The organism is Hungatella sp. SB206, from assembly GCF_051132295.1.
In the GTDB taxonomy this organism is placed as follows: Bacteria; Bacillota; Clostridia; order Lachnospirales; family Lachnospiraceae; genus Hungatella; species Hungatella effluvii.
Genome location: NZ_CP096603.1, coordinates 5,940,001 through 6,055,343, shown reverse-complemented (window position 1 = coordinate 6,055,343; position 115,343 = coordinate 5,940,001). Strand labels below are relative to the sequence as shown.

The 115,343-nt window shown below is 48.4% G+C and carries 98 protein-coding genes and 5 pseudogenes (2 of these 103 only partly in view); 86 read left to right on the top strand and 17 right to left on the bottom strand.

Annotation, left to right across the window (positions count from 1 at the left end; all coding sequences use genetic code 11):
• The 12 genes from M1L66_RS26835 to M1L66_RS26780 form a co-directional block, all read left to right on the top strand.
• Positions 1-1,299, top strand: the 3' portion of a protein-coding gene (locus M1L66_RS26835; RefSeq protein ID WP_434688869.1) for a ribulokinase. Its footprint begins 357 nt before the window's first position; the window shows 1,299 of its 1,656 coding nt (coding positions 358-1,656); its start codon lies beyond the left edge, outside the window; it ends in the stop codon at positions 1,297-1,299.
• The gene (locus tag M1L66_RS26830) at positions 1,296-2,591 is read left to right on the top strand and encodes an alkaline phosphatase family protein (protein WP_434688868.1); all 1,296 of its coding nucleotides are present in this window, start codon (positions 1,296-1,298) and stop codon (positions 2,589-2,591) included. Before M1L66_RS26835 ends, M1L66_RS26830 begins: the two co-directional genes overlap by 4 nt.
• Positions 2,592-2,631: 40 nt before the next feature.
• Entirely contained in the window at positions 2,632-3,681 is a 1,050-nt protein-coding gene (locus tag M1L66_RS26825) for an ABC transporter ATP-binding protein (RefSeq protein WP_434688867.1), read from the top strand.
• Positions 3,678-4,562 carry a carbohydrate ABC transporter permease gene (locus M1L66_RS26820; protein ID WP_434688866.1) on the top strand — a complete coding sequence of 295 codons (885 nt, stop codon included), beginning with the start codon at positions 3,678-3,680 and terminating at the stop codon, positions 4,560-4,562. The genes M1L66_RS26825 and M1L66_RS26820 overlap by 4 nt, the downstream gene beginning before the upstream one ends.
• Before the next feature lie 12 nt (positions 4,563-4,574).
• The gene (locus M1L66_RS26815; RefSeq protein ID WP_434688865.1) at positions 4,575-5,405 is read left to right on the top strand and encodes a carbohydrate ABC transporter permease; all 831 of its coding nucleotides are present in this window, start codon (positions 4,575-4,577) and stop codon (positions 5,403-5,405) included.
• Between the two features lie 20 nt (positions 5,406-5,425).
• Positions 5,426-6,811 (top strand): ABC transporter substrate-binding protein, encoded by a 1,386-nt coding sequence (locus M1L66_RS26810; protein ID WP_187019751.1) that lies wholly within the window; start codon positions 5,426-5,428, stop codon positions 6,809-6,811.
• Positions 6,812-6,894: 83 nt separating this feature from the next.
• Positions 6,895-7,581, top strand: a complete 687-nt coding sequence (rpe, locus tag M1L66_RS26805) for a ribulose-phosphate 3-epimerase (RefSeq protein WP_434688864.1) — start codon at positions 6,895-6,897, stop codon at positions 7,579-7,581.
• Positions 7,582-7,603: 22 nt separating this feature from the next.
• Positions 7,604-8,971, top strand: coding sequence for a sn-glycerol-1-phosphate dehydrogenase (locus M1L66_RS26800; RefSeq protein ID WP_187019748.1), 1,368 nt, complete (start codon positions 7,604-7,606; stop codon positions 8,969-8,971).
• Complete coding sequence (locus M1L66_RS26795; protein WP_187019747.1) at positions 8,968-9,741, top strand: sugar phosphate isomerase/epimerase family protein; 774 nt, start codon at positions 8,968-8,970, stop codon at positions 9,739-9,741. Before M1L66_RS26800 ends, M1L66_RS26795 begins: the two co-directional genes overlap by 4 nt.
• 6 nt (positions 9,742-9,747) lie before the next feature.
• Complete coding sequence (locus M1L66_RS26790) at positions 9,748-10,572, top strand: HAD-IIA family hydrolase (RefSeq protein ID WP_187019745.1); 825 nt, start codon at positions 9,748-9,750, stop codon at positions 10,570-10,572.
• 309 nt (positions 10,573-10,881) lie between these two features.
• The gene (locus M1L66_RS26785) at positions 10,882-11,754 is read left to right on the top strand and encodes a helix-turn-helix transcriptional regulator (RefSeq protein ID WP_187019743.1); all 873 of its coding nucleotides are present in this window, start codon (positions 10,882-10,884) and stop codon (positions 11,752-11,754) included.
• Between the two features lie 188 nt (positions 11,755-11,942).
• Positions 11,943-13,160 carry an NAD(P)-dependent oxidoreductase gene (locus M1L66_RS26780; RefSeq protein ID WP_187019742.1) on the top strand — a complete coding sequence of 406 codons (1,218 nt, stop codon included), beginning with the start codon at positions 11,943-11,945 and terminating at the stop codon, positions 13,158-13,160.
• Positions 13,161-13,317: 157 nt separating this feature from the next.
• On the opposite strand, the gene M1L66_RS26775 is transcribed toward M1L66_RS26780, so the two are convergent.
• Genes M1L66_RS26775 through M1L66_RS26765 form a run of 3 tightly spaced genes read right to left on the bottom strand, consistent with a single transcriptional unit; the run spans position 13,318 to position 15,550 of the window.
• Positions 13,318-14,472, bottom strand: a complete 1,155-nt coding sequence (locus M1L66_RS26775) for a hypothetical protein (protein WP_434688863.1) — start codon at positions 14,470-14,472, stop codon at positions 13,318-13,320.
• Complete coding sequence (locus M1L66_RS26770; RefSeq protein WP_187019738.1) at positions 14,454-14,999, bottom strand: nitroreductase family protein; 546 nt, start codon at positions 14,997-14,999, stop codon at positions 14,454-14,456. The genes M1L66_RS26775 and M1L66_RS26770 overlap by 19 nt, the downstream gene beginning before the upstream one ends.
• Positions 15,000-15,004: 5 nt before the next feature.
• Entirely contained in the window at positions 15,005-15,550 is a 546-nt protein-coding gene (locus M1L66_RS26765) for a cupin domain-containing protein (protein WP_243270180.1), read from the bottom strand.
• A gap of 159 nt (positions 15,551-15,709) precedes the next feature.
• Between M1L66_RS26765 and add the strand changes: the two genes are divergently transcribed.
• The 5 genes from add (at position 15,710) to M1L66_RS26740 (ending at position 21,472) form a co-directional block, all read left to right on the top strand.
• Entirely contained in the window at positions 15,710-16,699 is a 990-nt protein-coding gene (gene add, locus M1L66_RS26760; RefSeq protein ID WP_434688862.1) for an adenosine deaminase, read from the top strand.
• 244 nt (positions 16,700-16,943) lie between these two features.
• Positions 16,944-18,407 (top strand): ABC transporter substrate-binding protein, encoded by a 1,464-nt coding sequence (locus M1L66_RS26755; RefSeq protein WP_434688861.1) that lies wholly within the window; start codon positions 16,944-16,946, stop codon positions 18,405-18,407.
• A gap of 63 nt (positions 18,408-18,470) precedes the next feature.
• Complete coding sequence (locus M1L66_RS26750) at positions 18,471-19,391, top strand: carbohydrate ABC transporter permease (RefSeq protein WP_187019732.1); 921 nt, start codon at positions 18,471-18,473, stop codon at positions 19,389-19,391.
• Between the two features lie 2 nt (positions 19,392-19,393).
• Entirely contained in the window at positions 19,394-20,221 is an 828-nt protein-coding gene (locus M1L66_RS26745) for a carbohydrate ABC transporter permease (RefSeq protein WP_187019730.1), read from the top strand.
• A gap of 12 nt (positions 20,222-20,233) precedes the next feature.
• Positions 20,234-21,472, top strand: coding sequence for an FAD-dependent oxidoreductase (locus M1L66_RS26740; RefSeq protein WP_187019729.1), 1,239 nt, complete (start codon positions 20,234-20,236; stop codon positions 21,470-21,472).
• Here the strand turns inward: M1L66_RS26740 and M1L66_RS26735 are convergent.
• Positions 21,437-22,306, bottom strand: a complete 870-nt coding sequence (locus tag M1L66_RS26735) for a helix-turn-helix domain-containing protein (RefSeq protein ID WP_187019727.1) — start codon at positions 22,304-22,306, stop codon at positions 21,437-21,439. The genes M1L66_RS26740 and M1L66_RS26735 overlap by 36 nt on opposite strands.
• Positions 22,307-22,409: 103 nt before the next feature.
• On the opposite strand from M1L66_RS26735, the gene M1L66_RS26730 reads away from it, so the two are divergent.
• The 23 genes and pseudogenes from M1L66_RS26730 to M1L66_RS26620 form a co-directional block, all read left to right on the top strand.
• A complete protein-coding gene (locus M1L66_RS26730) occupies positions 22,410-23,735 on the top strand; it encodes an endo-1,4-beta-xylanase (protein ID WP_434688860.1) in 1,326 nt (441 codons plus the stop codon).
• 19 nt (positions 23,736-23,754) lie between these two features.
• A complete protein-coding gene (locus M1L66_RS26725) occupies positions 23,755-25,128 on the top strand; it encodes a mandelate racemase/muconate lactonizing enzyme family protein (RefSeq protein ID WP_434688859.1) in 1,374 nt (457 codons plus the stop codon).
• Positions 25,129-25,132: 4 nt separating this feature from the next.
• Positions 25,133-25,861, top strand: coding sequence for an SDR family NAD(P)-dependent oxidoreductase (locus M1L66_RS26720; RefSeq protein WP_207729069.1), 729 nt, complete (start codon positions 25,133-25,135; stop codon positions 25,859-25,861).
• Positions 25,858-26,760, top strand: coding sequence for an RraA family protein (locus M1L66_RS26715; protein WP_187019722.1), 903 nt, complete (start codon positions 25,858-25,860; stop codon positions 26,758-26,760). The genes M1L66_RS26720 and M1L66_RS26715 overlap by 4 nt, the downstream gene beginning before the upstream one ends.
• Before the next feature lie 17 nt (positions 26,761-26,777).
• Positions 26,778-27,842 carry a lactonase family protein gene (locus M1L66_RS26710; protein ID WP_434688858.1) on the top strand — a complete coding sequence of 355 codons (1,065 nt, stop codon included), beginning with the start codon at positions 26,778-26,780 and terminating at the stop codon, positions 27,840-27,842.
• A 294-nt stretch (positions 27,843-28,136) separates the two neighbouring features.
• Positions 28,137-30,476: a RelA/SpoT family protein gene (locus M1L66_RS26705; protein ID WP_117623155.1), complete on the top strand. Its 2,340-nt coding sequence runs from the start codon at positions 28,137-28,139 to the stop codon at positions 30,474-30,476.
• A 107-nt stretch (positions 30,477-30,583) separates the two neighbouring features.
• Complete coding sequence (locus M1L66_RS26700; protein ID WP_187019720.1) at positions 30,584-31,228, top strand: MBL fold metallo-hydrolase; 645 nt, start codon at positions 30,584-30,586, stop codon at positions 31,226-31,228.
• A 13-nt stretch (positions 31,229-31,241) separates the two neighbouring features.
• The gene (hemZ, locus tag M1L66_RS26695; RefSeq protein ID WP_434688857.1) at positions 31,242-32,702 is read left to right on the top strand and encodes a coproporphyrinogen dehydrogenase HemZ; all 1,461 of its coding nucleotides are present in this window, start codon (positions 31,242-31,244) and stop codon (positions 32,700-32,702) included.
• A 15-nt stretch (positions 32,703-32,717) separates the two neighbouring features.
• On the top strand, positions 32,718-34,457 hold the full coding sequence (locus M1L66_RS26690) for a cache domain-containing sensor histidine kinase (RefSeq protein ID WP_187019717.1): 1,740 nt from the start codon (positions 32,718-32,720) through the stop codon (positions 34,455-34,457).
• Between the two features lie 12 nt (positions 34,458-34,469).
• Complete coding sequence (locus tag M1L66_RS26685; RefSeq protein WP_434688856.1) at positions 34,470-35,999, top strand: response regulator transcription factor; 1,530 nt, start codon at positions 34,470-34,472, stop codon at positions 35,997-35,999.
• Between the two features lie 143 nt (positions 36,000-36,142).
• On the top strand, positions 36,143-37,441 hold the full coding sequence (locus tag M1L66_RS26680; RefSeq protein WP_187019713.1) for an ABC transporter substrate-binding protein: 1,299 nt from the start codon (positions 36,143-36,145) through the stop codon (positions 37,439-37,441).
• Between the two features lie 96 nt (positions 37,442-37,537).
• A complete protein-coding gene (locus M1L66_RS26675; RefSeq protein ID WP_187019711.1) occupies positions 37,538-38,419 on the top strand; it encodes a carbohydrate ABC transporter permease in 882 nt (293 codons plus the stop codon).
• Positions 38,420-39,253: a carbohydrate ABC transporter permease gene (locus M1L66_RS26670; protein ID WP_434688855.1), complete on the top strand. Its 834-nt coding sequence runs from the start codon at positions 38,420-38,422 to the stop codon at positions 39,251-39,253. It abuts the gene before it with no gap.
• Between the two features lie 101 nt (positions 39,254-39,354).
• Positions 39,355-40,296: a glycosyl hydrolase gene (locus tag M1L66_RS26665; protein WP_187019707.1), complete on the top strand. Its 942-nt coding sequence runs from the start codon at positions 39,355-39,357 to the stop codon at positions 40,294-40,296.
• A gap of 210 nt (positions 40,297-40,506) precedes the next feature.
• Positions 40,507-41,784: a PTS sugar transporter subunit IIC gene (locus tag M1L66_RS26660; protein WP_434688854.1), complete on the top strand. Its 1,278-nt coding sequence runs from the start codon at positions 40,507-40,509 to the stop codon at positions 41,782-41,784.
• 7 nt (positions 41,785-41,791) lie between these two features.
• Entirely contained in the window at positions 41,792-43,621 is a 1,830-nt protein-coding gene (locus tag M1L66_RS26655; protein ID WP_434688853.1) for a BglG family transcription antiterminator, read from the top strand.
• Between the two features lie 52 nt (positions 43,622-43,673).
• A complete protein-coding gene (locus M1L66_RS26650; protein WP_187019702.1) occupies positions 43,674-45,011 on the top strand; it encodes a 6-phospho-alpha-glucosidase in 1,338 nt (445 codons plus the stop codon).
• Between the two features lie 11 nt (positions 45,012-45,022).
• The gene (locus M1L66_RS26645; protein ID WP_002602171.1) at positions 45,023-45,322 is read left to right on the top strand and encodes a PTS sugar transporter subunit IIB; all 300 of its coding nucleotides are present in this window, start codon (positions 45,023-45,025) and stop codon (positions 45,320-45,322) included.
• A gap of 14 nt (positions 45,323-45,336) precedes the next feature.
• The gene (locus M1L66_RS26640; protein WP_002602172.1) at positions 45,337-45,660 is read left to right on the top strand and encodes a PTS lactose/cellobiose transporter subunit IIA; all 324 of its coding nucleotides are present in this window, start codon (positions 45,337-45,339) and stop codon (positions 45,658-45,660) included.
• Positions 45,661-45,662: 2 nt separating this feature from the next.
• Positions 45,663-46,268: a hypothetical protein gene (locus M1L66_RS26635; protein ID WP_242354504.1), complete on the top strand. Its 606-nt coding sequence runs from the start codon at positions 45,663-45,665 to the stop codon at positions 46,266-46,268.
• A gap of 276 nt (positions 46,269-46,544) precedes the next feature.
• Positions 46,545-47,816 (top strand): N-acetylmuramoyl-L-alanine amidase family protein, encoded by a 1,272-nt coding sequence (locus M1L66_RS26630; RefSeq protein ID WP_434688852.1) that lies wholly within the window; start codon positions 46,545-46,547, stop codon positions 47,814-47,816.
• Positions 47,813-51,127: a hemoblobin-interacting domain-containing protein gene (locus M1L66_RS26625; protein ID WP_434688851.1), complete on the top strand. Its 3,315-nt coding sequence runs from the start codon at positions 47,813-47,815 to the stop codon at positions 51,125-51,127. The genes M1L66_RS26630 and M1L66_RS26625 overlap by 4 nt, the downstream gene beginning before the upstream one ends.
• A 211-nt stretch (positions 51,128-51,338) precedes the next feature.
• Positions 51,339-51,722, top strand: a pseudogene (locus M1L66_RS26620) (transposase); the annotation flags it as partial.
• Positions 51,723-51,753: 31 nt separating this feature from the next.
• Here M1L66_RS26620 and M1L66_RS26615 read toward each other — a convergent pair.
• The 7 genes and pseudogenes from M1L66_RS26615 to M1L66_RS26585 form a co-directional block, all read right to left on the bottom strand.
• A pseudogene (locus M1L66_RS26615) lies at positions 51,754-51,879 on the bottom strand (IS256 family transposase); the annotation flags it as partial.
• A complete protein-coding gene (locus M1L66_RS26610; protein ID WP_434688850.1) occupies positions 51,869-52,189 on the bottom strand; it encodes a tyrosine-type recombinase/integrase in 321 nt (106 codons plus the stop codon). The gene M1L66_RS26610 and the pseudogene M1L66_RS26615, both read right to left, overlap by 11 nt.
• Entirely contained in the window at positions 52,150-52,812 is a 663-nt protein-coding gene (locus M1L66_RS26605) for a tyrosine-type recombinase/integrase (RefSeq protein WP_434688849.1), read from the bottom strand. Before M1L66_RS26605 ends, M1L66_RS26610 begins: the two co-directional genes overlap by 40 nt.
• Positions 52,793-53,035, bottom strand: coding sequence for a hypothetical protein (locus tag M1L66_RS26600; RefSeq protein ID WP_434688848.1), 243 nt, complete (start codon positions 53,033-53,035; stop codon positions 52,793-52,795). The genes M1L66_RS26605 and M1L66_RS26600 overlap by 20 nt, the downstream gene beginning before the upstream one ends.
• Positions 53,032-53,391, bottom strand: a complete 360-nt coding sequence (locus tag M1L66_RS26595; protein ID WP_434688847.1) for a tyrosine-type recombinase/integrase — start codon at positions 53,389-53,391, stop codon at positions 53,032-53,034. The genes M1L66_RS26600 and M1L66_RS26595 overlap by 4 nt, the downstream gene beginning before the upstream one ends.
• Positions 53,392-53,842: 451 nt before the next feature.
• Positions 53,843-53,980 carry a hypothetical protein gene (locus tag M1L66_RS26590; protein WP_434688846.1) on the bottom strand — a complete coding sequence of 46 codons (138 nt, stop codon included), beginning with the start codon at positions 53,978-53,980 and terminating at the stop codon, positions 53,843-53,845.
• Positions 53,981-54,171: 191 nt separating this feature from the next.
• Positions 54,172-55,164: a sialidase family protein gene (locus tag M1L66_RS26585; RefSeq protein ID WP_434688845.1), complete on the bottom strand. Its 993-nt coding sequence runs from the start codon at positions 55,162-55,164 to the stop codon at positions 54,172-54,174.
• A 702-nt stretch (positions 55,165-55,866) separates the two neighbouring features.
• On the opposite strand from M1L66_RS26585, the gene M1L66_RS26580 reads away from it, so the two are divergent.
• From M1L66_RS26580 to M1L66_RS26510, 15 genes and pseudogenes are all read left to right on the top strand, one after another.
• Complete coding sequence (locus tag M1L66_RS26580; RefSeq protein ID WP_434688844.1) at positions 55,867-56,631, top strand: RraA family protein; 765 nt, start codon at positions 55,867-55,869, stop codon at positions 56,629-56,631.
• Positions 56,628-57,569, top strand: a complete 942-nt coding sequence (locus tag M1L66_RS26575; RefSeq protein ID WP_434688843.1) for an ABC transporter permease — start codon at positions 56,628-56,630, stop codon at positions 57,567-57,569. The genes M1L66_RS26580 and M1L66_RS26575 overlap by 4 nt, the downstream gene beginning before the upstream one ends.
• 227 nt (positions 57,570-57,796) lie before the next feature.
• Positions 57,797-58,477 (top strand): carbohydrate ABC transporter permease, encoded by a 681-nt coding sequence (locus M1L66_RS26570; RefSeq protein ID WP_434688842.1) that lies wholly within the window; start codon positions 57,797-57,799, stop codon positions 58,475-58,477.
• A 43-nt stretch (positions 58,478-58,520) separates the two neighbouring features.
• Complete coding sequence (locus M1L66_RS26565; RefSeq protein ID WP_434688841.1) at positions 58,521-60,152, top strand: extracellular solute-binding protein; 1,632 nt, start codon at positions 58,521-58,523, stop codon at positions 60,150-60,152.
• A 56-nt stretch (positions 60,153-60,208) separates the two neighbouring features.
• Positions 60,209-61,129: a dihydrodipicolinate synthase family protein gene (locus tag M1L66_RS26560; protein ID WP_434688840.1), complete on the top strand. Its 921-nt coding sequence runs from the start codon at positions 60,209-60,211 to the stop codon at positions 61,127-61,129.
• A gap of 17 nt (positions 61,130-61,146) precedes the next feature.
• Positions 61,147-62,610: a hypothetical protein gene (locus M1L66_RS26555; protein ID WP_434688839.1), complete on the top strand. Its 1,464-nt coding sequence runs from the start codon at positions 61,147-61,149 to the stop codon at positions 62,608-62,610.
• Positions 62,611-62,749: 139 nt separating this feature from the next.
• Complete coding sequence (locus M1L66_RS26550; RefSeq protein ID WP_434688838.1) at positions 62,750-63,502, top strand: IclR family transcriptional regulator; 753 nt, start codon at positions 62,750-62,752, stop codon at positions 63,500-63,502.
• A gap of 38 nt (positions 63,503-63,540) precedes the next feature.
• Positions 63,541-65,307, top strand: coding sequence for an L-fucose isomerase (locus M1L66_RS26545; RefSeq protein ID WP_434688837.1), 1,767 nt, complete (start codon positions 63,541-63,543; stop codon positions 65,305-65,307).
• Positions 65,308-65,364: 57 nt separating this feature from the next.
• The gene (locus M1L66_RS26540; RefSeq protein WP_434688836.1) at positions 65,365-66,984 is read left to right on the top strand and encodes a xylulokinase; all 1,620 of its coding nucleotides are present in this window, start codon (positions 65,365-65,367) and stop codon (positions 66,982-66,984) included.
• Positions 66,981-67,943 carry a D-2-hydroxyacid dehydrogenase gene (locus M1L66_RS26535; RefSeq protein WP_434688835.1) on the top strand — a complete coding sequence of 321 codons (963 nt, stop codon included), beginning with the start codon at positions 66,981-66,983 and terminating at the stop codon, positions 67,941-67,943. The genes M1L66_RS26540 and M1L66_RS26535 overlap by 4 nt, the downstream gene beginning before the upstream one ends.
• A 97-nt stretch (positions 67,944-68,040) precedes the next feature.
• Positions 68,041-68,196, top strand: a pseudogene (locus tag M1L66_RS26530) (superoxide dismutase family protein); the annotation flags it as partial.
• A 283-nt stretch (positions 68,197-68,479) separates the two neighbouring features.
• A pseudogene (locus tag M1L66_RS26525) lies at positions 68,480-69,045 on the top strand (transposase); the annotation flags it as partial.
• Between the two features lie 486 nt (positions 69,046-69,531).
• Positions 69,532-70,791 carry a histidine--tRNA ligase gene (gene hisS / locus M1L66_RS26520; RefSeq protein WP_187019699.1) on the top strand — a complete coding sequence of 420 codons (1,260 nt, stop codon included), beginning with the start codon at positions 69,532-69,534 and terminating at the stop codon, positions 70,789-70,791.
• Between the two features lie 26 nt (positions 70,792-70,817).
• Entirely contained in the window at positions 70,818-72,608 is a 1,791-nt protein-coding gene (gene aspS / locus M1L66_RS26515) for an aspartate--tRNA ligase (RefSeq protein ID WP_002602177.1), read from the top strand.
• 193 nt (positions 72,609-72,801) lie between these two features.
• Complete coding sequence (locus M1L66_RS26510; protein ID WP_434688834.1) at positions 72,802-74,634, top strand: 5'-nucleotidase C-terminal domain-containing protein; 1,833 nt, start codon at positions 72,802-72,804, stop codon at positions 74,632-74,634.
• A 172-nt stretch (positions 74,635-74,806) separates the two neighbouring features.
• Here M1L66_RS26510 and M1L66_RS26505 read toward each other — a convergent pair whose 3' ends face one another.
• Entirely contained in the window at positions 74,807-75,484 is a 678-nt protein-coding gene (locus tag M1L66_RS26505; protein WP_434688833.1) for a cyclic nucleotide-binding domain-containing protein, read from the bottom strand.
• Positions 75,485-75,597: 113 nt separating this feature from the next.
• On the opposite strand from M1L66_RS26505, the gene M1L66_RS26500 reads away from it, so the two are divergent.
• From M1L66_RS26500 to M1L66_RS26465, 8 genes are all read left to right on the top strand, one after another.
• Entirely contained in the window at positions 75,598-76,428 is an 831-nt protein-coding gene (locus tag M1L66_RS26500; protein WP_434688832.1) for an amidohydrolase family protein, read from the top strand.
• Between the two features lie 53 nt (positions 76,429-76,481).
• Positions 76,482-77,534 carry an ABC transporter substrate-binding protein gene (locus M1L66_RS26495; protein WP_187019696.1) on the top strand — a complete coding sequence of 351 codons (1,053 nt, stop codon included), beginning with the start codon at positions 76,482-76,484 and terminating at the stop codon, positions 77,532-77,534.
• Positions 77,535-77,784: 250 nt separating this feature from the next.
• Positions 77,785-78,585 carry an ABC transporter permease gene (locus M1L66_RS26490; RefSeq protein WP_187019695.1) on the top strand — a complete coding sequence of 267 codons (801 nt, stop codon included), beginning with the start codon at positions 77,785-77,787 and terminating at the stop codon, positions 78,583-78,585.
• Between the two features lie 16 nt (positions 78,586-78,601).
• Positions 78,602-79,357: an ABC transporter ATP-binding protein gene (locus M1L66_RS26485; RefSeq protein WP_187019694.1), complete on the top strand. Its 756-nt coding sequence runs from the start codon at positions 78,602-78,604 to the stop codon at positions 79,355-79,357.
• Positions 79,358-79,589: 232 nt separating this feature from the next.
• Complete coding sequence (locus tag M1L66_RS26480; RefSeq protein WP_187019693.1) at positions 79,590-80,132, top strand: GNAT family N-acetyltransferase; 543 nt, start codon at positions 79,590-79,592, stop codon at positions 80,130-80,132.
• A 45-nt stretch (positions 80,133-80,177) separates the two neighbouring features.
• A complete protein-coding gene (locus tag M1L66_RS26475; RefSeq protein WP_187019691.1) occupies positions 80,178-81,170 on the top strand; it encodes a LacI family DNA-binding transcriptional regulator in 993 nt (330 codons plus the stop codon).
• Positions 81,171-81,539: 369 nt separating this feature from the next.
• Entirely contained in the window at positions 81,540-83,459 is a 1,920-nt protein-coding gene (locus M1L66_RS26470) for a glucose PTS transporter subunit IIA (protein ID WP_434688831.1), read from the top strand.
• 60 nt (positions 83,460-83,519) lie between these two features.
• Positions 83,520-84,950 carry a glycoside hydrolase family 32 protein gene (locus M1L66_RS26465; RefSeq protein WP_187019688.1) on the top strand — a complete coding sequence of 477 codons (1,431 nt, stop codon included), beginning with the start codon at positions 83,520-83,522 and terminating at the stop codon, positions 84,948-84,950.
• Between the two features lie 51 nt (positions 84,951-85,001).
• On the opposite strand, the gene M1L66_RS26460 is transcribed toward M1L66_RS26465, so the two are convergent.
• Complete coding sequence (locus M1L66_RS26460) at positions 85,002-85,358, bottom strand: DUF6176 family protein (protein WP_187019686.1); 357 nt, start codon at positions 85,356-85,358, stop codon at positions 85,002-85,004.
• Between the two features lie 227 nt (positions 85,359-85,585).
• On the opposite strand from M1L66_RS26460, the gene M1L66_RS26455 reads away from it, so the two are divergent.
• From M1L66_RS26455 to M1L66_RS26420, 8 genes are all read left to right on the top strand, one after another.
• Positions 85,586-86,170, top strand: a complete 585-nt coding sequence (locus tag M1L66_RS26455; RefSeq protein WP_434688830.1) for a flavodoxin family protein — start codon at positions 85,586-85,588, stop codon at positions 86,168-86,170.
• A 191-nt stretch (positions 86,171-86,361) separates the two neighbouring features.
• Positions 86,362-87,204 carry a 5-dehydro-4-deoxy-D-glucuronate isomerase gene (kduI, locus tag M1L66_RS26450; protein WP_002602190.1) on the top strand — a complete coding sequence of 281 codons (843 nt, stop codon included), beginning with the start codon at positions 86,362-86,364 and terminating at the stop codon, positions 87,202-87,204.
• Between the two features lie 288 nt (positions 87,205-87,492).
• Positions 87,493-88,800 (top strand): ABC transporter substrate-binding protein, encoded by a 1,308-nt coding sequence (locus M1L66_RS26445; RefSeq protein ID WP_187019684.1) that lies wholly within the window; start codon positions 87,493-87,495, stop codon positions 88,798-88,800.
• 52 nt (positions 88,801-88,852) lie between these two features.
• Positions 88,853-89,734: a carbohydrate ABC transporter permease gene (locus tag M1L66_RS26440; RefSeq protein ID WP_434688829.1), complete on the top strand. Its 882-nt coding sequence runs from the start codon at positions 88,853-88,855 to the stop codon at positions 89,732-89,734.
• 4 nt (positions 89,735-89,738) lie between these two features.
• Entirely contained in the window at positions 89,739-90,572 is an 834-nt protein-coding gene (locus M1L66_RS26435; RefSeq protein ID WP_002602193.1) for a carbohydrate ABC transporter permease, read from the top strand.
• 10 nt (positions 90,573-90,582) lie between these two features.
• Positions 90,583-91,413 carry an MBL fold metallo-hydrolase gene (locus M1L66_RS26430; RefSeq protein WP_434688828.1) on the top strand — a complete coding sequence of 277 codons (831 nt, stop codon included), beginning with the start codon at positions 90,583-90,585 and terminating at the stop codon, positions 91,411-91,413.
• A gap of 5 nt (positions 91,414-91,418) precedes the next feature.
• The gene (locus M1L66_RS26425) at positions 91,419-93,341 is read left to right on the top strand and encodes a sensor histidine kinase (protein ID WP_187019683.1); all 1,923 of its coding nucleotides are present in this window, start codon (positions 91,419-91,421) and stop codon (positions 93,339-93,341) included.
• A 2-nt stretch (positions 93,342-93,343) separates the two neighbouring features.
• Positions 93,344-94,846, top strand: a complete 1,503-nt coding sequence (locus M1L66_RS26420) for a response regulator transcription factor (RefSeq protein ID WP_025531176.1) — start codon at positions 93,344-93,346, stop codon at positions 94,844-94,846.
• 30 nt (positions 94,847-94,876) lie between these two features.
• On the opposite strand, the gene M1L66_RS26415 is transcribed toward M1L66_RS26420, so the two are convergent.
• Complete coding sequence (locus M1L66_RS26415) at positions 94,877-95,848, bottom strand: ArsR/SmtB family transcription factor (protein ID WP_434688827.1); 972 nt, start codon at positions 95,846-95,848, stop codon at positions 94,877-94,879.
• A gap of 324 nt (positions 95,849-96,172) precedes the next feature.
• Between M1L66_RS26415 and M1L66_RS26410 the strand changes: the two genes are divergently transcribed.
• The 10 genes from M1L66_RS26410 to M1L66_RS26365 all read left to right on the top strand — a co-directional run bounded on the left by M1L66_RS26410 (position 96,173) and on the right by M1L66_RS26365 (position 107,092).
• On the top strand, positions 96,173-97,522 hold the full coding sequence (locus M1L66_RS26410) for an ABC transporter substrate-binding protein (protein WP_187019679.1): 1,350 nt from the start codon (positions 96,173-96,175) through the stop codon (positions 97,520-97,522).
• A gap of 128 nt (positions 97,523-97,650) precedes the next feature.
• Positions 97,651-98,544 carry a carbohydrate ABC transporter permease gene (locus M1L66_RS26405; RefSeq protein ID WP_187019677.1) on the top strand — a complete coding sequence of 298 codons (894 nt, stop codon included), beginning with the start codon at positions 97,651-97,653 and terminating at the stop codon, positions 98,542-98,544.
• A gap of 12 nt (positions 98,545-98,556) precedes the next feature.
• Positions 98,557-99,387 (top strand): carbohydrate ABC transporter permease, encoded by an 831-nt coding sequence (locus tag M1L66_RS26400; protein ID WP_025531175.1) that lies wholly within the window; start codon positions 98,557-98,559, stop codon positions 99,385-99,387.
• A gap of 16 nt (positions 99,388-99,403) precedes the next feature.
• Positions 99,404-101,128 (top strand): glycoside hydrolase family 2 protein, encoded by a 1,725-nt coding sequence (locus tag M1L66_RS26395; RefSeq protein ID WP_434688826.1) that lies wholly within the window; start codon positions 99,404-99,406, stop codon positions 101,126-101,128.
• Entirely contained in the window at positions 101,128-101,856 is a 729-nt protein-coding gene (locus M1L66_RS26390) for a glycerophosphodiester phosphodiesterase (RefSeq protein WP_321005611.1), read from the top strand. Before M1L66_RS26395 ends, M1L66_RS26390 begins: the two co-directional genes overlap by 1 nt.
• A gap of 40 nt (positions 101,857-101,896) precedes the next feature.
• Positions 101,897-102,727: an HAD-IIA family hydrolase gene (locus M1L66_RS26385; protein WP_434688825.1), complete on the top strand. Its 831-nt coding sequence runs from the start codon at positions 101,897-101,899 to the stop codon at positions 102,725-102,727.
• 95 nt (positions 102,728-102,822) lie between these two features.
• The gene (locus tag M1L66_RS26380; protein ID WP_187019670.1) at positions 102,823-103,476 is read left to right on the top strand and encodes a TetR/AcrR family transcriptional regulator; all 654 of its coding nucleotides are present in this window, start codon (positions 102,823-102,825) and stop codon (positions 103,474-103,476) included.
• A gap of 69 nt (positions 103,477-103,545) precedes the next feature.
• A complete protein-coding gene (locus M1L66_RS26375) occupies positions 103,546-104,778 on the top strand; it encodes an MFS transporter (protein WP_117633705.1) in 1,233 nt (410 codons plus the stop codon).
• 101 nt (positions 104,779-104,879) lie between these two features.
• The gene (locus tag M1L66_RS26370) at positions 104,880-105,557 is read left to right on the top strand and encodes a response regulator transcription factor (protein ID WP_002602206.1); all 678 of its coding nucleotides are present in this window, start codon (positions 104,880-104,882) and stop codon (positions 105,555-105,557) included.
• The gene (locus tag M1L66_RS26365; protein ID WP_055656904.1) at positions 105,554-107,092 is read left to right on the top strand and encodes a sensor histidine kinase; all 1,539 of its coding nucleotides are present in this window, start codon (positions 105,554-105,556) and stop codon (positions 107,090-107,092) included. The genes M1L66_RS26370 and M1L66_RS26365 overlap by 4 nt, the downstream gene beginning before the upstream one ends.
• A 766-nt stretch (positions 107,093-107,858) precedes the next feature.
• Here the strand turns inward: M1L66_RS26365 and M1L66_RS26360 are convergent.
• The 3 genes and pseudogenes from M1L66_RS26360 to M1L66_RS26350 all read right to left on the bottom strand — a co-directional run.
• Positions 107,859-108,875: a WYL domain-containing protein gene (locus tag M1L66_RS26360; protein WP_434688824.1), complete on the bottom strand. Its 1,017-nt coding sequence runs from the start codon at positions 108,873-108,875 to the stop codon at positions 107,859-107,861.
• Positions 108,865-110,280: a WYL domain-containing protein gene (locus M1L66_RS26355; RefSeq protein WP_434688823.1), complete on the bottom strand. Its 1,416-nt coding sequence runs from the start codon at positions 110,278-110,280 to the stop codon at positions 108,865-108,867. The genes M1L66_RS26360 and M1L66_RS26355 overlap by 11 nt, the downstream gene beginning before the upstream one ends.
• Positions 110,277-110,423: pseudogene (locus tag M1L66_RS26350) on the bottom strand (DUF6783 domain-containing protein); the annotation flags it as partial. The gene M1L66_RS26355 and the pseudogene M1L66_RS26350, both read right to left, overlap by 4 nt.
• On the opposite strand from M1L66_RS26350, the gene M1L66_RS26345 reads away from it, so the two are divergent.
• From M1L66_RS26345 to M1L66_RS26325, 5 genes are all read left to right on the top strand, one after another.
• Positions 110,361-110,507, top strand: coding sequence for a DUF6783 domain-containing protein (locus M1L66_RS26345; RefSeq protein WP_349768883.1), 147 nt, complete (start codon positions 110,361-110,363; stop codon positions 110,505-110,507). The pseudogene M1L66_RS26350 and the gene M1L66_RS26345 overlap by 63 nt on opposite strands.
• 129 nt (positions 110,508-110,636) lie before the next feature.
• Positions 110,637-111,869 carry an RtcB family protein gene (locus M1L66_RS26340; RefSeq protein WP_434688822.1) on the top strand — a complete coding sequence of 411 codons (1,233 nt, stop codon included), beginning with the start codon at positions 110,637-110,639 and terminating at the stop codon, positions 111,867-111,869.
• A 611-nt stretch (positions 111,870-112,480) separates the two neighbouring features.
• Positions 112,481-113,578 (top strand): slipin family protein, encoded by a 1,098-nt coding sequence (locus M1L66_RS26335; protein WP_434688821.1) that lies wholly within the window; start codon positions 112,481-112,483, stop codon positions 113,576-113,578.
• Positions 113,579-113,886: 308 nt separating this feature from the next.
• Positions 113,887-114,753 carry an ROK family protein gene (locus tag M1L66_RS26330; protein ID WP_243270200.1) on the top strand — a complete coding sequence of 289 codons (867 nt, stop codon included), beginning with the start codon at positions 113,887-113,889 and terminating at the stop codon, positions 114,751-114,753.
• A gap of 28 nt (positions 114,754-114,781) precedes the next feature.
• Positions 114,782-115,343 carry the 5' portion of a GntR family transcriptional regulator gene (locus M1L66_RS26325; protein WP_187019656.1) on the top strand. The gene runs 194 nt beyond the window's last position, so the window shows 562 of its 756 coding nt (coding positions 1-562); its start codon is at positions 114,782-114,784; its stop codon lies off the right edge, out of view.

Here is a 115,343-nt window from a genome sequence, read left to right as displayed (position 1 = left end):
TACATCAAGCTGTGGAAACACCATGGGGCAAAAAAATACGCGGAAAAGATGTACAGTCTGGCAGATAACTGGAAAGAGGAGTGGCTGACTCTTGTGGGAGGCAAAGTAAGCTGTGAGGCATTTCTGCCGAAGACCCTGGAGACCCAGGAAGAGGATGAAGCCGTTTACAAACGCTGCCATACCTTTCTGGAGGTGGGGGACTGGCTGACATGGTATATGACGGGAGAATGCGTCCGGAGCACGTCCATGGCGGGCTGCAACAGCTTCTACCAGCGGGGAATCGGATATCCAGATGAGGATTTCTTAAGGAAAATAATGCAGGAGTCAGAGCCGGTTACCAGAAAGTATAAAGGCCGGTTTGTTGCCCTGGGGTGCTGCGTAGGACGGCTGACACAAAGGGCGGCGGACCGTATGGGACTTCTGCCGGGAGTGCCGGTGGCAGCGGCCATGATTGATTCTCATGCCGCGGTGGTCGGCGCAGGGGCCGACCGGGTAGGCGACGTGACGGCGGTTATGGGAACCAGCGCCTGTTACCTGCTGAATTCTCATACCGGGGAGGGGATACCGGGAATTTACAGCTGTGCTTATGAGGCTCATATACCGGAGCTGTTTGGATATGAAGGAGGCCAGTCCTGTGTCGGCGAGTGTCTGGAGTGGTTCGTGGACAACTGTGTACCGGAAAGCTATATGAAAGAGGCAGGGCAGGCGGGAATCGGCATTCATGAGCTGCTGCAGAGGAAGGCGGCCGCCATACGGCCGGAGCAGCGCGGACTGGTGGTTTTAGACTGGTGGAATGGGGTGAGAAGTCCGCTGATGCGACCAGAACTGACGGGAGTGATGACCGGACTGACTATCTATACGAAGACCGAGGAAATGTACCTGGCGCTAATGGAGGGAATCTGTTTTGGGGCCAGGGTCATAGTGGATACCTTCCGTGATTCGGGGCATTCCGTGGAACGTCTTATTGCGGCCGGCGGGATCCCGATGAAAAGCCCGCTGATGATGCAGATGCTGGCTGATATCTGCGGTACGGAAGTACGGGTGTGCGAAAGCAGACAAAGCAGTGCCAGAGGAAGCGCCATTATGGGCGCGGCGGTGGCGGATGGGACGGAAAAAACGTCTAGAATACTGAAGGACTGGATTCATAAGCTGGGAGCGGGGACGTCCGCAGTCTATGATCCAGACTGCGGAAACAGGGCAGTTTATGAGGAAAAATACAGGAAATATATACGGTTAAAAGAAATATTTGAGAACATTGACAGCAAAGGTTTACTAAACGGGGAGGAAGACAAAAAATGAAGAAGAAACTGATTGTTTTTTCGGCAGATGCAATGGTGTCTGAGGATGTCGATTATTTAAAAACATTACCCAATTATCAAAAATACTTGGCAGGCGGCTGTATGGTCCAAAAAGTCGATTCTGTCTACCCGACCATTACGTATCCCTGCCATACCACGATGTGCAGCGGCGTGTGGCCGGATAAGCACGGCGTCGCGGGGAATCTGCAGATGATACCGGGAACATCGCCGCTTCCATGGAAGTGGGATTACAGTAATACCAGATGGAAAGGGGATATTTTTACTGAGGCGAAAAAGGCGGGATACACGACAGCAGCCGTCTTCTGGCCGGTAACGGGCAACCATCCGGCCATTGATTATCTGATCGATGAATACTGGACTCAGTTTCCGGAGGATACGCCCCGTGAGGCGTGGAAACGCATGGGCTCCAGCGAGGAGATGCTGGAGATCGTAGAACGCCATATCGGGGACAATAAGATCAGAATTCATCCGCCGACGGAGCGGTTTATCGTGAGCTGTACCTGCGATATTATCCGGCAGTATAAGCCGGATGTGATGTTCCTTCATCCGGCCAACATTGACGCCTACCGCCATCAGACAGGGCTGTTTAACGACAGAATTCTGACCGGTATTGAAGAGACAGACCAGTGGATCGGTGAAATCATGCAGGCCGTGGAGGAGATCGGGGAGCTGGAAAATACGAATCTGGTGCTGACCAGTGACCACGGGCAGATGGAGATCAAACGCGTGATCAACCCCAACGTGATTCTGGCGGATCATGGACTGATCCGGAAGAATGAGGATGGAACGCTGGAAGACTGGGAGGCATGGTGCCTGTCAGGGGGATTGTCGGCACTCGTATATTTAAAGAATCCGGAAGACCGGGAGACTTATGAGAAGACATACAGCCTTTTAAAATTTATGGCGGAGGAAGGCATTTACGGAATCAGTCAGGTGTTTACCACAGCAGAAGCAGATGAGAAGTATCATCTCGACGGCCCGTTCTCCTTTGTACTGGAATCGGATGACTATTCTTCGTTCGGCGATTCGATTCATCGTCCAATTGTGACGAACTATGAGGTATCAGACTATCGTTATGGAAGAGCTACCCACGGGCATCTGCCCTTTAAGGGGCCGCAGCCAGTCTTTCTGGCAAAGGGACCTGACTTTAACGAACATGTGACGCTTCAGAGAGGAAGGCTGGTTGACCAGGCGCCGACCTATGCGAAACTGCTCGGATTCGAGCTTCAGGGAGCCGACGGTCAGGCCATCGAATCTTTCATACGAAAATAGCGAAAAAGACAAAAACCAGTGAATGGAAAGGAGTATTACAGTGGCAGCCATTGAATTTAAAAGTGTTACCAAAAGCTTCGACAACAATGTGGTCATCAGGGATATCAATCTGAAAATAGAGGATGGCTCATTTACTGTTTTAGTAGGACCGTCGGGGTGCGGAAAGACTACGCTTCTCCGCATGATCGCAGGAATCGGACCGCAGACATCGGGAAAGGTATTGATTGATGGGAAGGATGTAAGTGAAATTGCTCCGGGAAAACGGGGTGTAGCCATGGTATTTCAGAACTATGCGATTTACCCCACCATGACCGTGCGGGAAAATATCGAGTTCGGACTGAAGAATAACAAGATACCGAAGGATGTGAGAAAGCAGCTGATCGAAGAGGCCAGCGATAAGGTGGGACTTTCCCAGTTCCTGGACCGCATGCCAAGCACTCTGTCCGGCGGTCAGCGTCAGAGAGTCGCGCTTGCGCGTGCCATGGTGAAAAAGCCATCCGTGTTCCTGATGGATGAACCGCTGTCCAACCTGGATGCAAAGTTAAGAGTCCAGATGCGCGTGGAATTAATCGAGCTTCACAAAAAACTGCAGACGACCTTCGTCTACGTTACACACGACCAGGTGGAGGCCATGAGTATGGCCGATACGGTAATTCTGATGAATAACGGTCTGATTCAGCAGATCGCCTCCCCGGAAGAGATATACAGCGATCCGGCAAATTTGTTCACCGCCCGCTTTATCGGTTCTCCGGCAATGAATATCGTGGCACTTCAGGGGGGAAACCGGCTGGGGTTCCGGCCGGAACGGGGAATTCTCACAAGAGAAAAACGGGACTCCGGCGTCTTCCATACGAAGGGGATTGTCGTTACAAGAGAGATGCTGGGGCGTGAGACGACCTATTCCGTGCGGGATAAGATGGGGAGAACCTATATGGTAACCGGGCTGGAGGATCCGTTCCGGGTAGACGATATGGTATTTTTAAGCGTAGATATGGAGCATATCTATTTCTTTGGAAAGGATGAGACGCGTATCCGCCCGGGAGATGAGGAGTACGATCCCTGCCTGGAACTGTTAAGGAGGGACGTATGAAAGGAAAGATTACTGAAAAAATAGTTCCCTATATCCTGGTGGCTCCGACAATGATTGGGATTCTGCTTTTCGTGGTCTATCCTATCATCAAGCTGATACATATGAGTTTTTACAAGGTAAACCAGTTAAACGCAGCCAAGACGAAATTTGTGGGACTGGAAAATTATGAGAAGATATTTAAGACTTCAGAGTTTCAAAAGGCGCTGGTCAATACAGGGTATTACTCCCTTTTCATGATTCTGATCGTGCTGGGATGTTCCCTGATCTTCGCGGTATGGCTCGGCTCCCGCGCGACAAAGATGAATTCCTTTACGCAGGCGGCCGCATTTCTTCCGCATATCATTTCCATGGTATCCATCGGCCTTATTTTCCAGCAGATGATGGACCCGGACTTCGGCGTTTTTAACTCGGTGTTAAAGGCGCTGGGGCTGCCTGCAAGCCAGTTCTTAAGGAGTTCCGACACTGCGCTGGCATCGGTTATCTTTACCTCTGCGTGGAAGAGTATCGGATATTACACACTAATTTTAATCGCAGCGCTCCAGAGTATACCGCAAAGTATCTACGAAGCTGCGGATCTGGACAACGCGGGAAAATGCCGGACATTTTTCAAGATTACGCTGCCTCTTATCTCACCTCAGATCTTTTTCGTGCTGATCGTTATGACAATCGGAAATTTCAAGGTGTTTGAGACCATCCGCGTCATGACGGCGGGCGGCCCCAATAACGCGACTACGTCGCTGGTATACTACATCTACAACAAGGTGTTTATGGACTTCAATGTAGGGCGCGCCGCGGCGGGCGGGGTGGTGCTTCTGGTTCTGGTAGGAATCATGACCGTTCTCTATTTTGTCAGCTTGTCGAAAAAAGTACATTATCAGTAGGGGGGACGAAACATGTATAAATTGAATCAGAAAATATGGGCAGCCATAGGGATCGTGTTAAAAGCAGCGCTGGTGCTGGTGTTTGTATTTCCGTTTTTCTGGATGGTCTCCGTGGCCCTGCAGACGGAAGCGGAAATCAGTTCTTCTCCGCTCACGCTGTTTCCGGCAGTTCCTCAGTGGATCAACTTTATAACCGCGTGGCAGAAGGGACCGTTTTTGCTGTATTTGAGAAATTCCCTTTCTATCATTGTAAGCGTGATTGCGCTTCAGATGGTGATCATGGTACCCGCGGCCTATGCGTTTGCCAAATATGAGTTTAAGGGGAAAAAGATCATGTTTGGTCTGGTGCTGATTGCATTTATGACGCCGGGGCAGATCACCTTCCTTCCGATCTATCAGATGATGTCAGATTGGGGAATCATGAATTCCCTGCTTCCGCAGATTCTGCCGTTTATGACGAATGCGTTTGGAATTTTCCTGCTGAGACAGTATTTTATGCAGGTTCCGGACGAATTAATCGAAGCGGCAAAGCTTGATAATGCAGGCGCGCTGAAAATTGTCTATAAATTAATGCTTCCCATGGCGAAACCGGCCATGAGCACGATCGTGCTGTTCAGCTTTGTCAGCCACTGGAACGATTACTTCTGGCCGCTGGTTATGACCCAGTCCACAGAGGTCTGTCCGCTGACAATCGGAATCGCAATGCTTAAGAATACCGAGGGTGTAACAAACTGGAATACCATTATGGCGGGGAACTTGATTCTGGTATTCCCGATTCTGATCGTATATGTATTGTGTTCAAAATCAATTATAAAGTCATTTGCCTATTCAGGCATCAAATAAAAAAGAGGAGGATTTACAACATGAAAAAAGGATTAAAGAAAGCAGCAGTACTGGCGATGGCAGCGGCGATGGCGGCAGGTCTGACCGCATGCGGAGGCGGTGAGACCGCAGCTACGACGGCAGCGAAGACGGAGGATGCGTCTAAGGCAGAGACCACGGCAGCTGCGAAGACGGAGGAGGCGAAAAAAGAAGAGACGGCTTCCGGATCAGACAAGGCGGAGGTGACGTTCTGGCATTCCATGAGCGGCAAGAATGGGGATCTCTTAAATTCGATCGTGGAGATCTATAATACCTCTCAGGACAAAATCAAGGTGGTCGCCGAATACCAGGGAAATTATTACGATGCCATTGCTAAGGCGCAGACGGCAATTTCCGCAGGCAACAGCCCGGATATTCTGCAAACCGGTTCCGGCCAAGTATCGATTCTGGCAAAGGAGGAAGGAATTCTGGAAAATCTGGTCCCTTATATGGAGAAGTCCGACATGAAAGTATCAGACTTCAACCCGACCTTTATTACTGGCATGAGCCTCGATCCGACCGTCGCAGACCAGCTGGTGGCGTTCCCCATGGGCTGTTCCACACCGGTTCTGTTCTGCAACATGGACTTACTGGAGGAGGCAGGTGCCGAGGTTCCCGTGACATGGACGGATTTATCGGATATTTCGAAAAAACTGATCAACGAGGGCAAGGTAGAATATGGATTTACGATTCCTCACGATCCATGGTATTTCTGGATGTTTGTAGCGCAGAACGATACGAAGGTGTTCAGTGAAGACGGATTAAAACTGGCCTGCGTGGATGATGGCACCGGCATTGACGCAATGCAGAAGGTTCAGCAGATGTGCAAGGATAAGGTGATGTATTTCGGACCGGTATCTGACTCTGATTCGACCTGCCGCGGCATGTTCCTGGAAGGAAAGAGCGCGTTCTATGTATCTTCGATCGCAAACCTGGGAAATGTGGACTCAAACGCCAAGTTCCAGTATTCCGTACAGTACGTTCCCAGATTCAAAGTAAACGCGGTTCCAAGCGGCGGTAATACGCTGACCATGCTGGCTTCCGCAAAGAATAAGGATGCGGCCTGGGATTTCCTTTACTGGCTGTACAACGACAACGCGGGTGTAGCGACCTTTGCTGCTGAAACCGGCTACCTGCCGTGTTCCACGAAGATCAGCGAAATGCCGGTAATCAAAGAGAAATGGGCTCAGAATCCCAATTGTGAAATCGCCTATAACCAGCTTGAATACGGCAATAACGACCATATGGTTATGCAGCCCAACAATGGAGATATCGCCAACAACGTAGCTGCTATGATGGAAGCGTGTTTCTACGATTATGAGGATGTAACAGAGCAGATGAACATATTGAAAGAAGAAGCCGAAGATATTCTGGCTGATCTCCAGTAAAGAAACAGAACATACACTGCGGGGCTGCTGTCAGAAATGGCAGCGGTCCCGCAGCCGTTTGAGGAAAGGAGAAGGACTGCGGTATGAACCCAATGATTTCGGCCTCTATTATGTGCGCGGACATTATGAATCTGGAACCCCATCTCAGGGATCTGGAGAAAAGCGGCTGTGATTATATCCATGTCGATATCATGGACGGCACGTTTGTGCCAAATTATACACTTGGTACGGAATTGATACGCAGGCTGCATCAGGACACCAGGATACCACTGGATATCCATTTGATGGTGGAGAAGCCGGAAGAAAAGCTGAACTATTTTGAGCTGCTTCCCCAGGATGTGGTGAGCGTTCATGTGGAATCTACGAAGAATATCCAGAAGATCATCGAAACAATACGGAAGAAGGGGGCCAGGGTCTGTGTGGCTCTTAATCCGGCGACGCCTCTCTGTTATCTGGATTACCTGTATGATGAGATCGATATGATCTTAATTATGACTGTTAATCCAGGATTTTCAGGACAGAAACTGATTCCGGCCACGTTAAAGAAGATTGAAGATTTGAGGGCGCATTTAGATGCCATAGAGAAAAGCGGTATTCTGATTGAGGTGGACGGGAATGTCAGTTTTGAAAATGCACCGGTGATGGCGCGGGCAGGAGCCGACGTCTTTGTCGCCGGCAGCAGCAGTATATACTGGCAGGGAAGTTCTTTTACAGATAATGTCAGCCGTCTGAGAAACGTGGTTCTGGCGGAGATGAAAAAAACATCATAGGAAACAGCGGAAGGAGCGCGGAATGGAAGGAAAAACTTTGGCTTCAATGCCACTTGAAAGCCTGCTGTGGGACGAAGGGGTGGCCTGTTCCTGCAAAAGGCTGCACAAGTCGCCAGTAAGGCAGATCGAAGTGGGAAAGAACATTCTGTGGAAAATCGCGGTCATGGCAAAGGAGCGGGGAATGAAGAACCCTGTCGTGACAGCGGATCGGAATACGCAGAAAACAGGAAAAATGGTCTGTGAGATTTTGAAGGAAGCGGGGATCCAGCCTGTCTTTTTTGTCATGGATTCCAGGCGTCCGGAACCGGATGAGTTCTGGGTGGGCTCTCTCGCCCTGCAGTTTGACAGGCAGTGGGACGGCATCGTGGCAGTTGGTTCGGGAACGATCAACGATATCTGCAAGATTGTGGCGGATATGACAGGGCTTCCCTATCTCATCGCGGCGACAGCTCCCTCCATGGACGGGTACGCGTCGAATACCTCCTCCATGCTTCGAAGCGGAGTGAAGGTTTCCCTGCCTTCCAAATGCCCCGAAGGGATTCTTTTGGATACCGCGATTCTCGCACAGGCGCCGATGGAGATGATTCAGGCCGGAATCGGTGATATGGCTGCAAAGTATGTCAGCATCTGCGAATGGAAGATTGCCCATGTTATCACAGGAGAATACTATTGCGGGGAGATCGCGGAGCTGGTAAAAAAGTCCTTAAAGACCTGCATGGATTCTTCCGCGAAGCTGGCAGAGCGAAACGAAGACGCGGCGGGGGATACGGCCTTCGGTCTGGTGCTTTCCGGAATCGCCATGAGCTATGCCGGAATTTCCAGACCGGCTTCCGGGACCGAGCATTACTTTTCCCATATCTGGGAGATGAGGGCACTTCAGCAGAAGAAGCCGCGTTCCCTTCACGGAATCTCCGTAGGGGTAGGAACGCTTTTGACAATTCCCGTGCTCAAATATATTGGACAGCTGGAGCCGGACCGTGAAAGGGCGCTGAGGCACGCAGAAGATTTTGATCCGGAGGAGTGGAGAGCCTTTGTGAGGCGGGTGTTCGGCACTGCGGCCGACACGATAATCCGGCGCGAGGACGAGGAAAAGAAGTACGACAAGATGCTGCATAAGGAGCGGCTGGAGATCATTCTTTCCAGATGGGATGAAATACAGAAGATTATCAGGGAAGAGTTGCCGGATGAGGAGTGGCTGAAAGAACGGCTTCTCCTCGCAGGAGTACCGGTCAGTCCGGCGCAGCTGGGCCTGTCTGCGGACGATGTCAGGACAGCATTTCTGGCCACAAAGGATATACGGGATAAATATATTTGCACGAGGCTATTATGGGATCTGGGAATGCTGGAAGAGGCGGCAGACCGTCTCTTTGGATCATGGAGGGCAACATGAAGTATACAGTCAGTTCTTTAAGCTTTACCTGTCTTACCGGCAGTCAGATGGCCTTGCTGCCGGAGCACTTCGGAATAGAGATTTTTTATGGCTGGGCATCGGAACGATACTGGACAGAGCTGCTGAAACGTTGTTATCGGGGGAAACGGAAATCATTCAGCATCCATTCGCCGTTTGATTTTTACCATATGGACAGTGATATATCGGACGATCAGTTGTTTGATTATCTCTCGGAGCCATTTGACCTCTATCACCGGTTTTCCGGTACGCATTACGTGGTTCATACCGACAGCGGGGGCTGCCGGAAGCTGAATGAGAGGGAGAAAGAGCGCCTGAGAGCCAGATGTATGGAACGGATTAACCGGTTTTCTGAAATCTGTGAAAGCAATGGGATCGGTCTGGTCATTGAAAATGTTCCGTGTCCCGGCGGCAGCGGTCTTTTCAGCCAGAAGGATTTTACCCGCCTGTTTCAGGAAAACTCCGGTCTGCACGCGCTTTACGACACCGGTCATGGAAATATGAGTGGTTATGATGTGAGAATGCTTCAGGCAGAGCTAAAAGGTCAGCTGGCCGGGTATCACCTCCATGATAATTTTGGAGATTCGGACAGTCATCTGCGGATTGGCAAGGGCAATATGGAGTGGAGAGCGTTTATGAAAGGCGTCAAAGCGGATACGCCGGAGGCGTCCATGGTTCTGGAGTACAATGAGGCCTCAGTGAGCGATTATGAAGAGGATCGAAAAATCTTAGAAAGTTTAGCCGGAGAATAAGAAAAAATGAAGGAAATGTATGAGACAGAGGAACGCAAAAAATGTCTGCTGGATCAGACGGAATTATTTGTCATCGATATGGATGGCACCTTCTACTGCGGGGAAAAGATGATAGACGGCGCGCTGGATTTTTTGAAAGCGGTGGTGAAACGGGGAAAGCAGTTTCTGTTTTTCACCAACAACACGTCAAGGGCGCCGGAAGAGTACATAGAAAAGCTTCACCGCATGGGCTGCAATATAAGCAGATCACAGATTATGACCGCAGGGGACGTGACTATCCGGTACCTGAAGACTTATTACGGCGATCAGCGTGTCTACCTTATGGGAACGCCTCAGCTGGAGCGACAGTTTGCAGACGCCGGAATTCGGTTATCGGAGGATGACGCGGAGATCGTGATGACGGCCTTTGATATGACGCTGACCTATGAAAAGCTGGACAGAGGCTGCCGCCTGATCCGCGAAGGCGCCTCCTTTATGGCGACCCATCCGGACATCAACTGTCCGGTCGAGGGGGGCTTTCTGCCGGACTGCGGGGCCATCTGTGCGGCAATCACCCTTTCTACGGGAAGGGAACCTCGCTATTTTGGGAAACCCTATAAGGAGACAGTGGAGATGATCGTGGACAGCATGAAGGTTCCCGTCGGGCAGATCGGCTTCGTAGGGGACCGGCTCTATACGGATATCGCCACCGGTGTGAATCATGGAGGCAAAGGCTTTCTGGTTCTGACGGGGGAGACTGTGCCGGAGGATCTGGAGACATCAGCAGTGAAGCCGGACGCGGTCTTTGAATCGCTGGGAGAGATGGGGAAATATTTATTGCTGCAGGAATAAGGGCAGCAGCTGCAGTGCATTTTTGACTTATATATATTGTGTCAACCCTCCCTTTATGATATGATGTGGTCGATAAACAGTAGACAGGGTTGTGAAGGAACGGTTATCCGTGAGGGAGGACCGGCCGCATGATCGGGCTGCCAGGAGGCAGGTCATGCGGCCGGCCTTTCTTGACTTTTTGGCCTGAAATAAGGGATGCAACCGCAAGTAGCATGAAAAAAATGGAATTGCTACGTCAGGTTGGTGGAAGTGGCGGCCATGCAACTGTAGAATAAAAATATAAAATATATCCTACAGGAGGGAAAATATATGAGCTTTTCTGATAATTTACAAGTGTTGAGAAAAAGAAACAATCTGACCCAGGAACAGTTGGCGGAGCAGCTGGAGGTATCACGGCAGGCGGTTTCCAAATGGGAATCAGGTCAGTCTTATCCGGAGATGGAAAAACTGTTAATCATCTGCGATATGTTTCACTGTGACATGGATTCCCTGGTCAAGGGAGATATGACGCTGGAGGACCAGGCGGATGCTGCGGGATACGACCGTTTCATGAACAGCTTCTCCCATCGCATAACAGGCTGCGTTACATTAATTCTGGCAGCGGTCACGCTGATGGCTTTCCTGGATGGAATCGTTCATGAGGATATTCTGGCGATCTTTTTGATTGCAGTCGTGGGTGTGTCGGTGGCCGTTATGATTGTGACTGGCATCAACATGGAAGCATTTGAAAAGAAATATCCACATATCCAGGACTTTTATTCGGAAGAAGAGCGTTCCGTCTTCACCAGAAGATTCGGCATTGCCATCGCTTTTGCAGTATGTTTGATCCTGTTTGGAATCTGTGTGAATATAGCGCTGGATTCCATAAACATTCCTTTAAAAGAACAGTTTTCCGGCGGCTTTTTCCTGCTCTGTGTCACCATTGCGGTTGGCATGTTTGTGTACTTTGGAATTCAGAAGGAAAAGTACGAGGTCGAGGAATACAATAAGCGCCACGATGGGAGCAAAGAGAAAGGGGAGGCGATCGTGGGAAAGGCGTGCGGCGTCATCATGCTTCTGGCTACGGCTCTCTTCCTCTATCTGGGGCTGGCATGGGATATGTTCCGAATTGCCTGGATCGTTTACCCCATCAGCGGAATTCTCTGTGCCGTTGTAGCGGTGATCTGGGGGGATAAGAAGTGAGGGGAGTGAACTGTAACGTTTAAATCGTTTAAAAATAAACGAAAAAGATAATAAAATATCAAAATTTATTTTTTTCAATACATGAAGTCCAGATATTGATTACTGGTTTCCTTTGTGCTATGATGTGGACAAAAATAATTGTATACAAAATACAGCAGTGTTCCAAACAGCGAAAGGAAGGGATTGTCATGGCTGTTCATGTGATTGATGAAGCAAACAGATGTTTAAACTGCAAGAAGCCTATGTGTCAGCAGGGGTGCCCGATACACACACCGATTCCAAAGATGATCGAGGCGTTTAAGGATGGCGATTTAAACCGGGCGGGAGATATGATATTCGCCAATAATCCCATGTCCTTAGTCTGCTCTCTGGTATGTAATCATGAGAATCAGTGTGAGGGCCACTGCATACTTGGCAGAAAAGGACAGCCAGTCCATATCAGCAGCATTGAAAATTACATTTCCGATACTATTTTTGATAAGATGAAGATTGAGTGTCAGCCGAAAAATGGAAAGAAGGTTGCAGTTATCGGCGCAGGCCCGGCTGGAATTACCATCGCTATTCTGCTGACAAAGAAGGGATACAGCGTCACCATCTTCGATTCGAAGGATAAGATCGGAGGAGTCCTTCAGTATGGAATCCCCGCGTTCCGTCTGCCGAAGACGATCCTGGACCGCTATAAGAAAAAGCTGCTGGAGATTGGCGTGAAGATCAGGCCCAACACGGCCATCGGCACGGCGCTGGAGATTAAAGATCTGTTCCGGGACGGATACGAGAGCATCTTTATCGGAACCGGAGTCTGGAGGCCGAAGACCCTGGGCGTCAAGGGGGAATCCCTTGGAAATGTACACTATGCCATCGACTATCTGGCGAATCCGGACGCCTACGATCTGGGAGAACGGGTGGCGATTATCGGCATGGGGAATTCGGCCATGGACGTGGCCCGTACCGTGATTCGCCACGGCGCCCGTGAGGTGACCTTATATGCGAGAGGCCTTGCCAGCAATGCCAGTGAACATGAGACTGCCTATGCCAGACTGGATGGCGCGGCTTTCGAGTTTGGGAAACAGATTGCAGAGATCACAGATGATGGACCGGTGTTTGAAAATATACTTTACGATGCGGAGGGCAATCAGACCGGTGTCAATGAGAAGAGGGAACAGATTTACGCCGATTCCACGATCATTTCCATCAGCCAGGGTCCGAAAAGCAAGCTCGTCAATACGACGGAAGGGCTGAAGGCTTCGCCCAATGGCCTGTTGATGACCGATGAGAACGGCCAGACAACAATCCCGGGAATCTTCGCCTCCGGCGACGTGGTGCTGGGCGCGAGAACTGTGGTGGAGGCGGCCGCCTATTCCAAAGTGGTGGCGGAAGCCATGGATGAATATATGAAACGAATATAAGAGATGAAATCGAACCGTCAGGTGTCATAAGAAACAAGTGAAAATGGCTGCGTCAGAAAGCACAGTATATCTCATAGTACTTTCCGGCGCAGCCATTTTTATATACATGAGCAGAAAGACATGCTTGCATATCCTTCCATCTATCTCCCGCGAGGGACTAATCCACGGTAATGCCCTGCGTTGACGGAGATCCGTTCCACTGGTTTCCGTCAGACCGGTAATACTGCCTCGAAACAGAACCGTCGGTTTTTGTGTAGTCTATGACAAAGACCTGTCCGGTTTCGATCCGCATGGGGTAATTGCGATAGGGAAGCTGCTCTCCGGTTAAAGCACAGCCCTTAAAATCATCGTATGCATTGTCCAGGCGCCAGAATTCACGGGATAAATAATCCTTAAAGCCTGTTAAATCCTGTTCCCCGAAATAGGAAGCCTCGTACTCTTTTCCATTGACGGTGAGTTTGTCGGTTCGGACGGGAGTGTCGTCTTTCACTGCCAGAGCCAGGTTCTCCGAATGTATGACATCACCGTAATGCTCCTTTAGCTGGTTTGCCATGCATGGAATGGTGCCGGTGCTGTCAAGGGACTCGGGATTTGTGTGGGCGCCTCCGTAGATGCCCATAATGTCTAGGTTATTTAACTTATCGTATTCCTGGATAAAGTTTTCTACCATCATGTTTTCACGGTAGACATCGTCAGAATGGTCGTAATAGTATTTTCCCTGTTCGATAACCTTCTGTGAAAACTGGTACTGCTCGGAGTTTTCCTGCCCGTTTTCTTTCAAATACGCCAGATATCGCTCTCCGGTTGAGAAGTACTGGTGCCCCACATCGGTTCCGTGGAAAATGGTCTCGGGACAGTTTTCCTTAATTGCCTTATAAAATGGCCTGATGTAAGGATTGTGGGCGGCGGAGCCGTCCCAGTCATCGTAGATGGCATCGAGGATGTCGTCGCTGTCCGACTTCATCCACAGGTTTAAATATTCTGCGGTATAGTATGGAAGCTCCACAAATAAATGTCTCATATTTTGGTTGTGGTAATAATCGTTCCATATTTCAACCTCTTTATTCAGGATTTTTTCCACGCCATGTTCCTCACCGAACAAGTAGATCTGGCCGGCAGACGGGGCTGTGGAATCGACAGCGGCGGTCTGCTGTCCGGCTGTATCGGAGGCCGAAGACTGCTTCGTGGATGTCTGGGAGGAGGAATCCGCTTCCTCTGCCTGGCTTTTTGAGCAGGCGGTCAGGCTCAGGGCCAGAGTCAGGGCAAGGAAGGTGAGAACGCCTGTTTTTTTCATTATTCTGGTGAAGTGCATGATTTGGCGCCCCCGTATCCGTTGAACCATACCCGTTCCTCAAACGGCTTCTTTTTGGCGTCAGGACCGGGTTTTGCGGGATAACCCACCGGCATATAGATATAGACGGTCTGATCCTCCGGCACACCCAGTAATCTGCCCATCTTTTCTGCCCTTTCTCCGCGGATCTGTCCTTCGATCCACACCGTTCCAAGGCCCTTGTCGGCGGCAGCCAGATAGATGTTTTCAGCGGCTGCACAGTAATCGTGGACGTGGTAGGAAACTCCGCTGGGTGACATGGTGTAGCTGCCAATCAGAAGGATAGCGGCGGTGGCTCCCTTTGCCCATTCGTGGCTGTAGATATCGGCAAGTCCGGCCAGAAGCTCCGGATCATCCACGCCGATCAGCCTGGTGGTCTGTAAGTTGCAGCCGGAGGGGGCTAAGTAACCAGCCTCCAGAAGTTCGGTCAAATCTTCCCGCGATACGGGAGCGTTTGTAAAGGGGCCGCGAAAGCTTTTGCGATTGCGGATTGCGTTCATAGTGTCCATTATTGTTATTCTCCTTTCTTGGGTTTGCATGGCTGAGTGTCACGGTGACTCGTACGCAGAGCGGGCGAATGACCATTCGGGGCGGAAGACCAGTCGCTTTCGGTGGCATCCGCGCGGTAAGTTCTTCTCTCTCCATTTGATTTGTGCAGATACATCTGCTCGTCCGGATAGTAACAGGTATCCTCTGGATCTACGGTTCCGATATCAAGAATATATAAATTCTCTTTGCCGGAATTGTAGAAGGAATGAGCGATGTTTTTGCCCGCGGGTTTGGCGAGAAAGTCATCTGGTCCGACCGGATAGTTTTCATCATTGAGACGAAGTGTTCCGGTTCCTGACATAATATAGAAGAACTCTTCCTGGCAGGAATGACTGTGATACGATGTGCTGAAAGCACCCGGAGGTACAATGTCCAAGTGAATATAAATTCGTTCACTTCCTACGGATTTTCCCAGTTCTTTTGTGATGAGCCCGGCCGCATCTTTCCAGATGAAAGACGGGTCTAAGGAATGGGTATTACCTGTATTGCTGTTTTCTTTTTTGTTTTTCATGAAGCTCCTTTTTATGTAAGATTGATCTGCCGCGGAGGTCCGTATCCTGATTCTAATCATAATGCTTTTTTCAAAAAAATACAACTGGAAACGCTCTTTCACGAATTATATGATTATGTTATACTGAATCTATCATTTTGCAGAAACGAGGGATTGATTATGAAACGACCGGAAACGGATTTACACCTGCATCTCGATGGATCGCTGTCCATTGATGCAGTAAAAACACTGGCAGATAGAATTGAATATGACTTTAAAGGGAAGGATGTAAAAAAAATGCTGTCGGTAGGCGAAAACTGTGAAAGCCTGCCGGATTATTTAAAATGCTTTGATTTGCCAGGCATTCTGCTTCAGACAAAGGAGGCACTGGAATATGCGGCCTGTGATCTGGTGAAAAGGCTGGCCGGGCAGGGGCTGGTTTACGCAGAGATTCGATTTGCACCGCAGCTTCATAAACAGAAGGGACTTACGCAGGGACAGGCGGTGGAAGCCGTTGTGAAAGGCGTGAGAGCAGGATGTCTGGAGACCGGAATTTACGCAGGTGTACTGCTTTGCGCCATGGTAAACGGCAGCGATGCGGAGAATGCGGAGACCATGGAACTGGCGAAGGTGTTTTTCGGAGAAAAGACCGTGAACGGTGTGATCGGAGCCGATATCGCCGGGCCTGAGGGATTCGTTCCGATGGAACATTTTGAAGGAATGTTTAAGCGGGTGTATCAGGCCGGGGTACCGTTTACGATTCACGCCGGGGAATGCGGAGATTATGAGAATGTGGCGAGAGCCGTAGCGTTTGGCGCGAAGAGAATCGGGCACGGCTGCGCGGCCATTCAGTCGGAAGATTGCATGAGGCTGCTGGAACGGGAGAAGATCACCCTGGAGATGTGCGTGGTGAGCAATCTGCAGACAAAGGCTGTGGCCGGAATCAAGGAGCATCCTCTGAAGAAGTTTTTCGACAGGGGCATAAGAGTCACGTATAATACCGATAATATGACGGTATCCGACACTTCCCTGGAGCGGGAGGCGGAATTGATTATGAGTGAATTGGGATTCCGGGAAGAGGAACTTAAGAAAATGAATGAGTATGCGATTGATGGAGCGTTTGTGGGGGAAGAGGTGAAATGTAGAATTCGTGAGCTCATGAGGAAATAGGAAAAAGTACATAAGTAATGGTAACAGCAGCGCCGGGAACCTGGTTTTATCAGGACCCGGCGTTGTTTTGCATTTCGCTTGGCTGGCTTATCCTTTCCGGCAAAACGCAGAAACAAATATATTTGTCAAACAGTATAATATATTTGTTGTAAACTAACTCTCATTTGCTAAAATATACACATATCTTATGAAGATACAGAGTCATCGAATCCATTTATAAAACTATATCGGAGGAGGATTTACTATGAAAAAGCATCTGACGTTATTAATGGGAACAGTAATGGCTGCAGGACTTTTATCTGGCTGTGGTTCATCGGGGGATGAGACAAAAGCAGTAGAAAGTACGGTGGCGGCTGCGGAACAGTCAGCGCAGGCGTCACAGACCACCCAGGCGGAAAGCGGCGGGGAGGCGGGAACCAGCGAGGAAGAGATAACCCTGCATGTATATGGGCCGGGACTGTTTGCAGAGCAGGGAGAAAAGGGAAGTCTGGACATGATTACAGGGGAAGAGACACCGGGATACGATGTTGTCGTAAATAAGTGGAACGAGCTGCATCCCAACGTTCATGTGGAAATTGAAGCCGTGCCATGGGAAAACTGGCAGTCTTCCATACAGACGGCAGTGTTGGGCGGGGGAATCGATCTGATACTGCACGGGGCCAGTATATGTGATCTTGTAGAGCCTTTGGACAGCTATTTAGAAGCAGATCCGGAGTTTCGGAAGCAGATTTATGCAGTGGAACAGAGACGTACGGATGCGGTAAACGATCTCTCCGTATCCACAACAACCGGGATTCAGTATGTGGTTGATCCTATGATCGTATATCTGGACAAGGATATTTTCGAACATTACGGCGTGGAACTCCCGGGGGAGGACTGGACATGGGAAGATATGCTTGCCATGGCGGAAAAGATGACGGGAATTGATCCGGTTACCGGAAAACAGACGTATGGGGTTCAGCTGGTAGATACGAATAGTACCGCCAACAGCTTTTTTAATTATCAGATGATGGCCTCAGGGTTTGACGCCAAAGTAATTACGTACGGAAAGACCCCATTGGACAGTAAGGTTGATTTTACAGGCGATGGCACGGTTAAAGCATTAAAGATGCTTCAGGATCTGGGGCAATACTGCAGCTCCAATGTAAGAGAAGGCGTCAACGTCGATAAAACCCTGACGGCTGAAAACGATACGGCAATTCGCTGGGATCAGAGTGCATATAAGCATTATAAAGAAGCGAAGGCGGCCGGAGTCGAAGATAAGTTTGTTTTCTGGAACATGCCGGCCATAGAAGCCGGAGAGTATAAAGGAAAACCATCCGCTTTTATGGGAAGCAACAATGTGGCGATCTGCAAGACCAGTGAGAATAAAGAATGGGCATGGGAATTCCTGAAATTCATATCTACGGATGAAACCGTATCAAAATGGGTTTCCGATTGCGGAAGAATTCCTAATAATCCATCTGGCATGGAATTCGTAAAGACGGAAATGGGTGATAAGGTTCAGGCTATTAACAGAGCCATGGAAGAGATACCGGATGGCTTTAACAATTCCACTAATGATTTCTTTAATAATGTGAGTTTTGGGCCGGTAACCTCGACGATGGGTGTCGTTATCAGTGATCTGCTTAATCAGGTTACAACACCGGAAGAAGCAGTTAAGACACTTCAAAACTCGGTCGATGAATATTTGAAATCCATTCAGTAACACAGGCATAATGATGGGAAATGGTTCTGACCATTTCCCATCTCCTGATAGAAAGCAGGAGGTATGATGAAACAAAAGAAATGGACAAAAAGAAAGATAAAAAAACAGATGACATGGTACTCTTTTATTATTGTCAGTATTGTAACGCTGCTGCTGTTGGTTTACCTTCCTATGCTTACAACAATCAAATACAGCTTGTTTGACGTGTCAGTAATCGGATTTGGAGAAAAGTTCGCGGGACTAAAAAATTATAAGGTCCTGATGACACAGTCAACCTTCTTAAAATCTTTATGGAACACTGTTTTATTGGCTCTTTTGGGGCTGCTGACAATTCCTTTGGGTTTTATACTGGCAACTATGATTAACAGTCTCGGTTCCGGTAAGACGCAGAGTTTTTTCAGAATTGGCTTCTATCTTCCCAATATTATTACAGGAGTCAGTGTAATTCTGATGTTTCAGGCTGTTTTACAGGGGGATGGGGGACTATTAAATACATTTTTAAGCCGGATTCTGGGGCGTGAGATAACCATTGGGTGGTTGTCCAATGCTAAATATGCAAAGATCGGAGCGACGATCCTGTGGTGCTGGATGAATATGGGGTATTCCATGCTGATTAATCTGGCAAGCATGCAGTCTGTGCCAACAGAAATTTATGATGCGGCGGCTGTTGACGGAGCCAACGGCTGGAAAAAAATCTGCTATATAACGATTCCCTGCATGAGAGGCTGCTTTTCCTTCTTGCTTGTAACGACGATGATTAATGGGTTATCCAGATTTACCGATCTGTTTATCATAGGCGGAAACAGTTCTGCAGGCGTACCGGGAGGCACTCTGCAGACAATTTTAATGTATATTTATCAGTTTAGCTTTGAAGTGCCTAACTATGGTATTTCCTCAGCCGGAGCAATGATTTTATTTGTTATGGTATTTGCGTTTACCATGCTGAATGTTAAGTTGACGGGCTTTTTGGATGAGGAGAAATGAGTATGAGAAAAGCAAAAATCAGAAAATCAGTTATAATCGTTATCTTATTGGTCATTCTGGCAATTATTCTGACACCGCTGTGGTGGGCGGTTGTTCTGTCCTTTGACCGTGCCGCGACGACAGCACTTCCGCCGTTTTCATGGTTACCGTACGAAGCTGCTCTGTTTAACTATAAGGCCGCTGCAAAACTGATAGACCTGGCCAGATACTATGGAAATACGATTTTCATTACAATTGTGAACACCCTGATTTCCGTATTTTTCTCCCTTATGTGCGGGTATGCATTCGCAAAAGGAGATTTTGTCGGAAAGAAGTTCTGGTATATTTTTATGCTTGCTGTCATGATGGTTCCTTTTGAATCGAGGCTTGTACCGCTGTATCTGCAGTATAAGAGCTGGGGGCTTTTAAATACATACTGGCCTTTGATCCTGGGGAATTTTGCCTACGTATACGGCGTGTTCTTTGCAAGACAGAATATTGCATCAATCCCGGATTCACTGGCGGAATCGGCATATCTGGATGGAGCGGGAGAATGGCGTGTTTTCTTCAGCATCATTCTTCCTCTGTCAAAACCGGTTATGGCTACATTAAGTATCCTTCAGGTGATTGCTAACTGGAATTCCTACTTATGGCCGCTGGTAGTTATCCGTGATTCGGCAAAGCAGGTGATTTCCGTAGGCGTGGCTATGTTTAATGCACAGCAGAACAGCGTATATTACGGTCCCAGAATGGCCGTGGCGGTGTTAAGCGCGATTCCCTTAACAATTTTGTTTCTGCTGCTTCAAAAGCACATCGTGGCCAGTATTGCAGTGTCAGGAATTAAACAGTGATGGAGGAGAGTAATGGAGCAATATATAAAAGAAGAGTTAAAGATTCCACTTTCCCCTTCCGTTGACGTGTTGGTGGCTGGCGGTGGAATTGCGGGAATATCAGCGGCGTTGGCAGCAGCCAGAAGCGGGGCGGAAGTTCTTCTCATTGAAAAACAGTGTATCCTGGGAGGCTTAGCGACAGCCGGTCTGGTGACGATCTACCTGCCGCTGTGCGACGGCAGAGGTAATCAGATGTCCTACGGCATAGCAGAGGAGTTGTTTCATCTTTCTATAAGCCAGGGAGTCCAGGAGCGTTATCCCAATGCCTGGCTTGAAAATGGTACAAAAGAGGAGCGATCAAAACAGAGATTTGAGGTTCAGTTTAACCCGCAGAGTATGGCTCTTCTGGCAGAAGAATTACTGCTGAAAAATGGAGTGAAAATTCTCTATGATACCCGGATCTGCAGTGTGCATATGGAGCGTGATAAAGTTCGTGCACTGGTAATTGAAAATAAAAGCGGGAGAAGTGCTGTCTGTGCAGCAGCCTATGTGGACGCAACGGGAGATGCGGACCTTTATTGGCTGGCCCATGGAGATACAGAAGAGTATAAGAAAAAGAATACGCTTGCCGGCTGGTATTACCAAAACGGCAGAGAGGGGGTAAAACTCAGAATACTGGGATTTGCTGACGCTCCGGAGGATACGGAAAGAGATAAGGGAGAGGCACTGTTGAAACGCCGTTTTTCAGGTCTGGACGGAAAAGAGAACAGCGAACTGCTGTTTGCTTCCCATAAAGCAACTCTGGAAGATATCAGACAAAATAAATTAAAAGATGATTCTTTTGAACCGGTTACGATCAGTACGATACCGCAGGTCCGCATGACAAGGCGTCTCTGCGGCGAATATACACTTAAGGAATCTGAAAATGATAAGCAATTTGAGGACTCAATCGGTATGGTTGGGGACTGGAGAAAAAGGGGGATGGTGTATGAGATTCCATTCCGGTGTCTCTACTCCGGAAAAATAAGAAACTTAATCGGCGCGGGCCGGTGTGTATCCGTGGATGACGGTATGTGGGATATCATCCGGGCAATTCCCGGCTGTGCGGTGACAGGGGAGGCGGCAGGCATCGCTGCCGCTCAGACCTGCGACTTTTCACAATTAGACAGGAGGGCTCTGCAGGACATGCTTAGAAAGCAAGGGCAGAAGATTCATTTTGCTGAGGCCGGTTTAGCGTCAGATACTTTTCCGGTAAACACCCGGAGAGAGTGAGGTTATCTTTTTAAAGGCGTAATTAAAATTTGTAGTGCTGTTAAATCCGCATAATCCTGCGATTTCTGTGATATCCTTGCTGGTTTGAGTAAGGTAATGGATAGCTAAGTCAATCCGTTTGATCGTAATAAAATCCCAGACGGATATGCCGTTCATTTTCTTAAAAATAGTAGAAAAATACGTTCTGCTTAAACCGGCATGGCGGGCAATATCATTTAAAGTAAGCGAAGCAGTTAAGTTGGTCATGATATATTCGATCGCATGTTCCAGGCATATCAGATTTTCTTCATTGGCAGGGGAGGCAGTGATCTGTTCCTGCGGATTGTAGTGGCGGGTGATCTCAATTAAGATGGCCAGTAAGTGAACTTTAACCATGGATTCATATTCCGGGAGACGGTCGCAGAATTCTTTCCGGATGTCTAAAAGCCGCATTGTCAGCTGAGCATTAAACGGATCTCCTGTTGGCAGGTGATAATTGAATTCAGGTCTGGAAAATACATTTAAATATCTGGGATTAAACATGCCATTGCCAGGAGACCAGATAAGTGTCGGTTCCAGAAAAATATTGAGCACTTTCAAATCAGAACTGCGTTCAAGTTTTAAGATTCGGTGGTCTGTGTTGCTCGGGAAAATAAATATATCACCAGGCTGAAAATGGTAGATGATACCGTCGATGCTGTATTCACCAAAACTGTTGTAGAGTCCGATCTCAATCTCCGTGTGATGGTGCTCATAGAGAAGTACCTTGTCTTTATGCAGGGTCAGAACCTCCGTCATACGTAGCTGAGAAGTGGGAGTGCTGTGCCCCGGGATTATGTATTCTTTGGCAATCATGATAGCCTCCTGGGTAATATAAAGTAGGGTGTTCTAATCACATTATAAGAGTTTTTATGATAGCAGTCAATCAAAGCAAAAAAGGGAAAAGGTGGAAATAAAGATGGGAAGAAAAGAAACAGCTTTCAAGTATTTTAATGAACAGAAAGAATATACGGATGACCGGGTGGCTCTTGGAATTGAAAAAAACAGAAAGGGATTTGCGGAACTGAGTATCAAAGACCGCGATGGAGCCCCTCTAAAAGGAGTCCGTATAAAAGCGGTTTTAGAGAAACATGAATTCAAACACGGCGCAAATCTGTTTATGCTGGATGAGTTGGAGACAAAAGAGAAAAATGACAAATACAAAGAACTGTTTAAAGAGATTTTTAATCTGGCCACACTGCCGTTTTACTGGAAAGATTTAGAGCCGGAGCAGGGGAAGCCGCGTTTTGAAAAGGACAGCCCCAGAGTATATCGCCGTCCGGTTCCGGATCTCTGTCTGGAATACTGCGAAGAGAATGGAATTACGCCGAAGGCCCACTGTTTAAATTACATGCCATGGTCGCCAGACTGGGTGCCGGACGATATTGATGAGACCAAGCGGCTGTTGGACAAGCGTTTTCATGAGCTGGCAGATCGTTACGGTGACAGGATTCATGGCTGGGAAGTAATTAATGAAACCATGGAAATCAAGCTTTTTGAGGACCGGAAATTCTTTAAAGAACCTGATGTGGTTGAATGGAGTTTTGATCGTGCAGACCGTTACTTCAAAAATAATGAACTGATCATCAATGAGGCATCCAGTGCATCCTGGGAACAGTTTAAATATAATCGATCCGCGTATTATCTGCAAATCGAAAGAGCACTGTTAAACCATACACCGATCGATACCATCGGTATGCAGTACCATATGTTCTATCCCAGAGAGCAGGAAAATGTATGTATTGAGCGGATGGGAAATCCTGAGAAGCTGTTTGCTGTTCTGGATCAATATGCAAAGCTTAACCGGCCGATCCAGATTACAGAGATTACGATTCCCGCATATTCAAAGGAGGAGGAAGACGAAGAAATTCAGGCGGAACTCATAAAGCAGCTGTACTCCATCTGGTTCAGCCATGAGGCGGTAGAAGCCATTATTTACTGGAATATGGTAGACGGGTATGCCGCTTTTGCGCCGCAGGGCGATATGGCGTCCGGAGAAAATTATTACCATGGCGGACTTCTCCGTTTTGATATGTCGGAAAAACCCGCCTATAAGGTTATAAAGAATTTATTCCAGAACGAATGGCATACAGAGGAAGACTGTATGACTGATGGGGAGGGTAAAACACATTTTAAAGGATTCTACGGTAAATACAGGCTCACGTTTGACGTGGCTGGTAAGACCGTAGAAAAAGAAATCGATTTCTCGAAAAAGGCCTCTAATCGTTTCGAGATCATTCTTTAACAATGGAGGAGACAGCAGAATGGAAAACAGGCTTATATCGGATATTGTATCAGAAAACACAAATATGCGTTCCGGTCCATCGAATTTAAAGATTACAGATATCAGAGTTGCCAATATAGATGGAGCGCCCAAACACTGCCCGTTAATCAAGGTTTACACGAATCAGGGACTAATCGGTTACGGAGAGGTGAGAGATGCCTCCAGCGACACCTATGCTCTTATGTTGAAAAGCAGGCTGGTTGGAGAGAATCCGTGTAATGTGGATAAGCTTTTTAACCGGATCAGGCAGTTCGGCGGCCATTCCAGACAGGGGGGCGGTGTTTCCGGAATTGAGATAGCACTGTGGGATCTGGTCGGAAAAGCGTACGGTGTGCCGATGTATCAGTTGCTTGGAGGCAAATACCGTGACAAGGTAAGGGTATACTGCGATACCGATGTGGATGGGAAGCATACGGGAACGGATATGGGAAGAGCACTGGAAAAACGGATGGAGGCTGGATTTACGTTTCTTAAAATGGATCTCGGAATAGAAATGCTTCTTGAAGAAAAGGGCTGCTTAAACGCTCCGATGGGCTTTCTGGATGATATTAAAAAGTATTCTGCCAAAGCGGTCATGCATCAGAGCGGTTCTATTGACTATGAACTTATGAGAGGAGAAAATTACCGGGTTTTCACAATCCCTCATTATGCGACAGGAATCCAGATAACGGAAAATGGCCTGGATTATATGGAGAATTACGTCCGTGAAGTTCGGGAAGTAATCGGATATGAGATTCCTCTGGCGATTGATCACTTAGGACATATCGCATGGCAGGACTGTATAAAAGTTGCAAGACGCTTAGAAAAATATAACATTGCATGGCTTGAGGATGTAGCGCCCTGGCAGAATACACAGCATTATGTAAACATATCACGGGCAACTACGATTCCAATAGCGACCGGCGAGGATATCTATCTGCATGAGAATTTCGAACCGCTGATGGAAGCGGGGGGCGTGTCCCTCGTTCATCCGGATGTACTGACGATCGGCGGTGCAATGGAGACGAAAAAGCTGGGGGATATGTGCAATAAATACGGTGTTGCCATGGCGATCCACATGGCCGAAAGCCCTATTGGCTGTATGGCAGCGGTTCACTGCGCGGCCGCAGTGCGTAATGTGATGGCGGTAGAATTTCATTCCATTGATATACCATGGTGGAATGACCTGGCGAAGGGAATTGCCAATCCGCTGTTCCAGAATGGATTTATAGATGTTCCGGATAAGCCTGGACTTGGAATTGATGAATTAAACGAAGAATTAATTGCTGAGCATCTCCACAAAAAGTATGCAGGACAGTGGGAGTCTACAGCCCAGTGGGATCATGAATGGGCTAATGACCGGGAATGGAGTTGATAATATGTTTGATTTAACTGGAAAAACAGCACTGGTTACCGGTTCTACCCAGGGAATCGGGTATGCCGTCGCTTCCTGTCTGGCAGAGCGGGGAGCCGCAGTATTTGTACATGGTTCAAAGAGCATGGAGAAATGTGAAAAAGCGGCAGCTGGCATTCCGGGCTCCAGGCCGGTGACGGCAGATTTATCGGAATCGGGAAGCTGCAGCGAGTTATACCGGAAAACCGGCGACGTCGATATTCTTGTTCTGAACGCATCCGTTCAGATCCGCAAGCCATGGAATCAGATTACACCGGAGGAGTTTCATCTGCAGGTCCATGTGAACTTATTGAGTACGTTGGAACTGATGCAGCTGTATGGACCTTATATGGCGAAAAAGGGCTGGGGAAGAATTGTAGCGGTGGGAAGTGTCCAGCAGTATAAACCGCATCCGGAAATGGGCATTTATGCGGCGACAAAGGACGCGCAGTATAATCTGGTAAGAAATGTGGCAAAACAGATGGCCCCCTTTGGAGTAACCGTCAACAATATGTCTCCGGGAGTCATTGCGACACCAAGGAATGAGGCGGCTCTGTCTGATCCGGAATACTCAAAAAAAGTGATGGACGGTATTCCCTGTGGTTACGCAGGACGTGCGTGTGACTGCAGCGGAGGCGTGCTGCTTCTGTGTTCAGAGGAAGGACGCTATATAACAGGCACAGACCTGGTGATTGACGGAGGAATGCATCTATGAGATATAATGTGCGTGAGGAGATTATCGCCCTGACTCCTGAATGGAAGGGGGAACGTTTTCCGGATGGAAGACCGAGAGTGCCGGATCATTATCTGGAGGCGCTGCGGGGAATGACGTTGGAGGAGATCTGGAAGCCCCTTTTTGTAAAGGGCTATGACAATCAATTTGAGGGAAAGCTTAAGCGGCTGCATGATGATGAGAGAAAACTGATTGGCAGGGCAGTCACTGCCGCCTTTGTACCGACGAGACCTGACCTTCATGAGGTATGCTTTCATGCAGGAATGGCAGAAGGACGCAAAGGTAATTATAATCAGTGGGTGATCGACAGTCTGGTAGAAGGCGATGTTGTAGTTGCAGATATGTATGATAAAATCTATAAAGGTACGTTTGTGGGGGGCAATCTGGCTACGGCAATTCAGACGAAAACAAAGACCGGAGGCGCTGTTATATGGGGGGGCGTTCGGGACATGGAACAGATGAGAAAAGTGGAAGGATTTCAGGCGTATTACCGGGGCATTGATCCTACGCCGATCAGGGACTTTATTATGACCGGATTTAATACGGTCATTCGGTTCGGAAATGCAGTCTGCCTTCCCGGGGATATTGTATTTGCCGATTACAGCGGAGTGTTCTTCATTCCGAGCCACGAGGTGGAAGAGGTGGTTAATGGCGCAGCAAAGACTCATATTAAGGATATTTTCGGTTTTGAGATGATTACGCAGAATGTCTTTACAACGGCCCAGATAGACAGAAATACCTGGACGGAAGAGATGCTTAATCAGCTTGTTGCATTCATCGCTAATGATCCTCAGGGCAGCGAATACAGAGAGCTTGACTGGTCAAATGAGTATGATCTGGCGCGTCATGGAGACCCGAACGATACTCAAACTGCTCTATAATCAATCAGAGGTGGGATATGATGAAAAACAGATTATTTATCGGAACGTATACACAGCAGAACAGCAGAGGGATCTATCAGATTACCATGGACATGGGATATGCACCGGAAACGCCTCTTAAGCTTGTGGCGGAGATGATATCACCTACCTATCTGATTGTGTCCGGAAACGGGAAAATACTGTATGCCGTATCCGAAGCACAGCCGGGGATCAGGGGAGAGATTGCGGCCTTCCACTGTACGGAGAAAGGGCTTACTCTGATTAATAAGGTTCTGGCGCCAGGAGCAGGACTCGTTCATGTTGCACTGGACCCGGAAGAAAAACTTTTATTTGCCGTGAGTTACCGGGATGCAAGCGTCCTGATGTATGAGATCAGAGAAGACGGGGGGATTGGCAGTCTTCTCGATGAAAAAGTGCATACCGGTCAGGGACGCGATCCGGTAAGGCAGGAGAAAGCTCATGCACATTCTGTCTCGATTACACCCGATGGAATGAGAATGTGTGTGTGTGATTTAGGAATAGACCGTCTGATTGTCTATGAGGTTGACCGGTGTCAGGGCAAATTGGTTGAAAAGAAAGATCTGTGTGTCACATTTCCGCAGGGATCAGGGCCAAGACATTTGGTGTTCCATCCAAACGGCAGATTTGCATATGTTCTGGCGGAACTCACCTCTGAAGTGTTTACCCTTGAGTACAGCAGTGAAGCGGGCTTTGAGACAGTTGGAAAGGAGAGCGCCCTCTGCCGGTATGAGGGGTATTCCATAGGTGCCGCTATCCGCATCAGCAGAGATGGGAAATATCTCTACAGCTCTAACCGGGGATCCGATGATATCGCAGTATACAGAGTATCTGAAAATGGACGGATAAAACGGATCATGAATTTTTCCTGTAAGGGAAAACACCCCAGAGATTTTATTCTGGCTTCCTGTGACAGGTACTTGCTTTGCACCAACCGGGATACAGATAATATCACTGTTTATTTAAGAGACAGCGAAACCGGGGGCCTCAGCTATCTGCGGGAAATAAAGGGGATAAGCATGCCTGTATGCCTTGTAAATACGCAGTTGAATAAAGAAACTTAATATATAACGCAGAACGTCAGTCCCAGTTTTTGAGGCTGACGTTTTCTATGGAAATGATAACCCGGCGGCGTGTGCAAAATAGAAGGAAGCGCGGTAGGACAACACTGAACCTGTTATAGATTTATGTTAAGTTGGATAGTATTATAAAAAGTACAGGTGGGGTTTAAAAAATTCAATAGTATTGTATGAACGTATCTGTTGATAAAAAACCATTTGCATTTTTCGTCAAAAAAATTTATAATGAATGTTAACTATGTTTATAATAACCGATAAGTTGCGAAAAGGTGACAGTATATGGCAGATGAATCAACCATGGAAAAACTGAATAGGACTCCATTGGGAGTTGGAAGGGTTGACGGTGCGGTGGAGATCAAGTCGCCTAATGATGAGGAACTGGAGGCCCCGGCTGATTTTACCAGTCCGGAGGTGCTGTATCAGGAATTGATCGCCAGTATCCGCAGATACCATCCTTCCGATGATATCAGCATGATCGAAAAGGCTTACCATGTTGCTGATAATTTTCATAAGGAGCAGAAGAGGAAGTCGGGTGAACCGTATATTATTCACCCTCTTTGTGTTGCCATTATTCTGGCCGATTTAGAGATGGATAAGGAGACGATCGCAGCAGGAATCCTTCACGATGTGGTGGAAGATACTGTTATGACGCTGGATGAACTGGGAAAAGAGTTTGGGGGAGAGGTGGCGCTTCTTGTCGACGGCGTTACGAAACTGACTCAGCTGTCCTGGTCCATGGATAAGATGGAGCTGCAGGCCGAGAATCTGAGGAAGATGTTCCTGGCCATGGCGAAGGATATCCGTGTCATCATCATCAAGCTGGCGGACCGGCTCCATAACATGAGAACGCTCCAGTACATGAAACCGGAGAAACAAAAGGAAAAAGCCCGCGAGACCATGGAGATCTATGCGCCCATTGCTCACCGCCTGGGTATTTCCAAAATTAAGATAGAGCTGGACGATCTGTCCTTAAAATATTTGCAGCCGGATGTGTATTACGATCTGGCTGAGAAGATTTCCTTAAAGAAAGACGCCAGAGAGTCGTTTGTAAAGAGCATCGTGGATGAAGTGCAGGAACACTTAAACGAGGCGGCCATCGTAGCCAAGGTGGACGGAAGAGTGAAGCATTTCTTCAGTATCTACAAGAAGATGGTAAACCAGAACAAGACTCTCGACCAGATTTACGACCTGTTTGCTGTGAGAATCATCGTGGACAGCGTCAAGGACTGCTATGCGGCGCTGGGCGTCATCCATGAACTGTATAAGCCGATTCCGGGCAGGTTCAAGGACTATATCGCCATGCCGAAGCCCAATATGTACCAGTCACTCCATACGACACTGATCGGGAGCAACGGACAGCCGTTCGAGATTCAGATCCGAACGTATGAGATGCACCGGACCGCGGAATACGGTATCGCCGCCCACTGGAAGTATAAGGAGAGCGGAAGCGGACAGGTGGCGGCAGGCAAGGAAGAGGAGAAGTTAAGCTGGCTGCGCCAGATTCTGGAATGGCAGAAAGACATGTCAGACAACAAGGAATTCTTGAATATGGTCAAGGGCGATCTGGACCTGTTTTCCGACAGTGTGTACTGTTTCACCCCCTCCGGCGATGTCAAGAATCTTCCAAGCGGCTCTACACCTATTGACTTTGCGTATTCCATCCACAGTGCGGTTGGCAACAAGATGGTCGGCGCACGGGTGAACGGCAAGCTGGTCAATATCGATTATGTGATCCAGAACGGCGACCAGGTGGAGGTCATCACCTCCCAGAACTGCAAGGGGCCGAGCCGCGACTGGCTGAATATCGTAAAGAGCACACAGGCCAAGAATAAGATCAACCAGTGGTTTAAGACTGAGCTCAAGGAGGACAATATTCTCCGGGGCAAAGAGATGGTGGACCGCTACTGCAAGGCGAAGGGTATCGTCTATTCCGATATCAACAAGCCGGAGTACCAGGATAAGGTCATGAAGCGCTATGCGTTCCGCGACTGGGAGTCCGTGCTGGCGTCGATCGGACACGGCGGACTGAAAGAGGGCCAGGTCATCAACAAGATGGTGGATGAGCGGGCCAAGAAGATGAAGAAGGAAGTCACCGATACCACGATTTTAAATGATATCGAGGACATGAGCAATAAACTGCCTGTCAACAAACACAGCAAGAGCGGCATCGTGGTCAAGGGAATCCATGATCTGGCGGTCCGTTTTTCCAAATGCTGCAGCCCGGTACCGGGCGACGAGATCGTAGGCTTCGTCACGCGCGGCCGTGGAATTTCCATCCACAGGACCGACTGCGTAAATGTCATCAACCTTCCGGAAGATGAGAGAAGCCGTCTGATCGATGCGGAGTGGCAGACACCGGAGGGCGATGATACGAAGGAACGCTACTCGACGGAAATCAAGATCTATGCAAACAACCGGATCGGTATGTTCGTCGATATTTCCAAGGTCTTCACGGAGCGCCAGATCGATATCACCTCCATGAATTCCAGAACGAACAAACAGGGAAAGGCTACCATCACAATGACTTTCGATATTCACGGCGTGGAGGAGCTGAACCGGCTGACCGATAAACTGAGACAAATTGAAGGCGTAATTGATATAGAGAGGACTGCGGGATAACGCAGTTCTCTTGTTTCATAGGAACGGTAACTCTGTGAGTCTGCAGGGCAGATTTTGCCATGCAGTACTGTTCAGGTAAAAGGAATAGGAAGAGAGAGGATGAGCGTATGAGTAATTTCAGAATCAGAACGTGTACCGTTGGAATGGTCGGAACTAACTGCTACCTGGTTTACCGGGAAGATTTGAAGAAGGCGGTTATCGTGGACCCGGGAGACAACGGAGCCCATATTCTGAATAAATGCAGGGAGTATGGAATCATTCCGGAGGCGATTGTGCTGACCCACGGCCATTTCGATCATATTTTAGCGGTGGAGGAGATCCGCCGTGCTTTTCAGGAGATTACCGTCTATGCGGCAGAAAAGGAAGCGAAGCTTCTGGGAGATCCCAGGCTTAATATGACAGGCTCCTACGGAACCGGCTTTTCGCTGAGCCCGGACCGTCTGGTAAAGGATGGGGATGTCCTGGAGCTTGCCGGTTTTAAATGGCAGGTTATAGAGACTCCCGGCCACACCGCTGGCTCCATGTGCCTGTGGATAGAAGAGGAGGACGTTCTGATATCCGGGGATACCTTATTTGCAGAATCCCTGGGACGGACCGATTTCCCGACAGGAAGCTCTGCGGATATCATTCGCTCCATCAAAGAACGGCTGTTTGTTCTTCCGGAGGACACGATGGTTTATCCGGGACACGGGGAGCCGACCACCATCAGACACGAGAAGGCCCATAATCCGGTCGCATTTTACAACAGATAGGAACGAAAATACCATGATAGGAATTATATTAGACGACAACGCCTTTGAGCAGGATATCCGGGAACTGCTCATGGCATTTTACCCGGGAGAAACGTATATTCATGAAGAAGTGGACGGGGAAGAGAAGCCCCGTCTGTCTGTGTATGGGAAGACGGGAGAGAACGACTATTTCCTGACAGTCAGAGAGTATGTGGAAGACGGAGAAATCCTGGAGAACGAAGCGGCGGTGGAGGCGGACTATTCCAACCGTTTTGAGACAAAGAACCGGATTAAGCGCATGCTGTACGGCCTGCTCTCAGAAAAGACGAAGAAAGAGCTGCCCTGGGGAACGCTTACGGGAATCCGTCCGACGAAGATTGCCATGACCAAGCTGACAGAGGGAAAAGGGGAGGACGAGGTCCGTTCCTATATGAAAGAGACTTACTTAACCAGCGACGAGAAGATCGATTTAAGCATCGAGATCGCTGAGCGTGAGCGGGAACTTCTCTCCGCGATCGATTATGAGAACGGCTACAGCCTGTATGTGGGAATTCCGTTCTGCCCGACTACGTGTCTCTACTGTTCCTTTACCTCCTTCCCTATTAAGAGCTGGGAGAAGCGGATGGAGGAATATCTGTCCGCGCTTTTTAAGGAGATGGACTACGCAGCCCGGACCATGGCCGGCCGTACCCTGGATACGGTATACTTTGGCGGAGGAACTCCTACCTCGCTGTCTGCGGAACATCTGGAGATGGTAATGAGAAAGCTGAAAGCCACGTTCGACTTTACCTCAGTCAAGGAATTTACCGTAGAGGCCGGGCGTCCGGACAGTATCACGGAGGAAAAATTAAAGGTTCTGCTGGATTACGGAGTCACCCGTATTTCCATCAATCCTCAGACCATGAAACAGGCGACGCTGGACTTGATCGGCCGCCGCCACACCGTAGACATGGTAAAAGAGAAGTACCGGCTTGCGAGAGAGATGGGATTTGACAATATCAACATGGATTTGATTATCGGGCTTCCGGAGGAAGATTTGGAAGATGTCCGCCACACCATGGAGGAGATCAGGGCGCTTGATCCGGACAGTATCACCGTTCACTCTCTGGCGATCAAACGTGCGGCCCGGCTTAACATGTTTAAGGAAAAATATGGGGATTTAAAGATAACAAACACCCAGGATATGATCGATTTAACCGCTTCCTGTGCTCGTGAAATGGGGCAGGAACCGTACTATTTATACCGTCAGAAAAACATGGCCGGCAATTTTGAAAACGTAGGCTATTCCAGGCCGGGAAAAGCGTGTATCTATAATATTCTGATTATGGAAGAAAAGCAGACGATAGTGGCCTGCGGGGCAGGGACTACCACAAAGGTGGTATATCCGGCGGAAAACCGGCTGGAGCGGGTGGAGAACGTAAAGGATGTGGAGCAGTATATTGCCAGAATTGATGAGATGCTGGAGCGGAAGGAACGACTGCTTAACAGAAATTAATACAGGGGGAAGAGATTGAAAAAGCAGCGGTCAATTGTAACTCAGACAGTTATGAGAGTTTCCGGTGTGTTTATTACGGCGATTATTCTGTTGACCATTGTATTTACCATCTTTATTGGCAGATACATGAGGGACAACATCCTACGGAGTAAGGAGGAGCAGCTGGTCACCGTGGCAGACACGCTGGACAGCAGGCTGAAAAGTCTGGAGGAGCCTTTTGTTACGCTGGCGGGCTACACACCTGCGGTCAGGCTGCTGCGGGGCCATTATAAGCTGTACTCCGCCGAGTGGATGCAGGCCATACGCAGTGTCGACACGTTTCTGACCAATATAAATCTATTCAGTGATTACATAACCGATGTACTATTCATACAGCCGGATTCCACCGTTGTGTACAGCATGAATGATATTCTGCGCAGCGGCTATGATTATGTAAGTGCAGACTGGTTTCAGGAGGCATTAGTGAATAAAACATTTGTAAGATATGCGTCGCCCCATGGAAGAGACCACATGTACGAAAATAAAGGGCCATACAGGACTGTTACGGCTTTTTTTCCGGTTTATCAGTCGGATCTTCTGATCGGCTATATTTTGATGGAATGCGATCTGTCGAAGCTGACGGAGTTCTTTTCCGCACAGCAGATGTCGGATTCAGGGTTCCTCATTCTGGATGAAGATAACCGCATGATTCTGGACTATAAAAATGGCCGGTCCTGGTCAGATCAGGTGGAGGAAGAATTTTTAGACAGCCTTAAGGAAGGGGACTGCGGAGCAGCGCAGAACGATCAGTCGGTCTACATTGCGAAAAAGCTGTCAAACAGATGGACGATGGTATCGGAGAACAGTCTGGCAATCATCATACAGCCGATCATGCAGCTTCTTACCGTTGCAGCGCTTCTCATGGCAGTGGTTCTGATCTTTCTGGTACTGATCTCTGCCTATAACAGCCATTTGATCAAACGGCCTTTCAACGCCCTGATTCAGAGAATTGTTTCCTATGACGGAAGCCGTTCCACGGATATCAGCGGCTTTGAACATGCGCCGCAGGAGCTGGCTGTCATACGTTCCCGCTTCGAGGAGATGGCAGACCATATGAATGATCTGATTAATGACGTCTATGTGGCGAAGCTGAAACAGAAAGAGGCGGAGCTGGAAGCGCTGACGAATCAGATCAATCCGCATTTCCTTTACAATGTATTTCAGCTGATCCAGGCAAAGGCTGTTCTGTCTGACAACCTGGAGATTGAAGAAATGATTCAGGCGCTCAGCCGGATGATGCGCTATACGATGGAGCGGAAGAGGGAAAGCGTCTCTCTGAAAGAAGAACTGGAGTATACCGATGACTATCTGATGTTTTATAAGAAAAGGTTTACCCAAATGTTTACTTATGAAATCAGCTGTGATCCGGAACTCTACGACTGCCGGACCTGCAAGTTTGTGCTGCAGCCGGTCGTGGAAAACTGCTTTAAGCACGCGCTTAAGAACCGGACTGGCGGTGTAATTGCCATCCGTGTGTGGAAAGAAGAGAAAGACATCCTGATACTGGTAAGAGATAATGGCCGTGGGATGGGAAAAGAGGCTCTGGAGGCTCTGCGGTGCAGGCTGAACGGCCAGGCGGAATCTGGAGGAATCGGGATTATCAATACGAATTCCAGGCTGCATCTGACCTACGGGGAAGAGTATGGCATTACCATCGACAGCAGAGAATCAGAGTATACGGAGGTTACCCTGCGTATCCCGTACGAGACCGTATAATTGGGGGAAATTATGTATAAGGTTTGTTTTGTGGATGACGAGATCATTAATTACCAGCTCTTTGAAAAAATGGTTCCCTGGGAAGAAAAGGGATTTCAAATTGTGGGAACAGCGGCTGACGGCCAGGAAGCTCTTCAAATGTACGAACGCCTCCAGCCGGATCTGATTTTTATGGACATCCAGCTGCCGCTTCTGGACGGCCTTGAGTGCGTCCGGTGTATTAGAGAAGAAAATCAGGATGTCCAGATCGTAATTGTCAGTGCATACAGTGATTTTTCTTACGCACAGAAGGCCATCCGCTATGGCGTACAGGATTTCCTCCTAAAACCGGTGAGCCGTATGATGCTGAACCAGCAGGTGGATAAAATCAAAAAAACACTGGATTCCAGATGCCGGCAGGAGAAAAACCGGGATCTGTATTCCAATCCGTATACAGACGAAATGAATCAGATATTCGCCTGTATTTCCCAGAATGCGGACGGAAAAATGCCGCCGTATAAGTACCTTTCAGAAATGAAGGCCCTGTACCGCCTGATTCTGCGTCCGCTTACCGGTGACGAGGCGCCGGCGGCGAGGATGAAAGAACTTACAGCGGGGCTGGCGTCACAGCCGGTTGTCTCTGAGGGGCTGGATCTGATCTTTATTCTGTCGGGGACCTCCCTTTACCTCGGTTACGGCGATGCAGTTCCCGATGAGTCTGCGGCACAGGCCATAATAGCGTTTTTTCGGGAAAATGATTACGCCGCAGAGCTTTACTTATGGAAACTCGAAGAGAGTACATGGCCGCTCTGCGATTTCCTTACGCGGTCCTATTCACAGGAAAATTACGGTTTCTATGAGAAATACGGCAGCGTATACAAGCTGGAGGATTATCCGTTTCAGGATACGGAGCTGAAGGCGCCACTGGACGGATTGATCGTGGCAGCGCTGGCAGAGAATACACCGGAGAGTCTGATAAGTCTGATAGACGGCCAGTTTAATAAGGCCAGGCTGGAGCAGATCTCGCCCCGTCTACTGAAAAATTTTGCGCTGGATGTTCTGGTAAAAATAAAGTTCGGTTTAAAAAAGTTTGCACCTGAGGAGTCCTTTCACCTGATGAGAAATCTTCGCATGGAGAAAATCTACGATACGGTCAGCTGCGATGTGCTGAAGCGCTTCTTATGCCGCAGGATAGAAGAGGCATTCGATGAGCTTGACCATACGATGCGAAAGGCGGGAAAAGGAGAACACGCCGTATTCCGGGCAAATTCCTTTGCGGAGCTTAAGTTCTCGGATCCCGGCTTTTCTGTCCAGATGGCGGCGGACTTTATCGGAATCAGCAAAAACTATTTTACCAGTCTGTACAAAGAAAAAACGGGGATTGGGTACTGGGATTACGTCACACAGCTGCGGATGCAGAAGGCAAAAGAGCTTCTCACAACGACGGATGATACCATCGGGACTGTTGCAAGGCAGATCGGATATGAAAGCGAGTACCATTTTTCGCGAAAGTTCAAAGAGTATACGGGACAGTCTCCCAACCGGTACCGCAGGCATTCGTAGTTTTGAGCAACAGAAGCGTAGTATTTAGCAGGATTAACGGCAGACCCCCTTGATAAGAAGCAAAAATCCCCGAGTTTTAAACATTTAGAAATGGATCCCGGACGGATATAATGGACTTATCAAAGAAAGGGAGGGTTCCTGAAATGAAAAAAGGAGCAGCATTATTAGCAGGCGTATTAGCAGCAGCGGCGGTTCTGTCCGGCTGCGGCGGCCAGGGGAACAACGGATCGACTACTTCGGCGGACAGTGCCGCAGCGGAGAGTACAACAGAGGGAAGTGCGAAAGCTTCAGGGGAAAAGGTAACGATCAGTCTTTTGTCGTGGAATACAGATGAGATTCTGGGAGAGTTTATTGCGGGCTTTGAACAGGAAAATCCCAATATCAAAATAGACCTTCAATACGTTCCGCCGGTACAGCAGTATGTGGATAAATTCAGTGTATTAGCTGCCTCCGGGCAGATGACCGATATGTTCTATATCGCGGCAGAGAATAAGCAGGAGGTTATCAGCAAGGGCGTAGCGGAAGATATCAGTGATATGGAGATATTCTCCAGAATCGACCCTGCAACCTCGGCGACCTACGGAAAAGATGGGAAGATATACGGGTATTCTCCGGATGCCTGGATTGGCGGAATCTTCTATAACAAAGATCTGTTTGAACAGGCCGGTATTGAGAAGGAGCCTGAGACATGGCAGGACTTCGTGGACTGTGCGGCAAAACTGAAGGCGATTGGCGTGGAACCCTATCTGGATGATGCCGATAATGTTCATAACCTGGCGCAGGATCTGTATCAGTGCAGCGTCATCAGCCAGGAACCGGATGCGGATGTCCAGATCAACGAGGGAAAGGCAACGTTCCAGGAGAAATATACGGAGCCGCTGAAGCTCTGGTACAACGATATGATAGCCAGCGGACTCTACAGCCAGATGGCGCTTGGACTTAACAGCGATCAGGTGATCGACATGTTTGCCAACGGTGAGGTTGCCATGATGCACGGCGGTCCATGGAATATTGCCACGATTGAACAGAAGAACCCCGAGCTGAACTACGATATTTTCGGACTTTCCGACAACAGCGGAAACCGTGTCCTGCCGGGTGCGGTGAATGTAGGATTGTCTGTCAGCACTACCTCCGAGCATAAGGATGCCTGCCGTGCATTTATAGAGTATATGGCAAGGGATGAAAATATTGTGAAATGGCAGAAGGTTACAAATAATGCGATCATCGTGGAAGGAATCGACTATACCATGGGAACTGTCTTTGAGAAATTCAAAGAGGATGCGGTTTCCGGCAGCTTCTATCTGCCGCAGATTGTATGGAATAATTCCTCCGGTATCTACAAAGAGTTCTTATCCGGTATCCAGGATACGATTACAGGAGCCGATACGATCGAGAATATACCTGTGAGGCTTGATGAAAAACAGGCAGAATTAAGTCAATAGCTTTCATCACATAAGAGCTATAAAAGGGTGCTGCAAAAGGAACATACCCTTTTGCGGCACCCTTTTTCTACCCATTTTCAGGAAAGGATGATTGAAATGAAGGTTAAACTGAGAAAAGAACTGCCCTATCTGCTGTTTATTCTGCCTGCGTTTATTGTATATACGATACTTACGGTAATACCGCTGGTCCAGACCCTGGGACTGTCTTTTACCAACTGGGACGGATATTCCATGAGTCACTTAAGCTTTACGGGACTTAAAAATTTCAGGCTGGTGTTTGCGGACCGGTCTATGAAGACAGCTCTGCTGAACACGTGCTTTTACAGCATCGTGTTCCCTCTGGTGACAACTGTTTTTGCCATTCCGCTGTCACTGGTGTTAAACTCCGGAATGAAAACGAAGAATCTCCAGAGAGCCGTATTCTTTTTCCCATCTGTTCCCAGTGCGATTATTCTGGGCTATCTATGGGCGTATATTTTATCGCCTACAGGCAACGGATTGCTGAATAAGCTGCTGGGACTGTTCGGAATCAATCCGGTCATGTGGCTGGCTGTTCCGAAATGGGCCATGTTTTCCGTGCTTCTGGTCAACTTATGGAGTGTTGTCGGCTGGCACGCCTGTATCTATCTGGCACAGCTTCAGAGCATTCCAACGGAGTATTATGAGGCCGCCAATGTGGATGGGGCGACTGCGTGGCAGAAATTCCGGTATATCACATTTCCCATGCTGGCTTCCGCTATGACGGTCAGCGTCATGCTTCTGCTCTTAAATTCCATGAAGCTTTATGATCTGCCGTTTGCACTGACCAGCGGAGGTCCCGGTACATCGACAACACTGGTTTCACAGATAATTATAAAAACGGGCTTTGTCGAAAAGTCCTATGGCAAAGCGACGGCCATGTCGACGATTTTCTTTGTCTTTATCGCAGTGATCAGCGTGATTCAGTTAAAGCTTATGAAGAAACGGGAGGTGGAATAAATGACAGTAAAGAAGCGAGGCGTAAAGAGTATTCTGGGTGAAGCGGCGATGCTGGGCGTCTGTATTATTTTCTTCATACCATTTTATTATCTTCTCGTCAATACGTTTAAGCCAGCCAGGGAAGCAACCGTATCCCCGCTTTCTCTCCCTGTAAAAAGCTTTACTCTTGATTTGTATAGACAGGCGCTTGATACAATCAATTTCTGGAGCAGCTTCCGCAATTCGATTCTGATTACGGTGGTATCGGTGGTCATTATCATATCTATCGGCTCTATGGCTTCCTATGCCATAAGCAGGAGAAAAAATAAGCTGACCCAATTCCTTTTCTTCTATTTTCTGATTGGCTTCATGGTTCCGGTCCAGACGACGCTGATTCCGCTGTTTAACCTGATGTCCTTCTTTAAACTGCAGAATTCCGTAGCCGGTATGATTGTGCTGTATTCCAGCTGGTGTAATTTCGCCATGTTCATGTATCAGGGATTTTTAGGAGGAGTGCCAAAGGACCTGGAGGAGGCTGCGCTGATCGACGGAGCCAATCTCTGGAAACTGTTCTGGCGGATCGTATTTCCCCTGCTAAAGCCGGTTACCACGACGATTGTGATCTTTGATGTTATGTGGATATGGAATGATTTCATGCTGCCCTATCTCTTTATCAGTTCTTCGGATAAGTTTACGTTGATTATGGAGGTATACAAGGGGGTCGGACAGTTCGCCAACAACTGGACCGTGATGCTCTGCACCATGGTGATTGTGCTGATTCCAATTACGATTTTCTACGTGGCGATGCAGAAGCATATTATTGCCGGCATTACAAGCGGAGCAGTCAAAGGTTAAATGCAGCAGGAAGTGAAGGCTGAACTGTTACTGCGGCAGCGAACCAGGGTGACAGGTCAGGCTGGTGCACTGTCAGCGAAAATAAAGGAGGTCAATCATTAATGAAAAATACAGTAGTGCCCGGGGCTCCGCTGTTTCGCGATCCGATTTACGACGGCGCCGCGGATCCGGTAATTATCTGGAATAAACAGGAACAGAGCTGGTGGATATTTTATACAAACAGAAGGGCCGCAGCCGTCAATCATGGGTTTTCCTATGTACACGGAACCGACATTGGGATTGCCAGTTCCGATGACTGGGGGAAGACCTGGATTTACCGGGGAACCGCCCGGGGACTGGAATACGAGAAAGGCAGAAATACATACTGGGCGCCGGAGATTATGGAATATGAGGGCGTTTACCATATGTATGTGTCATACGTCAGAGGGATTCCCGCCACGTGGGACTGTAAAAGAACGATTTTACACTATACCAGCGGGAATCTGTGGGACTGGACGCTTCAGGGACCCCTTGCTCTATCTTCAGACCGGGTGATAGACGCCTGCGTGGTGCGCTGTCCGGATAGCACCTGGAAAATGTGGTATAAAGATGAGGTTCATGACAGTCATACCTATACGGCGTACAGCGAAGATCTTTACCACTGGACTGCGGGCGGGGCGGAGATTACGGACTGCCCTCATGAAGGCCCCAATGTCTTCTTCTTTAAGCATCATTACTGGATGATTACCGATCCATGGGAGGGGCTGGGGGTTTACAGAAGTGATGATTTAAAGCTCTGGGACCGCTGTCCAAATATTCTGGCACAGCCGGGCAGCAGGACCGACGACGGGACGATAGCGGCCCATGCCGATGTTCTGGTCCATAAGGACAGGGCATATATATTCTATTTTACCCACCCGGAGGTGAGCAGGGAGGAACGCAGTAATCCGGATTTTGTCTGGGAATACAGGCACAGGAGAACTTCCCTGCAGGTAGCGGAGCTGAAGGTGGAGGGGGAACAACTGGTATGTGACAGAGATCATGTGGATATAGATTTAGGATAAAAGCAGATGAATGCCTGAGGAGCGCGGCTCTTTGGGCATTCTTTTTTTGACTGCCGGCTTTCTTAAGGCCCTGAAATTATATCCCGGGATCGTGACATGGTTTCCTAACACTTAGGAAAAAGAACGTTTGCGGTGAAAAATAAAATCAGGTACACTCTAGTTACAATATTAAGGCCTTAAGAACAAATGATTAAAGGGGGAACTTTCTTTATGAATGAGAAAACCACAGGTTTTCAGGACAAGCTTATGAAGTACATGATGCCCGTTGCCAACTGGGTTGAGAAAAACAACTGGCTCCAGGCCATCAAAGACGGCATGATCGCAGATATTCCGGTTATCATTATCGGCTCCATCTGCCTTTTGCCGATCGCGCTGAACAACTTAATCGCTTCAGGACCGATCCACGATTTTATTTCTGCTCATATGGGTGTACTGACGTATGCGGCCGGCTTCACCAATGACCTGCTGTCGATTTTTGCAGCGTTCTTTATTGCCACAGCACTGGCTAAAAGATACGGAACCCATAATACGCAGACGGGTGTTACGGCTATTATCGTTCACCTGATTCTTTCCGCGGTTTCCATCGAAGGCGGTATCAGTACTGAGTTTTTAGGTGCATCGGGACTCTTTACCAGTATTATATCCGGTATTATGAGTGTGGAGATCACACGGTTCCTTATTAAGCGCAATGTGATTATCAAGCTGCCATCTTCTGTACCTCCGATGGTAGGAGAGAGCTTTGCTTCCCTGATCCCTCTGGTAGTCAATGTAATTGTAGCGGTCGCTATCGCCAACATTTCGATTGCGGTATCCGGTCTTGCATTCCCGGCGGCCATTATGAAACTGCTGGCACCTGCGATCAGCACTATGGACACGCTTCCGGCCCTGCTGATTGTCATATTCCTGACACAGTTTTTATGGTTCTTTGGTCTTCACGGACCTTCCATCACCTCCGCGGTGTGGGCTGCATTTGCAATTGCTTATCAGGCTGAGAATATGGCCAATTACGCCTCCGGTGCTCCGGTTACCCATATTTTCACCTATGGACTCTACTACAATTTCCTTCAGGTGGCAGGTTCCGGATTGACATTAGGCCTCGTCCTGTTTATGATGAAATCAAAGGCGAAGTCGTTTAAATCCATCGGTGTGGCATCACTCGTTCCATCTATTTTTGGCATCAATGAGCCGGTTATCTTCGGACTTCCGATTCTTTTGAATCCGTATATGTTCATTCCGTTCGTATTCGGACCACTGCTCATTACCGTTCTTACATACTTCAGCATGAAGATGGGGCTGGTCGGCTATCCGGTGGCAGCACCTCCAGGATTCTTACCTCCGGGCGTAGGCGCGTTCTTAACCACGTATGACTGGAGAAGCGTTGTACTCGTATTTGTATCACTGATTCTCATGGCACTGATTTATTATCCATTCTTCAAGATGATGGAAAAAGACGAATTGAAGAGAGAAGCCAAGAGCGAAGCGGAGTAGGCAGAACATGACAGTTACGAAAAGGCAGATAGAAATCATAGAGTATATCATGAATAACGTGTCAGGCATCACAGGTGATAAACTGGCAAAATATTTTGGAGTGTCTTCCCGCACGATCAGGAACGATATTCTGCAGATAAACTCGGCTTTAAGCGGTGATCAATTACTCTGCCAAACGGAGGGAAGGCTGATTTCCCCCTCCATAAAAGCCTCGAAAAGAATCGGTTATTATATCACGCAGGAAGATATGGAAGATTTTCGGGCTGTTCTAAGCGGAGGCAGTGACAGGAATCATGTCATTGCCCCCCACAACCGCGGCTACGCGATTCTGGGCCACGCCCTGGAAGAGGGGAGCTGCAACTTATACGATCTGGAAGAGGAACTGTTCTTATCCCAGACGGCGCTTCGGGAGGAAGTGCTGAAGCTTCGCAGGATGCTGAAGGATAAAATGGACTTATGCCTTCTGGTTCTGGAAGGAAACCAGATCCGGATCGTGGAAAATGAAGAAAAGATCAGACTTTCCATTTTTAACATTATCAAATATGAAGTACAGACTCATACGGATTGGGGCAGTGATTATCTGGAACTCCTGTTTCGCGGCCAGTTTGACCGGGTAGAGTATGAGTCGTTCATAAAAGCGGTCAAGGATTATTTCGGCGGTCATGAGATTCTTGTATCTGATGCCAGTCTCTACATGGTGGTGGGCGCCATTTACGCCACAGTCATGAGGAAACGCCAGGGCCATGAGCTCTTTGGAGTGAAGGCGGACGAATTCCCGGTGGAGGTCCTGACCAATCTTTTGTATCATTTAAAGGCACAGAAACTGGATCTGGAGTATTTAATCCGCAGGATTGATACCGGATACCGGATCGACAATCCGATTCTGCAGGATATCAAAACCCAGTATCCATATGCCTACGAAATTGCGATTCTGCTCGTCCCGATCATGTTTAAATATAAAAGCATTCCCATCCGGGATGAAGAGATCGCCTATATGGCCCTTTATGTGGCCTACTTTCTGGAAAAGGTGAACCGGCGGTTAAAAACCGTGGTGATCAGTGCTCCGCGGCAGAGCGTCAACGCGGTTATCTGCAACTGGCTGGGCGATCATTTCCAGAATCAGATTGAACTTGTAAAGGTCCTTCCCAAGCACCAGCTGGAGTATCCCTCGCCGTATGGCGGCGAGGGGGCTGTTACTGCTTCTGCGGTGGATTTGATCATTTCCACCGAAGGGCAGAGAGTAAAGACGGACATACCCGTGTTCCGGATCAATGGAATTCCGAACCAGCAGGACTTTTCAGCGCTGAACGGGTTTATCAGACGCATGCGGGTGAGCAGACGGTTTACCACGATCGTCAACAAGTATTTTAACACACAGTGCATCAAGATCTTTGCAAAGGAGGCCGGATCCGCAGACTGGAATGGAAAGGCGCCGTTTGAAATTGTCATCGAGACGCTTTCCAGGAAGTTTAAGGAGCAGGATAAGATCGAGACGGTGGAAGAATATGTGGATGACGTCCTGTCCAGAGAAGTCAACTACCCCACAGTCATCGGGGAGTCCGTGATGATTCCCCACCCGCTCATGACCTTTGCGAAGGAGACTGCGGTGGCGGCAGCCATCTTAAAGCCGCCGGTCACGATCTGCAAAAAAGCAGTGAAGGTCATCTTCCTCCTGGCGATTGAGGGAAGACCCAACGACGATGTGAGTATTCTGTTCGAATTTTTCAAACAGGTAGCCATGAATGAAAACCTGGTGCACACCCTGTATGAGGCAAAAGATGAAACAGATTTCCTGAACCGCTTAATAAGCATATCAACTTCCATCGAGCTTTTTTAAGAGACAGGATGAGAGAAACAAAATATATCTAGTAGAAGGAGAATCATAGAATATGAATAAGAAAAAATTTTCCGTAGTAATAGCAGGCGGCGGCAGTACCTATACACCGGAGATTATTCTGATGTTGCTGGACAACATGGACAGGCTTCCGCTCCGCGCCATCAAGCTGTATGACAACGATGAGGAGCGCCAGGGCAGACTGGCTAAGGCCTGCGAGATTATCGTCAGGGAAAAGGATCCTTCCATCGAGTTTGTAGCTACCACAGATCCGGAGACGGCTTATACAGACGTTGATTTCTGTCTGGCCCATATCCGCGTTGGACAGCTTCCGATGAGAGAAAAGGATGAGAAGATCCCGTTAAAATACGGCGTAGTCGGCCAGGAAACCTGCGGCCCAGGCGGAATCGCCTACGGCATGCGCTCTATCCCCGGCGTTCTGGAAAACATCGAGTACATGGAGAAATACTCCCCGAACTGCTGGATGCTGAACTACTCCAACCCGGCGGCCATCGTGGCGGAGGCGTGCAGACGCTTTAAGCCGGATGCGAGAGTCATTAACATCTGCGATATGCCGATCGGTATGGAAAACAACATTGCGAAGATCCTGGGCTTTAACGACCGCAAGGAAATGACCGTGCGCTACTTCGGCCTCAATCACTTCGGCTGGTGGACCTCCATCAAGGACGACGACGGCAACGAATACATTGATAAACTCCTTGCGCATCAGTTGGAATACGGCAATACGCTTCCTGACGAAGGAAATAACGGAGACTATACGGACAACTCCTGGTATGAGACGGCGAAGAAGGTAAAAGATTTAACCGCCATTGATCCTACTATGGCTCCCAACTCCTATTTCCAGTACTACTTATTCGGCGACGACATGGTAGCCCACACAAATCCTGAATATACGAGAGCAAATCAGGTTATGGATGGCAGAGAGAAACGCGTCTTCGGCGAATGCGCAAGGATTGCAGAAGCCGGAACCGCTGAGGGAACCTCCCTGGAGATCGGTATTCACGCTTCTTTCATCGTGGATTTAGCGACAGCACTGGCCTTCAATACGCATGAGAGAATGCTGCTCATCGTAAGAAATAACGGCGCCATCGAGAATTTCGACAAGGATGCCATGGTGGAGATTCCGTGTATCGTTGGAAAAGACGGTTACGAGCCAATCACCATCGGAACGATCCCGACATTCCAGAAGGGACTGATGGAACAGCAGGTCGCAGTGGAGAAACTGACGGTTGACGCTTACGAGCAGGGAAGCTATCATAAGCTGTGGCAGGCACTGACCTTATCGAAGACCGTACCGAGCGCCAATGTAGCCAAGAAGATTCTCGACGATTATATCGAGGTGAACAAGGAGTACTGGCCGGAATTAAAGTAGGAGGAGACAATATGAAAATATTAATTTGCTGTAATGCCGGAATGAGCAGTTCCATCATCATGAAAAAGATGAAGGACGCGGCTGAGAAGCGGAATATGGAGCTTACCTGTGAGGCGGTGCCAAATGCGGGAATCAGTGATGAAATTGGTAAGTGGGACGTGTGTCTCGTCGGACCACAGCTGGTTTATGCGGTAAACAACATAAAGAGTATTTTAAATATACCGGTTGCAAGCATTGAACCAAGGGTTTATGCACTGGCCGATGGCGATAAAGCCCTGGATTTTGCGATTGAACTGGCAAAAAAATCATGAGAAAGGCTTAAAATATGGCTGATGTTACGAAATTATCGGAATGTGCAATGCAGATCGTGACCTATGCCGGCTGTGCCAAGTCCTGTTATATGCAGGCGCTGCAGGAGGCGAAAAAAGGAAACTGGGAGCTTGTGGAGCCGAGAATCAAGGAAGGCGAGCAGTTCTACCGCCAGGCTCACGAGCAGCACGGCGAGATCCTGTTAAAAGAGGTCAATACCCTGGAGCCGCAGATCACCCTGTTAATGTCTCACGCAGAGGATCAGATCATGTCGGCGGAGCTGGTGCGCGTTTTGGTAGAAGAATTGATAGAAATCTATACGAATCAGAAGGGAGCATGAGGATGGCAAATTACACGATATGGGCAAATGCCACGACAAAGAATGGTTTTGCAGCAGATGAGATCATCTCCTGTCTGCAGAAGTCAATCCGCCGCGGAATGGTGGAGGAAGCGTGTCAGTACGCGTATGAGCTGTACACCTCTGGTCCGGCCTTACTGGAAAAGGTATGGCACCGCCTGCTGTCAATCTCTGTGGAGGACATCGGATTCGGAGATCTGGACGCGGCAGGAAAGATCAATACCTTAGATGAAATGAGAAAGAAGTTCGCTTATGACGACGGCGACCAGCCCATGTTCTTTATCCATGCGATCAGAATTCTCTGCGCATGCACGAAGGACCGTTCCAGTGATTATTTAAAGAATATAATCATTAAAGAGGCGGCCATGGGCAAAGTACCGGAGATCCTGGATGTGGCGCTGGACAAGCACACAAGGCGCGGCCAGGAGATGGGACGCGGTTCAATCCATTTCTTTGAGGAAGGTGCAAAGGTGATTCCACAGCTTGACGTGGATAACGGATATAAGGAGCGTTACAGAAAGATCCTGGAGAATTACGACCCGTCGAAGGCGGTGCCGGGAGCATTTGTTTACAGTTCGGGGAGAGATTGATAAGATAGATTGCGTGCTGAGCCGTGTTAAATGCAGCAGTGTCGGGGAGACAGGGGCATTTGAGGCGGCAGGCCGCAGGGCTGTGTCTGATTGGCGTAAAGCCGCAGACATGGCCCTGTTTTCATCCTCTGACGGATCCGGTTAAGGAACAGCGCGGAGCGTTACTGATAAAAAAAGGTTAGTATAAACTAACTACATCCGTTGACAGCCAGAAAGGCAGAATGATATACTGTTTCATGTGGTTAGTTGCAACTAATCAAAGAGACAGGAGGAAGTATGATGCTAAAAAAGAAACTGGTTCGAAAAACAGCAATATCTGTGCTGGCAGCGGTCTGCATGATATCACAGACCGGGGCGGCCTGGGCGGCGGGACCCGGGGAGATAAAAAAGGGTACATGGCAGTATGAGAGCGGGGGCTGGAAATATTATGAGTCGTCGGGGAATGCCGTGTCCGGCTGGATTGAGACGGAATCGGGATGGTACTATATCAATCCGTCAGACGGGAGGATGAGCACCGGATGGCAGCAGATTGACGGAAAAAACTACTATTTTAATCAGGAAAAGGATGGGACAGCCGGACGGATGCGTACCGGGTGGTTTCAGGACGAGAACCGGAACTGGTTTTTCATGAATACGGTTCACGATGGGAGCTTCGGCTGCGCAGTGACCGGCTGGCAGTGGATAGACGGGCACTGTTACTATTTTGAGGAAACAAGCGGCGGCAGTACGGGAAGAATGTATGCGGGTGAGATGACGCCTGACGGTTTCCTGACCAATGCCGACGGCCGATGGACCGAAAAAGACGGCACCGTCCATTATGAGGCCGGCCGGGGAATTCCCTCGACGGAGCAGAAGGCGGCGGACGCGAGGACTGCGGGGGGGAATGGCAGTAGTAGCGGTGGAAGTGGAAGTAGCGGTGGAAGTAGTGGCGGAAGCGGAAGTGGGAACAGCGGCGGAAGCGGAAGTGGGAATAGTGGCGGAAGCGACATTGGGAACAGCGGCGGAAGCGACAGTGGGAATAGTGGCGGAAGCGGAAGTGGGAACAGCGGCGGAAGCGATAGTGGAAACAGCGGCGGTAGCGACAACGGCGGTACCGATTCCGGTTCGGGATCCGGCAGCGGCGACGAGGGACAGACAACACCGGAAGCCGCTCTGGTAAACAGTCAGAAGACGAAACTTCTGGACCTGGGCTGGATACAGTACGTTGTGGTTACCTTTGAAAATGGAACCCTTGACGACTATACGGTTTCTGTTGATGGAACGGATATTACAGCGTCACTGACCAGAGTGGACGACGATGGAACTGTTGTTAAATGGGAAAGTACTGTAGTAAATCCGGAGATGGTTACGGTGGCAAGAAAGAGCGACCATAAGGAGCAGCAGGTAAGAATCGGAAATAAAGCAGCGACAGCGGCCCCTGAAGCCGGCAGTGCAGATTCCGCCCCTGCAGCGATTCTCGCCAATGGTCCGGTTTTGACTATTATCTCGACGTGTATGATGCCAATGGTAACGTCCGCAAAGAACCAAAGCGTACCACCTTTGATTTGACAGGAAAGCGGGACGAAAAACCAGCTGAGATACCGGCAGAATATTACGTCCCGGACGCACTGATTGATAATGAGTCAGGCGATGGAGAAATCACTGTGAAGCTGTCCTTAAAGACAGAGGCGCAGGCAGCCTGGTTTAATGGCCTCGGAACGGTCCGGGCGCTTGATACGGAAAACAGCGTACTGAACGACAATCTGTCCTATATAAAGCAGACAGAATCAGGTACATACGGCAAGACAGGAATAATCCGGATCCAGCTGCCGCAGTCGAATTTATTTTCGAGAGGACGCGTCCAGATTCATTTGTCTTCCAATTACAGCAGCGCGGCCATAACGGTACCGGCGCATCTTGTAGATAACAGACTTTTTACCATGCAGTTAAATACTCTGAATACGAGTCCGAAGCCGGGCGTGTGCTTTGCGTTTGTGATCAAAGGACCGGATGGCGCGACATTCGGCACAGAGATTCTTTCCCCCATATACCGGGTGGAATTAACGACTCCGTCCGGAGAAGTAAAGACTCTGAAGGAAATCTCGGAGTGGTATGAAATCGGTGATATGCTTCATATATGCGGCACTAACACCGAAGACGAAAAGGTAACAAAAGAAAGCGGAATTTATAAAGTAAAGGTTTACGCAAATGGCTATCAGACCATGACAAAGTCTGTGGAAATACGTGACGGAGAATCAAGATCAGGCTTTAATACGCTTGCATCGGTGAGAAGCTATGGAATTGATGCGATTTCCAGCGCTTCCCTTGGAGGCGGTTCCGGTTCTTCAGGAGACTCCGGTTCGTCTGGAAGCATCAATATAAATGCATTTCTGATCTTCGATCAGGATCTTCTCGCCAATGCCATGATTCTTAATGAGATTGGGATCGATAATCAGGCTTCAGAGACGGTTCTCTCACGCTGGGCCGATATGACACCGGTTTCCGTGATGGATGGAGAAGCAGAGGAGCTGTACGATTTTATCTCCTATCTGAACGCAGTGAAGGATGCGAAGCTGGAGGATGGAAAATCACTTTCCTTCAGCGAATATGCGGAAATGGGAGCGGGATTGACGAAAAACCGTCCATATCAGGTCAAACGTGTGCTTGAGGATGGCCTTCTCGGTTCTGCATTCCGTTTTAACGATGTCGTTGGGAAGAAAGCCCCTCAGCTGGAAGGGTTAGAGGGGGCTATCGGAAATGATATTGTAATCAGGTGCAGTGTAGATCCGGCTTACCTTTCCGCTGTGACCGCTTTGTATCTGGATGACAATGCGGTTCAGCTGCGAAACGATGATTATATCAGCCAGTATTCTTACGATGAGGCGGAAGGTACGCTTACTATTTACGCGACAACAAAAGGAACCGCAGGAGGAACGCTTCAGCTGGCCAAAGGAACTCATACCCTCCGTTTAACGGCAGAGGGCTACCAGACGGCAAACGTGGTATTAAAGGTAGACGGTTCCCTGGAAATATTTGAATTATCTCTTGTAAATCCCAATCCGGCGGCAGGAGAAGAGTCGGAGGATGCATCTGTTTATTATACCGGACAGAACGTTCCTGTTATTGCAGCCTGCGGCGAATCCGATGAGGAGCAGAAAGAAATCCGCGGTGATTTCATGAAGCATTTGACGGGGATAACACTGAAGAGACCGGATGGAAGCAGTTCTATAGTAACGTCGGAGACAGAAGGCACCATAGGAGGAGATGATAATTACATCCGCAGCGACTATGGATTTATCCTTCAGAAAGGACTGTTTGAAGATGCCGGAAAATATACCGTAACAGCCAGGGCAGAAGGATATACGCCAAAGGTGCTGGAATTTACCATTGAAAAGAAAGCGGATCAGGGCGGTCAGGAAGAGGAAATCAAAAAGGTACCGGGAGTGGAGGCGCAGGAGTACGTTGAAGCCGGTTTCCTGTCAGGCAGTTACTATCGGGTTGCATTTGATGCCTCCGATGAGGCATTGCTGAAAGAGTTTTTAAATAGCAAAGATCTTAAAGTGACTGTTAATGGAACTCCATATGCGAAGGTATTGTCGGGGCTTTATGACGATCAGACCAAATCGTATAAACTGTCCAAGGACAGCAGCGCGGTGGAGAAATATTTAGATTTGTCGACGGATGGATTTACGGAAAAAGAGAACCGCGTAGTTATGGAAGCGAAGGGATTTGAAAAGCTGGAATTTGTCATCAACGCAAAGGATAGCGCCGAAGGCAGAAAAGAGACACCGAAGATAGAATCCTATGAACTTGTGAAAGACATTTTTGTATCCTCAGGTTACTATCGGGTGAGCTTCCTCGCAGAGGATGAAGACTCATTGAAAGAATATCTGGAGAGCAGGGATTTAAAGGTAACGGTCAATGGTAAAACGTATCAGAGAACCTCGATGAGTTTCTCCGACAGTGATAAGCAGTTATTTAAAGTATCTGGAGAAAATGGAGTGATGAAGTATCTGGATCTGACCTCGGACTGTTTTACTGAGGCGGAAAATAAGGTGACAGTCGAGAACGAGGGCTATGAGACGCTGGAGTTCACGATTGATTCAGATGAAAATACAGCAGAGAAACTGACCCCGCAGATGAAGTCTTATAAATACGTTGAAAAATCCTTTTTATACGCGGATTACTACAGAGTCGTCTTTGATACAACAGACGAAAAAGCGGCAAAGGAATATCTGGAAAATGAAGCTTTAACAGTATCGGTTAACGGCGTGCCATATACGAGAATTTCCATGGGTATATATGATGACTCTGAAACCTCGTTCAAAGCAACCAGAGAAAATGGTGTAGTGAAGTATCTGGATTTGTCCGCAGATGGTTTCAGCGAAGGAGATAATACTGTGACCCTCGAAGCGGATGGCTATGAGGTGCAGGAATTTATCATCACTGTGGAAGAAAAGTCCGCAGCGGTTGACTCGGCTGATTTAGCAGTCACGGTGCCGAAGGATAATCCGGCAGAGGAAGAAAATACCGGCGCCCAGCTTCCGGAGAATGGAAAGGACAACGGAGAGGGCGAAGGAGAGAAAGTGGAAACGCCGGAAGCCGGAGATGGAGAAGGAGAGAAGATGGAAACGCCGGAAGCCGGAGATGGAGAAGGCGAGAAAGTAGAGACGCCGGAAGCCGGAAAGGGAGAAGGTGAGAAAGCAGAAACACCGGATACCGGAGAGGTCGATGGAGAGAAAATAGAAACACCGGATACGGAAGATGGAAAAGGTGAGAAAGCAGAAGCACCGGAAGCCGGAGAGGAAGAAGGTGAGAAAGCAGAAGCGCCGGAAGCCGGAGAGGAAGAAGGTGAGAAAGCAGAATCACCAAAAGCCTGAGAGGTAGTATTTTTGCCAGGACGGCTGTCGAGCAAGTGTAGCCGAGGGCGTAAAAATTTATGTGTCCAGATAAGCTGAATTTTTCTGATATGAATTGGATATGTACAAGGATTTTGTCGGGTAGCGTAAAATAAGTAGTGTCTTTGGAAATAAATAGCTCTTTCCTGGAAAGAAATAGATAAAATATTTCTTTTTCAGGAAGGAGCTTTTTATGGCTATAGCAAAGGAACAATTACGACAGATTATTGCAGAGAATGACATTAATAGTGTAGGGGATGTCTATGCCTTGTTTAAAGACAGTTTCAAAGATATGATGCAGGAACTCTTGGGGGCGGAAATGGATGCTTCCATCGGATATACCAAAAACAAGAAGCAGGAGGTGGAATCTGAAAACAAACGAAATGGATATTCCCCAAAGACTGTGAAAAGCCAGTATGGCGAGTTTCAGGTGAATATTCCCCGCGACCGGACCGGAGAGTTCGAGCCCAAAATCATTCCCAAATACCAGCGGGATATTTCCGGCATCGAAGAAAAGGTTATCTCACTCTATGCCAGGGGAATGGCCACTCGGGATATCCATGACCAACTGCAGGATCATCAACCGGGCCGCGTATGTTGTACTGGCACTCATCATAAGGGATAATCAACTGGCTGAGTACCTGGTCCCAGTTTCGATATCTCTGAGTCCATTTCCTCGCTACATTCTCACTGGCCAGATACAGTATTTTCTCCAACGCACTGTCACTTGGAAATTTCAGCTGTTATTTCAACTTTCCAGCTCTTATCCGTATGCCCCTCATCTGGATTTGTCTGTTCCAATGCTTTAGCCAGCGTATTCAGCGTCACAAAAGCATAGAACCCAGAGGTGGTGGATATATTTTCATGGCCGAGCATCTGCTGGATATAGGATAAAGGGCATCCTTCCTGGTACAGACTCATCGCTCTGGTCTTTCTCAGCATGTGGAAATGAACATCCTCTGGCATCCTGATGCCTTCGTCCCGGCATTTTTGTACATACTTTTTCAGTACTTTCTGGATGCAGTCATCAGACAGTCCATGCACCCGGCCATGTGTAACTGCATAAAAGAGTGGAGCCGATGGATCAGGGGAATTTCCGTATCAAGATGCAGATCGCCAACCTTCAGCCCCGTCAGTTCCCCGACTCGCAGGGCAGCATCATAACCAAGTATGAGGAGCACCCGATTTCGGCATTCGGACCTTTTTTCCTTACTTGGTGCGTCAAGGAGTGCCTTTACCTGGCTATCCTCAAAATATCTGATCTCGCCGCATGGGGCATCCTGACCGCATATCGTTTTGCTTGAGACAAAGACCGGGGTGATATCCATGCACTCTTCCGATGCATAAGATAACAAGGATCTTACAGCCGTCATCCGGAGGTTGCAGGTATTCGGACTCCATTTCTTTACGTCTCCCATCCAGAAAAGATAATCTTTCAGATTTTTCTTATCCAGGTCATTGAAACATATGCGTTCATGCCTAATCCCTTTTTCCTCCTCAAGAAAGCCGATATAGGTGTTGTGCGAGGCTCGGTAGGAAGCGGCCGTATTATGGCTCTTTCTTCGGATCATGGGAAGCTCATGGTCCAGAAAACGCCGGGCTGTTTCCCAGAAGAAAACTCTGTCGGATTTTTTTGTCCCGTTATTATCAGACATTCCTGCCATCATCCACCTCCGGTATCAGTCTTTCTGCGTGGCTGGACCTGTCCAGTATCCCGCCATAAATATCCGGCAGCAGATGAAAGTAGTACAGGGGGTTTTTGACATCAGAATGTCCCATATACCGCATAAGGTAAGGGAGCATGGCGTTCACATCCTTCCCGCCTTGCAGCCACCGGTTCATGTTGGCATAGACAAAATGATGCCGGAAATCGTATGCACGGATGCTCACTCCATAGTTCTTCTTCTCTGGAAAAGCAGCATACCAGAAACGCAGGAAATTCTGTTCCAGACAGCTGGGCTGTATGGAGCATCATTCCTGTTTGGAAAAAAAGTCAGGCGGCCTGGAAACAGGAAGCTGATCCGCCTGTCATAATCAGACAGATATCCCGCAAGATCCACGGAAATATAGACCCTCCGGCTTTTCGGCCCTTTCGACCGGATGATATCCAGATACCCCTGATTCAGATGCAGGTTTTTGTAGGCAAGGGTGCGGGTCTCTTTACAGCGGAGCCCGCAGCAGTACAGAAGCCGGAACATAGCAGGGAACACCAGGGGGCTTCCTTTTAAATTCGCCACATCTTCCATCCCGTCACACTCCCGGAAGAATGCAATAATCTCTCTTTCCGTAAAAAAGTACGGCTGGACTGGTGTCGGTAGGTGGAGCCTGCCGGACGGGATGAGGTATGCGCTTTTGTATCCGCGGGCGGTTAGATACCTGCTGAATTCACGCAGGAATGAAGCGGCGTTGTAAAGGCTTCCAGGAGTATCCTGGATCTTTTCAAGGAACCCCTCCTGCTCCAGATATCCTAAAAAACATTCCAGCTCAGATCGGAATGTCTCATTCTCAAGTTCTGCGGATATACTCTGGGCCTTTTGTCTTCACCAGTCAACATTTCCTGTCTGTGCGAGTGACAGAAGCAGACAGAAGCAGCGCTGGCGGTGGATCCGTTCCTTTGCAGCCCATTTCCCAAGGCAGCTGACTGGGCTGTCCAGAAAAGCTTTTATGAGCTTTTCGGAAATCTCATACTCCCCTGTATCATGTGATACAGATATAAGGAGACGGAAACTGGACCGGTAATGTGAGTATATCTTCCGGCAAATACTTTCTGCTGTGCATTTGATCCATCACTTCCTGAATCCACCCATCAAGTTTCTTTTGGTTTTCCCTCATCATTTGATACCTCCTGGTTTTTGTTCCATCATGAGGGATATTTAAGAAAAGGTCAAAAACTATACCGACATTTTTCCAGAAGCCCTTGTAACTGTCAGGATTCCCAGAAATGTTGGTATAGTTTTTTTGTCGGTATAAGTGGTATACATAATTCTCCGGATATCGTCCGGAAACTATGCTTAACTATATTCTGGTCATAAAAGTGAACGGAAATCCTGGATTCGATGAAAGGTGATATAGTTTGTATTGTGGTAATTAAAGGCGTGGTTATAGGCAGTTCGGGATACAAAGAGAATATCTTTTCCGTCAAATAAGAAGGATACATACTGATATGCCACTTCGTTCGGAGACTCGTCAGAATAATCCAGTATGTTCTTTACAATATGCCAGTTCTCCAGATCTTCTGATACGGCCAGTGCCAGGACATTACGCTGAGCAGGGGTACTGTCATCCAGAACACGGTTTACAAGAGAAATGTATCGGCCGCTTATCTCATCATATAGGACATGAAACTTGCTCATACCACCATTAAAATCAATAAATTTATGAAAAGCAAGTGGCTTTTCCGGATCATCAGGGTTCATCTTTAAGAGTAGTGCCTTTCCGTTGGTAGGGCTGTCAGGGTTTTTAGGCTTATTGCGTACATCGCTGATCTGATAGCGCAGCATATTATAGACAGTGCCGTCAGGTCCGGCTACGGCATTTCCCTCCAGACATCCCCATAAGCTGCCCTCGACAGTTCCTGGCCATTGAGGGTCAAAGGGGACAAATTCACTGCAGACCCAGTTTTCTGCATTCATCAGGTCTTTTGATGCATCAATAGAGATGATAGCAGAAGAATGTCCTCCCAGGTTCCAGCTACCGTAATCAACAGCGGTCCACAGCCGTCCATTATGAAGAATCACAGGAGTAGGAGCCTGGTGCATCCCCTTTTCATCTCGGATTCCGCTTCCGGGAAACAGAGTAATCGCATTGCTCCAGGTCAGTCCGTCATCATCGGAATACCCAATCACAAGATTGCCGTATTCTCCGGTCAGAGCCAGCATATAAACTCTGTTATCGTGGACAAACAGTTTGCCCCAGAAGCAGGGAAAAAGACTGGTAAGATAATCCCAGGTTAGTCCATTGTCATCAGAGTAATAGACAAAGGAAAGATTCTGGGGGGTGCCCATTCCATATACATCCATAGAAGTTAATAACCTTCCGGATGGAGTACGGACTATGGATGGACTGCACAGGTAACTCCCGGAAAACGAATATGCCTGATCTAAGGGATGGAGGTAATTAACCACAGTCCCTTCTATATCGCTGGTGCGGAAAAGACGCAGGTCACTGCAGAAGACAGGGTCATCGGCATAGCTGATACAGACTTCGTATTCCGTATGAGGACGAAGATCTGGTATCAGGATTCTGGAGGCATAGACCTCAAAAGTAATGGCAGATTTGTTGCTGCCCCTTTGGCGACAGTGAAGTAAACAGGTTTTGTCAGGGTCCCCAAGGTTGATCCAGGATAATTCACAGGATCTGGCAGCAGGGGCCATGCGTGTGATACAGGGTGAGTTTCGGCGTATATAACGGTCGATGGGCATATACGGACGATAGTTCCAGTGGCTGCTTCCTTTCATATCCATACCTACTTTCATTTATATTGAACGATGTTTTATAATATCTTGAAATTATAATATCAAAAACAAATATGGCCATCAATAGATGTATCATACAAAAAAATACAAAAAAATTGTTTATAATGCATAAAAAAATATCTTTTATATGAAAATATTAAGAAAATATTGACAAACAAGAAAATGGTGTTATACTGCTAATTACAAGGATAAAAAACACCGTTCGGTAATAATGAACAAAACTAAAGCGAGACAGGAGAGATTATTATGAAACAGGTATTGAGTAATGCGGATATTTTGAATTTAAAGCGGTGGAACACGCCAACTGTTTACAACGGGTGGGAGAAGGTGACCCGGCTGGAGCGTACACAGGGAAGATTTAACAGAGAATCTTTTAACGATTACATGCCTCAGATGGGAATTATGGCTGGCTATGCAGTGACAGTGGAGGTCCAGCCCAGTAATCCTGAGCATCAGAAGAATAATCCGGATGCACAGCGGCAGTATATGGAGTATCTGGCCAGTGTTCCGGGTCCTAAGATCGTGATTGTAAAGGACTTAGATCATCCACATATTGGTTCCTTCTGGGGAGAAATCAATGCGAACATGCATAAGGCTCTTGGATGTGTGGGAACAATTACAGATGGCTGTGTCCGTGATCTGGATGAGATGACTAATGCCGGAATGAAGGCATTGGCACGTCAGACCTGTGTAGGTCATGCATATAGCACACCGGTACGCTGGGGGATGGCAGTCGAGGTGTTTGGCTGTAAGGTAATGCCAGGAGACCTGATTCATGCAGATAAACATGGCTTTATGGCTATCGATCCTGAGGACTGTGAGTTCCTTCTGGATGCAGTAAGGTTCATGGATGCAAATGAATGTGAAAACCTTCTATGCCTTTCCCGGAATGCGGCTGGTCTGTCTAAAGAAGAATTTGTAGCGGAGTACGTAAAGCATGTTAAGAAGTTTAATGCCGATGCCGCAGAACATTTTGCCCAATTAAAAGAAATGAGGTGTAAGACAGGATGAAAATGGCGGCAGTAAAGGCCAAAGGGCTTTGGAAGAGAGGCCGGCTTAAGAATATCAAGAAACATTGGCGGCTGCTAATCTTTGTTCTCCCGGCTTTGATATATGTGTTTATCTTCATGTATCTGCCAATGTATGGCATCATCATTTCTTTTGAGGATTATAAGCCTCATTTGGGTTACCTTGGAAGTCCGTGGGTAGGCTTAAAGCATTTTAAACGGTTTTTTACATCGCCGAATTTTTGGCCTCTCTTTAAAAATACGGTATCCTTGTCAGTTATGCAATTGATTCTGACCTTTCCTCTGCCTATCATATTGGCATTGGCGATCAATCAGCTGCGCAACAAGAAGTTCCAAAAATTCGCTCAGCTAATCACCTATGCACCCCATTTCATTTCAGTCGTGGTACTGGTCAGTGTCATGCGTCTGATGCTGGATCCCCAGACCGGTGTGATCAATCATCTTCTGACAGCTATGGGGATGGAACCTCAATTTTTTATGGGAAATCCTCAGATGTTCCGCTGGGTCTATGTTCTTTCGGATGTCTGGCAGAGTACCGGCTGGAACAGTATCATATATTTTGCAGCATTGGCTTCTGTGGATCTTAGTATGCATGAGGCAGCGATTGTAGATGGAGCGACGGATATTCAGCGGATCCGTTATATCGACCTTCCAAGTATTATGCCTACGGTCATCACGCTGCTGATACTGAACACAGGGAAAATCATGGGCATAGGTTTTGAGAAGGTGTATGCGATGCAGAATGCTCTGAACCTTTCCACATCCCAGATTATACCGACTTATGTTTATCAGGTTGGTATCTTAGAGGGGCAGTATAGTTATTCGTCTGCAATCAATCTGTTTAATTCATTCATCAACCTGGCACTGCTGCTGACGGTGAACCATATTGCTAAAAAGACCAATGATACGAGTATTCTGTAAAGGAGGCAGATTAATTGAAGATAAAAGAAGCAGTTATTCAAAAAAGACCATGGGGAAGCCGAATGTTCCATATATTGGTTAACACGTTTGTTATGATATTTATCATCATTTGTATTTATCCTCTTTTCTTCATCTTGATCGCCTCAATCAGTGATCCATCATTGGTATCATTAGGTAAGGTCATTGCCTGGCCCAAAAACATCACATCAGATGGATATCAAAAGGTGATGGAGAACAAAGATCTGTGGATCAGTTTTCGCAATACTATTTTCTATACTGTATTCGGCACCTTATTTAATCTGGCACTTACACTTACAGCAGGCTTTGCACTTTCACGTAAGGAAATGCCAATGCGCAAAGGAATCATGCTCATATTTACGATTACCATGTTCATCAATGGCGGTCTGGTGCCTACATTTTTGCTGGTAAAGGGTCTTGGATTGTATAACAACCCTCTTGTGATGATTTTTCTGAACGGAATCAGTATCTACAATCTGATCATCTGCCGTACCTTTTTTGAGAGTACCATACCGAATGATCTGTGGGGAGCTGCACAGGTGGACGGCTGTAATGAATTCCGTTTTTTCTGGTCCATCGTACTGCCGGTATCAGGTTCTATCATAGCAGTGCTGGCCCTTTATTATTCCGTATATCACTGGAACAGTTATTTTAATGCTATGATCTATCTGAGAGACAGCGCTTATTATAATCTGCAGCTGGTACTGCGTAATATTTTATTGTCCAATCAATTCAGTGATGACCTGGATATTGGAGCCAACACGATTATGCAGCTGCAGACTATGAGATACGCCATCATTGTGATTTCTGCTATCCCGATGCTGGTCATCTATCCATTTGTACAGAAGCATTTTGTTAAAGGCATCATGATCGGTTCAGTTAAAGGGTAACTTGCAGCATTAGCTGCCAATATTATACGAGGAGGTAGATATAATGAAAAAAAAGTTAACTGTATTTATGCTTGGTATGAGCATCCTGGCAGGTCTGACCGCCTGTGGGAAGTCAGAACCGGCTCCGGCACCCTCATCTGAGGCCAGCGGGGAACCGGTCTTTGATGAGTCAGGTGCAGAGATGATTGATGAAAACACATATCTCACTGGAGATAAGATCGTCAAGGATCCCATTACCCTGAGAGTGGATGTTTCCAGCGGTGCTTTAACCGGAAACTTAAACACACTGACTTGGGTGGAGCAGCTGGAAAAAGACACGAATATTGACCTGGATATTAATCATATGAACAGCGGAGATACAAATGAGCAGGTATCTTTGATCTTTAATACCCAGGATTATCCGGACATCTTTTTTGGCGGTCCCACTCCTCAGCAGTTAAATGATTGTGTGGAAGCAGGGGTACTTTATCCATTGGACGATTTGATTGAGCAGTATGCACCTAATTGGAAGAAGTACCTGGATGAGAATCCATATGTCCGTAAGCTTATCACGTATTCCGATGGTCACATCTACAGCCTTCCATGTGTGCGTGATGAAGTGGTCCAGAACGGGATCCGGGATCAGTGGCTGATCAATAAAGCATGGTTAGATGAATTGGGATTGCCGGTACCTGCGACAGATATAGAATTTGTGGAAACCATGCAGGCTTTTAAAGACAATGCAGGAAAGGGTTCCATCCCGGAGGGGGTTATCCCCTATTATTTCCGCTATAACTATTTTATAGGCAGCCAGTTGGATTTCTATGCCGCATACGGCGTAGTCGTTCCCGGAGATCGTGATACAACGTATATTTCCATCGGGGAAGATGGGAAGACGGCAGAGTACGAATTTACGAATGAAGATATAAAAGCACCTGTAAAGACACTGAATGATATGTATAAGCGCGGTCTCATACCGGGATCTGTATTCACAGATGATTGGAATGAATATCTGAATAAGACACGTTCCGAGTCTGCTTTTATCGGAAGCTTCCACTCATTCCATAACCCTAACCCGGATGTCTATGTGGCCATGCCTCCATTTCGTGTAGAAGGGGTGGAGAACAGCTATATCCGCAGCCAGCTGAACCAGTATGCACCTGGATATTTTACTATCTTTAAAGACAACCCATATCCGGAAGCCTCCATCCGTCTGGCAGATGTGATTGCAGATCCTGACAGATCTATCACTGGCTTTTATGGTACCTTTGGTGAATATCTGGAAAAACAGGCTGATGGTACTTATCTGCAGCTGCCTCAGGAAGCTGATTCTCAGATGAAAGAAAATTGCCCGGGTAACTGTATCCCTCTGCTGATCACTGCTGAGATGGGGGATAAGATCACCTATGATGGAGCGCTGAAGGTACGTCAGGATGCAGTAGAGATGTATAAGCCATATATCCTTCCGGTAGAACGTCTCTATCCGCGTCTGCTGATTCCTCAGGAGGATCAGACAGAATTTAATGAACTGCAGAATAATATCAATGATCTGAGTAAACAGCAATTTGCCCTGTGGATTACCGAAGGTGGAATCGATAAGGGGTGGGATGCATATCTGAAGGATTTGGAAATGGCTGGTCTTCCAAGATATATGGAGTTATCTCAGAAGTTCTTTGATGATTTTAATCAGAGATAATAAGGCCGTTACACAGGCCATATTGATCAAAAGAAAGTATGTGGGAGGATATCCTCATGGAAGGATATAAGACAACTGGCGTGTGGCCGGTTATGCTGACGCCATTTACAGAGATGGGTGAAGTGGATTATTATGCCCTGGACTATCTAATCGACTGGTATACAGAAAAGGGAGTGACTGGACTGTTTGCAGTATGTCAGTCCAGTGAGATGTTTTATCTTTCTCTCAAGGAAAGAGTAAAGATGGCGGAATATATAAAAAGACGGGCATCCATTCCTGTGATTGCTTCCGGACATATATCAGATGGACCTTCCCAGCAAGTACGGGAACTGGTGCAGATGGCAGAAACCGGGGTAGATGCGGTAATTCTTATTACCAATAGAACAGCTCAGGAAGGGCAGGCAAGCCAGATATGGATCGAAGGAATGGAGGAGCTGCTAGAGCAGCTCCCCCCCATAACACCTTTGGGATTATATGAGTGTCCTTATCCATATAAAAGGGTACTGTCTCAGGAGGAACTGGAGTTCTGCATACAGACAGGGAGGTTCCGCTTCCTGAAGGATACCTGCTGTGATGCAGAGCGTATCCGTAACCGTCTGGAACAGGTGAAGGGCAGAGGGTTAAAGCTCTTCAATGCGAATACATCTACACTGCTGGAGTCCTTAAGATATGGTGCAGAAGGATACTCAGGTGTAATGGCTAATTTCCATCCGGATCTATATGTATGGCTTTGTCGGAATTGGGACCGATACCCGGAGGAGGCAGAACGATTGCAGGCAGGTTTGACCTTTGCATCTATGATTGAGAAACAGTACTATCCGAATAATGCCAAGATCTATCTGGCAGAGGAAGGACTGCCAATCGGAGAGCGGTGTCGGGTGCGCAGCGGTCAGTTTGTGAGCGGCCTGTATCGAAGCGAGATCGCTCAGTTGAGAACTTTGACGGAGACGATGAGAGATAGAATACAAGGATTATAAGAAAGGCGGATATAAAGATGAAGGGACATCCCGGATGGGACTACAAGCCATATGTCAGAATGTGCGACATCAAAAAGAAGGATCTGCCGGTAATATGCCGATTAGCTCCCTATGAAGATCATTGTGAGATACAGTGGATGGATCATGGAGATGAAGAGGGCCAGCACCAGATTATATGCCATCAGAGAGGGACAGGCAAGCCGGATATCGAGCTATGGACCTGTGAACATACGGTGGATATCAAAGGTCTCCTGCCTGGACGAGAGTATGAAGTAAGAGTATTGCGCAGTAAGGATCCGGAGAAAGGAAGTGATTTTCGATTTTTCCGGGCAGGTGAGATTATTGGAACCGTGATTGATTATCTTCATCCCCACGATGACCATTATGCATATTCGGGAAGATATCTGTGCAGTCCTTGTATTCTTCGGACAAAGAAGGGACGCCTGCTGGTGTCTATGGATGTCTATGGACTAGGTATGGCACAAAATCTGACAATCCTATGTAAGTCAGATGATGACGGCAGTTCTTGGCAGTATCTGTGTGAACTTTTTCCCTGCTTCTGGGGTAAATTATTTGAATATGAAGACCGGATTTACATGCTTTCGATGACAGCCGAATATGGAGAGCTTCAGATCGGTTATTCAGAGGATGAGGGAGAGACATTCTGCAAGCCGGTGACACTCTTTCCGGGATGTGGGATCCGGTGGGAGAAGGGGATGCATCAGGCACCTACTCCGGTAGTTTTCCATGAGGGGCGCATATGGACGGCTGTCGATTATGGTTCCTGGGAGTGCGGAGGACATGAGTCAGCAATTATTTCTGCATCTTTGGAGTGTGACCTTATGGATCCGTTTGCCTGGGTCTGCAGTGAGTTTGTTCCCTATGACCGAAGCTGGCCCGGGGCTGTGCCTCACAGTCAGTGGGGCGGCCATGAAGGAAATGCTGTCATAGGCCCGGATGGGGAGATATATGATTTTCTGCGCTATCAGATCTCCAATGTATTCAGCGGTCATGTGGATGACAGTGTAATCACTCATGGAAAGGCATTTATCCTGAAGCTGGATAAAAAGGATCCGGAAAAACCGATGTCCTTTTATAAATTTGTTGATTTTAATGGCGGAATGAGTAAGTTTGTGATTCGTAAAGACGAGATAACAGGCTTCTATATATCCCTGGTAAATGAAGTGGTTGATGATACGATGCCGTCTCAGAGGAATATACTTTCTCTTTCGATTTCCAGGGACATGGTCAACTGGAGGATTGTAAAGCCCTTGATCGACGCTTCGGAGTATTCAGCCTTTGATACAGGATTTCAGTATGTGGATTTTATCATTGATGGTGAGGATATCCTCTATGCATCCCGGACTGCATTCAACGGTGCTCACAATTTCCATGACTCAAATTATATCACATTCCACAAGCTGGAAGATTTCCGCCAGGTAATAAAAGAGACTCTAGAAACAGAGGAAGGATACAGATAATGCTGTCTGTCTTCCAGAGGAGAACCTTTCCAAATAGCCGTTTTGAAGGTGTCATTTACATGGAGGTATGTTATAATAATAGCAGTATTTTGGAAAAATATGGTTATTATACAAAAATTGCCAATAGGAGGTTCTCGTTATGGAACAAGAAGTTAAAGTAAAATCGCTGGTAAAGGTATTTGCAATCCTTGAATGCTTTTCGAATAGTGAACCTGAGCTTGGGATCTCGGAGATATCCAGAAAGCTGGGGATGCTTAAGAGCACGGTTTATAATATCGTAGCAACCTGCGAGGCACTTGGCTATCTGGTACAGAATAAAGAATCAGGAAAATATTATCTGGGCGTAAAATTTTTGCAGTTTAGTTATATTGTGAATAATCATATGGGGCTGAGGAATGTTTTTCTTCCCTATATGCAGCAGATTGCCAATGATGTTCGTGAAACGGTGTATATGGGTATCCCCCATGGTGATGAGGTGCTGTACATAGAATGCTGCTCCCCCATGCCCCAGACTTCCCAGCGGACAATCTTAGGAGAACATGCTCCTATGTACTGCACGGGTCTGGGGAAGGCGATGATGGCCTTCTTGCCGGAACAGGAGCAGAAGGAGTATACGTCCCGTCCACTTGAGCCGTATACAGAAACAACCATAACAGACAGTCAGACCTTATTGAAAGAGTTAGAGACAATTCGCCAGCGCGGTTATGCCATCGACGATATGGAGCATGAATACGGAGTGGTCTGTATTGGCGTACCGGTGTTTGGCAATGATGGCCGGGTGGTGGCAGCAGTCAGTGTGAGCGCCCCGTCGCTCAGGCTTAAAAAACACATTATTAAAATATATGCGGGGAAGATTCAGACATATCTGCAGCCGATCCAGAATAAGCTGTAGATCATGTCTATAGGATCCCTGAAAGGAGCGTATCGGATATGGATGAAAAGGTACGGATCGGTATACGACCGATTATCGATGGACGTAAGGCAGAACGCAGCAACCTTGAAGGGCAGGTCATGAGCTTAGCAGAGGCGGCGAAAGAACTGATTGAGAAGAAGGTAAAGGATCACTGGGGCCGTCCGGTAGAATGTGTCGTAGCAGATACGACAATCAGCGGCAGTGCACAGGCCAGGCAGTGCGCCGAGAAGTTTGCCAAATTAAATGTAGCGGGTACGTTAAGCGTTACCTCCTGTTGGTGTTATGGCAGCGAGACCATGGATATGGATCCCATGACCATCAAGGCCGTATGGGGATTTAACGGAACCGAAAGCCCGGGAGCCGTGTATCTGGCAGCTGTTATGGCAGCACATGCCCAGAAAGGATATCCGGCCTTTGCCATCTACGGAATGGATGTTCAGGATAAAGGGGATGGCAATATCCCTGCCGATGTAGAAGAGAAGATTCTGCGTTTTGCCCGTTGCGCGGCAGCCGTGGGAGTAATCCGAGGTAAGAGCTATGTGAACATTGGCTCCGTATCTATGGGCATCATGGGTTCCTACTGTAATGATGATTTCTTTACCAAGTATCTGGGGATACGCCCTGAGTTTGTAGATATGACAGAAGTATTGCGCCGTCTGGATGGGGGAATCTATGATTTAGAGGAGTACGAAAGGGCCTATGCCTGGACTCGCGAGAATTGTCTGGAAGGTTTTGATAAGAATCCGGACAAACTGCAACACAGCAGAGAGAAAAAAGAGAAGGAATGGGAGCAGGTCGTTAAAATGACTCTGATTATACGTGATATCATGCTGGGGAATCCCAAGCTGGAGCAGCAGGGGTATTACGAGGAAAGTCTGGGACGCAATGCCATCGCAGGCGGTTTCCAGGGTCAGCGTATGTGGAGTGACTGGCAGTCTGTAGGAGATTTTTCTGAGGCTATCTTAAACTCCTCCTTCGACTGGAACGGGATACGTAAACCTATGATCCTGGCAACGGAAAACGATACTCTAAATGCCGTATCCATGCTGTTTGGCCACCTGATGACTGGTGGGGCAAGTATCTTTGCGGACGTCCGTACATATTGGAGCCCGGAGGCAGTAGAGAGGGTGACCGGCTGGAAACCAGAAGGAAAGGCAGAGAACGGATTCATCCATCTGATTAACTCCGGTGCAGCGGCATTAGACGGAACAGCACAGCAGAAAAATGAAATGGGGGAACCAGTGATGAAGCCCTGGTGGGCGGTCACTCCAGGTGATGCAGATGCCTGTCTGAAAGCGACACAGTGGTGTCCAGCCAGCGCTGCATACTTCCAGGGCGGTGGGTTCTCATCCCAGTTTAAGACAGCAGCAGAGATGCCTGTTACCTTGGTGCGTCTGAACATGGTAAATGGATTAGGACCCAGCCTTCAGATTGCAGAAGGATATACGATTCAGCTTCCGGATGAGGTACATGAAGTCTTGGACAAACGTACAGACCCTACCTGGCCTACCACCTGGTTTGCTCCATGTCTTACAGGAGAAGACACCTTTGACAGTGTATATTCTGTGATGAGCAGCTGGGGGGCCAATCATGGTGCATTCTGCTATGGTCATGTAGGAGCAGATCTGATCACTTTGGCCAGTATGCTGCGGATTCCGGTAACGATGCATAATGTGGGACGGGGCCGTATCTTCAGACCTCATAGCTGGAATGGTTTTGGAACAAAGGATATGGAGAGCGCTGACATCAGAGCCTGCCTGGCATATGGCCCCTTATATAGATAAGCAGGATGCTGATACAGGCGGCTATCTGCTGCCTGTTTTCCTTAAAGGAGGGGCGAGATGGATAAGAGAGAGAGGATTGCAGCGGGCAAGTCGGTTCTGGGGCTCGAGTTGGGCTCGACTCGGATCAAAGCTGTTTTGATCGGGGAAGAGCATGAGATACTGGCAGTCGGATGCCACGAGTGGGAAAACCGTCTGGAGAATGGAATATGGACGTATCATCTGGAGGATGTGTGGGAAGGTGTGCAGGATGCATACAGGCAGTTGTCAGAACAGGTCTGCAGAGCATATGATGTAGTCATATCTGAGGTGGCAGCCATTGGTATCTCTGCTATGATGCATGGATATCTGGTATTCGATTCAGAAGGAAGACAGCTGGCGCCTTTTTATACATGGCGCAACACCAATACAGAGTGTGCGGCAAAAGAGCTTACAGAGGCATTTCAGTTTAATATTCCCATGCGCTGGGGAGTTGCTCATTTGTATCAGGCTATCCTGGATCAGAAGGAGCATGTTGCGGAGCTGTCTTTTTTAACGACGCTGGCGGGTTATGTCCATTGGAGCTTGACTGGCAGGAAGGTTCTTGGTATAGATGATGCATCAGGGATATTTCCCATTGATTCATCCTGCTGCGATTACGATGAGAGTATGCTGGAGACATTTGACAGGCTGGTAGAATCCCATCTGCTCAAGTGGAGGCTGCGGGAGCTGCTGCCAGAAGTTTTGACGGCTGGAGAGGCTGCGGGAGATCTGACACCGGAGGGAGCCCTGCTGATTGATCCTACCGGAGTCCTGAGGCCAGGGATTCCCTTATGCCCGCCGGAAGGAGACGCAGGTACAGGTATGGTGGCAACGAATAGTATTACCTGCCTCACCGGAAATGTTTCGGCAGGAACGTCCATCTTTGCCATGATGGTATTAGAGAAGCCGTTAAAGGAGCTGCATAGGGAGATTGATATGGTATGTACTCCAACAGGAGCTCCTGTAGCCATGGTACACTGTAATAATGGCACAGGAGATCTGGATGCGTGGATTGACCTTTTTGGGCAGGTGCTGGAAGCAGCAGATGCCAGGATTGAAAAAAAGAAACTGTATCATCTGATGTATCATAAGGCTCTTCAGGGCCAGCAGGATTGTGGCGGAGTGTTAAGCTATAATTATATTTCAGGTGAACCGATCACGGGATTTGAAGAAGGGCGTCCTTTGCTGGTACGCCAGCCTGAAGCCCGATTTGCTTTGACGAATCTGATGCGTTCTCTTATCTTTTCCAGCTTGGCCTCTTTGCGGATCGGTATGGAAATACTGACGGAGCAGGAAGGCGTGAGACCGGAAAAACTTACGGGACATGGAGGTCTATTTAAAACAGAGCAGGCAGGACAGCAACTTATGGCGGCAGCCATAAAGGTGCCGGTTTCGGTTATGGACTCAGCTGGAGAAGGAGGGGCTTGGGGGATTGCTTTACTGGCTGCGTATAAGGTATGGAAAAATATGGGTGAAAGTTTTGAGCAATATTTAAAGGATCGGGTGTTTGCAAATGTCACCGGTGTGACTATTTCGCCGGATTCGGAGGAAGAGGCAGGGTTTGAACATTTTCTAAAGACTTATAAGAAGGGCTTGGAGATACAGAGGGCTGCTGTAAAGAGTCTGGGGGCAGATATAGGTGAAAGGAGACGCATATGAGGATCGTGATATTAGATGGGTATACAGAGAACCCAGGTGACTTAAGCTGGGAGGGCTTCGAGGCTTTGGGAGAGCTGACTGTATATGACCGGACTGAAGAAAGTAGCCAGATTATAGAGAGGATTGGTGATGCAGAGGCAGTATATACCAATAAAACACCCTTAACAAAGAAAACGATAGAGAAATGTTCCTGCCTAAAGTATATTGGTGTCCTGGCTACAGGCTATAATGTAGTGGATACAGAGGCTGCAAAACAGGCGGGGATTATTGTTACGAATATTCCAACCTATGGAACAGATGCAGTCGCTCAGTATACGATTGCCCTCCTGTTGGAATTATGTCATCATATTGGAGAGCATTCCCGGTGTGTCAGAGCAGGGGATTGGACCAGGAGCAAGGATTGGTGCTTCTGGAACTATCCTTTGATCGAGCTTGCTGGAAAGACGATGGGAATCATCGGTTTTGGATGCATTGGACAGAAGACGGCAAAGATTGCTCAGGCTTTTGGGATGAAGGTTTTAGCATACGATCGTTTTCAGAATAAGACTTTGGAAAGTGATACCTGCAGATATGCTCATCTGGATGAGCTGTTGGAGAAGTCGGATGTAATCTCTCTTCACTGTCCCCTGTTTCCAGAAACCCAGGGAATTATAAACAAAGAAAATATTGCTAAGATGAAAACAGGAGTCCTGATCATCAATGATTCCAGAGGCCCTCTGATTGTAGAGGAGGATCTGAGAGATGCCTTGAACAGCGGTAAGGTAGGCGGGGCTGCTGTGGATGTAGTATCTACAGAGCCTATTCGGATGGATAATCCTCTTCTGGAAGCTAAGAACGGTATCGTAACCCCTCATATTGCATGGGCACCAAAAGAGTCCAGGCAGAGGCTGATGGATATAGCGGTTGGTAATCTGAAGGCATTCATGGAGGGGAATCCGGTCAATGTAGTTAGCAGTTAAGATATCATTGTTTCATATTAGAAAAGCTGCAGAAGGGGAACTTCCTGCAGCTTTTTGCTTGTGCACCATGGGCGCACTCTAATGGGTGAAAGTTTTTGCCATGATGATGTTCTACACCGACCGTTTCTACCCGGAAACCATTGCCGGCAGGACAGTAGTCATTCATGACATGCCGGATGATTTCAAGACTCAGCCATCAGGCGATTCCGGCATGAAGACCGCCTGTGGAGAAGTGAAGGAGAATAAAATGTAATCTTATGTAAAAATTTTAACAATAAAATAAATGTAAATAGGTTACTGTTCAGAGGTCAATGTCAGTTCGTTAAGTTACAAGGTTAGATTGCGTATTGAGGGTCTAACCAATTTTTTAAAAAATATATCCTAAAAGTGTTGACACGCAGTCAAAAATGTGCGGCTGCTTTCGCTATTGATTGTTTTTTAGAGGTAGCGAAAGCGGCCCTTGAGGGAGAATCCCAAAGATTGTGTAAACCTCTAAACTGATGTAAGATAGAATTACTCAGTTTGGAGGTTTTATTATGGCAGGAAAAAATGATTCCCCACAAAAAGCAGCAATGCGCGAACTCATGAGCAGTTACTTAAAGCAGAACAACGTCAAGATTAAAGACGGAACCGATGCCAACGCCCTTATGCGGGATATGATGAGCGTGATACTGGAAGGTACCCTGGACGAAGAAATGAATGAGGAACTGGGTTACTCCAAGTATGATTACCACAACAAGGATATGGACAACAGCCGGAATGGCCATTCCCCAAAAACGATGCATACCAGTTATGGCGACATGGAAATCGACATTCCCAGGATATGGAAGAAAAAATCATTTCTATGTATGCAAAGGGAATGACCACGGGCGATATTGAAAGCCATATGCGGGAACTATACGATATCGACATCTCGGACAGCACTATCAGCCGGATTACGGATAAGATACTGCCCATAGTGAAAGAATGGCAGGAAAGACCATTAGAGGAGGTCTATGCCGTGGTCTTCCTGGATGCAATCCACTTCCATGTGCGCAGCGAGGGCCGTATTGTAAAGCAGGCCGTTTATATCGCCATAGGAATCGACATGTCCGGGAAAAAGGGCGACGGTGAGAAAATAGAAACACCGGAAGCCACGTACCGGAAGCCGGAAAAGGCGACGAAGAGAAGACAGAAATACCAGAGACCGGAAACGGAAAATAAGAAGATGTAGAAATGCCGAATGCCGGAACTGGTGACAAAACTGCTGCAGAACTACCATAAATCCTAATAATATGCCCCTAAAGATGATGATTCAAATAAAATGATCGTCTTAGGGGCATATTTTTGTATATGAATAGAAAAACGGAAGAACCAGTCAGCTTTCGCTCAAGAATCAACGGGAAAATGCCTTATCCGGCGCATAAGTGGCTGTTCTGTGTTCAAAATACTGGGTTGCAGCAGCGTATCTATGAATATAAGAAGAAAAATTTCAAAAATCGCTTGCAAAACTAAAAAAGACCAGTAAAATAGAGAGAAGACGTGTTATTCCCGCGAAAGCGGCGAAATACAGGGAAGAAATGAATAAAATGATAACGGAGTGAGACGTATGGCACTGAAAAAGAAACCGGTTACCGGCATGAAAGATATCCTGCCCGCAGAGATGGCGGTACGGGAATATGTAATGAATCAGATTCGTGAGACATACGGTGGATTTGGATTTAATTCCATCGAGACCCCGTGTGTGGAACATATTGAAAACCTGACCAGCAAGCAGGGCGGCGATAATGAAAAACTGATTTTCAAGATTATGAAGCGCGGAGACAAGCTGCGCCTCGACACCGCGGAGACGGAGAACGATCTGGCAGACAGCGGTCTTCGCTACGATTTAACCGTACCGTTATGCCGCTATTACTCCAATAATGCGGCGACGCTTCCAGTGCCGTTTAAGGCGCTTCAGATGGGCAGCGTATGGAGGGCGGACAAGCCTCAGAGAGGCAGATTCCGTCAGTTTGTTCAGTGTGATATTGATATTTTGGGCGATCCGACCAGACTGGCTGAAATCGAATTGATTCTCGCAACTACCACGCTTCTTGGCAAAGTCGGCTTTAAGGGTTACCATGTCCGCATCAATGACAGAAATATCTTAAAGGGAATGGCGTCCTACTGTGGTTTCCCGGAGGAATCCTTTGACCAGGTGTTTATCATTCTGGATAAGATGGATAAGATCGGCATGGAAGGCGTTGCGGCCGAGCTTTTAGAAGCCGGTTATGAGAAAGAGAAGATCGATCAGTATTTAGCCCTGTTCGGTTCGGTGACACCGGATGCGGCGGGGGTACGTTCTCTCGGCGAGACATTAAAAGACGTAATGGATCCCGAGATGACAGAGAATCTGGCAGCCATTATGGACAGTGTAAACAGTATCGCTACCAGTCAGTTCGATATTATATTCGATCCGACCCTGGTGCGCGGAATGTCCTACTACACCGGCACAATCTATGAGATTCAGGTGGATGGGTTCCCGGGATCTGTTGGCGGCGGCGGCCGCTACGATAAGATGATCGGCAAATTTACCGGCATGGAGACACCGGCCTGCGGCTTCTCCATCGGTTTCGAGAGAATCATTACCATCCTGATGGAAGAGGGCTTTACCGTTCCGGGAAGTACGGAGAAGAAGGCATTTCTGATCGAAAAGGGCGTCAGTGCCGATGTGATGACAGCGGCTATTCAGGAGGCCATGGACGAGCGTGCAAAGGGTGTCTGCGTTCTCGTATCTCAGATGAACAAGAACAAGAAGTTCCAGAAGGAGAATTTACAGAAGGAAGGCTATACCGAATTTAAGGAATTTTACAGGGAAGCTTTGAAATAATATTACGATTAAGTTGGAGGAACATTATGGCAGAATCAATGCTGGGACTGAAAAGATCCCATAGATGTACAGAGGTAACGAGCAGCAATGCCGGTGAGACCGTCACCGTTATGGGCTGGGTGCAGAAGAGCAGAAATAAAGGCGGAATTATTTTCGTGGATTTAAGAGACCGTTCCGGTATTCTGCAGATTATCTTCGAGGAGAGTGACTGCGGCGCTGAGAATTTTGCAAAGGCTGAGAAGCTGAGAAGCGAATTCGTAATTGCGGTAACCGGACACGTGGAGAAGCGTGCAGGCGGAGTGAACGAAAATCTGGCAACCGGTGACATTGAGGTCAGAGCAGAGAGTCTTCGCGTTCTTTCCGAATCAGAGACACCGCCATTTCCGATTGAGGAGAACAGCAAGACGAAGGAAGAACTTCGTTTAAAATACCGTTATCTTGATTTGAGAAGACCTGATATTCAGAGAAATATTATGGTCAGAAGCCAGGTCGCGATCATCACGAGAGCATTTCTGGCAGAGGAAGGCTTCTTCGAGATTGAGACTCCTACCTTGATTAAGAGCACACCGGAAGGCGCACGAGATTATCTCGTACCGAGCCGTGTTCATCCGGGAGCCTTCTATGCGCTTCCGCAGTCCCCGCAGTTATATAAGCAGCTGCTCATGTGTTCCGGCTATGACCGGTATTTCCAGCTGGCCAGATGCTACCGTGATGAAGACTTACGCGCCGACAGACAGCCGGAATTTACACAGATCGATATGGAGCTGTCCTTCGTGGACGTGGAAGACGTCCTTGAGGTAAATGAGAGACTGTTAAAGAGATTATTTAAGGAAATCTGTAATTTTGATCTGGAACTTCCAATTCCCAGAATGACATGGCGCGAGGCGATGGACCGCTTCGGTTCCGATAAGCCTGATATGCGTTTTGGCATGGAATTAAAGAACGTGTCCGATGTGGTTCGTGGTTCCGAGTTTGCAGTATTTAAAAATGCCCTGGAAGCAGGCGGTTCCGTGCGCGGTATCAATGCAGACGGCCAGGGAGCCATGCCTCGTAAGAAGATCGACGCCCTGGTGGAATTCGCAAAGGGCTTCGGTGCAAAGGGACTGGCTTACATTGCCATAGCTGAGGATGGAACTTACAAGTCCTCCTTTGCAAAATTCATGACAGAGGATGAGCTTCACGCATTAGTGGAAGCCATGGAAGGAAAGCCGGGAGACTTACTCCTCTTTGCGGCTGACAGAGATAAAGTGGTATTCGATGTATTAGGAAACTTAAGACTTGAGCTGGCCAAGCAGCAGGATTTACTGAAGAAGGACGACTTCAAGTTCTTATGGGTAACGGAATTCCCGCTTCTTGAGTATTCCGAGGAACAGGGACGTTTCGTTGCCATGCACCATCCATTTACCATGCCGATGGACGAGGACTGGCATTTAATCGACAGCGATCCGGGCGCAGTGCGTGCAAAAGCCTACGATATTGTATTAAATGGTACCGAGATGGGCGGCGGCTCTGTCCGTATCCATCAGGGAGACATCCAGTCCAAGATGTTCGAAGTACTGGGCTTCACCCCGGAGCAGGCACAGGAGCAGTTCGGATTCCTGCTTGACGCATTTAAATACGGAGTACCGCCTCACGCAGGTCTGGCTTACGGCCTCGACCGTGTGGTCATGCTCATGGTAGGTGCTGACAGCATCCGTGACGTAATCGCATTCCCTAAGGTGAAGGACGCTTCCTGCATGATGTCAGAAGCACCGGCGCCGGTTGATCCAAAACAGCTGGAAGAGCTGTACATTGAGATCGCAGAGACAGAAGAATAAAAAGAAATAGAGACAGATACAGACAGCCCGCATCTCGCGCCGGAAATGGCGCCAGGATGCGGGCTGTTGTTTGTCATTCCGTCAGCTTATTTCACTAATATAAGAAAAAAACAGGAAAACAATACCCTTATTTTACATTTATCTGTTATAATAAACTTAAAGGTAAAAAATGTAAAAAAGGAGGCTTTAAGAAATGAAAAGAAGCGGAAAAAGAAGGTTTCTGTCTCTGTGGCTCACGCTGCTGATGGTGCTGTCCCTGGCCACTGGCATGTCGTTTACTGCGGCGGCGGCAGACCACGATATCGTTGTGCTGTATACCAACGATGTCCACTGCGGCGTTGATGACAACATCGGATATGCAGGGCTGGCGCTTTATAAGAAGCAGATGCTTGAGCAGACACCGTACGTTGTCCTCGTGGACGCCGGCGATGCCATTCAGGGCGCGCCCATCGGAACGCTTTCCGATGGAGGCTACTTAATCGATATCATGAATAAGGTTGGCTATGACTTCGCCATACCTGGAAACCATGAATTCGATTACGGTATGCCCCGTTTCCTGGAACTGGCGGGGAAACTGAACTGCGGCTACTATTCCTGTAACTTCCTGGATCTGCGCACAGGACAGACCGTATTCGCCCCGTACAAGATGATGACATACGGAGATACGAAGGTTGCCCTCGTAGGCGCCAGCACACCGGAAAGCTTTACGAAATCCACTCCGGCGTATTTCCAGGATGCAAACGGAAACTATATCTACAGTTTCTGTGAGGATGAGAGCGGACAGAAGCTCTATGACCGGATTCAGTCCAGCGTGGACGCGGCCAGAGCGGATGGAGCCAATTACGTCATTCTCGTCGGCCATCTGGGAGAAAACGGAACCACCGAGCGCTGGTCATCTGACAGCGTCATTAAGAATACCAACGGGATTGATGCTGTGATCGACGGCCACTCTCATGAGACGGTTCCCTCTAAGGTTGTGAAGAACAAGGACGGAAAAGATATCACGCTTACGCAGACTGGTACGAAGCTTCAGGATATCGGAAAGATGACGATCAAAAAAGACGGAACAATCACGACAGAACTGATCTCCAAGGTAGAGGCAGGAGGCGCTTCGAGGGCGTATACGGTGAAATCCGGGGATTCCTTAAGCAGAATTGCAAAGAGAGAACTGGGATCCTATAACCGCTGGAGAGAGATTTACGATGCCAACAGAGATAAGATTAAAAATCCTGATATGCTGACGATCGGCATGCAGCTCACTCTTCCAGGCGGAAGTGCCGTCACGGAGGACGGGAAAAATGTGGACTATGACACCGATCAGTTCATCAAAGGAATTCAGGCGCAGTACAATGAGACGTTAAAAGCAGTTCTGGGGCATAGTGACGTGGACTTGACCGTCAACGATCCTGCGACGGGAGAACGCGCAGTGCGAAGCGCCGAGACGAACCTGGGCGATCTGACTGCTGATGCATACCGCTACGTACTGGGCGCCGATATCGGATTATCCAACGGCGGGGGCATCCGTGCCAACATAGCGGCAGGCAATATTACATATAACGATACACTGGCAGTATTCCCATACGGCAACATGGGATGTGTAGTGGAAGTGAAGGGTCAGCAGATTAAGGACGCTCTGGAGATGGCTTCCAGAAACTGCCCGGATGAAAACGGCGGCTTCCTTCAGGTATCAGGACTATCCTATACCATCGATACGTCTGTTCCGACTACGGTTCAGACCGATGATAAGGGGAACTTTATAAAAGTTGGCGGCGCTTACCGCGTGACCGATATCAAGGTAGGGGCGGAAGCTCTGGATGTAAACAAGACATATACGGTCGCTTCCCATAACTACATGCTGAAATCCGGCGGTGACGGAATGACCATGTTCGCAGGTGCGAATATCACAAGGGACGAGGTCATGACGGATGTGGACATTCTTTCCGCATATATCAATACAAACTTAGGCGGCAATGTAGGCGCTGATTACGGCGACCCGCACGGCCAGGGAAGAATTACGGTAAAATAGTATCAGTGAATGAATGACATCAAATAAAATGTTATAAAATCAATACCATAAAATGACGCATTAGCGACTTTATTAATACTTATTATAAAAAGAGCGGTCTCACGATCTATAATTCGTGAGCCGCCTTTTTAATATATATCAATCGTCTTTAAGCCTTTGTCTTCATCCCCATCTATTCCTCCTCCCGTATCTCCTCCGCCAGCTCCCGTACCTTATCCCAGTCCAGGATTCGGACGCCCTTTGGTACACGCTCCAGAATCTGTTCCTCACACATGGTGGAGATTAGATGCATCAGGTGGCGGTAGGAGATCGTTAAGTACTCCGCTATCTCTGTGTATTTCACAGACAGCAGTCCGCCGTTCTGGAGAAGGAGGAGACAGGCGGCAAAATTGTTGCGGCTGGGATAGGCGGTCAGGCTCATGTATTTGCGGTTCTGGGCCACATTCTGTTTTAAGGCCATGCTGCAGCAGAACCTCAGAAACTGTGCATCCTGCAGAAGTCCGGCGCGGCAGCCCTTTGTATCGATCTCGATAAAGCGGCATCTCGTCTGTGCCACCAGGGGATAGGGGCGTTTGTTCTCCTCAAACAGCTCCGGTACGCCGAAGAGGCTGAACGGCGTAAAAAAATTAATCAGCGACTGCCGGCCATTTTTATGGAAGCCATACAGCTTCGCCGTCCCAGAAACCAGGTAGAGAATCCTCGCCAGCTGATCGGTGTTGCGGATAATATATTCGCCCTTTTCATACTCTGTGACACGGACATGAGGACGGATATCAAAGGAAAAATGGCTCTCAAACTCATGCTCCTTAAGTATCCTGTCCGTCACGGCAGTGCTCTCTGCACTCTTCATTTCGCACCTCCTAAAATTCACCAAAATATGAGAAATCTCATATTTTTTTCATTTCCTTTATTATATACTAAGTAAAGCAAAATTAATATGAATATTTGTATAGGAGTACAAACGTGTATAAGAAAATTGATTTCAGGGTACGCCCGCCCTACGGAAATTATCTGACCATGTTCCAGAACGAACAGGCGCATTTTGCACGACTCGCAGACGCATTCGATATGACCGTCTCCGAATCACAGCGCACGGGAAATCTGGAGCAGTTTGTAAAAGAAATGGATCTGGCAGACATTGAGATCTCAGTCGTTCCCGGAAGAAAGAATCTGGGAGTGGTCAGCGAGGGAATGTTTCCGCTTACAGCGAAATATCCCGGACGTTTTATGATCTTTCCCTACATCGATCCGACCGACGGGGATGAGGCTCTTTACGAGATCGACCGATGCAGAGACCGGTGGGATATCCGGGGAGTGAGCATAGAGCCGACCTATCAGCCGAAGCCCTATGCCTTCGATGATCCGATCGCATTTCCCATGTATGAAAAACTCGAAAAAGAGGATCTGGCCCTGTTTGTGAGCTACAGCGCCAAGCTTCTGCCGGTGGTTGATCCGGACACGGTACGCCAGTTGGGGAGTGTGCTGCACCATTTTCCGGATTTGAAGATCATTGTGGGCCATGGAGGTTGGCCATGGCACTTAGAGGTGATGGCCATGGCATTTAACTCACCTAATATTTACATTGTTCCGGATATGTACGGATTAACCGGAGCGGGAAGCGGGGATTATATTAAAGCGGCCAATACGCTGATGAAGCACCAGATGCTGTTCGGCACGGCCTATCCCATCCTCAACATCATGGATACAGCCAGGTTTTACGAAAACTGCGGCTTAAAAGAATCCGTAAAGCCGGATTTCTTTTACAATAATGCAGCAAAGCTGCTCAAACTGTAACTGACCTGGCTGTACAGCCACCACCAAACGCACAAAAAGAGGAGGAACGCAACATGAAAAAAGTATTATCTATCGGACTGTCAATCTGTATGGCAGCAGCCCTGTTCGGGTGCTCGTCCGGAACTGGCAGGGACACGGCTCCGCAGACGACGGCTTCCGCAGAAGCAGACACAACGAAGGCGAAGTCGTCCATCGATGACTACGTATACGACGGCGATCCGATTGAGATTCATCTGGGGGACATCAACAGCCAGTTTCCATTAAATCTGGCTTACAATCTGGGATATTTGCAGGAAGAATTTGAGGGAAGCAACGTGACCTTTACGATGGATTACTTCCAGAACGGTCCGGCCATCTCCGAGGCGTTCGCTTCCGGTGATCTGGATTTCGCAGAGTTCGGCGAACAGGCGGCGATCGCGGGTATCTCCGCTGACTACGGTTATAAGATTATCGGCCGCAACTGCGATACGGAAACGATGTATCCGCTGGTGGCGGGCAAAGATATTACGGACGCGGAGGGACTCAAGGGGGCTAAGGTCGCCGTATCCGTCGGCACCAGCGCCCACTACCTGCTTTTGACATACTTACATTCTCTCGGACTTTCCGAGGATGACATCGAACTGGTCAACACGAACGATACGGTAACTCTTCTCGCTTCCGGTGAAGTACAGGGTGCGGCCGACCAGCTGGCAAAATTCAGTTCTATGATCGATGCCGGTGACGTACATGTACTGGCTGACGGAGCTGTCAGCGAGACCTGCCAGATCAGTGCATTTGTGGGACGTACGGAATTCTGTGAGAAATACCCGGAAATCACGGCCAAGGTCCTGAAGGTGGTTCAGCGCGTGGATGACTGGATGGCGGAGAGCGAAGATAATCAGAAAAAAGCATTTACCACACTGGCGGAAATCACCCAGCGGGAGGAAACCTGGTTTTCCACCATGTACAGCGGCTCTAATTTCGGCATCAACTTGACGGAACAGGATCTGCGCGTGTTGGGCGAGGTGCTGGAATTCATGAAGAGCAATGATCTGTTATCCAATCCGGATATCACCATGGACGATATTCTGGAACTGAAATATCTGGAAATGGCCGGTTACCGGTAAATGGCATTAAAACCGGCGGCTGTCCGTCTGACTGGATGGTCCGCCGGTTTTGCCGTACATCGGAATATATGTAACTGTTCAGCCGTGCGGCGGTTTGCTCGGAAAAGTATGTTACAAGCTTGCTTGTATAAGTACTTTTCTGTGTAAACTGACATAGGGCGGAACGCCCGGGCTTCTTGTTTTCGTGCTTTTCGAAAACAAGAAGATGCACGGCTGAACAGTTACAAATATATGGAAAGGAAGTTTACGAATGTTCAATCTCAAAACCCAAAACAGCGCAAGACAAAATAAAATACTGCCGGTAATCGCCATTGTATTTCCCATCCTGGTGATTCTTATCTGGCAGTATGCGTCAACTCACGGACTGGTGAAGGCTTCTCTTGTACCGGCTCCCCTGACGATTGCGAAGACATTTCTGTCCTATATCGAATCAGGAAAGCTCTGGAAAAACTTAAGTGTCAGCTTCGGCCGTGTGGCGTGCGGTTATGTGATCGGCGCGATGTGCGGCGTGGCAGTGGGATTTCTGATGGGGTTGTTTAAGCCGGTGAGCGCAGCCTTAAACGGTATCGTCAGCGTACTCCGCCCGATTCCGACCATCGCGCTGGTCCCGATTGTGATCCTGTTAGCTGGTATCGGATTCTCGTCTAAGGTTGCAATTATCGCTTTCGGCTCCTTCTGGCCGGTGCTGCTCAATACCATGCACGGAATTCAGACCGTGGACAACAAGCTGTTGGAAGTGGCCTACACATACCGGATACGGACCTCAAAAACTATTTTAAGGATCATCGTTCCCTCCTCCATCCCCGCCATTCTCACAGGCCTCCGGCTTGGAATGAGCAATGCGTGGATGAGTGTGGTTGCCGCAGAAATGATCGCTTCCTCCACCGGAATCGGTTATTTAATCACCCTGTCCCGCGAGACGGCAAATGCCCGCGTCATGTACATGTGCGTGCTGGTCATCGGCGTGATCGGCCTGATCATCGACAAGGGCCTGACCCGGCTGGAACACTATTATCTGGCAAAGACCCGCGGCATTATCGACAGCAAATAAGGAGGGCGGATATACCATGGCAGAGAACACAAATATTCTTGAGATCAATGGCCTGCATAAGAATTTCTTTATCAGGGGGCAGAAATTCGAGGTGCTCGCAGGCGTCGATTTAACGGTTAAAAAAGGGGAGCTGCTGGCCATAGTCGGAGCCAGCGGATGTGGAAAAAGCACGCTGTTAAAGCTGATCACCACTCTGGAGACGATCAGCTCCGGCGAGATCTTACTGGATGGGGAGCCGGTAAACGGGCCATCTCCCAAATGCAGCATGATATTCCAGGAGGCAAGGCTTTTTCCCTGGCTGACCGTAGAGCAGAACATCGAGTTTGTAATATCCGATACTGTGCCGAGGACCGAGAAAAAGAAAATGGTGGATTATTACATTAAACTGGTAGGGCTGACCGAGTTTACAAACGCCGTGCCGAACCAGCTTTCCGGCGGCATGCAGCAGCGTGTCAGCATCGCCCGCGCGCTCGCCACAAGGCCTCAGCTGCTTCTTTTGGATGAACCATTCGGCGCGCTGGATGCATTTACCCGTATGGCCATGCAGCAGGAAGTGCTGCGCATATGGGAGCAGGACAAGACGACGATGATGATCGTCACGCACGATATCGACGAGGCGATCTACTTAAGCAACCGGGTTGTGATTATGGGGAAAAATCCGGGTGTTGTAAAGAAGATTGTACCTGTAAACCTGCCATTTCCAAGGGATCGTACCGATTCCGCATTCCTGGAAATCCGCGGGGAGATTATGAAAGAATTTCTGGATACGTAAATTCGGAAGCGATTGCGATAGAGACGCTGGGAAAGGTAGAGAGTACACTACGTTTCACAGCGTCTTTCTTGAATTTCCATTTCCTCCGGAACTGTGGTATACATGAAAGAAGAGGTCCGGACCCGGTTAAGGCCGCAGAAATCCTGTAAAATCTTCTGTCAGAAGCCCCCGTTGAAAACTTTCAGGAAAAATGGTACACTGTTAGTTACAAAACAGGAACAGGAGAGATATCATGCTATTGAAAGAACCACAGTCCCGCTTCGAGGAGTACTACCGTATCTATGAAGAGTCCTTCCCCAGTAAGGAGCGGAGGACTAGGGAGCAGCAGAGAGACATTTTAAGTCATCCGCGCCACCGTGTCAGGATTAAGGAGGAAGACGGCAGTATGCTGGCGTTTGTGAGCTATTGGGAACTGCCCGGCTGTCTGTTTTTGGAACATCTGGCTACCACGGAGCGATGCAGGGGAAAAGGGTATGGAAAGCAGTTGGTGGAGGAATGCCTTGCCGAGACGGACAAACCCGTGTTTCTGGAGATTGAACCCGTGACGGAGAAAGACCCGATGACGGGAAGGCGGGCCGGTTTTTATGAACGACTGGGCTTTTTCATCAATACGTTCCCCTATATGCAGCTTCCGCTGAAGGAGGAGGACCATCCCATTCCGCTGTGGGTGATGAGTTATGGAAAACCTGTGACAAAAGAAGAGTTTGAACCTTATAAGAATGAAATACACGAGATTGCCTATGGAACGGCTTCTGACCGTTTCCGGCAGAAATAGAGAAAATGACAGCGAACCGGTGCTGCGGTGAATCAGGGGAAGCCGATGAATATTAATGAAATAGCGAAGCTGGCGGGAGTGTCCAGGGCGACGGTCTCACGGTTTTTAAATGACGGCTACGTCAGTGAGGATAAAAAAGAGAAAATAAAAAAAGTGATCGAGGAGACCGGGTATAAGCCTTCCGCCCAGGCCCAGACGCTGAGGACGAAGAAGACGAATCTGATCGGGGTGATTATCCCGAAGATCAATTCCGCATCCATCAGCCGTATGGTGGCGGGGATCAGCGCAGTGCTGTCCAAAGCAGGCTACCAGCTCCTCCTTGCCAATACGGATAATGATGAGAAGGAAGAGGTCAAGTATCTGCGTGTGCTGGCCGAGAACCAGGTCGATGGAATTATCCTGATCGGAACCGTGTTTACGGCGGCTCATAAAAAGGTCCTGAAGGAGCTTGCCGTTCCGGTGGTGATCCTGGGCCAGAGCCTTGCGGGGTATTCCTGCGTCTATCACGATGACTATCACGCAGCATACGACCTGACTTCTCTGCTGCTCGCCCATGGAAAGAACCCGGCCTGCATAGGCGTGCTGGAGCGTGACGAGGCGGCTGGTAAGCGAAGAAAGGAAGGCTTTCTGGAGGCGGTGAGAGACGCCGGAATCGGCGCGGACCGGGTACCCTATGCGGAAGGCAAATTCAGCATGAATTCAGGATACGAGCAGACAAAGCTCCTTTTGCGTGAAAATCCTGAGATCGATTCCATTTTCTGCGCAACGGACAGTATCGCCATAGGCGGTGTGACGTATCTGCGGGAGATCGGAAGGCGGGTCCCGGAGGAGATTCAGATTGCCGGAATCGGAGATTCTGACACAGCACGGGTATGCGTGCCGAGGCTGACCACCGTTCACTACTACTATAAGACGAGCGGGGAGGAGGCCGCGCGTATGCTGGTCAACATGCTGAGCACCGGAGACCAGATTCGCCGGGAGGTGAAGATGGGATATGAGATTGTTTATGGGAAGAGTACGATAGTTCAGGGGGAGTAAAGTTAAGTAAAGTAAAGTAAAGTAAAGTAAAGTCGGATCGGACACAGGATATGGATACTGTTCGGCCCGGCTTATTTTAATTGAAAATTAATGGAAAAATTTAATGAGAAATTTAATGAGAAATTTTAGCGCAAGATTTTAATGGGAAATGTCTTTAAATAGGAAGACCAGCAGATTTTGTGCATTTTATACAAAAAAATAGTTTTTGTTTGTTGTATTGGACGGTTTACAGTAAAGATTGTAGGGTATATAATAAAAACAAGATATGAGATCGATCTCATATAAAATTAAAAGTAAACACAAAGAAGACAGAATAATAAAAGGGAAAAAGAATGGGAACAATTTCATAAGATGTATAGGAGGGTAATTATGGATTACAGGGAATCAGCAAAACAGGTATTTGAATTGATCGGCGGAAAATCCAATCTGATATCGGCAGCCCACTGTGCCACCAGACTGCGCCTTGTGGTGGCAGATGAGTCGGTCTGCAAAAAGGGAGCCATAGAAAATGTAGACGGGGTGAAGGGAGTATTCAGTGCCTCCGGCCAGCTTCAGATCATTTTCGGCACGGGCACGGTGAATAAAGTCTATGAGGAGTTTATCACTGTGGCCGGGATTACAGCCGCATCGAAGGATGAGGTAAAGCAGGCCGCCGCGAAGAAGGGGAATCCGTTCCAGAGAGCGATCAAGGCGCTCGGTGATGTGTTCGTCCCCATTATTCCGGCCATCGTTGCCAGCGGTCTCCTGATGGGACTTTTAGAAGGTATCTGCAAGGTATACCCGGCGCTTGCCGGATCGGGAACCTATACGATTCTTCACCTGATGAGCAGTGCGGCCTTCACTTTCCTTCCTGTCTTAATTGCGTTCAGCGCGGCAAAGGTTTTCGGCGGCAATCCATTTCTGGGAGCCGTTATCGGTATGGTCATGATCCATCCGGACCTCCTAAACGCATGGTCCGTGGCGGGAGCCGAGTCGATTCCGACTGCTTCCGTGTGGTTTGGTCTCTATAATATTAATCTAACCGGTTATCAGGGCCATGTAATACCGGTCGTCATCGCGGTGTTCTTCATGTCGAAGCTGGAGAAGAAGCTGCATAAAGTCGTTCCTGAGATGTTTGACTTATTTGTAACTCCGCTAGTGACGGTCCTTGTGACAGGATACGTAACTCTGACTGTTTTTGGCCCGGTCTTCTCGCTGCTGGAAAATGGCGTCCTGGAAGGCGTGAAGTTCCTGATCACCATTCCATTTGGCATCGGTTCGTTCTTTGCCGGCGCGGTCTACGCCCCGACGGTTGTGGCCGGAGTTCATCATATGTATAATGCACTGGAAGCCGGTCTGTTAAGCTCTGCCGGAATCAACACCTGGATGCCGATTGCCACGGCTGCCAATGTGGCCCAGGGCGGGGCGGCTCTCGCTATAGCCATGAAGACGAAGAATAAAAAAATGAAAGAGCTGGCGCTTCCGGCCTCCCTCTCCGCATTTCTGGGAATTACGGAACCTGTTATTTTCGGTGTGAACTTAAGATTTATAAAATCCTTTATTGCCGGCTGCATCGGCGGCGCCTGCGGAGCCATGGTATCCGGTATTCTCGGTGTCGGCGCTTCCGCTTACGGAATCACAGGATTGTTCGGATTCCTCATCACTACCGACTATGTATGGCAGTATGCGCTGGTCATTCTCGTGGCAGCAGCAGTGGCGTTCTTCCTTTCCTGGTCATTTTTCCACGACGAGAAGGAAGAAAAAGAGGCAAACGATAAAAAAGATGCAGACAACGAGTCTCATGATTCCAAAGAACCTTTCGTGAACACAACCGCAGAAAGTACTCCGAACACGCCTCATACCGTTTACAGCCCTCTGAGCGGAACTGTCATCCCTATGACAGAAGTAAAGGATCCTACATTTGCTGCTGAAGTTCTCGGTAAGGGAGCGGCGGTGGTACCATCTGAGGGAAAAGTCTTTTCCCCGTGTGACGGCACTGTAGTCACGATCTTTGAGACCTGCCATGCGATTGGACTGATGTCCGGAGATGGAACGGAGATTTTAATCCACGTAGGGCTCGACACCGTACAGCTGGGAGGAAAGCATTTTACTCCTCATGTGAAGAGCGGAGACACCGTGAAAAAGGGGGATTTAATGCTGGAATTCGATGCGGAAGCCATTCAGTCGGCGGGATACGATATTACGACACCAGTGATCATCTCCAACAGTTATGCATATTCGTCTGTGGCAATGAGCGTGGAGGGCGCCGTCAGAGCAGGAGATGTTTTGATTACAGTAACCGAAGGATGACCGCATCGGGATTTCCCCAGAATAAAACCGATGCGGCGCCAGATTTGAAAGGAGCCGGCCATGAACCGAACCACCGGAAATGAAACAAAGGACCCTTATCGTTTAAAACTTCATTTGACGCCCCCCGCTGGCTGGCTCAACGATCCCAACGGCTTATGTCAGTATCACGGCACATACCATGCATTTTATCAGTATGTGCCGGAGAACGCCCTGGGAAAGGGGAGAAAATGCTGGGGCCACGCGGTCAGCAGCGATCTGATCCACTGGAAAGACGAGGGCATTTTCCTGGAACCCGACCGTCCCTTCGACCGGGATGGCGTCTATTCCGGATGCGCCTGGACCGATGAAAATGGAATCCATCTCTTTTACACCGGAAATGTAAAGGAAGAGGGAGATTATGATTATATCCACGAGGGCAGGCAGGCCGCCCAGGTATTGGTGGAGACAAAAGACGGAAGCAGGGCGGGAGAGAAGAGGCTGCTTCTCACCAATGATGACTATCCGAAGGACTGCACGCTTCACGTCAGAGATCCCAAGATCTGGAAGGAAAATGGCAGATATCATATGATGCTGGGCGCCCGGAAGAACAGCGGCCAGGGCGCGGTGCTTCTCTATGAATCGGCCGATATGGTGACCTGGGAGTATGTCGGTGAGATGACAACAAAAAATCCATTTGGCTATATGTGGGAATGTCCGGACTGTTTTGAGATGGAGGACGCCGCATTTTTATCCATCTGTCCGCAGGGGCTGCCCCGGGGTGAATTTCAAAATCAGAATGTCTACCAGTCCGGTTATGTCCACCTTAAGGAAGGGATCGCCAAACCTCAGATAGTGGAAGCGGAGGCATTTACGGAGTGGGACAAGGGCTTTGATTTCTACGCACCGCAGACATTTACCGATGAACAGGGAAGGAGAATCTTAATTGGCTGGATGGGGCTCCCTGATATCGAGGGAGAGTACAGCAATCCGACGGTGGGCGATGGCTGGCAGCATGCCCTGACGCTTCCGCGGGAAATCACGTATGAGGCCGGCCGGCTGTGCCAGAGGCCGGTGGAAGAATTAAAGCGGCTGCGCCGAAATGAGAGAGAGGTAAAAACAGGAGAAACCTCCGTCCTTTCTGAGGGGATATATGAGGTAGAGATAGATAAAATAGAAATAAATCAGAAAGATATCAATCAAAAAGGTATCAATGGAATGGAACCGGCTTCCTGCCGTATCTGTTTTAACCAGGACCTGGTTCTGGATTATAAGGACGGAGTTTTCTCCATGAAATTTTTAAACCGGACGGGCGCAGGGCGTACTGTGAGGCGTGCCGAAATCGGCAGTCTGGAGGATATCCGCATCATCATGGATACCTCTGCAATTGAAGTTTATGTAAACCAAGGCAGCACGGTATTCACTTCCAGATACTATCCGGTATCCAGAGAATCTCGTGTCATGATCGATTGTGAGAAGAGCAGAATCAGACTGTGGGACTTAGAAAGTGTCTGATAATTGTGTTTCACTGTCCGGTCAATGGGTTCAGGGGGGATCAGGATTGGTTTACCTGACAGCGTCTTCCATGTTGTCAAGGTAAAGAAGGCAATCCATGATATCCCCCCTGGAAAGATCTATGCATTCCCTCATATAGGCGAAATGCTGTTCATCCAGCCCACTGCCTTGATTGATCGCCTTATCGTTAGAAAAATTCACATCTTCACAGGCAAAAAACATGTAGACATACAGATTGCCGCCTTCCATTGTCTTGAAATACGCCTCCAGATAAGCGTGCTCATCTTTTAACAAGGCCTCTCCTGCCTTCCGGTTGGCGTTTAAGAAATTCAGCCATTCTTCTGCGGTTTCCTCTTTCCCTTTGATGATCTCATACTTATACAGCCTGATATCCATTTCCTTTTTCATGTGTAGGACCTCCTTTTGAAATAGAGTTCTTTTTATTTGAAATATGGTTAGATGTAACTAACTATATTATACATGATTGATGCCTATGCGGCAATCATTCCTTTTAAATTTTATCAGCGCTCTTTTCTTTCGCTAATCATCTGGTATAATAAAACATAATGCTATAGGCGGTGATCATAAAGTAAAACTACAAAACCATAGCGGTATTAAAAGGAGAGACAAAAATCATGGCAAAATTTACGATTGTATTTCACAGTGTCTGCGGAAACACGTATCAGATCGCAGACTGTTTTTACAGAGCGCTTCAGGAGAGAGGGCAGGAGGTGGCTCTTTACAGAACCGCGGATGCCTCCTTCGAGTCAGGGGAAAAGAGGATAGAGGATTTCAAGTGTCTGCAGGATGCAATAGAGGCGGTGCCGGTCATAGAGGAAGCGGCGCAGGTTCTGGGAAGTGATGTGCTGCTTCTCGGTTCTCCGACGTATTACGGATGCGTTTCGGCGCAGATGAAGGCATTTATGGATTCCTTCGAAAAATTGTGGGTGGAAGCGCCTATGGCCGGGATGTATTTCGGGTGCTTCACATCAGCGGGAGACGGATGCGGCGGGCCGGAGCTCTGCCTGCAGGTGATGAATACCTTTGCCCAGCATATGGGCATGGTTCCGATCTCTGTTCCGTGCAATATCAAAGGAGCGGTTCAGCCGGCGTATGGAATCAAACACGTGTCCGGCGAGATGGCGGACCGGGCGGTGACGGAAGAGACAAAAACAGCGGTGCAAAATTATGTGGACCACATTCTGAAGGTCATTTCGTGACGGCAAAAGGCGGACGGAGGAGAGAAAGAAGGGCCTGAGACACGTAGAAAAGATACACAATTTTCAGGAAAAGATGTTCTTTTTTATGATATCTCAAAGAAAGGATTGAATTAAAAACTTCCTTGTGTTACCATGAGATTGGTCAGTTATTTCTACAAATTAATACATATTACAAGGAGGGTTCTTAATAAATGGATATCCGTTATTCAGCCAATCAGAAGGATTTTAAACGTTACACAACAGAAGAGACGAGAAATGAATTTTTAATCGAGAATTTATATGCTGCTAATGAAGTCGTAGCCGTATACTCCCACGTAGACCGTATGGTTACACTGGGATGCATGCCGACTACGGAGACTGTTTCCATCGACAAGGGAATCGACATCTGGAAAAACTTCGGGACAGGCTATTTCCTGGAGAGACGTGAGATCGGTATTTTCAACATCGGCGGAGCCGGCAAGATCACAGCTGACGGCGAAGTTTTCGATATGAACTATAAAGACTGCTTATACATCACAAAGGGAACAAAGGAAGTACTCTTCTCCAGCAACGATGCAGCGAACCCTGCAAAGTTCTACATGGTGAGTGCACCGGCTCACAAGGCCTGCAAGACAACCTTTATTCCGATTGAGAAGGCAGCAAAGAAGCCGCTGGGCGCTATGGAGACTTCCAATAAGCGCGTAATCAATCAGTTCATCCATCCGGACGTTCTTGAGACCTGCCAGCTTTCCATGGGCATGACCGTGCTTGATCCGGGCAGCGTATGGAACACCATGCCGGCTCATACTCATGAGAGACGTATGGAAGTTTACATGTACTTCGAGATTCCGGAGAACAATGTGGTATTCCACATGATGGGCGAAGGAAACGAGACAAGACACATCGTAATGCAGAACGAGCAGGCTGTTATCAGCCCATCCTGGAGCATTCACGCAGGCGCAGGCACCAGCAACTATACATTTATCTGGGCTATGGGCGGCGAGAACCAGGCATTTGATGATATGGATGTAATCTCTACGACGGAACTTAGATAATGTAAATTCCATTGCCGTACAGGATACTTTCTGACGAAAAGAACGGGAATTGGCATAATTGATATGCCATTCCCGTTCTTTTTGTGTTACCTGTCCTGGAGTGTGTCTTAAGAATTTTCTGTGCAGTATCACCTTACAGAGGGGGAAAACGGCCTGAAATATGGATAAAAAATATAAAAATGTTAAAAAATGCAATAAAATATTAGAAATTACAATTCATATTGATTTTTGAAGCTGGTATGATTGTATCATCTTATAGAGAAGGAAAATCGTTCAAAGGAGGATCATATGAAAAGAAAATGGATGGCGGGGTTACTTACAGCAGCAGTGGTAATGGGACTTGCAGGATGCAGTTCGGGAAACAAAACGGAGCCGGCGGGGACTACGGCAGGGGAAGCTGCGGCAGAAACGACGAAAGAGGCAGCGGACCAGAAGGAGGCGGAGCAGGAAAAGGTAGAGCTGGAGCTGTTTCTTTCCAAAACAGAGATACAGCCGGTTATGGAAGAGCTGGCAAAGAAATTTGAAGAGGAAAATCCGAATATCAAGATCAATATAACTGTGACAAGCGATGGGCGGACTGTTCTGCAGACCAGACTTTCAACAAATGAGATGCCGGATCTGCTGAACACCTATCCGGCGGAGCAGTTTTATAAAGATATGTTCCGGGAAGGAATCATGATTGATATCTCGGACCAGGAATTCTTAAATCAGGTATCCCAGGAATCCCGGGATATGACAGTCTGTGACGGTAAGTACTATGCCCTTCCTTATTCGGTCAGCGCATTTGGTATCTACTGTAATAGCCGGTTGTTTGAACAGCAGGGAATCGAGCTGCCAACCACGTATGAAGAGCTGATTGCAGCGTGCGACAAGTTCCAGGCAGCAGGGATTCAGCCCATGGTGTCCATCGATAAAGAGCTTGGCAATATCGCACAGCGGTTTGAGCGTCTGGTCGGAGTCATCAACAATGACAGCAACTCCGAATTTGAGAAAATTGCAAAAGGGGAGATCAAGGCAGAGGATTCCGTAGCTTTGAATACCATAGCCGATGTCATGTATAAACTGTATGGATACAGCGGAGATGACTCCCTCGGTGTTGACAGCAATATCGGATATGCGGCCATGGCAAATGAGGAAGCCGCTATGATGCTGTGCGGTACCTGGGGGCTTACCACACTGAGAAATAATAATCCGGACGTCGATGTGGTTCTGATCCCATTCCCGAATCCGACCGGAGAGAAGACTAATGTTCCGATTAATGTAGACTGTTCCTTCAGCGTATGCACGAATACGAAGCATCCGGAAGAAGCCACGAAGTTCTTGGAATTTTTATCGCGCACAGAAAATGCACAGACCTACTGTGACGCCGATGGAAACCCGAATCTGATCAAAGGCGTGGAATATAAAGTAAGCGAGCATGAGCAGATCAACGCTGCGATTCAGAGCGGAGATACCTTCTTGACCGCAGTTAATTTCTGGCCTAATTCCCTTCGCGAGGAACTGCGGACACCAGTTCAGCAGCTGTTCATAGACGGAGATAAGGAAGAATTCCTGCAGTCCTGCGATACCGCAATAAAGAGCTTCTATAATCAATAAATGACAGGGGAGAGAGTAAACATCTCTCTCCTTTTTTAAAGGAGAAGATAGAATGTCAAAAAGCAAAGCTGATGCAAAAAAGAGAAGGACATTTATGGTATTTACGATTCCTGGTTTCCTTCTGTATTCTGCTTTTTTTATTTTTCCTATCCTGATGGGAGCGTATTACAGCCTGACGGATTGGGATGGGGTAAAAAAGAAGTTCAACATGATAGGAATGCAGAATTACGTGAAGATCTTCCAGGATAAGCAGTTTATCAATGCGCTCGGATTCACACTGAAGTATAGCCTGTTTCTGATTATTCTGACCATTATTCTTGCGGTATGTCTGGCGCTGTTTTTGAATCAATCGGTAAAGGGCCGCGGGTTCTTCCGCTCCATGTATTTTATACCGGCGGTGCTCAGCATGCTGACGGTCGGTCTGATTTTTAATCAGATTTTTTATTATATACTGCCGCCGATTGGAAAAGCTCTTGGAAATCCCACCTTAAGCAAGAGCCTGTTAAGCAGCCCCAGAATGGCGATATGGGCAATTCTCTTCGTCAATTTGTGGCAGGGGCTTCCGATCCCGACGCTGTTGATTCTGGCCGGTTTACAGTCCATCCCCATGGATTTGCTGGAAGCCGCCTCTTTAGACGGAGCCAGGGATTTTCAGAAATTTCGGTTTATCGCGGTTCCGTTTATTTTGCCGGTGCTCAGTGTCGTGTTGGTCCTGACACTGAAGGGTGGTCTGATGGTCTTCGATTATATCCAGAGTATGACCGGGGGCGGCCCGGGCGGAGCGACAAGAAGTATCGCACTATTGATTTATGAACATGGATTTACACAGAACAAATATGCTTACAGCATCGCGGAAGCCATCATCGCAGGTATTATTATCGCCGCGATTTCTGCGGTCCAGATTACATTTACGAATAAGAAGAAGGGGGTGTAAGTACGTGACAAAAAAGAAAAAAGTTCGTATACTTACCTATTTCGTTCTGATTTTGGGGCTGATTCTCATTCTGTTTCCGCTTTATATCACGATCGTGACAGCGTTTAAGACGAATATCCAGACGGCCAAAAGCTTTTTTACGCCCCCTCTCCCTGCAACCATGGAAAATGTGTGGGTAATCCTGACATCAAAGGAGTATTGGTCCGCCTTTAAGAACACTGCGTATATCACCGTGTTTGTGCTTCTGGGCAATATGATTATCATGCCTGCCATGAGCTACGCCATAGCGAGAAGTATGCCGTCAAGCCGTGTCTACCGGTGGATCTACTATTTTCTCCTGCTGGGAATCTTCATTCCGTTTCAGGTGAAGATGATGCCGTTGGTTAAGATGATGAGTTACCTGCATATGTTAAATCCCACGGGTCTGATCATTCTGTGCATCTCCAGTTCTACCTGCGAAAGTGTATTCCTGTTGGTCGGATATATGGGAGCGATTCCCCAGGAGATGGAAGAGGCGGCTTATGTAGATGGGGCCAGCACGTTTCAGACCTATACGAAAATTGTGTTCCCGCTGTTAAAGCCCATGCTTGCAACGGTTCTGATTAAAATGGCGCTCTGGACGTGGAACGATTTCATGCTCCCGCTGGTTACCTTAAACCGCTCCTGGAAGTACTGGACGCTGACATTGTTCCAGTATAATTTTAAGACGGAATATATGATTAACTATGGCTTGACCTTTGCAACGATTCTCATGTCCATGCTGCCGATTCTTATCTTTTACGCGTTTATGCAGAAATACATTATCAGCGGACTGACCAGTGGTGCCGTAAAATCATAGGAGGCTGTGAATGAAAATACAATATCTTGGAACCGCGGCAGCGGAAGGCTGGCCAGGGATCTTCTGTAACTGTCCGGTATGCAGGGAGGCTGTCAGAAGAGGCGGTAAAAATATACGGAGCCGCAGTCAGGCCCTGGTCGATGATTCCCTGTTAATCGATTTTCCGCCGGATTCCTATTACCATATGATTCAGTACCACGTCCCGATGGCGGCCGTGCAGAATATTCTTCTGACTCATGCCCACCAGGACCATTTTTATCCCCTGGACCTGACCATGAGAGGAAACGGATTCTCGGATGAGGTAACGGGAATCCTTCAGATCTATGGAAACGAATTATGCTGCGAATGGTTCGGGGAGGCCGTGAGAACCGCATCTCCATACATGGAACTGGATCGCAGACTTGCCTTTCATACCATAACGAAATTTCAAACTCTGAATTTACAGGGATATACCATTACTCCCCTTCCTGCGCTTCATGACAGGAGGCAGAACTGCCTGATCTATCTCCTGAAAAAGGACGGGAAGAAACTGCTGTATGGAAATGATACCGGCTGGTTTCCGGATGAGACCTGGAGGTTTCTGGAATGGGAGGGGCACCTTGACGGAGTCAGCTTAGACTGTACCATGGGAAGGCAAAAGGAGGGAACCAACCATATGGGAATTCCGGATAACCGGGAGGTCATAAAACGGCTTAAATTGTATGGATGCGTGGATTCGGATACGAAAATAGTGATCACCCATTTTTCCCATCATGGCGGTGTCCTTCATGAGGAATTGGAGCAGGAAGTGGGAACCGATGGCTGGTATGTGGCATACGATGGCTTTTGCCTGGAGATATAGTGGAGATGAAAAAGCTTACAAGAAAGGTAGAAACGCTGCTGCGGGGAATATCCATACGGCAGAGGCTGCTGTCTCTTGGACTGATCGTGCTGGCTGTGGCATGCGCCTGTCTGTTTTATCTGACGCTCAGATCGGTACAGGTGACCAGGGCGACCATCCGGAACAGTAACTCTACGGTGGTGACTGTCATCTCCATCAACCTGGATGACTGGCTGAGAGATTTGTATATTGCCACGAAAATGCCGATTCTGCAGGCGCCGGACCGGACGGAAATCTATAATTTTCTGACCGCCAATCAGGGCGATATTACAAGAAGCTCCAGCGAAGACCGGTATACCTATTTCTATAATGCATATAAGGAATGCTACGCCCTGATGGAAATGAATTCCCGCGTTTCGACGATTGATATTACAGACTTAAAGGGAAATTACTTAAGAACGCTTTCCACGGAAGATCACGATATGGTATATAAAGAGATATCCGGAAATTACTATTATATGCACAGCTACGTGATGGGGAAGATGAATCTGGATAAAACGTGGACGGAGCGCGTCATGAAGCTGCGAGGCCGGATGTACTGCCTTCCTAAGGATCTGATTGAAGGGACAGACCATTTCATAAAACAGGATACTTCGTTCTATGCAGCTCGGGCGATCGTGAATTCCGACACGGTAAGACCGATCGGTATGATCCTGATCCGATGTGACGTAGAGCCGCTTCTGGACTATTTCAAAGATAAACGGACGTTTTCCAGCCAGAAGCTGTCTGTTTTTAACCGGGAGGGAGAATTGCTGTTCGGTGATTTGGATGCAGAATACACATCGGAACTTTCACGGGCGCTTTCCTTTGGGGATGACAACAAAAAGACATCGGCCCGTTCACAAAAGCTGAATATCGGAGGCAGGCGGTATCTGGGCGATTATACGGTGACAGCGGAGGGATATACAGCGGCCGTCCTGACCCCTTATGATGTCTATGTGGAATATATCATACGCCAGGAACGGGCATTTTTTATTTTCATGTGCCTTGTGCTGGCAGGACTTGCCGTTTGCTTCAGCAGTATTGTGAACAGTATCAGGAATCCCCTGCGCCATTTAGAAGCGGCCTGCAAGGAGGTGGAAAAGGGGAACTTTTCGATAACACTGGATGATGAGGGAAAGGATGAACTGACTCATTTTTCAAAGTCCTTCGAGACCATGACCTCCGAGATTCAGCTCCTGATCCAGGAAAAGTATGAGCAGAAGCTGCAGTATAACCACCTGGAGATCCAGATGCTCCGGGCGCAGATCAATCCTCATTTTTTATATAATACGCTGGAGAGCATATCTGCTGGAGCCTATTTGAAAGGAGAAAAGGAGCTTGCCTATATGGCTGTCCTTTTAGGGCGCAGTCTTCGCTACAGTATCTCCCAGCCGGATGATACGGTTACCGTGCGCCAGGAACTGGACGAACTCCACGATTATATGGAGCTTCAGAAAATCCGCTATAAGGAGCAGCTGAATTTCTGTGTCAGCATAGAGGAAGAACTCTATGACCACCGGATTTTGAAGCTTCTGCTGCAACCGCTGATTGAAAATGCGGTCTACCACGGCATCAGCATGCAGACGCAGAACGGCAGCATTGAGCTGCTGGGATATGTGAAGAACGAAAAAATCATCTTTAAGGTCATTGATAACGGTCCGGGGATTGAAGAACCGTACCTGACGGATTTGAATGATTACATACAGGGGAAAAATGAGAAATTTAAGACCATAGGACTGCGCAATGTAAACCGGAGGATACAGCTGTTTTATGGATCGCAGTATGATGTCCATATCGAATCCAGTCCCCCTTTCGGAACCAGTGTGATCGTGGTTATTCCCGCAAGGGCATATGCTGCGTCGCTTGCGGCAGGGGGCCTGGCTCCATTTGCAGAAAGGAAGATGTGAATTTGCAGATTTTAATAGTTGATGACGACGATGCGATCCGTGCGGTTATACGGAAATTTATAAAAGAGGATTCCCAGTGCAGTTTTGCGGCTGTCTTTGAAAGCAGGGATGGGATCGAGGCATTTGAAAAAGTATGTATGTATCCTATTGATATTATATTTACCGATGTAAAGATGCCAAGGTGCTCCGGAATCGGACTGATGGAACGGCTTAACGGTCTTCAGTATGATGGGCAGATCATAGTGATCAGCGGATTTGATGATTACGAATACGTCCATTCGGCACTCCGTTATGGGGCGGTGGACTACCTTCTGAAGCCGATTGATCCTGACGATTTTTCCATGGTCCTTCAAAAGTGCATGAGAAGCGCAGAGCGGACAAACTATCTGAAAAAATTTTACAACCACCAGATGGGGCTGGAAAAGCTGATGCTGATCCAGCAGCACCGGGTGGAACAGCTGATGCAGAACGATAAAATCGATGAACTGGTCTCGGAATACGCCGGAGATTCTGTCATGGTTCTGCAGGAGGTGTTCCGCGGCTATCAGCCCAAAAAGGAGGAGACCGAGACACTTTTTATCGCCACTCAGAATGCGTATGCAAAGGTCAGCAGCAGTTTTAAGCTGCTGCAGGGGATTTATCAGGGACTCTGGGTGGTGATCGTCAATGATATCAGTAAAAAGCAGTATGAAAAGCTGAAAGTAATGCTAAAGAAAAAATATAAATATATTGCAGTCAGCGATTTATTCTGCCTTTCCAGTGCAGACCATGTCTTTGACCAGTGCAGACAGGCCCTCAGCCTGACCTTTTACGATTTCCCGGACAAAGGAACTGATGAAGGAGAGTCCTCCGCGGGCCTGGTGGATGAGGTATGCCTTCATATCTGTAACGGCAGCTTTGACGGGCTGCAGAAGTCCTCGGAGAAGCTGTTTGCCTATCTGTGCAGGTCCAGAAAGAATGTAGGAGATACGAAGAAGCTGCTGTCTGATATCGTGTACAGGGTGATGGCGAAGGACAACGGGTTTATCCGGGTCATCAGCCATTACAAACTGACCGATATGGACCTGGTAAATGTCATACAGACAGCGTATTCGGCTTACGATTTATATAAGCGTTTTCTGGAGCTGTGGCATCAGTATATTTACGATTACCACGAATATGCAAAAGAGAGTGCAAACAGCTTTATGGTTCAGAAAGCGGTCCGGTACATTGAGGCTAATTACAGGAAGGAAATTACACTCCCGGATGTGGCTGACGAGGTGAAGCTTCATCCCAATTATTTTTCTACACTCTTTAAAAATGAGACGGGAGTGACTTTTGTCCGTTACCTGCGCCGATACCGCATCCAGAAGGCGCTCCAGCTGATGAAGGACTCGTCTCTGAAGCTGTATGAGATTGGAGAGCTGATTGGGTACCCGGATACGACTACCTTTTATCGTGTCTTTAAGGAAGAGATGGACATGTCCCCCAACCAGTACCGCAAGATGATTGATATCGATAAATAAGTGCACGGGTATCAGTACGCCCTGCACCCTCTAATAGATAAGACTCATCACAATCCCCTGCGGAAAATCTCCGTACTTTTCCCCGAATAAATTGATGCCTCCGATATGCCTGGCATCTTTTTTTATCTGGATTAGCAGCGAGATGTAGGGGTGATCCTGGAGCTTTAAGTCTTTGAGCGACAACTGCGGATCGATCAGGCGCCCGTCTAAGTAGCTGCCGCTTTCCCGGACGGAGAAGTTTTTTAACAGTCCGTACTGCGTGCGGCCATTGGGCCAGGCGGGGGGAGTCAGTCGGCCGCGGCGGGCACCGTAATCTCCGGGGGAACAGTAGGTGGCGACCTCGTTCCCATTGATGGAGACGGTGATGTCGGACGGCCAGTCCTCCAGGAAGCCGGGGGCTTCGGAACAGAGCTCCATGCAGAAAGAAATTTCGTGGAGCTCCAATAAGGGATTGGTCAGGTTGGGAAAGCGGTATTCCACGAAGCCCTGCTGGAACCAGATTAGCTGTGCATTTCCACGCAGCGGGGAGTAGAAGGTGCGGGCGCTGTCGTAAGCATCCATGACGCCGTTCTCATCTGCCAGACCGCAGGTAGGCTCTACCTCAATCTGATAGTAATTGCCCACAGGCATATCCAGGGTGATCGTATTATCAGCCAGATCCGCGTCCGCGTCAAAGGTCTCCAGGTGAAAAGTCTGCATGCTGCAGATACAGACACGCATGGAACCGTGCAGGCCGGGCTGGGTTTCCGTGACGATCAGCTTCGCCTCTTCCAGGATCTTGATGTGCAGCGCCGTGGAGGACACGGGGATGGAGAGAATATCCGCGATCTCCTGTAAAGAGAGGGGCGTATTTTTCAACAGGTTTAAAATATTGAGGCGGATTGGAGAGGACAGGGCTTTTCCGATCCTGACAATCTGCTCGTGATGGGCCGGATTGCTTAAGTGAAGCTGGATATCACGCTCACCGATGATCTTAACCGGGGCTTTCTGTTTTCGTGACATGAACGGTTCCTCCTTTTCTTACATTATTTTTTAATTACTGTAATTTAAAACCATATATTTATTATATAAAAAATGTAATAAAATATCAACTGTAATAAAAAAGTAGTACAATATTTAGCAAAATTAAATAAAAATATAGACGCAATATAAAACATACTTGATATAATATACAAAATATGGTAAGATAAATTATGCAATAAATGTGGAATGACAGAGAGGGGATTGCATAAAACGGGGTGAAATTTCTCTGTTTAATACATATTTATTGTAATTAAAGTTGGGTTAAAAATCAAGTAGGAATAAAAAAGAAAAGGAGAGGGAGAAATGAGAAAAATGAAGAAAATGATGTCACTGACAATGGCGGCGGTTATGACTCTGTCGTTAGCAGGATGCGGCGGCGGAGGAACAGCACCGGCGACGAAAGCGGCGGAACCGGCGGAGACCAAGGCGGAGACAACGGCCGAGGCCAAAGCGGAGGAGACGACTGCGGCACAGCCGGCGGGGGAAAAGACGACGATTACGTTTATCAACGGCTTTACCGGCGGCGACGGTCCGTTTATGACCAAGATTGTGGATGCGTTTAATGAGTCCCAGGATCAGTACTTTATCGAGCAGCTTCAGGATGCAGACCATTACACGAAGTTCAAATCGGATGATTTCGACATGCTGATTATCCATGCGGACTGGATTTCCACGTATCACGCGCTGGGCCTTTTAAGAGAAGTATCTGACATCTATGAGAAGGCGGGGCTGTCCTTTGAGAATGACTGGCATCCGATTACCCAGACGTATGCCAAGTACGACGACGGAATTTTTGCTTTCCCGTTAGACTTATACGCAGAGACCTTCTACTACAATAAAGAATACGTAAAAGAAATACCGAAGACGTACGACGATATGAAGGCACTGCGCGATCAGCTGGATTCTGAAAATTCAGGAATCTACCCGATGTCGATCCCGCTTACCGGCGACCATCAGTGGGCATGGATGACGGCTCTCGGCCAGTCCGGATGCAACTGGGTGGAAGGCGAGCACATCAAGATGGACACCGATGAGATCGCAGACGCATTTATGAAGATTCATGACCTGATCTATAAGGATCATATCAGCGCGGCCGGCTTAGGCGACAACGACCATTTCAACACCTTTATCAAAGAATCCAAGGACAACACCAATGTCAGCGCAGCTACAGCTCTGACGGGACCGTGGAATTACACGGCTGCCAAAGAAGTTCTGGGCGACAATCTGGGAATCGGCACACTTCCGCAGCTGTACGGTGACACGAAAGTGGTTCCGGCCGGCGGCCATACCTTCGGCGTATCTGCAAAGGTGACAGACGAGAAGAAGATTGACGGAATCGCAGCATTTATGAAATTCGCATACCAGCCGGAGATCATGTTAAACTGGGCAGATTCCGGTCAGGCTCCGATTCATTTAAAGACCATGGAACTGGTAAAACAGTCTCCAGAGAAGTATCCGGTTGCCAATGTAAACTATCAGATCTTTGATTACGCCATGATTCTTCCGGCCATCTACAATATCAGGGAACAGGTGAAATACGTCAATACAACCGTATGGTCCATGGTAATCCAGACTCCTGATTTAAAGAAAGAGGATTTGATGGAGGAGCTGAAGAACGCAACGGAGATTGCGACAGAATTATCTGAATTATAATCGTTAAACCATGAGGGGCTGCCGCTTTTTAAGAATATGAGTGCGGCAGCCCTTTCTGAGTCGCTGTTCCCGCGGGGGAGCAGCAATATTTCTGACGCAAGCTGCAGGGCAGCAGACGGGAGGTTATCATGAAGAAAAGAAAAGGCACGGCAGTGCTGTTTATCATTCCCTTTCTACTGTTTTTTCTACTGTTCTGGCTGATCCCATTTGTATACGGTATCGCGATGAGCGTAACAAAATACAGTCTGATTCAGGGAAACAAAGGGTTCGTGGGATTCGCGAACTACATCAAGATTTTATTTTCCTCATCCATGTACCACAAATCATTTATTCAGGGATTGAGCAATACGGTAATATTCGTCGTGCTCACCACTCCGTTTCTGGTGTTTGGAAGCCTGTTTCTGGCGCTTCTGCTGGACCGGCTGCCGGAACGGATGAAGGGGATTTTCCGGACGATTTATTTTGCATCCTATTCCGTTTCCGTAACCGCTGTGGCGGCGGTGTTCGTATGGCTGATGAAGGGAAACGGCGGTTATTTTAACAACATGCTGCTCAGCATGGGAATCATTAAGTCACCGATTCCCTGGATGGAGCAGCAGCCATTTGTATGGGTGGCGCTGACGGTAGCCACGGTCTGGTGGACGATCGGCTACAATATGATGCTGTTTGTCAACGCACTCAATGAAATTGACACCAATCTGTACGAGGCCTCCGCCATGGATGGCGCAGGATTCTGGGTACAGCTCCGATACATCATTCTGCCAAATATCAAAAACGTGTTTTTCTTTGTCCTGATGACGACAATCATCGCTTCCTTCAACGTCTACGGCCAGCCAAGGCTGATGACGAAGGGCGGGCCGGGAGAGACTACGAAGCCCCTGATCATGATGATCACCTCTACGATCATGGACCGCAACGATCTGGGCGTGGGAAGTGCGATGACGATTCTCATGGGAGTGGTCATCATCCTCTGCTCTGTCGGACAGTATTACCTGACCAAAGAGAAAGATAATTTAAAATAGGAGGGCGGCAAGATGAAAAAGAAATATTTTAACCGGATTTTGCTGGTCATGTGTGCCTGCGTGATCGCATACGCGTTTCTGCTGCCGCTGCTCTTCATGCTGTTTACCAGCTTTAAGGGCCTGGCGGAGGCGATGACCTCTTCTACACTGCTGCCCCATACATGGACGCTGCAGAATTACAGGGATTTGTTTGCCAGCACCTCCACGGCGCCGATCTTTAAATGGCTGATGAATACGGCGGTGGTGACGGTCAGCGGTACGATATTGAGAATTACGACCAGCGTTCTCGCGGCTTACGCGCTGGCGCGTCTTCCGGTTCCCGGAAAGCGGTTCATCGTGGTGGGGCTTGTATGGGCGATGGCAATTCCGGAGATCGTGACATTTTTCCCATTGTTTTATATCTTCAAGCAGATTAATATGCTCAATTCGCTGCTGCCGCTGATCTTACCCTCCGGCTCCGGCGTTATGTGTATCTATCTGATCTATAACTTCCTGCTGGCGTTCCCGAAGGAGCTGGAGGAGGCCGGGCTGGTGGAAGGCGCCAATGTCTTCCAGGTGCTGTGGCACATCGTTCTTCCGTCGGTGAAGCCGGTGGTGATCACACAGGCCTTTATCACATTTCTCGGACTCTATAACAGCTACCTCTGGCCGTCGCTGGTGGTCAACAAGCAGGAGAACCGGACTGTGACACTGGGAATCGCCGCGCTGGTCCTGGGGGAAAATTATACGAACCCCGGCCTTATGATGGCATCGACCCTCGTATCGGTGGTGCCTGTCCTGATTATTTTTATGTTTGCCAATAAGTATGTCGTTAAAGGATTTACACAGTCGGGTATCAAATAAGCTTGGAGGATTAAGTATGAGAGATGAGTATCCGCGTCCTGATTTTGTGAGGAGTGAATGGGTAAATTTAAATGGGGCCTGGGATTTTTATCTGGGCGGAGAAAAGAGAACGATCGAGGTGCCATACGTATGCCAGTGCAGAAAGAGCGGGATCGGTGAGCGGATTCGTGAGGATGCCGTCGTGTATGAACGGACCTTTTTCGTGCCGGATACCTGGAAAGGGCGGTCGGTGCTGCTGAATTTCGGTGCGGTCGATTACTTTTGCCGGGTGTGGGTCAACGGGCAGTGCGTCGGGACCCATTCCGGAGGCCAGACGCCTTTCAGCTTTGATGTGACCCACTGCCTGAACTGGGGGGAAGAGTGCATCCGCGTGGAGGTGGAAGACTGGCTGAAGGATGAGCAGATTGCCAGGGGAAAACAGTACTGGGAGGATGAATCCAGCTTTATCTGGTATACACCCAGCACTGGAATCTGGCAGACGGTATGGCTGGAGCCGGTGTCCGCGTCGCGGTTTTCCTGGATTCGCTTCACGCCGGACATCGATGAAGGTACGGTGAAGATTGACTACCGGCTGGAGCAGGGGACTGCGCTTCCGTGCGAGGCGATGATCACCATCTGCCGGGAGGAAAAGCCTGTTTTTAAAGGTACCGTGTGGTGCCGCGAGTTGTGCAGCACCATCACGGTGGATGTATTTCAGAAGAAGGCGTTAAACGGTTCCTTTCATTTTGTGGGAGCATACTGGTCTCCGGAAAATCCCAATCTCTATGAGGTCACCATGGAGCTTAAAAACGGCACGGAGGTGACCGACCGGGTGGAAAGCTATTTCGGCATGCGGAAGGTCCGGATCGAAGGCGGAAGAATCTATCTAAATAACCAGCCCTATTATCAGAAGCTTCTCTTAGACCAGGGGTACTGGGAGGAGAGCCTGATCACGGCGCCGTCCGATGAGGATTACAAAAATGATATCCTGATGTCCAAGGCCATGGGCTTTAACGGGTGCAGGAAGCATGAAAAGGTGGAAGATCCCAGATTCTTATACTGGGCGGACCATCTGGGATTTCTGGTGTGGGAGGCGATGGCCAGCTTCTGGGTCTATACGCCGGAGGGGGCCTGTGCCTTTATGAGAGAGTGGATGGATGTGATCCGCAGGGATTACAATCATCCCAGCATCATTGTGTGGGGGATGCTGAATGAGAGCTGGGGCGTCCCCGGCATCTATGAGAATCAGGAGCAGCAGAGCTTTTCGAAATCCCTCTATTATATGGCCCGCAGCCTGGATTCCACCCGCCTGGTGATATCCAATGACGGCTGGGAGATGACGGACACGGATATCTGTGCGGTTCACTCCTACCAGCACGGAAGAGAGGACGACCAGAAGCAGCAGGAATTATATAAAAATTGTTTAAAAGAGATCGACGAGCTGCCTAAGATTGTGGAAAAACGGTTGTTTGCAAAGGGCCATTCCTATCAGAAGCAGCCGGTGGTGCTGACTGAGTTCGGCGGAATCGCAGTCTCGGAGGACGAGAGCGGCTGGGGCTATACGGCGATCGGACGGTCGGAATTCTTAAAGGAATACAGCAGGATTCTTGACGCGGTCTACGATTCAGACTTGATCTGCGGATACTGTTATACGCAGCTGACCGATGTGGAACAGGAGACCAACGGCCTTCTGACAAGCACCCATCAGTATAAATTTGACCCGGAAAAAATTAAGGAAATCAATGACAGGAGGAACCGGTAATGAAAGTAGTTGCACACCGGGGATACAGCGGAAGGTATCCCGAGAATACGATGCTGGCGTTTCAGAAGGCGGTGGAGGCCGGATGTGATGAGATTGAGCTGGATGTCCAGCTGACAAAGGATGATGTGGTGGTGGTCCTTCACGATGAGCGGATCGACCGGACCACGGACGGCGCCGGCTATGTCCGTGATTATACATACGAGGAATTAAAGCAGTTTAACGCGGCCAAATGCTGGGACGGAAGGTACGACAGGATGGCGATTCCCACGTTTGAGGAGTACTGCATCTGGGTGAAGGATGAGCCTGTGACCACTAATATCGAGTTTAAAACCAGCATTTACTATTATGAGGGGCTGGAAGAAAAGACGATAGAGCTTTTGAGAAAGTATCATCTGGAAGAGAAGGTGATGTTCTCGTCCTTCAACCACGTGTCCCTGTTAAAAGCGAAGGAGCTGGAACCGGATATAGCGTGTGGAATACTGGTGGACGACGAACTGGGCAACGCGGGATATTACTGCAGCCAGTACGGCTTTGAGTGTTACCACCCCAATGGAGCGAAGCTGACCGGCGCCGTGGCGGAGAGCTGTGCCCGCCATGGGATCAAAATCAATGCCTGGACCATCAATGATATGGCTCTGCTGGAAAGGCTGGGCGACTTGAACTGCAGCGGGGCGATTACGAATTTTCCGGGTATCTGCCGCGCCTGGCAGCAGGCAATGCAGAAATAGGGAAGATTACTTTACATACAGGGAAGGCGGAAATAAGTCGTTGAAGGAACAGAGAACTGCACTGCTTGAAAAAACTGAATTGCTTAATAAAACAGAATTATTTGTCCTGGACATGGATGGAACCTTTTATCTGGGTGACCGGATTCTGGATGGAGCGCTTGACTTTTTAAAGACCGTGGAGGAAACGGGGCGCAGATACCTGTTTTTTACGAACAATTCTTCAAAATCACCGAAGGTCTATCTTGAAAAACTGAAGGGGATGAACTGCATAATCGGCCGGGAGCAGATTATGACCTCAGGAGATGTGATGATCCAGTACTTAAAGAGCTGCCATGCGGACTGCTCTGTGTATCTGGTCGGCACACCGGCTCTGGAGGAGAGCTTTCGGGAGGAGGGAATCCGTCTGACGCAGGAAATGCCGGACGTGGTGGTGATCGGTTTCGATCTGACCCTGACCTACGAAAAGCTGGAGCGGGCGTGTACCTATATCAGGAACGGAGCCGAATTCCTGGCAACCCATCTGGATATCAACTGCCCTACGGAAGAAGGCTTTATCCCGGACTGCGGCGCATTCTGCGCGGCCATCTCCCTGTCTACGGGAAAGCAGCCGAGATACGTCGGTAAGCCTTTCCCCGAGACCGTGGAAATGATCCTGAAGAAAACAGGAGTGGACAGGGATCGTATCGCCTTCGTGGGCGACCGCCTGTACACAGACGTGGCCACCGGTGTGAACAATGGCGCCATGGGAATGCTGGTGCTGACCGGGGAAACGAAGAGGGGGGATCTGGAGGGGGCGGAGGTCGTCCCGGATGGCGTGTATCTTTCCTTGAAGGAGATGGGGGAGCTGCTGAGGACTCATCGGGAAGATTGAGAGCGGCATACTGCCAGAAAGCTGGACTTGACATTTAAATCTGCTTCTGCTATTATAAACATACCGACGGTATGTATGTAAAAGGAGGGGAGATTATGGCACGTAATAAGTATCCGGAGGAGACTGTTCAGAAGATCCTGGATGTGTCCCGCACATTGTTCCGGGAGAAGGGGTATGAGCATACGACGATCCAGGATATTGTAAGTGCACTGGGAATGTCGAAGGGAGCAGTCTACCACCACTTTAAGTCAAAGGAAGAGATTATGGACCGGCTGACCGATGTCTACTACGACGAGGCCGGGTGGTTTATGGATATTCGGCTGGACCCATCCTTAAATGGCCTGGAAAAGCTGAAGGAGATCTTTTATTATCTGTTTACGGATAAGAAAAAATTTGAGCTGGATAAGCTGATGCCGTATACCAACAGGGATAATCCGAGGCTCCGTACCCTGATTCTGGATTCCACCATACATGATTCTGCGCCGTTTATCGCAGATCTGATCGAGGAGGGAATCCGGGATGGCTCCATTTCTGCCACACGGCCCAAGGAACTGTCTGAGATGATGATGATTCTGATGAATGTGTGGGTGGGCATGTACGCGGAAAACAGAGAGGATTTTCTTGTAAAGGTCGATTATTACCAGGAATTCTGTGAGAAGATGGGCATTCCGGTTATCGATGACCGCATAAAAGAAGCTTTTATCTGTTATTTTGATGAGGTAATAAAAGAACAGCCAGGGTGGGCGTAATCCCACCCTTCTTTTTTACAGTTATACATACCAACCGTCGGTATTAAAAATAAGGAGAATATAAAAAATATGAATTCACGCCTGTTTCAACGAGACTTTACGATTATGATTCTGGGACAGATTATTTCGCTGTTCGGCAATGCGATTCTGCGTTTTTCACTGTCACTGTATGTTCTGGAGGTTACGGGATCGGCTGCGGTGTTTGGCACCATTCTGGCCGTATCCATGATTCCTACGGTGCTGCTGTCACCGTTCGGCGGTGTTTTGGCGGACCGTCTTCCGAAGCAGAAGATCATGACGATTCTGGATTTTGTAACGGCCGGACTGATCGTGTTTTATGATGCGGTTTATGGGAGTGCGGGGAATCTGGCTGCTGTCACGATCTTTATGATTCTGCTGACTCTGATCCAGGCATTTTACCAGCCGTCTGTTCAGGCCAGCATCCCGCTTCTGGCTTCCCAGGAGCAATTGATGGCGGCTAACGGGATAGTGATGCAGGTCCAGGCGCTTGCAGGCCTGCTGGGGCCGATCCTGGCCGGGATGCTGTACGGGATTGGGGGTGTGAAGCCCATACTTGCGGCCAGCGCGGTCTGCTTTTTCTTATCGGCGGTGATGGAACTGTTTCTGCGTATCCCTCACGAGAAGAGAGAGGCCGATGGATCACCGGTGCGTATGGCACTTCTCGATTTAAAGGGAGCCGTCACTTACTTAATCCGGGAGAATACCTGTCTTTTTAAGCTGCTCATCGTGGTTGCAGGAATCAATCTCTTCTTATCTGCCCTCTTTATCATAGGTCTGCCGTATCTGGTTAAAATATATTTAGGCATGTCGGCGCAGGCTTATGGATTTGCCGAGGCGGCCATGGGGATGGGCTCGATTCTCGGCGGGCTGGTATCCGGTCTGGCAGGGAAGAAGATTCCATTTAAGCATTCCCACTATTTCCTGTTGGGGACGCCGCTGCTTTTGATACCGGTGATTCTGATTCTGCTGTTCCAGGCTCCTGGGAAGATGATTTATGCGGTTCTTCTTTTTTCTGTTATGATCGGAATGGGCTTCGCTGCGTTATTTACCATTGCGGCGCAGACCTTTATTCAGAAGAGCACGCCGGTTCATATGCTGGGGAAAGTCGGCGCATTCGTATCCACCATCTGCGTCTGTGCGCTGCCCATCGGCCAGGCGATGTACGGCGGACTCTTTGAGCTGTTTTCCGGCAGTCCATGGGTGGTGGTTTTGGTTGGAACCGTGATCAGCATGATGCTGGCGTATGCGGCCAAGAGGACATTACGGAACGCAGAGGCGTAAATACCGCTGTTTTATGTGAAATCTCTGTGAAAATGTAGAATTTATCCGGCCGTTTTGTTACAATAATAATCAGAAAATGGCTTACAGTTCAGGAGGTTATCATGGAACAGTTGAAGATATTAGTAGTAGATGACGAGGCCAGAATGAGAAAGCTGGTAAAGGATTTCTTGAGTGTTAAGGGATTTACGGTGCTCGAGGCTTCCAACGGTGAAGAGGCGGTGGATCTGTTTTTCGAGCAGAAGGATATTGCACTGATTATTCTGGATGTGATGATGCCGAAGATGGATGGCTGGGAGACATGCAGAACGATCAGAAAATATTCCCAGGTGCCGATCATTATGCTGACGGCCAGAAGCGAGGAGCGCGACGAGCTGCAGGGCTTCAACCTGGGTGTGGACGAATACATTTCCAAGCCGTTCAGCCCGAAGATTCTGGTGGCGCGCGTGGAAGCGATCTTACGAAGAAGCAACGCCGTCTCTTCCGACTTAATCGAGATCGGAGGAATCCGCATCGATAAAGCGGCGCATCAGGTTACGATCGACGGTCAGAACATTGATTTGAGCTATAAGGAATTTGAACTTCTGACGTATTTTGTAGAGAACCAGGGAATTGCCCTTTCGAGAGAGAAGATTCTAAATAATGTGTGGAATTACGATTACTTCGGAGATGCGAGGACGATCGATACCCATGTAAAGAAGCTCCGGAGCAAGATGGGAGAGAAAGGGGACTATATCAGGACCATCTGGGGAATGGGCTATAAATTCGAGGTGACTGAATGAGACATTCCATAAAAGCCCGCTTTGCCATGATTTTCGTAGGGTTGATGGCATTCGTGCTGATTGCTACCTGGTGTGTGAACAACTGGTTCCTGGAAAGCTTTTATACCATGGACAAGGTAGCCACACTGGAAAAGGCATACAACGGAATTGACCGGATCGTTACGGAAACCGAAAAAAAGGGCACCGATATATTCGAGTATTTTAAGAGCACCTATGATCCGAACCGTGAAAATGAAGGTCCGGTCCAGCAGATGTTCCGGGTCCTCGGTGAAAAATATAATATGAACATCGTGCTGATGGACAGCGCCACCGATCAGGTTCTGATCTCCAATACGGGGGAGCGCGACTACTTGTCCAGCCGGGTTCAGGGATATATCTTTGGCAAGGACATGCCTAAGGTCAGCATTTTAAAGACCCACGACAATTATTTTATCCAGAAGACGTATGACAAGCGCTCCGATTCTTATTATCTGGAGAGCTGGGGGTATTTTTCGGATAATGCGACCATCTTTCTGATGTCCACGCCGCTGGCCAGTATCCGGGAGAGCGTGGATCTGGCCAACCGTTTCCTGGCATACGTGGGAATCGCGGCGCTGTTTGTGGGAAGTGTGTTTATTTACTTTACCACGAAAAAGATCACTTCCCCGATTCTCCAGCTTGCGAATCTGTCGGAGAAGATGTCCAACCTGGATTTCGACGCCAAATACACAGGCCAGGCGGAGGATGAGATCGGTGTGCTGGGGAACAGCATGAACCGTCTGTCCGATACACTTAAGGAGACCATCGGTCAGCTGAGAACGGCCAACACGGAGCTGCAGCAGGACATCGAGGAAAAGATCAAGGTCGATGAGATGCGTAAGGATTTCATAGCCAACGTGTCCCATGAGCTGAAGACGCCGATCGCGCTGATTCAGGGGTACGCGGAAGGCCTGACGGAAGGGATGGCAGAGGACCCGGAGAGCAGGGATTATTACTGTGAAGTCATCATGGATGAGGCCAATAAGATGAATAAGATGGTGCGCCAGCTCCTGACCCTGTCAGCGCTGGAGGCCGGCAACGACGCCCCGGTCATGGACCGGTTTGACTTAACTGACTTAGTCCGCGGAGTAATCACGTCCGCAGGTATTCTGATTCAGCAGAAGGAAGCGGAGGTGCACTTAGAGGACTGCGGTCCGGTCTACGTATGCGCGGATGAGTTTAAGATCGAAGAGGTAGTGACAAACTATTTGAATAATGCGCTGAATCATCTGGCCGGCGAGAAAAAGATCGTCATCACTGTGGAAGACAACGGGGAGGAAGCTCTCGTCACGGTATTTAACACAGGAAATAATATCCCGGATGAGGATATCCCCAATCTATGGACGAAGTTCTATAAGGTGGATAAGTCTCATACGAGGGAATACGGCGGCAGCGGAATCGGGCTGTCAATCGTGAAGGCGATCATGGACTCACACAGAAAGGCCTGCGGAGTGAGAAATGTGGAAGGCGGAGTGGAGTTCTGGTTTACGCTGGATTGTTATAGGGAACAGGGATAGATCTGGTATAATGTATTGTAAGCCCTTGTGCATAGAGTGCCTGATATTCGCATCAGGCACTCTATGCACAAGGGCTTATGATACATTATGCTAGTGTCAGGCGGTGTGGAATGGCGGCACCGCCTGACATATAATATGAGTTATAAATACGCATGATGGTTGTAAAGTGATCCGCGATATGATAAAATAAATTTGTATAATTGAATAGAAGTCAGAGGATAGCCTGATGATTCCCCTCAGAAGCTGGATATACCACGGACAGCGGCCGGATGGCAATGCTGTTATGAAAATCCGGTTTGCTGCTTTCGCGAGAATGGGCGAAGGGGGAAATGTAATATGAATACACTTGAAGTGTTGACATTAGTGCTGGTGATATTTGCAGCACTGACTTACATAGAGATTCATCAGAATAGAAAATAGCTATCCTCTATTGCAGTAGAGGATAGCTGTGTAACTAAAAATTACACCAGATATCTGAAGCGTAATCATCAGACGAACGACTGTCTCTTTGATTACTTCTAAGTAAATTATACACTGGGGGCTTGTTTTTTTCAAGCCCCTTTTTAAATTTAGTCTTTCGACAATGTTTCTGGTTGAAGCTTCCGAAACACAAACTTCGCTGGCTGCGGCCGCTCAGCTGGGAGTGATCTTCCTGTCCTGAAGCGATTGTTCTGTCCGGGAGTGTTCTTCCTGTCCTGAAATGATCTTCCCGTCCTGACAAGATAAAGCAAGTGCTGTCATCTTGTCCGCAACGCGTAAAATTTTATTACGGGTTACTGCAGTCTTTCGCAAACAGCCGCTGCTGCCTCTCCACCCGTTCCTTCACCTGTTTCAGAAAGCTTTCCGGCCCCAGCACCTTTACCACTGGTCCGAAGGAGAGAATCTGTATCAACAGCTCCGTCTCCACATCTCTGCTGTAATAGATCCGGCAGAGGTACTTACCGGAGTCACCCAGCTTTTCCGTCCGTTTCTTGTAGCAGGCGAAATGAAGCATGGTCCGTTCCAGCGCATTGCGCTCATTGGATATTTCCAGGACCACAGGTTCCCGGCAGAGGGAGTGTTCTAAGCAGGCATCGATATCGGGCCGAATCTCCAGGGATTTTCCAGTATCTTTAATCCGCATGATCCGCGACAGATTCAGGATAGTCAGACGGCTTAAGCTGTCATCCTTCCGAACCCGGACTGCCATGAGACGGAATTTGTCGTCCCTGGCAGAGTATTCGAGCCGGCAGGGAAGGTATCGGAATGTAGTTAAGTGGTTTTTTGCCGAAAAGTAATCGATGGCCAGGATCCGGTTCTCCCGGATCCCTTCCAGAACCGCTTGAAAATGCTCCCGGTATGAATCGAGTTCATACCCGTCTCCGTCGGAATACTGGTCAAAATAAGAAAAGTCCTCCGGATAAAATAACGGCTGAACATTTCTTAACGAAAGATCCAGCTTCCGGCACTCCTCGTCAGTAAAAAACAGGCGAAATCTGGGATCCGCGGAGACGGCTTTCAGCCAGGAACGCTGGAGCCCGGTCAGCGGCAGCGGCTCCGGTGCCTTTACCCGGGAGTAAAAGAGCGGCTTGACGGACGGCCCCTCCGGCGACTTGACGAGTAAATTCCATTCCCCGCTCACCAGCTTCGGGACGATGGCAAGGGCACTTTCCTCATAGCCGTATGTATCCGCAATACGGTTTAAGTCACTTTCTGACAGCCCGTGTTCTGCGGCCTCGTCCAGAATTCGCCGGACGACCAGAAAGTAACAGTTATAGATTTCAGAAAACAGTTCAGATTCCATCCTTGTTCACCTCCGATTCCGCCGAGAGTAAGTGAGGGGGACTTTCCGACCATTCCGCTGAACGTAAATGAGGGGGACTTTCCGCATACATCTTCGCCATGCGATCCATATCCCGGAAGAATTTCTTTTCAATCATGGAATTGGAGCAGGAGAAGGAGAGAATCCGTCCTGTAAATGTTTTGACCCACGGCATCATCTCGTTGCAGTCAAAACACTCCCGCGTGTAGCTCCAGACACCGTGATCCAACCGCGTTATGGTACCGCCGCGGCCCTCCCGTTCCAGACGCCCGATAATGTGAGCCTCCCGCTCTTCATCCAGAGACAGCGTAAAAGAAATCGACTCCATCCGTGCAGTTCGTTCCGCCGGACGCCGGAGAGGGGGACTTTCCTTTTTCCGGCCGTCACCAAAGGAAACGCCCCATGTCTTAAAAAGATTCTTTTCCAGATCCTTTTTGTGCTGTTCGTAACGGGCTTCCCCGTCATCTCCCCCTGACTCTAAGCGCGTCACCGACAGGAGATAGTCCAGCCTGAAGCTGGAGAAACGTTTTGATTTTGTCTGATGAACGATGACGTAGCGCCGGCCGGTCTGGGTACTCACCAGAATCTTTAAAGGAGTCCCTTCCACCTGTTCGGTCCGGCCTGTCTTTGCGCTCTTATTTTCCAACTGGATTTCTTTTCGTTCCCTCATGGCGCGCAGGAGCTCCAGGAGAATCTCGTCCTCCAGCGTATGGACCAGAAAGTCGTGTTTGAGACGGAATACGGTATTTTCCTTCTGAAGATTATCCAGTATGGTGCTGCCGATAAATCCGAAGGCGGCACTTCCCTGATAGAAACTGACCATATCAAGGAATCTGGGGGAACCGGTCATCTTTTCCAGCCAATCCATGGAACTCAGATTCGAGGTATTTTCCTCACAACTATTCTCACGCTTTCCGTAAAGCAGCCTTCGCCCTTCCTTCTTCGCAGTTAAAATTCCCAAAGACTCGTACTCCACCAGCTTTTTTCGAACAGTCTGGGAGTCAAAGAGGACTCCGTACCGGCTCTGGAGCTCGTCTGCCGTCTCATCTGCCGTGTGGAATCCGCCGTCTGCGAGAAAATCCAGAATCAAGAAATGCAGCATGATGTCATTGGAGGTAAAGCTCTTCGATTTCCAGGCGGAAAACAGCGGGTTGACGGCGATCCGGTTGCTGTGGGCGATGATGGCCACCGTTTTCTTCCGTTCCTCGTTGTACTCGCTGTGAATATAGGGAGAAAACCAGCTTTCGATCCTGCGGCGCTCGTTGTCGTAGGTCCGGCCGCTGCCATCGCTGTAGTCCTCCCGGGTCTTAAACCCATATACGTAAAAATCCCGCACATAGGTACGGATCCGGTCGAACCGTTTCACAAGCTCTGAAAATTCTTTCATGGTATCTTCACTTCCTTCTGGACTTCTTCTTTTGCCGCTCCGCCGGGCTCTGGGCATGTTTGAAAATTCATTCCTGCCATCTGCACGCCCCATTTCGCGGGAGCGTTGCCCCGTATTCGCTTAACGTAGCCCACTACGCTGCGCTCATTCGGGACAACGTTCCCACAAAATGTGACGCACATCTGACAGAAAGAAATTTTCAAACATGCCCTTGTAACAGCTGTTAAATTTGATTATACTTCCAATTTTTCCTGCTGTCACCAGGTTCGCACCCTTTTTTAAATGATTCCTCCGGTAAATGCTGGTAAGATAAAGTCACAACAGAGAACAAAGAACAGGAAATGGGGAATGAGATTATGTTTACATGGAAAGAAGAGCAGATGAATAAGCCGGTGAGAATCTGGCTGGAAAATATAGAAGAGGTTGAGGAAGGATGCCTGGAGCAGGCGCGCCATTTAGCGCAGCTTCCGTTTATCCATAAATGGGCGTGCCTGATGCCGGATACTCACCAGGGAAAAGGAATGCCGATCGGCGGAGTCATCGCTGCGGACGGCGTCATCATTCCAAATGCAGTGGGCGTCGATATCGGCTGCGGAATGAATTTTGTCTCTACCAATATAAAAGCAGAAGATATTAAACCGATTATGACCGGCAATGGAACCATGTTCCAGGCCATTACCGGAGAGATCATGAGAAATATTCCGGTTGGCTATAACTCTTATAAGAAGAGACAGGAATCGGAGGTATTGGACCGGTGCCTGGCGCATGCAGCCGATTATGAGAAGAATGAGACGCTGTTTCCGTTAATTGAGGATGCCTTTTACCAGATCGGTACGCTGGGAGGCGGCAACCATTTTATCGAGCTTCAGGAAGATCAGGATGGGTATCTGGGGATCATGATACACTCCGGAAGCCGCCATTTTGGAAAGGAAATCTGTGACCATTTCCACAACAGAGCGAGAGTATTAAATACCGCGTGGCACAGCGCTGTTCCGGATTCGTACCGTTTAGCGTTCCTTCCTGTGGACAGCGCGGAGGGACAGGACTATATCCTGTGGATGAACCTGGCGCTGGAATACGCGTTTGAAAACAGAAAGCGCATGATGGAGAAAACTCTGGAGATTGTGGCTCAGAAGGTGGAAAAGTACCTGGATACGACCATGGAATTTACCGAGCAGATCAATTGTCACCATAATTACGCTTCTTTGGAGACCCATTACGGGAAAGAGGTATGGGTGCACCGGAAGGGCGCCACCAGAGCCGGTAACGGTGAGTTGGCCGTGATCCCGGGTGCCATGGGTTCCTACAGCTATGTCGTCATGGGAAAAGGAAACCCGGAGAGCTTCGAGAGCTCGTCCCACGGGGCGGGAAGGGCCTATTCCAGAAAGGCCGCGATGGAGAAATTCTCCTGCGAGGAAGTCATTAATGATTTAAAAGCCCAGGGCGTCGTCCTCGGGAAAATGAACAAATCCGATGTGGCGGAGGAAAGCCGCTTCGCCTACAAAGACATTGACCATGTGATGGATCAGCAGAAAGATCTGGTCGTTCCGGTCAAAAAGCTGAAGACGGTCGGCGTGGTGAAAGGTTAGTACTGCGTTATTAATGCAAAGCTGTACTAGAACTGCACCACGCCGGAAAGAAATCGATCATAGCTGCAGAAATCATGGCGTAAAAGCCAGATGGTGCCGGCTGCTCTGCAGTACGGTATGCCGCAGTGAATTCCATCGTCCGCAAGGGCGGGGAATTATATATGATAGCGCCGAAACGGCAGGCAACTGCCATCGGAGGATGATGTGTCGCGGGTTCGAATCCCGTCTGCCTGATTCAGGCAGTAGCTAAGTTGGTATAGCAATCATTAGACACCTTTTTAGTGTCCCCTAAAAGATGGGGAGAAGGCCGGACTGCCAGGCTGCGGATCGTATTTTAGTCCTGCGGCCAGCATGAAAAGAGCCATGCGATGAGGCGGCTACCGCAGATTTCGAGTTATGCCCTGATCGGCCGAACAGGCGGAGGTGGTGAGTCATATGCCGCAGCCCGCTGCCGGCCCGGTCACGGCGAATGAAGAATCTGCCAAAGTCCATCCCGCTTTTTTGTGCGGTGGTCCGGTGTTTCAACCCGTGTAAAGAAAAGTCCGCCCGCGCGAAATGGCGATATTCACCAGCGTAAAGTGGATTATAAAAATAGAAAAGAGGGAAGGTATATGCGTATTAATGTAAATCAGACCCAGTGCGGTTTCGTTATGAAAAATGGCTGTTATGAGAAAATGATATTTGCCGGAACGTACCACTATCCGGCCTGCATGGGATATAAGGTGATTATAGAAGAGATGCGTGGGAGAGTGGGATTTAAGGAAGTCCCCTTAAAGGTTTTAAAAGAAGATGCCGCGTTTATGAGCCGTGTCACGATGGTGGAGGTACCGGAGGGGCAGCTGGGAATCCTGTATATCAACCATGCGGCGAGCGCTGTTGTAATAGACCGCGAGGCCGCTTACTGGAATGTATGGGAACCGTGTGAGCTGCGTTTCATCGACATGAGGGAGCCGGTCATGGACCGGAACGTGGAAAAGAACCTTCTGCGTCTGATCGCCCAGCAGTATTATAAGAAGATTGAGATTCTTCCGGGAGAGATGGGATTGTTGTACCAGGATAATATTCTGACGGATGAGCTGGGACCCGGAACGTATTATTACTGGCTGTACGCCCGTGATGTCTTATGCCGTATTGTGGATTTAAAAATGAAGGAACTGGAGATCAGCGGCCAGGAGATCCTGACGGCTGACCGTGTGGGAATCCGGCTGAATTTAACTGCTACATACCGGATCGCAGATCCGAAGCGGCTGGTGGAGACCATTAAGGGTGTGGAAAATCAGCTTTATACCCGTATCCAGCTGATTGTACGGGAGTGTGTGGGCCGTTACCGCCTGGATGAGATACTGGAACAGAAGGAGGCCATCTCCGGTTTTCTGGCACAGCGGATGAGGGAAGAGCAGGAGCAGTACTGCGTGGAGGTTCAGACCATCGGAATCAAGGATATTATCCTTCCAGGGGAGATTCGGGACATCATGAACACAGTACTGATCGCGGAAAAGAGAGCGCAGGCCAATGTCATCACGCGGCGCGAGGAGGTCGCCTCCACACGGTCACTGTTAAACACCGCGAAACTGATGGATGAGAACAAGACGCTTTACAAGTTAAAGGAATTGGAATGCCTGGAGAGAATCTGTACTCAGGTTGGAAATATATCCGTGGCAGGCAGCGGAACTCTGATTCAGCAGCTCAGAGAACTGATGGGAACGTAATAATAGACTAGTGCCGCACGGCGTAAATTCGCCGGGAGGCACTAGGAATTTAACTTCATATCGGACACACCGTGAAGGCGGCTGTCCTGCAACCGGGAAATTGATTGCAGGACAGCCGCTTTCCCTGGTATGCGCACTTTGCGCTGAAACGTGCAGTCTGACTTCGTTCTTGTAACAAGTGCACAATACCTTTTGATCAGTATTAACAAAAATACAGAGACGCTGGGAAAAGACTTGTTTTTACGTTTGAATTATAATATTATAATGTTATAACTTTTGGAAAGGCGGCAGCAGGAAAAATGTATTTGATGTTAGATGTTGGCGGGACAGAGATTAAGGCCGGCGTACTCGATGAACACGGCGCCATTCAGGGCGGGATCCGCCATTTTTCTTCCAATGCGAAGGCGGATCAAGAGGCGATCCTGGATCATTTTTCCATGATCATAAAGGAGATGGCGGGCCGATGGAAAGGTGTCTCCATCGATGGAATCGGCATGGCGTTTCCAGGGCCGTTCGATTATGAACGGGGTATCAGCCTGATGCAGGGACTGGATAAATATGATTCTATTTACGGTATTTCTATAGAAGAAGAGATAAAAAAGCGGACAGACTTTCTTCAGGATACAATTTTTTGTTTTCTCCACGATGTGGAGGCGTTTGCACTGGGGGAAAGCTGGTTCGGGGAAGGCCGGGAGGCGGGGCGGCTTCTGTGCCTCTGCATTGGAACGGGCACCGGGTCCGCATTTATAGAGAATAAAAAGGTGATAAAAGAGAAGACGGAGGGAGTGCCTGATCATGGCTGGATCTATAACCTGCCCTACCGGGATTCCATCATTGATGATTATCTCTCCGTTCGGGGACTTTTAAAAATCAGCAGGGAGATTACGGGAACCGAGCTGAATGGAAAAGAGCTGTATGAGCGGTGTCTGGAACAGGAGGAGAAGGCGCTCCTGGTATATCATAGATTTGGTGAGGAATTAAACCGCTGCATGTGTCCGTTTCTGGATGCGTTCCATCCGGACTGTGTCGTGCTCGGAGGGCAGATCTCAAAAAGCTTCCCCTATTTCGGGGAAGCCTTTAAAAAAGAATGTGAAAAACGGAACACGACGGTCTGCCTGGAACCGGAGACCTCGGCCAGAGCCATGCAGGGACTGTTTGTTGCCATGAGCCATTAGGATAACAGAAGATGAGGAGGGACAGAATATGTTAAATCATGAAAAGGGAGCGCCGCCACTTTATTCGCAGCTGGAATCCATAATCAAGATGCAGATCGAGCGGGGAGAGTATAACCGGGGGGATTTTCTGCCGACGGAAAAGATGCTGATGGATCAGTATGAGGTCTCGAGAGTGACGGTCAGGCAGGCCATGGCGGCCCTGTCCCAGGCCGGATATATCAAATGCTCCAGGGGAATCGGCACAGAGGTGATCTATGAGAAAATCGACGAACACATGAAGAGCGTCATCAGCTTTACGGATGAGATGAAACAGCACAATATCACTATGGAAACCACCTATTGCCGCATGGAGAAGGTCATGCCGGGTACCACCGTGGCATCAGCGCTTCAGATTCCTAAAACGGAGATGTGCTACTGCCTGACCAGAGTCCGCAGTGTCCAGGGGAAACCGCTGGTGTATACCGTTACGTATCTGAGAGATATCGTGGAGCTTCCTATGGACAGCCAGTATTATATGGAGTCTCTGTACAAATATTTAAGTGAAATCCATGAAATAAGAATTGTAAAAGGAAGGGACACACTGGAAGCGG

Bases quoted from the DNA above. Each gene is read 5' to 3' on its own strand.
- M1L66_RS26635 (WP_242354504.1), top strand. From the start codon at position 45,663: ATGGCAAATTACACGATATGGGCAAATGCCACGACAAAGAATGGTTTT.
- M1L66_RS26795 (WP_187019747.1), top strand. From the start codon at position 8,968: ATGAAGTATACAGTCAGTTCTTTAAGCTTTACCTGTCTTACCGGCAGT.
- M1L66_RS26585 (WP_434688845.1), bottom strand. From the start codon at position 55,164: ATGGATGTATATGGAATGGGCACCCCCCAGAATCTTTCCTTTGTCTAT.
- M1L66_RS26480 (WP_187019693.1), top strand. From the start codon at position 79,590: ATGCTATTGAAAGAACCACAGTCCCGCTTCGAGGAGTACTACCGTATC.
- M1L66_RS26645 (WP_002602171.1), top strand. From the start codon at position 45,023: ATGAAAATATTAATTTGCTGTAATGCCGGAATGAGCAGTTCCATCATC.
- M1L66_RS26335 (WP_434688821.1), top strand. From the start codon at position 112,481: ATGCGTATTAATGTAAATCAGACCCAGTGCGGTTTCGTTATGAAAAAT.
- M1L66_RS26430 (WP_434688828.1), top strand. From the start codon at position 90,583: ATGAAAATACAATATCTTGGAACCGCGGCAGCGGAAGGCTGGCCAGGG.
- M1L66_RS26355 (WP_434688823.1), bottom strand. From the start codon at position 110,280: ATGAAAGAATTTTCAGAGCTTGTGAAACGGTTCGACCGGATCCGTACC.
- M1L66_RS26470 (WP_434688831.1), top strand. From the start codon at position 81,540: ATGGATTACAGGGAATCAGCAAAACAGGTATTTGAATTGATCGGCGGA.
- M1L66_RS26460 (WP_187019686.1), bottom strand. From the start codon at position 85,358: ATGAAAAAGGAAATGGATATCAGGCTGTATAAGTATGAGATCATCAAA.
- M1L66_RS26810 (WP_187019751.1), top strand. From the start codon at position 5,426: ATGAAAAAAGGATTAAAGAAAGCAGCAGTACTGGCGATGGCAGCGGCG.
- M1L66_RS26685 (WP_434688856.1), top strand. From the start codon at position 34,470: ATGTATAAGGTTTGTTTTGTGGATGACGAGATCATTAATTACCAGCTC.
- M1L66_RS26390 (WP_321005611.1), top strand. From the start codon at position 101,128: ATGAAAGTAGTTGCACACCGGGGATACAGCGGAAGGTATCCCGAGAAT.
- kduI (WP_002602190.1), top strand. From the start codon at position 86,362: ATGGATATCCGTTATTCAGCCAATCAGAAGGATTTTAAACGTTACACA.
- M1L66_RS26790 (WP_187019745.1), top strand. From the start codon at position 9,748: ATGAAGGAAATGTATGAGACAGAGGAACGCAAAAAATGTCTGCTGGAT.
- hemZ (WP_434688857.1), top strand. From the start codon at position 31,242: ATGATAGGAATTATATTAGACGACAACGCCTTTGAGCAGGATATCCGG.
- hisS (WP_187019699.1), top strand. From the start codon at position 69,532: ATGGCACTGAAAAAGAAACCGGTTACCGGCATGAAAGATATCCTGCCC.
- M1L66_RS26650 (WP_187019702.1), top strand. From the start codon at position 43,674: ATGAATAAGAAAAAATTTTCCGTAGTAATAGCAGGCGGCGGCAGTACC.
- M1L66_RS26720 (WP_207729069.1), top strand. From the start codon at position 25,133: ATGTTTGATTTAACTGGAAAAACAGCACTGGTTACCGGTTCTACCCAG.
- M1L66_RS26765 (WP_243270180.1), bottom strand. From the start codon at position 15,550: ATGAAAAACAAAAAAGAAAACAGCAATACAGGTAATACCCATTCCTTA.
- M1L66_RS26410 (WP_187019679.1), top strand. From the start codon at position 96,173: ATGAGAAAAATGAAGAAAATGATGTCACTGACAATGGCGGCGGTTATG.
- M1L66_RS26665 (WP_187019707.1), top strand. From the start codon at position 39,355: ATGAAAAATACAGTAGTGCCCGGGGCTCCGCTGTTTCGCGATCCGATT.
- rpe (WP_434688864.1), top strand. From the start codon at position 6,895: ATGAACCCAATGATTTCGGCCTCTATTATGTGCGCGGACATTATGAAT.
- M1L66_RS26670 (WP_434688855.1), top strand. From the start codon at position 38,420: ATGACAGTAAAGAAGCGAGGCGTAAAGAGTATTCTGGGTGAAGCGGCG.
- M1L66_RS26560 (WP_434688840.1), top strand. From the start codon at position 60,209: ATGGAAGGATATAAGACAACTGGCGTGTGGCCGGTTATGCTGACGCCA.
- M1L66_RS26740 (WP_187019729.1), top strand. From the start codon at position 20,234: ATGGAGCAATATATAAAAGAAGAGTTAAAGATTCCACTTTCCCCTTCC.
- M1L66_RS26365 (WP_055656904.1), top strand. From the start codon at position 105,554: ATGAGACATTCCATAAAAGCCCGCTTTGCCATGATTTTCGTAGGGTTG.
- M1L66_RS26415 (WP_434688827.1), bottom strand. From the start codon at position 95,848: ATGTCACGAAAACAGAAAGCCCCGGTTAAGATCATCGGTGAGCGTGAT.
- M1L66_RS26445 (WP_187019684.1), top strand. From the start codon at position 87,493: ATGAAAAGAAAATGGATGGCGGGGTTACTTACAGCAGCAGTGGTAATG.
- M1L66_RS26830 (WP_434688868.1), top strand. From the start codon at position 1,296: ATGAAGAAGAAACTGATTGTTTTTTCGGCAGATGCAATGGTGTCTGAG.
- M1L66_RS26395 (WP_434688826.1), top strand. From the start codon at position 99,404: ATGAGAGATGAGTATCCGCGTCCTGATTTTGTGAGGAGTGAATGGGTA.
- M1L66_RS26495 (WP_187019696.1), top strand. From the start codon at position 76,482: ATGAAAAAAGTATTATCTATCGGACTGTCAATCTGTATGGCAGCAGCC.
- aspS (WP_002602177.1), top strand. From the start codon at position 70,818: ATGGCAGAATCAATGCTGGGACTGAAAAGATCCCATAGATGTACAGAG.
- M1L66_RS26565 (WP_434688841.1), top strand. From the start codon at position 58,521: ATGAAAAAAAAGTTAACTGTATTTATGCTTGGTATGAGCATCCTGGCA.
- M1L66_RS26465 (WP_187019688.1), top strand. From the start codon at position 83,520: ATGAACCGAACCACCGGAAATGAAACAAAGGACCCTTATCGTTTAAAA.
- M1L66_RS26675 (WP_187019711.1), top strand. From the start codon at position 37,538: ATGAAGGTTAAACTGAGAAAAGAACTGCCCTATCTGCTGTTTATTCTG.
- M1L66_RS26815 (WP_434688865.1), top strand. From the start codon at position 4,575: ATGTATAAATTGAATCAGAAAATATGGGCAGCCATAGGGATCGTGTTA.
- M1L66_RS26580 (WP_434688844.1), top strand. From the start codon at position 55,867: ATGAAACAGGTATTGAGTAATGCGGATATTTTGAATTTAAAGCGGTGG.
- M1L66_RS26545 (WP_434688837.1), top strand. From the start codon at position 63,541: ATGGATGAAAAGGTACGGATCGGTATACGACCGATTATCGATGGACGT.
- M1L66_RS26540 (WP_434688836.1), top strand. From the start codon at position 65,365: ATGGATAAGAGAGAGAGGATTGCAGCGGGCAAGTCGGTTCTGGGGCTC.
- M1L66_RS26710 (WP_434688858.1), top strand. From the start codon at position 26,778: ATGATGAAAAACAGATTATTTATCGGAACGTATACACAGCAGAACAGC.
- M1L66_RS26655 (WP_434688853.1), top strand. From the start codon at position 41,792: ATGACAGTTACGAAAAGGCAGATAGAAATCATAGAGTATATCATGAAT.
- M1L66_RS26340 (WP_434688822.1), top strand. From the start codon at position 110,637: ATGTTTACATGGAAAGAAGAGCAGATGAATAAGCCGGTGAGAATCTGG.
- M1L66_RS26700 (WP_187019720.1), top strand. From the start codon at position 30,584: ATGAGTAATTTCAGAATCAGAACGTGTACCGTTGGAATGGTCGGAACT.
- M1L66_RS26505 (WP_434688833.1), bottom strand. From the start codon at position 75,484: ATGAAGAGTGCAGAGAGCACTGCCGTGACGGACAGGATACTTAAGGAG.
- M1L66_RS26550 (WP_434688838.1), top strand. From the start codon at position 62,750: ATGGAACAAGAAGTTAAAGTAAAATCGCTGGTAAAGGTATTTGCAATC.
- M1L66_RS26490 (WP_187019695.1), top strand. From the start codon at position 77,785: ATGTTCAATCTCAAAACCCAAAACAGCGCAAGACAAAATAAAATACTG.
- M1L66_RS26680 (WP_187019713.1), top strand. From the start codon at position 36,143: ATGAAAAAAGGAGCAGCATTATTAGCAGGCGTATTAGCAGCAGCGGCG.
- M1L66_RS26330 (WP_243270200.1), top strand. From the start codon at position 113,887: ATGTTAGATGTTGGCGGGACAGAGATTAAGGCCGGCGTACTCGATGAA.
- M1L66_RS26595 (WP_434688847.1), bottom strand. From the start codon at position 53,391: ATGGAAGATGTGGCGAATTTAAAAGGAAGCCCCCTGGTGTTCCCTGCT.
- M1L66_RS26590 (WP_434688846.1), bottom strand. From the start codon at position 53,980: ATGATGAGGGAAAACCAAAAGAAACTTGATGGGTGGATTCAGGAAGTG.
- M1L66_RS26820 (WP_434688866.1), top strand. From the start codon at position 3,678: ATGAAAGGAAAGATTACTGAAAAAATAGTTCCCTATATCCTGGTGGCT.
- add (WP_434688862.1), top strand. From the start codon at position 15,710: ATGAAACGACCGGAAACGGATTTACACCTGCATCTCGATGGATCGCTG.
- M1L66_RS26570 (WP_434688842.1), top strand. From the start codon at position 57,797: ATGGAGAACAAAGATCTGTGGATCAGTTTTCGCAATACTATTTTCTAT.
- M1L66_RS26510 (WP_434688834.1), top strand. From the start codon at position 72,802: ATGAAAAGAAGCGGAAAAAGAAGGTTTCTGTCTCTGTGGCTCACGCTG.
- M1L66_RS26575 (WP_434688843.1), top strand. From the start codon at position 56,628: ATGAAAATGGCGGCAGTAAAGGCCAAAGGGCTTTGGAAGAGAGGCCGG.
- M1L66_RS26800 (WP_187019748.1), top strand. From the start codon at position 7,604: ATGGAAGGAAAAACTTTGGCTTCAATGCCACTTGAAAGCCTGCTGTGG.
- M1L66_RS26485 (WP_187019694.1), top strand. From the start codon at position 78,602: ATGGCAGAGAACACAAATATTCTTGAGATCAATGGCCTGCATAAGAAT.
- M1L66_RS26775 (WP_434688863.1), bottom strand. From the start codon at position 14,472: ATGCACTTCACCAGAATAATGAAAAAAACAGGCGTTCTCACCTTCCTT.
- M1L66_RS26605 (WP_434688849.1), bottom strand. From the start codon at position 52,812: ATGATGGCAGGAATGTCTGATAATAACGGGACAAAAAAATCCGACAGA.
- M1L66_RS26370 (WP_002602206.1), top strand. From the start codon at position 104,880: ATGGAACAGTTGAAGATATTAGTAGTAGATGACGAGGCCAGAATGAGA.
- M1L66_RS26755 (WP_434688861.1), top strand. From the start codon at position 16,944: ATGAAAAAGCATCTGACGTTATTAATGGGAACAGTAATGGCTGCAGGA.
- M1L66_RS26660 (WP_434688854.1), top strand. From the start codon at position 40,507: ATGAATGAGAAAACCACAGGTTTTCAGGACAAGCTTATGAAGTACATG.
- M1L66_RS26535 (WP_434688835.1), top strand. From the start codon at position 66,981: ATGAGGATCGTGATATTAGATGGGTATACAGAGAACCCAGGTGACTTA.
- M1L66_RS26780 (WP_187019742.1), top strand. From the start codon at position 11,943: ATGGCTGTTCATGTGATTGATGAAGCAAACAGATGTTTAAACTGCAAG.
- M1L66_RS26770 (WP_187019738.1), bottom strand. From the start codon at position 14,999: ATGGACACTATGAACGCAATCCGCAATCGCAAAAGCTTTCGCGGCCCC.
- M1L66_RS26375 (WP_117633705.1), top strand. From the start codon at position 103,546: ATGAATTCACGCCTGTTTCAACGAGACTTTACGATTATGATTCTGGGA.
- M1L66_RS26735 (WP_187019727.1), bottom strand. From the start codon at position 22,306: ATGATTGCCAAAGAATACATAATCCCGGGGCACAGCACTCCCACTTCT.
- M1L66_RS26405 (WP_187019677.1), top strand. From the start codon at position 97,651: ATGAAGAAAAGAAAAGGCACGGCAGTGCTGTTTATCATTCCCTTTCTA.
- M1L66_RS26630 (WP_434688852.1), top strand. From the start codon at position 46,545: ATGATGCTAAAAAAGAAACTGGTTCGAAAAACAGCAATATCTGTGCTG.
- M1L66_RS26360 (WP_434688824.1), bottom strand. From the start codon at position 108,875: ATGGAATCTGAACTGTTTTCTGAAATCTATAACTGTTACTTTCTGGTC.
- M1L66_RS26640 (WP_002602172.1), top strand. From the start codon at position 45,337: ATGGCTGATGTTACGAAATTATCGGAATGTGCAATGCAGATCGTGACC.
- M1L66_RS26785 (WP_187019743.1), top strand. From the start codon at position 10,882: ATGAGCTTTTCTGATAATTTACAAGTGTTGAGAAAAAGAAACAATCTG.
- M1L66_RS26715 (WP_187019722.1), top strand. From the start codon at position 25,858: ATGAGATATAATGTGCGTGAGGAGATTATCGCCCTGACTCCTGAATGG.
- M1L66_RS26555 (WP_434688839.1), top strand. From the start codon at position 61,147: ATGAAGGGACATCCCGGATGGGACTACAAGCCATATGTCAGAATGTGC.
- M1L66_RS26425 (WP_187019683.1), top strand. From the start codon at position 91,419: ATGAAAAAGCTTACAAGAAAGGTAGAAACGCTGCTGCGGGGAATATCC.
- M1L66_RS26475 (WP_187019691.1), top strand. From the start codon at position 80,178: ATGAATATTAATGAAATAGCGAAGCTGGCGGGAGTGTCCAGGGCGACG.
- M1L66_RS26725 (WP_434688859.1), top strand. From the start codon at position 23,755: ATGGAAAACAGGCTTATATCGGATATTGTATCAGAAAACACAAATATG.
- M1L66_RS26745 (WP_187019730.1), top strand. From the start codon at position 19,394: ATGAGAAAAGCAAAAATCAGAAAATCAGTTATAATCGTTATCTTATTG.
- M1L66_RS26455 (WP_434688830.1), top strand. From the start codon at position 85,586: ATGGCAAAATTTACGATTGTATTTCACAGTGTCTGCGGAAACACGTAT.
- M1L66_RS26380 (WP_187019670.1), top strand. From the start codon at position 102,823: ATGGCACGTAATAAGTATCCGGAGGAGACTGTTCAGAAGATCCTGGAT.
- M1L66_RS26730 (WP_434688860.1), top strand. From the start codon at position 22,410: ATGGGAAGAAAAGAAACAGCTTTCAAGTATTTTAATGAACAGAAAGAA.
- M1L66_RS26705 (WP_117623155.1), top strand. From the start codon at position 28,137: ATGGCAGATGAATCAACCATGGAAAAACTGAATAGGACTCCATTGGGA.
- M1L66_RS26400 (WP_025531175.1), top strand. From the start codon at position 98,557: ATGAAAAAGAAATATTTTAACCGGATTTTGCTGGTCATGTGTGCCTGC.
- M1L66_RS26440 (WP_434688829.1), top strand. From the start codon at position 88,853: ATGTCAAAAAGCAAAGCTGATGCAAAAAAGAGAAGGACATTTATGGTA.
- M1L66_RS26750 (WP_187019732.1), top strand. From the start codon at position 18,471: ATGATGAAACAAAAGAAATGGACAAAAAGAAAGATAAAAAAACAGATG.